General features: G+C 52.1%; 87 protein-coding genes (1 of these 87 cut by a window edge). 38 read left to right on the forward strand and 49 right to left on the reverse strand.

The window, feature by feature from the left end:
* On the forward strand, window positions 1-28 hold the 3' portion of the coding sequence (gene yjcO / locus OGY01_RS00255; protein ID WP_048222406.1) for a Sel1 family TPR-like repeat protein YjcO. It extends 656 nt beyond the left edge of the window; 28 of the gene's 684 nt are visible here — the last part of the coding sequence; its start codon lies beyond the left edge, outside the window; the stop codon is at window positions 26-28.
* A 103-nt stretch (window positions 29-131) separates the two neighbouring features.
* Here the strand turns inward: yjcO and gltP are convergent, their stop codons facing one another.
* From gltP to nrfA, 7 genes are all read right to left on the reverse strand, one after another.
* Complete coding sequence (gltP, locus tag OGY01_RS00260) at window positions 132-1,442, reverse strand: glutamate/aspartate:proton symporter GltP (RefSeq protein WP_045438658.1); 1,311 nt, start codon at window positions 1,440-1,442, stop codon at window positions 132-134.
* A 343-nt stretch (window positions 1,443-1,785) separates the two neighbouring features.
* Window positions 1,786-2,337 (reverse strand): heme lyase NrfEFG subunit NrfG, encoded by a 552-nt coding sequence (gene nrfG / locus OGY01_RS00265; protein WP_286492239.1) that lies wholly within the window; start codon window positions 2,335-2,337, stop codon window positions 1,786-1,788.
* A 176-nt stretch (window positions 2,338-2,513) separates the two neighbouring features.
* Window positions 2,514-4,877, reverse strand: a complete 2,364-nt coding sequence (gene nrfF / locus OGY01_RS00270) for a heme lyase NrfEFG subunit NrfF (protein ID WP_286492241.1) — start codon at window positions 4,875-4,877, stop codon at window positions 2,514-2,516.
* Between the two features lie 13 nt (window positions 4,878-4,890).
* A complete protein-coding gene (nrfD, locus tag OGY01_RS00275; RefSeq protein ID WP_286492206.1) occupies window positions 4,891-5,847 on the reverse strand; it encodes a cytochrome c nitrite reductase subunit NrfD in 957 nt (318 codons plus the stop codon).
* Window positions 5,844-6,515, reverse strand: coding sequence for a cytochrome c nitrite reductase Fe-S protein (gene nrfC / locus OGY01_RS00280; RefSeq protein WP_045438650.1), 672 nt, complete (start codon window positions 6,513-6,515; stop codon window positions 5,844-5,846). The genes nrfD and nrfC overlap by 4 nt, the downstream gene beginning before the upstream one ends.
* Window positions 6,512-7,078, reverse strand: coding sequence for a cytochrome c nitrite reductase pentaheme subunit (gene nrfB, locus OGY01_RS00285; RefSeq protein ID WP_045438645.1), 567 nt, complete (start codon window positions 7,076-7,078; stop codon window positions 6,512-6,514). Before nrfB ends, nrfC begins: the two co-directional genes overlap by 4 nt.
* A gap of 44 nt (window positions 7,079-7,122) precedes the next feature.
* Window positions 7,123-8,559, reverse strand: a complete 1,437-nt coding sequence (gene nrfA, locus OGY01_RS00290) for an ammonia-forming nitrite reductase cytochrome c552 subunit (protein ID WP_045438632.1) — start codon at window positions 8,557-8,559, stop codon at window positions 7,123-7,125.
* A gap of 433 nt (window positions 8,560-8,992) precedes the next feature.
* Here nrfA and acs point away from each other — a divergent pair, with 433 nt between their 5' ends.
* From acs to actP, 3 genes are all read left to right on the forward strand, one after another.
* The gene (gene acs, locus OGY01_RS00295) at window positions 8,993-10,951 is read left to right on the forward strand and encodes an acetate--CoA ligase (RefSeq protein WP_200012913.1); all 1,959 of its coding nucleotides are present in this window, start codon (window positions 8,993-8,995) and stop codon (window positions 10,949-10,951) included.
* Between the two features lie 241 nt (window positions 10,952-11,192).
* The gene (locus tag OGY01_RS00300; RefSeq protein WP_045438627.1) at window positions 11,193-11,507 is read left to right on the forward strand and encodes a DUF485 domain-containing protein; all 315 of its coding nucleotides are present in this window, start codon (window positions 11,193-11,195) and stop codon (window positions 11,505-11,507) included.
* On the forward strand, window positions 11,504-13,153 hold the full coding sequence (gene actP, locus OGY01_RS00305; protein WP_045438625.1) for a cation/acetate symporter ActP: 1,650 nt from the start codon (window positions 11,504-11,506) through the stop codon (window positions 13,151-13,153). Before OGY01_RS00300 ends, actP begins: the two co-directional genes overlap by 4 nt.
* Before the next feature lie 52 nt (window positions 13,154-13,205).
* On the opposite strand, the gene OGY01_RS00310 is transcribed toward actP, so the two are convergent.
* Entirely contained in the window at window positions 13,206-13,895 is a 690-nt protein-coding gene (locus OGY01_RS00310) for an LrgB family protein (RefSeq protein ID WP_045438622.1), read from the reverse strand.
* Entirely contained in the window at window positions 13,888-14,298 is a 411-nt protein-coding gene (locus tag OGY01_RS00315) for a CidA/LrgA family protein (protein ID WP_045438618.1), read from the reverse strand. The genes OGY01_RS00310 and OGY01_RS00315 overlap by 8 nt, the downstream gene beginning before the upstream one ends.
* Before the next feature lie 101 nt (window positions 14,299-14,399).
* Here OGY01_RS00315 and OGY01_RS00320 point away from each other — a divergent pair, with 101 nt between their 5' ends.
* A complete protein-coding gene (locus tag OGY01_RS00320; RefSeq protein ID WP_045438614.1) occupies window positions 14,400-15,290 on the forward strand; it encodes a LysR family transcriptional regulator in 891 nt (296 codons plus the stop codon).
* 77 nt (window positions 15,291-15,367) lie between these two features.
* Here OGY01_RS00320 and OGY01_RS00325 read toward each other — a convergent pair whose 3' ends face one another.
* From OGY01_RS00325 to soxR, 4 genes are all read right to left on the reverse strand, one after another.
* Window positions 15,368-15,859 (reverse strand): REP-associated tyrosine transposase, encoded by a 492-nt coding sequence (locus tag OGY01_RS00325; RefSeq protein WP_225760368.1) that lies wholly within the window; start codon window positions 15,857-15,859, stop codon window positions 15,368-15,370.
* A gap of 229 nt (window positions 15,860-16,088) precedes the next feature.
* Complete coding sequence (locus tag OGY01_RS00330) at window positions 16,089-17,735, reverse strand: Na+/H+ antiporter (protein WP_045438610.1); 1,647 nt, start codon at window positions 17,733-17,735, stop codon at window positions 16,089-16,091.
* 158 nt (window positions 17,736-17,893) lie between these two features.
* A complete protein-coding gene (gene ghxP / locus OGY01_RS00335) occupies window positions 17,894-19,243 on the reverse strand; it encodes a guanine/hypoxanthine transporter GhxP (RefSeq protein WP_045438606.1) in 1,350 nt (449 codons plus the stop codon).
* Window positions 19,244-19,871: 628 nt separating this feature from the next.
* The gene (soxR, locus tag OGY01_RS00340) at window positions 19,872-20,330 is read right to left on the reverse strand and encodes a redox-sensitive transcriptional activator SoxR (RefSeq protein ID WP_045438603.1); all 459 of its coding nucleotides are present in this window, start codon (window positions 20,328-20,330) and stop codon (window positions 19,872-19,874) included.
* Between the two features lie 86 nt (window positions 20,331-20,416).
* On the opposite strand from soxR, the gene soxS reads away from it, so the two are divergent.
* Complete coding sequence (gene soxS, locus OGY01_RS00345) at window positions 20,417-20,740, forward strand: superoxide response transcriptional regulator SoxS (RefSeq protein ID WP_045438598.1); 324 nt, start codon at window positions 20,417-20,419, stop codon at window positions 20,738-20,740.
* Between the two features lie 2 nt (window positions 20,741-20,742).
* Here soxS and pdeC read toward each other — a convergent pair whose 3' ends face one another.
* Entirely contained in the window at window positions 20,743-22,329 is a 1,587-nt protein-coding gene (pdeC, locus tag OGY01_RS00350) for a cyclic di-3',5'-guanosine monophosphate phosphodiesterase PdeC (RefSeq protein ID WP_048222417.1), read from the reverse strand.
* A 549-nt stretch (window positions 22,330-22,878) separates the two neighbouring features.
* Between pdeC and OGY01_RS00355 the strand changes: the two genes are divergently transcribed.
* The 8 genes from OGY01_RS00355 (at window position 22,879) to fecE (ending at window position 31,038) form a co-directional block, all read left to right on the forward strand.
* Window positions 22,879-23,160 (forward strand): YjcB family protein, encoded by a 282-nt coding sequence (locus OGY01_RS00355; RefSeq protein ID WP_045438590.1) that lies wholly within the window; start codon window positions 22,879-22,881, stop codon window positions 23,158-23,160.
* 152 nt (window positions 23,161-23,312) lie between these two features.
* Window positions 23,313-23,831: a ferric citrate uptake sigma factor FecI gene (fecI, locus tag OGY01_RS00360; protein WP_045438588.1), complete on the forward strand. Its 519-nt coding sequence runs from the start codon at window positions 23,313-23,315 to the stop codon at window positions 23,829-23,831.
* Entirely contained in the window at window positions 23,828-24,784 is a 957-nt protein-coding gene (gene fecR / locus OGY01_RS00365; protein WP_048222423.1) for a ferric citrate uptake sigma factor regulator FecR, read from the forward strand. The genes fecI and fecR overlap by 4 nt, the downstream gene beginning before the upstream one ends.
* Before the next feature lie 94 nt (window positions 24,785-24,878).
* Entirely contained in the window at window positions 24,879-27,194 is a 2,316-nt protein-coding gene (gene fecA, locus OGY01_RS00370; RefSeq protein WP_286492208.1) for a TonB-dependent Fe(3+) dicitrate receptor FecA, read from the forward strand.
* 225 nt (window positions 27,195-27,419) lie between these two features.
* On the forward strand, window positions 27,420-28,322 hold the full coding sequence (locus OGY01_RS00375; protein ID WP_045449399.1) for a Fe(3+) dicitrate ABC transporter substrate-binding protein FecB: 903 nt from the start codon (window positions 27,420-27,422) through the stop codon (window positions 28,320-28,322).
* Window positions 28,319-29,317, forward strand: coding sequence for an iron-dicitrate ABC transporter permease FecC (gene fecC / locus OGY01_RS00380; protein ID WP_286492211.1), 999 nt, complete (start codon window positions 28,319-28,321; stop codon window positions 29,315-29,317). The genes OGY01_RS00375 and fecC overlap by 4 nt, the downstream gene beginning before the upstream one ends.
* Entirely contained in the window at window positions 29,314-30,270 is a 957-nt protein-coding gene (gene fecD, locus OGY01_RS00385; RefSeq protein WP_048222434.1) for a Fe(3+) dicitrate ABC transporter permease subunit FecD, read from the forward strand. Before fecC ends, fecD begins: the two co-directional genes overlap by 4 nt.
* Window positions 30,271-31,038: a Fe(3+) dicitrate ABC transporter ATP-binding protein FecE gene (fecE, locus tag OGY01_RS00390; RefSeq protein ID WP_286492213.1), complete on the forward strand. Its 768-nt coding sequence runs from the start codon at window positions 30,271-30,273 to the stop codon at window positions 31,036-31,038.
* Between the two features lie 97 nt (window positions 31,039-31,135).
* Here fecE and ssb1 read toward each other — a convergent pair whose 3' ends face one another.
* On the reverse strand, window positions 31,136-31,669 hold the full coding sequence (gene ssb1, locus OGY01_RS00395; protein WP_045438572.1) for a single-stranded DNA-binding protein SSB1: 534 nt from the start codon (window positions 31,667-31,669) through the stop codon (window positions 31,136-31,138).
* Window positions 31,670-31,920: 251 nt separating this feature from the next.
* Here ssb1 and uvrA point away from each other — a divergent pair, with 251 nt between their 5' ends.
* Entirely contained in the window at window positions 31,921-34,743 is a 2,823-nt protein-coding gene (gene uvrA / locus OGY01_RS00400) for an excinuclease ABC subunit UvrA (protein ID WP_286492216.1), read from the forward strand.
* A 42-nt stretch (window positions 34,744-34,785) separates the two neighbouring features.
* Here the strand turns inward: uvrA and OGY01_RS00405 are convergent, their stop codons facing one another.
* The 5 genes from OGY01_RS00405 to dnaB form a co-directional block, all read right to left on the reverse strand.
* Window positions 34,786-35,136 (reverse strand): MmcQ/YjbR family DNA-binding protein, encoded by a 351-nt coding sequence (locus OGY01_RS00405; protein WP_045438566.1) that lies wholly within the window; start codon window positions 35,134-35,136, stop codon window positions 34,786-34,788.
* Between the two features lie 127 nt (window positions 35,137-35,263).
* Window positions 35,264-35,977 carry an acid phosphatase AphA gene (aphA, locus tag OGY01_RS00410; protein WP_048222439.1) on the reverse strand — a complete coding sequence of 238 codons (714 nt, stop codon included), beginning with the start codon at window positions 35,975-35,977 and terminating at the stop codon, window positions 35,264-35,266.
* Window positions 35,978-36,224: 247 nt separating this feature from the next.
* A complete protein-coding gene (tyrB, locus tag OGY01_RS00415) occupies window positions 36,225-37,418 on the reverse strand; it encodes an aromatic amino acid transaminase (RefSeq protein WP_045438560.1) in 1,194 nt (397 codons plus the stop codon).
* A 131-nt stretch (window positions 37,419-37,549) separates the two neighbouring features.
* Complete coding sequence (gene alr, locus OGY01_RS00420) at window positions 37,550-38,629, reverse strand: alanine racemase (RefSeq protein WP_048222443.1); 1,080 nt, start codon at window positions 38,627-38,629, stop codon at window positions 37,550-37,552.
* Window positions 38,630-38,780: 151 nt separating this feature from the next.
* Window positions 38,781-40,196, reverse strand: a complete 1,416-nt coding sequence (dnaB, locus tag OGY01_RS00425) for a replicative DNA helicase (RefSeq protein ID WP_045438554.1) — start codon at window positions 40,194-40,196, stop codon at window positions 38,781-38,783.
* An 81-nt stretch (window positions 40,197-40,277) separates the two neighbouring features.
* Between dnaB and OGY01_RS00430 the strand changes: the two genes are divergently transcribed.
* Window positions 40,278-41,261, forward strand: coding sequence for a quinone oxidoreductase (locus OGY01_RS00430; RefSeq protein WP_045438543.1), 984 nt, complete (start codon window positions 40,278-40,280; stop codon window positions 41,259-41,261).
* A gap of 284 nt (window positions 41,262-41,545) precedes the next feature.
* On the opposite strand, the gene pspG is transcribed toward OGY01_RS00430, so the two are convergent.
* The 3 genes from pspG to OGY01_RS00445 all read right to left on the reverse strand — a co-directional run bounded on the left by pspG (window position 41,546) and on the right by OGY01_RS00445 (window position 43,513).
* On the reverse strand, window positions 41,546-41,788 hold the full coding sequence (gene pspG / locus OGY01_RS00435; protein WP_286492217.1) for an envelope stress response protein PspG: 243 nt from the start codon (window positions 41,786-41,788) through the stop codon (window positions 41,546-41,548).
* A gap of 132 nt (window positions 41,789-41,920) precedes the next feature.
* Window positions 41,921-42,919, reverse strand: coding sequence for a tRNA dihydrouridine(20/20a) synthase DusA (gene dusA / locus OGY01_RS00440; RefSeq protein WP_286492218.1), 999 nt, complete (start codon window positions 42,917-42,919; stop codon window positions 41,921-41,923).
* A gap of 105 nt (window positions 42,920-43,024) precedes the next feature.
* On the reverse strand, window positions 43,025-43,513 hold the full coding sequence (locus OGY01_RS00445) for a cupin domain-containing protein (protein ID WP_286492220.1): 489 nt from the start codon (window positions 43,511-43,513) through the stop codon (window positions 43,025-43,027).
* A 114-nt stretch (window positions 43,514-43,627) separates the two neighbouring features.
* On the opposite strand from OGY01_RS00445, the gene zur reads away from it, so the two are divergent.
* Entirely contained in the window at window positions 43,628-44,146 is a 519-nt protein-coding gene (zur, locus tag OGY01_RS00450; RefSeq protein ID WP_045438532.1) for a zinc uptake transcriptional repressor Zur, read from the forward strand.
* 40 nt (window positions 44,147-44,186) lie between these two features.
* On the opposite strand, the gene OGY01_RS00455 is transcribed toward zur, so the two are convergent.
* The 4 genes from OGY01_RS00455 to OGY01_RS00470 all read right to left on the reverse strand — a co-directional run bounded on the left by OGY01_RS00455 (window position 44,187) and on the right by OGY01_RS00470 (window position 47,060).
* The gene (locus OGY01_RS00455; RefSeq protein ID WP_045438529.1) at window positions 44,187-44,396 is read right to left on the reverse strand and encodes a CsbD family protein; all 210 of its coding nucleotides are present in this window, start codon (window positions 44,394-44,396) and stop codon (window positions 44,187-44,189) included.
* Between the two features lie 136 nt (window positions 44,397-44,532).
* Window positions 44,533-45,852: an MATE family efflux transporter DinF gene (dinF, locus tag OGY01_RS00460; protein WP_200012928.1), complete on the reverse strand. Its 1,320-nt coding sequence runs from the start codon at window positions 45,850-45,852 to the stop codon at window positions 44,533-44,535.
* Between the two features lie 121 nt (window positions 45,853-45,973).
* On the reverse strand, window positions 45,974-46,582 hold the full coding sequence (gene lexA / locus OGY01_RS00465) for a transcriptional repressor LexA (RefSeq protein WP_045438524.1): 609 nt from the start codon (window positions 46,580-46,582) through the stop codon (window positions 45,974-45,976).
* A 109-nt stretch (window positions 46,583-46,691) separates the two neighbouring features.
* Window positions 46,692-47,060 (reverse strand): diacylglycerol kinase, encoded by a 369-nt coding sequence (locus tag OGY01_RS00470; RefSeq protein ID WP_045438520.1) that lies wholly within the window; start codon window positions 47,058-47,060, stop codon window positions 46,692-46,694.
* Window positions 47,061-47,231: 171 nt separating this feature from the next.
* Here OGY01_RS00470 and plsB point away from each other — a divergent pair, with 171 nt between their 5' ends.
* On the forward strand, window positions 47,232-49,652 hold the full coding sequence (plsB, locus tag OGY01_RS00475; RefSeq protein WP_286492221.1) for a glycerol-3-phosphate 1-O-acyltransferase PlsB: 2,421 nt from the start codon (window positions 47,232-47,234) through the stop codon (window positions 49,650-49,652).
* Between the two features lie 57 nt (window positions 49,653-49,709).
* Here the strand turns inward: plsB and ubiA are convergent, their stop codons facing one another.
* The 5 genes from ubiA to malK form a co-directional block, all read right to left on the reverse strand.
* A complete protein-coding gene (gene ubiA / locus OGY01_RS00480; RefSeq protein ID WP_045438512.1) occupies window positions 49,710-50,582 on the reverse strand; it encodes a 4-hydroxybenzoate octaprenyltransferase in 873 nt (290 codons plus the stop codon).
* A gap of 12 nt (window positions 50,583-50,594) precedes the next feature.
* Window positions 50,595-51,092 (reverse strand): chorismate lyase, encoded by a 498-nt coding sequence (gene ubiC / locus OGY01_RS00485; protein ID WP_045438508.1) that lies wholly within the window; start codon window positions 51,090-51,092, stop codon window positions 50,595-50,597.
* A 180-nt stretch (window positions 51,093-51,272) separates the two neighbouring features.
* Window positions 51,273-52,223 (reverse strand): maltose operon protein MalM, encoded by a 951-nt coding sequence (gene malM / locus OGY01_RS00490; RefSeq protein WP_045438502.1) that lies wholly within the window; start codon window positions 52,221-52,223, stop codon window positions 51,273-51,275.
* A gap of 113 nt (window positions 52,224-52,336) precedes the next feature.
* The gene (locus tag OGY01_RS00495; protein ID WP_045438497.1) at window positions 52,337-53,695 is read right to left on the reverse strand and encodes a maltoporin; all 1,359 of its coding nucleotides are present in this window, start codon (window positions 53,693-53,695) and stop codon (window positions 52,337-52,339) included.
* 176 nt (window positions 53,696-53,871) lie between these two features.
* The gene (gene malK / locus OGY01_RS00500; RefSeq protein ID WP_045438493.1) at window positions 53,872-54,981 is read right to left on the reverse strand and encodes a maltose/maltodextrin ABC transporter ATP-binding protein MalK; all 1,110 of its coding nucleotides are present in this window, start codon (window positions 54,979-54,981) and stop codon (window positions 53,872-53,874) included.
* A 360-nt stretch (window positions 54,982-55,341) separates the two neighbouring features.
* Here malK and malE point away from each other — a divergent pair, with 360 nt between their 5' ends.
* From malE to malG, 3 genes are all read left to right on the forward strand, one after another.
* Window positions 55,342-56,532, forward strand: coding sequence for a maltose/maltodextrin ABC transporter substrate-binding protein MalE (gene malE, locus OGY01_RS00505; RefSeq protein WP_045438487.1), 1,191 nt, complete (start codon window positions 55,342-55,344; stop codon window positions 56,530-56,532).
* A 129-nt stretch (window positions 56,533-56,661) separates the two neighbouring features.
* Window positions 56,662-58,206, forward strand: coding sequence for a maltose ABC transporter permease MalF (gene malF / locus OGY01_RS00510; RefSeq protein WP_286492222.1), 1,545 nt, complete (start codon window positions 56,662-56,664; stop codon window positions 58,204-58,206).
* 14 nt (window positions 58,207-58,220) lie between these two features.
* Window positions 58,221-59,111: a maltose ABC transporter permease MalG gene (gene malG / locus OGY01_RS00515; RefSeq protein ID WP_045438481.1), complete on the forward strand. Its 891-nt coding sequence runs from the start codon at window positions 58,221-58,223 to the stop codon at window positions 59,109-59,111.
* A 111-nt stretch (window positions 59,112-59,222) separates the two neighbouring features.
* Here the strand turns inward: malG and psiE are convergent, their stop codons facing one another.
* The 7 genes from psiE to pgi form a co-directional block, all read right to left on the reverse strand.
* Window positions 59,223-59,633 (reverse strand): phosphate-starvation-inducible protein PsiE, encoded by a 411-nt coding sequence (psiE, locus tag OGY01_RS00520; RefSeq protein WP_286492224.1) that lies wholly within the window; start codon window positions 59,631-59,633, stop codon window positions 59,223-59,225.
* A gap of 158 nt (window positions 59,634-59,791) precedes the next feature.
* On the reverse strand, window positions 59,792-61,888 hold the full coding sequence (locus OGY01_RS00525; RefSeq protein ID WP_286492242.1) for a YjbH domain-containing protein: 2,097 nt from the start codon (window positions 61,886-61,888) through the stop codon (window positions 59,792-59,794).
* Window positions 61,888-62,625, reverse strand: a complete 738-nt coding sequence (locus OGY01_RS00530) for a capsule biosynthesis GfcC family protein (protein ID WP_048222463.1) — start codon at window positions 62,623-62,625, stop codon at window positions 61,888-61,890. The genes OGY01_RS00525 and OGY01_RS00530 overlap by 1 nt, the downstream gene beginning before the upstream one ends.
* Window positions 62,622-63,260, reverse strand: a complete 639-nt coding sequence (locus OGY01_RS00535; protein ID WP_200012931.1) for a YjbF family lipoprotein — start codon at window positions 63,258-63,260, stop codon at window positions 62,622-62,624. Before OGY01_RS00535 ends, OGY01_RS00530 begins: the two co-directional genes overlap by 4 nt.
* A 122-nt stretch (window positions 63,261-63,382) precedes the next feature.
* On the reverse strand, window positions 63,383-63,625 hold the full coding sequence (gene yjbE / locus OGY01_RS00540) for an exopolysaccharide production protein YjbE (RefSeq protein WP_045438470.1): 243 nt from the start codon (window positions 63,623-63,625) through the stop codon (window positions 63,383-63,385).
* 305 nt (window positions 63,626-63,930) lie between these two features.
* A protein-coding gene (locus OGY01_RS00545) for an IS3 family transposase (protein ID WP_286492225.1) occupies window positions 63,931-65,186 on the reverse strand; the annotation gives its coding sequence in 2 pieces (ribosomal slippage) (window positions 63,931-64,835 and window positions 64,835-65,186; 1,257 coding nt in all).
* A gap of 127 nt (window positions 65,187-65,313) precedes the next feature.
* The gene (gene pgi, locus OGY01_RS00550; protein ID WP_045438468.1) at window positions 65,314-66,960 is read right to left on the reverse strand and encodes a glucose-6-phosphate isomerase; all 1,647 of its coding nucleotides are present in this window, start codon (window positions 66,958-66,960) and stop codon (window positions 65,314-65,316) included.
* 310 nt (window positions 66,961-67,270) lie between these two features.
* Between pgi and lysC the strand changes: the two genes are divergently transcribed.
* The gene (gene lysC, locus OGY01_RS00555; RefSeq protein WP_048222471.1) at window positions 67,271-68,620 is read left to right on the forward strand and encodes a lysine-sensitive aspartokinase 3; all 1,350 of its coding nucleotides are present in this window, start codon (window positions 67,271-67,273) and stop codon (window positions 68,618-68,620) included.
* A gap of 105 nt (window positions 68,621-68,725) precedes the next feature.
* Here the strand turns inward: lysC and OGY01_RS00560 are convergent, their stop codons facing one another.
* Window positions 68,726-69,862 (reverse strand): slipin family protein, encoded by a 1,137-nt coding sequence (locus OGY01_RS00560; protein ID WP_045438464.1) that lies wholly within the window; start codon window positions 69,860-69,862, stop codon window positions 68,726-68,728.
* A 451-nt stretch (window positions 69,863-70,313) separates the two neighbouring features.
* Here OGY01_RS00560 and rtcR point away from each other — a divergent pair, with 451 nt between their 5' ends.
* From rtcR to OGY01_RS00575, 3 genes are all read left to right on the forward strand, one after another.
* Entirely contained in the window at window positions 70,314-71,894 is a 1,581-nt protein-coding gene (gene rtcR / locus OGY01_RS00565; protein WP_286492227.1) for an RNA repair transcriptional activator RtcR, read from the forward strand.
* A 166-nt stretch (window positions 71,895-72,060) separates the two neighbouring features.
* Window positions 72,061-73,002, forward strand: coding sequence for a ketopantoate/pantoate/pantothenate transporter PanS (panS, locus tag OGY01_RS00570; RefSeq protein ID WP_048222477.1), 942 nt, complete (start codon window positions 72,061-72,063; stop codon window positions 73,000-73,002).
* 97 nt (window positions 73,003-73,099) lie between these two features.
* A complete protein-coding gene (locus tag OGY01_RS00575; RefSeq protein ID WP_045438461.1) occupies window positions 73,100-73,372 on the forward strand; it encodes a YjbD family protein in 273 nt (90 codons plus the stop codon).
* On the opposite strand, the gene rluF is transcribed toward OGY01_RS00575, so the two are convergent.
* Window positions 73,369-74,244 carry a 23S rRNA pseudouridine(2604) synthase RluF gene (rluF, locus tag OGY01_RS00580; RefSeq protein ID WP_045438459.1) on the reverse strand — a complete coding sequence of 292 codons (876 nt, stop codon included), beginning with the start codon at window positions 74,242-74,244 and terminating at the stop codon, window positions 73,369-73,371. The two genes, OGY01_RS00575 and rluF, sit on opposite strands and share 4 nt — an antisense overlap.
* Before the next feature lie 343 nt (window positions 74,245-74,587).
* Here rluF and OGY01_RS00585 point away from each other — a divergent pair, with 343 nt between their 5' ends.
* From OGY01_RS00585 to OGY01_RS00620, 8 genes are all read left to right on the forward strand, one after another.
* A complete protein-coding gene (locus tag OGY01_RS00585) occupies window positions 74,588-75,541 on the forward strand; it encodes a sugar-binding transcriptional regulator (RefSeq protein ID WP_286492229.1) in 954 nt (317 codons plus the stop codon).
* Between the two features lie 70 nt (window positions 75,542-75,611).
* Window positions 75,612-76,418 carry an SDR family oxidoreductase gene (locus OGY01_RS00590; protein ID WP_200012938.1) on the forward strand — a complete coding sequence of 269 codons (807 nt, stop codon included), beginning with the start codon at window positions 75,612-75,614 and terminating at the stop codon, window positions 76,416-76,418.
* A 9-nt stretch (window positions 76,419-76,427) separates the two neighbouring features.
* Window positions 76,428-76,835, forward strand: coding sequence for a mannose/fructose/sorbose PTS transporter subunit IIA (locus OGY01_RS00595; protein ID WP_045438451.1), 408 nt, complete (start codon window positions 76,428-76,430; stop codon window positions 76,833-76,835).
* A complete protein-coding gene (locus OGY01_RS00600; RefSeq protein ID WP_225760356.1) occupies window positions 76,835-77,329 on the forward strand; it encodes a PTS sugar transporter subunit IIB in 495 nt (164 codons plus the stop codon). The genes OGY01_RS00595 and OGY01_RS00600 overlap by 1 nt, the downstream gene beginning before the upstream one ends.
* Before the next feature lie 190 nt (window positions 77,330-77,519).
* Complete coding sequence (locus tag OGY01_RS00605; protein WP_045438446.1) at window positions 77,520-78,317, forward strand: PTS mannose/fructose/sorbose transporter subunit IIC; 798 nt, start codon at window positions 77,520-77,522, stop codon at window positions 78,315-78,317.
* A gap of 11 nt (window positions 78,318-78,328) precedes the next feature.
* The gene (locus OGY01_RS00610; protein ID WP_048222488.1) at window positions 78,329-79,153 is read left to right on the forward strand and encodes a PTS system mannose/fructose/sorbose family transporter subunit IID; all 825 of its coding nucleotides are present in this window, start codon (window positions 78,329-78,331) and stop codon (window positions 79,151-79,153) included.
* 74 nt (window positions 79,154-79,227) lie between these two features.
* Window positions 79,228-80,448 (forward strand): L-sorbose 1-phosphate reductase, encoded by a 1,221-nt coding sequence (gene sorE / locus OGY01_RS00615; RefSeq protein ID WP_045438442.1) that lies wholly within the window; start codon window positions 79,228-79,230, stop codon window positions 80,446-80,448.
* Between the two features lies 1 nt (window position 80,449).
* Complete coding sequence (locus OGY01_RS00620) at window positions 80,450-81,262, forward strand: shikimate 5-dehydrogenase (RefSeq protein ID WP_286492231.1); 813 nt, start codon at window positions 80,450-80,452, stop codon at window positions 81,260-81,262.
* 50 nt (window positions 81,263-81,312) lie between these two features.
* On the opposite strand, the gene OGY01_RS00625 is transcribed toward OGY01_RS00620, so the two are convergent.
* Window positions 81,313-81,438 (reverse strand): hypothetical protein, encoded by a 126-nt coding sequence (locus OGY01_RS00625; RefSeq protein WP_286492232.1) that lies wholly within the window; start codon window positions 81,436-81,438, stop codon window positions 81,313-81,315.
* Window positions 81,439-81,444: 6 nt separating this feature from the next.
* Entirely contained in the window at window positions 81,445-81,678 is a 234-nt protein-coding gene (locus OGY01_RS00630; RefSeq protein WP_286492234.1) for a hypothetical protein, read from the reverse strand.
* Between the two features lie 141 nt (window positions 81,679-81,819).
* Here OGY01_RS00630 and OGY01_RS00635 point away from each other — a divergent pair, with 141 nt between their 5' ends.
* From OGY01_RS00635 to pepE, 3 genes are all read left to right on the forward strand, one after another.
* Window positions 81,820-81,981 (forward strand): phage protein, encoded by a 162-nt coding sequence (locus OGY01_RS00635; protein WP_045438435.1) that lies wholly within the window; start codon window positions 81,820-81,822, stop codon window positions 81,979-81,981.
* A 495-nt stretch (window positions 81,982-82,476) separates the two neighbouring features.
* Window positions 82,477-83,523: a hypothetical protein gene (locus OGY01_RS00640; protein WP_286492236.1), complete on the forward strand. Its 1,047-nt coding sequence runs from the start codon at window positions 82,477-82,479 to the stop codon at window positions 83,521-83,523.
* 458 nt (window positions 83,524-83,981) lie between these two features.
* Window positions 83,982-84,671, forward strand: coding sequence for a dipeptidase PepE (gene pepE, locus OGY01_RS00645; RefSeq protein WP_286492243.1), 690 nt, complete (start codon window positions 83,982-83,984; stop codon window positions 84,669-84,671).
* Between the two features lie 67 nt (window positions 84,672-84,738).
* Here pepE and OGY01_RS00650 read toward each other — a convergent pair whose 3' ends face one another.
* On the reverse strand, window positions 84,739-86,370 hold the full coding sequence (locus tag OGY01_RS00650; protein ID WP_045438428.1) for a Na/Pi cotransporter family protein: 1,632 nt from the start codon (window positions 86,368-86,370) through the stop codon (window positions 84,739-84,741).
* Between the two features lie 151 nt (window positions 86,371-86,521).
* The gene (gene metH, locus OGY01_RS00655) at window positions 86,522-90,205 is read right to left on the reverse strand and encodes a methionine synthase (protein WP_200013358.1); all 3,684 of its coding nucleotides are present in this window, start codon (window positions 90,203-90,205) and stop codon (window positions 86,522-86,524) included.
* A 195-nt stretch (window positions 90,206-90,400) separates the two neighbouring features.
* On the opposite strand from metH, the gene iclR reads away from it, so the two are divergent.
* Window positions 90,401-91,225 (forward strand): glyoxylate bypass operon transcriptional repressor IclR, encoded by an 825-nt coding sequence (iclR, locus tag OGY01_RS00660; RefSeq protein ID WP_048222507.1) that lies wholly within the window; start codon window positions 90,401-90,403, stop codon window positions 91,223-91,225.
* A gap of 103 nt (window positions 91,226-91,328) precedes the next feature.
* Here the strand turns inward: iclR and aceK are convergent, their stop codons facing one another.
* From aceK to metA, 4 genes are all read right to left on the reverse strand, one after another.
* The gene (gene aceK / locus OGY01_RS00665; protein ID WP_045438421.1) at window positions 91,329-93,062 is read right to left on the reverse strand and encodes a bifunctional isocitrate dehydrogenase kinase/phosphatase; all 1,734 of its coding nucleotides are present in this window, start codon (window positions 93,060-93,062) and stop codon (window positions 91,329-91,331) included.
* 107 nt (window positions 93,063-93,169) lie between these two features.
* The gene (gene aceA, locus OGY01_RS00670) at window positions 93,170-94,474 is read right to left on the reverse strand and encodes an isocitrate lyase (RefSeq protein ID WP_045438418.1); all 1,305 of its coding nucleotides are present in this window, start codon (window positions 94,472-94,474) and stop codon (window positions 93,170-93,172) included.
* Window positions 94,475-94,505: 31 nt separating this feature from the next.
* Window positions 94,506-96,107 (reverse strand): malate synthase A, encoded by a 1,602-nt coding sequence (gene aceB, locus OGY01_RS00675; RefSeq protein ID WP_045438415.1) that lies wholly within the window; start codon window positions 96,105-96,107, stop codon window positions 94,506-94,508.
* A 268-nt stretch (window positions 96,108-96,375) separates the two neighbouring features.
* Window positions 96,376-97,305: a homoserine O-acetyltransferase MetA gene (gene metA, locus OGY01_RS00680; protein WP_045438413.1), complete on the reverse strand. Its 930-nt coding sequence runs from the start codon at window positions 97,303-97,305 to the stop codon at window positions 96,376-96,378.
* Between the two features lie 157 nt (window positions 97,306-97,462).
* Here metA and OGY01_RS00685 point away from each other — a divergent pair, with 157 nt between their 5' ends.
* Window positions 97,463-97,906 carry an acetyltransferase gene (locus tag OGY01_RS00685; protein ID WP_048222517.1) on the forward strand — a complete coding sequence of 148 codons (444 nt, stop codon included), beginning with the start codon at window positions 97,463-97,465 and terminating at the stop codon, window positions 97,904-97,906.
* Window positions 97,907-98,022 lie beyond the last annotated feature (116 nt).

Below are 98,022 nucleotides of genomic sequence, written 5' to 3' on the forward strand. Positions count from 1 at the left end.
GGAGTTTGATAAGTTAACGAACGGCTAGTTTTGAGTTGCCGGATGAACGTAGTCGTTGTAGGCCTGATAAGCGTAGCGCCATCAGGCAACCCAGAGCAGGTTGCCGGATGGCGGCGTTGCCTTATCCGGCCCTACAAGGCGGTCTTCTCAAATTTCCCCAGCACCTCACGCTCATAGGCCAGCGCTTTTTTGCGGTCAAATTTGTGTTCCCATTTCGCAATAACCAGTACTGCCAGCGCGTTACCCACCACGTTCAGTGCGGTACGCGCCATATCGAGGATACGGTCGACACCGGCAATGAACGCCAGACCTTCAAGTGGAATCCCCACGCTGCCAAGCGTAGCCAGCAGCACGACAAAAGATACGCCCGGCACGCCTGCGATCCCTTTCGACGTCACCATCAACGTCAGCACCAGCACGATTTCCTGCCACAATGACAGATCAATACCGTACAACTGAGCGATAAAGATAGCGGCGATACTCTGGTACAGCGTCGAACCATCAAGGTTGAATGAATAACCGGTCGGCACCACGAAGCTGGTGATCGACGCCGGAGCGCCATAGGCTTCCATCTTCTCAATAATACGCGGCAGCACGCTCTCGGAACTGGCGGTGGAATAGGCCAGAATCAACTCGTCTTTCAGAATACGAATCAGGATCCAGATGCTCAGCCCACACACGCGTGCCACGATACCCAGTACGACCAACGCGAAGAACAGGATGGCGAAATGCACCAGCAGTACCAGCTTCGCCAGCGGCCACAGGGATGCAAAACCGAAGTTTGCAACGGTAACGGCAATCAACGCAAAAACACCGACCGGCGCATAACGCATCACCATGTGCGTCACTTTAAACATGGTTTCAGAGATGGAGCGAAACACGGTAACCAGCGGTTCGCGGTGGGTTGCTGGCAGAGAAGACAACCCTAAGCCAAACAGCACCGAGAAGAAGATAATCGGCAGCATTTCGCCTTTTGCCATTGATGCAACAATGTTGGTCGGCACCAGTGACAAAATAGTGCCCATCAGGCCATGCGCGTGGCTCTGCACTTCTGCGGTTGTGCTTTGATATTTCGAAATATCCACGGTCGCCAGTTGCGACATATCAACGCCGGTACCGGGCTGGAATACGTTCGCCAGCGTGATACCGAGGATGATCGCAACGGTGGTGATCACTTCGAAATAGATAATGGTTTTTGCGCCAATACGACCCAGTTGTTTTGCATCACCGACCCCGGCGATACCTACAATCAGCGTTGAGATAACAATCGGAACTACGATCATCTTGATCAGGTGGATAAAGATATCGCCTGCCGGGGACAGCAGGTTTAACACCAGCCATTCTCGGCTGTCACTATGGTAATGCAGGTAACTCCCTAGCAAAATGCCCAGCACCATGGCGATCAAAATCTGCCAGGCCAGGCTGACTTTCAAATTTTTCATAACAACGGACTTCCTCGGTGGAGCGCTATTCCACATGCAGTGTGTGGTAATAGTACATACTGAAAGGGTATGAATTGTGTTGCGTTCGTTTATGGAGTTTTTTAACGCTTATTATCATTATCATTTGCGTGCTATCTCGCGCAACCCTCCAGGAACAGAGCCTTCAGCTGAATTTATGCATAAAAATGCAATTTTATCGGGATAACGATGAATAACTTTTTGTTATAAAAGAATTTTAATATGTTCAAAAATGAAGAAGTCATGGCGTGAGTTTTTTTTGCTCATTTGTTCGTTCGCCTGTTTTTTAAACAGCAAAAACGATGCAAATCACAAAAAAACAATTTTATTTCTGCCGATTCTGCAACAACTTCGCCATATTGATAGAGTCAATCAACTGCACACGATTCACCCTTGATGAGTTTAAATCCAGTACTTTTTGCCACTGCGAAATAGCCTGATCGTAATCAGCCTGCATAAACGCATCGGAAGCCAGAAGCATCAACGCGGTGACTTCACTGGCGTCCAGCGCCAGGGCTTTATCTATCATTTCACGGGTTTTCGGTGTCATGTGCTGCCCGGCCTGATAGTACAACACCGTCGCCAGAGCCGAGTAGATTTCAGCGTTTTCGCCGCGTAAACGCAGCGCCTGTTCATAGGCCAGCAGCGCATTATGATACGCATTTTGCCAGAGATAATACTCACCAAGCAGCGCCCACTGCGCGCTGTCCTGCGGGTTAGCGCGGATTTTCTCCTGCAGGGATAGTAGCTGTTTTTCCTGCACATTTTCAGCAGAAAAGGCGTGTAAAGGGTCCGCCAGACGCGCCTGTTCCACGCGGATCGCCTGCCATTTTGGCATCAGAAAATAAGCCCCCACGCAGGCTGCTGCCACCAGCATGACCGAGACACTCAGCCACTTCAGCGGAAGCCGACGTGATGAGGTAACAAGCCGCGATGGTTCTGCCAGATCATGGCTCAGCTCCTGTTGTAACTGCTCCGCCTCGGGTTGTGCCAGTAGCCGCTGAGCCTGCTGCTGGCTGTGACGCAGTAATATTACACTGACCTGATGCAGACTCATTTACGTTCTCCGCGGTTGCGTTGGCTGACTCTCACCCGCCACAGGATAATCCCTCCCAGCAACAACAGGACGCACGGCAATGCCCACAGCAGCAGTGTTTGTCCAGTCAACGGGGGGTTATAGCGCACAAAATCGCCGTAGCGCTCAGTCATCCAGGTGGTGATTTCCTCCTCGCTTTTCCCCTCTTCCACCATACTGTAAACCTGATGACGCATACTGACCGCCACTGGTGCATTGGATTCCAGTAAGTTTTGGTTCTGGCACTGGGGGCAGCGTAGTTGGCTGGCAATAAATAACGCTTTTTCCTGCTGTTGCGGGTTTTCAAAGCGCCAGGTATCCACAATCTGAGCATGGCCGCTAAAGGGCAGAAAAATCAGCACTGCCAGCAGTAACATCGTTTTGCCGGATGATGGCGTCGAAGCCTTATTCAGCTTGTCTGATTCATCACACACAGGAGCGATAAGCGCAGCATCATCAGGCAACAATCCAGGACGCTTCCTCCCTCGCCATCCGCTGAGCAGCGCACCGAGTACCATCAACAACCCGCCGCCCCATACCCAACGCACGCCGGTCTGAATGTAAAAGCGCATCGCATATCTCTCTTCCCCGGTTTTTTCGCCCATCACCGCATACCAGTCATGAAGCAGATCCCAGCGAATACCCGGCTCCATCATCTGTTGACGCCGTGCCGCATAAAAACGTCGCTCTGGCACAACGCTGCCGATGTGCTGCCCATCTTCTGAGATAACGATTCGCGCTTTTTCGGTGGTGTAGTTCCCGTGTGCGGCAAGATCGAGGCGATCAAAACGAAACGTATAACCTGCCAGTTCAACCTGTTCCCCGGGGCTTAAATTAAGGCTTATCTCGTGCCGACTGCCGCTGGAGAAGATGATCCCCGCAGCGAATACCAGCACACCGGTGTGCGCCAGCAATGCCGGAAGCTGGCGGCGTAGTGCCTCCAGAGGCTGAAACCAGAGTCGCACCATTACCGCAGCGACCAGCCCACCAGCCATTGCGTCCAGCGTACCCAGCGACCAGCACAGCGCAGCCACCAACAAACCAATGGCAAATGGCCAGACCCGTCGGCGCAAGGAAATGCGTGCAGAGCGTTTCCAGAACCCGCCCGCCGACAGACCAAGCACCACCAGCATGAGCAGGCCGAACGGCAGCGTGGCACGATTAAAATAAGGTGCGCCAACGGAGAGTCGTCCCCAACCAAACAGGCCATAAATCATCGGATAGAGCGTACCGATCAGCACGATTAGCAGTACTGCGCAAAAGAGCAGCAACGCCGCCAGAATCGACATCTCGCGCGACCAGCCGCCAAAACGCGCAGCCTGGTGGACATCCCGCGCCCGCCAGGCATACAGACCAAGTGATGCCAGGCTTAGCACGGTAAACAGCGCGAACAGCGGCGCGGCGCGGACGTTATCCAGCGCGAAGGCGTGGACAGAAACCAAAATACCGGAACGTACAATCAGCGTACCCAGCAGCGATAATATCAGCGTCACAATCGCCAGCAGCAGCGACCAGTGGCGGAAGATTCCCCGCTGGCAAGTGACATACAGGCTATGCAGCAACGCGCTGGCAGAAAGCCAGGGTAATAAAGAAGCGTTTTCAACCGGGTCCCAGAACCACCAACCGCCCCAACCCAGCTCGCAATACGCCCACCAGGAACCGAGGATGATACCCAACGTCAGAGCGCACCAGCCAGGCAGCGCCCAGCGCCAGCATACCCAGGCGGTCGCCGCGCTAAAGCTCCCGCGTAGCAGCGAAGCCAGCGCTACGCCAGCCGCCACCATCAGGCCACCGTAGCCAAGATAGAGCAGCGGCGGGTGGAAGATAAGTCCAGGGTGTTGCAGCATCGGATTAAGGTCGCGCCCTTCAATCGCTGGCGGGAAGATACGCACAAACGGATCAGACCACACCACCACAAACAGCAGGAGCAGAGCTGTCATGATTGACAGAACGCTGAGAGTCAGCGGAAACAGCGTGTCCGGTTCCCGCCGATAGCGCCAGGCGAACAGCGCACTCCAGCCGGAAAGAAACAGTACCCACAACAGGAGCGATCCTTCATGACCGCCCCATACCGCCGCAAGTTTTAACCCCCACGGCAGCAGGCTGTAACTATGCTGGGCAACGTAAACAACGGAGAAATCGCTGGTCAGAAAACAGAAAGCCAGAATGGCAAAAGCCAGCAGCAGCAGTGTAAATTGCGTCCATACGCCAACGCTTGCCAGACGCATCACGCCCTGCCAGCGCAGGCGAACACCCACCAGCGCGGCAAGCGGGGTCAACACGTTGACCCCGAGACTTAACAGGAGTGCCAGAAAACCGGCTTCAGGAAGGAATATTTCCAGAAATCACCCTACCTTATGCAACTGTAAGCTGGCCTGCGTACAGAATAAAAAAGCGCAGTAACAGCACTCCTGTCAGACTGGCGCCACACACCGCCAGAACGCCGTGAAACGTCGAGCTACGATTAGCCCAGGGTTTCAGCAGCATCGGTAGTATCAGCCCAAGCCCGGCAACGCCAAGCCAGAACCACCAGGTCCAGAAACCACCACCCAGCGCTGCTGCCAGTGCACGCATTTTGCCGTCATCGCCTAATGCCAGCCCCACAAAGAACGCTGCCAGCAGGAAGATCTCCAGCCAGACAACCGGGGTTTCCATACGGTGAACAAAGTGCGCCTCAGTACTGTGCGGGTTGCTGCGATGGCGTAATGCCATGGCAATTAACGCAACCGCCGCCCCGGAGGAGATCCCGGAGAACAGGAACAGGACCGGCAGGATCGGGTTATTCAGGAACGGATAGGATTTCAGCGCCGACAGCAGGAACCCGGTATATGCCCCGAGCAGTACCGCCAGCACCAGCATTACTGTTTCCAGCAGACGATGGAACGGCGTTATCAGCGCCAGCAGTTTCTGCACGATACTCAGACGCGGGATGAAGCGCTGTTGCAGGGCAATAACATCTTTTTCGAAGATTTTTGCCAGCCACAACACCAGCACCACCATGTACAACTGAAACAGCATGACCCCCATCGACATCACCGAAGTGAAGCTGTAGTGGAACATCAGTTTCCAGAAGGTCCACGGTCGCGTCAGGTGGAATACCAGAATCAACAGACCAAGAATAATCGCTCCCGGCCCGAGTACCAGCGTGGTGCGCAGCAGCGTACTGTCGGCACCGCCCGCTTCCGGGTGCAGCCATCGCAGCAATACCGACAACGTCACCAGTCCAGCGGATATGCCAATCAGAAACAGATAGATGGCAATGGGCCAATCCCACACCAGTGATTCAAAATGAAAAGCAGAAGCGGGTGTCATTGGCTCACCTCCCCATATTTAAAGGGAACGCGGTAGACCTTCGGTTTTGTGCCCAGCGCCAGCTTGTAACGGTAGGTGTTTTTCTGGTGCAACAAACGAGAGATGTCGCTGTTGGGATCGTCCAGATTACCGAACGTCAACGCCTTCGTCGGACACGACTCAACGCAGGCAGGCTGTTTGCCCGCTTTCAGGTTGGTTTTCCGACAGAAATCGCATTTATCCGCCGTCTTATTGACCGGGTGGATAAATCGCACACGGTAAGGACAAGCGGCAATGCAATACTGGCAGCCGACGCAAAGATCCGGGTTTACATCCACAATCCCGGTGGCGGCATCGCGATACGACGCCCCCGTCGGGCAGACGTCAACACAGGGAGCATGGTCGCAGTGCTGGCAAGAGTGACGGAAGAAGCGGTACTTCACATCGGGAAACGTCCCCAGCGGCTCACTACGAATAATCGTCAGACGCGAGACGCCTTCTGGCACGTTGTTGACTTCCCGACAGGCATCCATACAGGCAGTGCAGCCGATGCATAATGACTCATCATGTATCATGCCGTAACGGACGCCGTTGATATTCAACGTCTTCGCCACAACGCGTCCCGCCGTCCCGCTCACAGCCACCAGCGCGCTGACGCCGGTGATAAACTGGCGACGAGAGCAACTCATGGATGCTCCTTAAGCAAGGGAATAGACGCCGGGTTAAAGTTTGGATTGTTACGCTGATCGCTGTGGCAATCGACGCAAATCTTAATCCGTCCTTTATCGCTTAGCGTCTGCATCGTGTCTTGCTTCGGATGCAATGAGTGACAGCTGGCACAGGCCACTTTAGTCACGTGGACATCATGCGGCCAGAACGCTTTTTGCAACTGCTCAGGTAGGTGACAGGACATACAGACGCTGTTCTGTTGCTCCACGTTGTACATCGGCTCATTAAAGCGCATCACATCCTTCACCCCTTCACGGTGATTCGGGGATGGCTGGCCGTGACAGTTGGTGCAGGTAACCGGCAGTTTATTATTCGGGTTGATGACTTGTGCATGTTTACCATGCATGCCTTCAGTGTCTGGCTTATGACAATCCAGACAGGCGGCATCCGGGTTACGCTGTTGGGTTACCGTCCAGCGTTGCTCCGATTCCTGTGGCGTTGGCGTGGCGGTTATCCCGCACAGGCTCCAGAACAGGCCTGACGCCAGCACCCCAGCAGTTAATAACGAACGTAATACGCTCATATTCACTCCGTTGAGTTATCCGCCCCTTGCGAGGCGGAATGGGGTTATTGGCTTAACAGACCGTTTTTACGTGCCTGGTCTTCCCATTGCGGAATCACCGTTTTGATGAAGTCCTGCTTCTCAGCATTGATTTGCTGCATATTCAGACCAATCGCCTGCTGGGCTTTCTCCTTGGTGGAGATATCCGGCAGAGGGATTTCATGAGTGATGCCTTTGGTCGCCAGCAGACGTACCAGTTTGGTGCGTGCATCAGCGGCTTTATCCATCGCGCTACCCAACATACGCAGACCTTCTTCCGGCGCGTGCATGTGAATACCGTGTGAGGCAATCGACAGATCCCAGCGCCATTGTGCATGGCGAATATCTTCCAGAATCGGCTTCATTTCAGCTTCCGTCGCGCCCGCATCCCATGCAGCTTTTGCTTCAAAGTGCGCATGAACCAGTTGATCCTCAACTTTGATTTTCAGGTCATGAATCGCTTGTTTACGCTCAGCAACCACTTTTTGCAGTGAGGCTTTATCTTGGGTGTGGCAGTTAGCGCAGGTCTGAGGGAAGTTATCGAACGGGTTACCAATCTTATGGTCGGTATAGATCTTGCCTTCGGCGTTCTGTACTTTCGGCATGTGACAGTCAATACAGGTCACATTGTTCTTGCCATGAATGCCCACGCTCCAGGTTTCATATTCCGGGTGCTGCGCTTTCAGCATTGGCGTTTTAGACAGAGAGTTGGTCCAGTCGGAGAACGCGATGGCGTCGTAGTATTTCTCCATGTTCTCAACTTTCATGCCCTCATCCCACGGGAACTTAACGGCTTTGTTTTTACCGTCAAAGTAGTACTCCACATGGCACTGACCGCAAACCATTGACTGCTGGTCAAAGCGACCGGCTTTATCAAACGGTTTGCCAATCGTTTCCATGGCGCGTTCCGCGTAAGGGCGAGACAGCGTCAATTCAGGCTTCCCTTTGGCGAAATCTGGCGATGCGGTGTTATGGCAATCGCCGCAGCCTAAGTTGTTAACAATTTCAGGGCCGCCACGCGCCCATTTGCCGTGAAAGTAACCGTCTTCCCCGTCTTTCTGGATCAGACGTGCCACATCCGGGCTTTTACAGCTCCAGCAGGCCATCGGCAGCGGACCATCTTCTGCCGTTTTTGGCGCGCCGGTACGTAAGGTTTCACGCACATCGGTAACCGCGTACGCGTGCCCACGCGGTTTGTTGTAATCGCGGGAGAAAGGATATCCCGCCCACAGGATCACCAGTCGAGGATCTTCTGCCAGCGCATCTTCACGAGCTGACTGCTCCGACGTGGCTTTCCAGGAGAGATATTGATCGGGATGCTGAGGGGCGAAGGTTTCATTCTTCGCTTCAACGGTGACGGTCTTTGCGGGTACAGGAGTTTGTTCAGCGTTAACAACAGATATAAATAAAAACGGTAATATCAGGCTGAAGAAACGGCGTACGCGTGATTTTGTCCTTGCCATAGGGGTCTCATCCAGATGACGCCATTACTTTCAATGGCGGTTCTTTTATTGTTTTCCATAACAGCAACCACACGAATACTGTCATGACATTGCTCCACCCTATTTGTAACAAGAAACCCCACAAGAAATGTTGTTTTTAATCAATTGTAAGTGTATGTAAAATACCACTTTAGAGTTATTCACCCCCTTCTGAGCCTCACTCTTTTGTCTATTTTCGATACGGATCACCTTTTCAACAATTTATTGATAACTGCATGTTATTACGAGATTTAATCAATTTTAGCTAGTTCCCTTCAAAAATCAGTTTGCCGCTAATTTGCACAATTCCTTTATTGCGTGATCTGCCGCGCAAATACTAAACAAAAACGCCAAAGCCCCTACATTTAACGTTTGTGCGACATATTATTAACATCCTACAAGGAGAACAAAAGCCATGAGCCAAATACACAAACACGCTATTCCCGCAAATATTGCGGACCGTTGCCTGATAAACCCGGAGCAGTACGAAGCGAAATACCAGCAGTCCATTACCGATCCCGACACATTTTGGGGCGAGCAGGGAAAAATTCTTGATTGGATCAAACCGTACAGCAAGGTTAAGAACACCTCTTTTGCACCTGGCAACGTATCCATAAGATGGTACGAAGACGGCACGCTGAATCTGGCGGCGAACTGCCTTGACCGTCATCTGCTGGAAAATGGCGATCGCACCGCCATTATTTGGGAAGGCGATGATGCCACCCAAAGCAAACATATTACTTATCGCGAACTGCATCGCGATGTCTGCCGTTTTGCCAATACCCTTCTGGATTTGGGGATTAAAAAAGGCGACGTCGTGGCTATTTATATGCCAATGGTTCCGGAAGCTGCGGTTGCCATGCTGGCCTGCGCCCGCATTGGCGCTGTGCATTCGGTTATCTTCGGCGGTTTCTCACCGGAAGCCGTTGCCGGACGTATCATTGACTCAAATTCACGCCTGGTGATCACCGCTGATGAAGGTGTGCGCGCCGGACGCGGCATCCCACTGAAAAAGAATGTGGATGATGCGCTAAAAAACCCGAACGTGAAAACCGTTGAACATGTAGTGGTCCTCAAACGTACCGGTGGGAAGACAGACTGGCAGGAAGGTCGTGACCTGTGGTGGTCCGATCTTATTGAAAAAGCGAGTCCTGAGCATCAGCCGGCAGAAGTGAACGCGGAAGATCCGCTGTTTATCCTGTATACCTCCGGCTCCACCGGTAAACCGAAAGGCGTGCTACACACCACTGGCGGTTATCTGGTTTACGCGGCGACGACCTTTAAGTATGTCTTTGATTATCATCAGGGGGATATCTACTGGTGTACCGCTGATGTGGGCTGGGTTACCGGACACAGCTATCTGCTGTACGGCCCGCTGGCCTGCGGTGCAACGACGCTGATGTTTGAAGGCGTACCAAACTGGCCAACGCCTGCGCGTATGTCGCAGGTTGTGGACAAGCACCAGGTGAATATTCTCTATACCGCACCAACCGCAATTCGCGCCCTGATGGCAGAAGGTGATAAAGCGATTGAAGGTACTGACCGTTCATCGCTGCGTATTCTGGGATCGGTGGGCGAGCCTATCAACCCGGAAGCGTGGGAGTGGTACTGGAAGAAGATTGGTAACGAAAAATGCCCGGTCGTCGATACCTGGTGGCAGACCGAAACCGGTGGCTTCATGATCACCCCACTGCCGGGTGCAACCGAGCTGAAAGCCGGATCCGCGACGCGCCCGTTCTTTGGTGTGCAACCCGCCATCGTTGATAACGAGGGTAATCCGCTGGAAGGCGCTACCGAAGGCAATCTGGTTATTACCGACTCCTGGCCGGGTCAGGCGAGAACCCTGTTTGGCGATCACGAGCGCTTCGAGCAGACCTACTTCTCCACCTTCAAGAATATGTACTTCAGCGGCGACGGCGCGCGTCGTGACGAAGATGGGTATTACTGGATCACCGGACGCGTTGATGACGTGCTGAACGTCTCCGGTCACCGTCTGGGTACGGCGGAAATCGAGTCGGCGCTGGTGTCGCATCCGAAAATCGCCGAAGCCGCGGTAGTCGGTATTCCACATAACATCAAAGGCCAGGCGATCTACGCTTACGTCACACTCAACCACGGCGAAGAGCCGTCACCTGAGTTGTACGCTGAAGTTCGCAACTGGGTGCGTAAAGAAATTGGCCCGCTGGCAACGCCAGATGTGCTGCACTGGACTGACTCACTACCGAAAACCCGCTCCGGCAAAATCATGCGCCGTATTCTGCGCAAAATTGCGGCGGGCGATACCAGCAATCTGGGCGATACCTCGACCCTCGCCGATCCAGGTGTGGTAGAGAAACTGCTCGAAGAGAAGCAGGCTATCGCGATGCCATCCTAACAAAGTCCTGAAAATGCCGGATGGCGACGCCAAAGCGTCTTATCCGGCCTACAAATCTGACCCTACCCTCTCTTCACCGGGAGGGAAATATAAAAACCTCCCCCAAAGGATTTCGCGTTACAGGAAGGCGACAAACGAGCACATCCCCAAGAACAGAGTTCACTATGTGACTGGGGTGGGTGAGTGCGGCCAACGAGTCTGTAACGCGAAAGACGCAGGGGGACCTCTGGAGAGCTCTGTGATGAATGACAATATTTATCAGCGGATAGAAGACAGTGCGCGTTTCAGGGAATTAGTTGAAAAAAGGCAACGGTTTGCCGCTGTTCTGTCCATCATCATGCTGGTGGTTTATATCAGCTTTATTTTACTGATTGCCTTTGCGCCTGGCTGGCTGGGAACGCCGCTGCATGCGGGAACCAGCGTTACCCGGGGTATTCCGATTGGGGTGGGCGTGATCCTTATCTCCTTCATTCTGACCGGGATCTATATCTGGCGGGCAAACGGTGAATTCGATCGTCTTAACAATGCGGTTCTGCACGAGGTTAAAGCATCATGAAGAGAGTCCTGACGGCGCTTGCCGCCACGCTGCCCTTCGCCGCAAATGCGGCGGATGCTATTAGCGGTGCAGTCCAACGCCAGCCAACCAACTGGCAGGCGATTGTTATGTTCCTGATCTTCGTCGTCTTTACGCTCGGTATTACCTACTGGGCCTCTAAACGCGTACGGTCGCGTAACGACTATTACACCGCTGGCGGCAATATCACCGGCTTCCAGAACGGGCTGGCGATTGCTGGCGACTATATGTCAGCAGCCTCGTTTCTCGGGATTTCCGCGCTGGTCTTTACCTCTGGCTATGACGGTCTGATTTACTCGCTGGGCTTCCTGGTCGGCTGGCCAATCATTCTGTTCCTGATTGCTGAACGTCTGCGTAACCTTGGTCGTTACACCTTTGCTGACGTCGCCTCTTATCGCCTGAAACAAGGGCCAATTCGTATTCTGTCTGCCTGCGGTTCACTGGTGGTGGTGGCGCTGTACCTGATTGCCCAGATGGTAGGCGCCGGTAAACTTATCCAGTTGCTGTTCGGTCTGAACTATCACATTGCCGTGGTGCTGGTTGGCGTACTGATGATGATGTACGTGTTGTTCGGCGGCATGCTGGCAACTACGTGGGTGCAAATCATCAAAGCCGTACTGCTGTTGTTCGGCGCCAGCTTTATGGCATTCATGGTGATGAAACACGTCGGCTTCAGCTTCAACAACCTGTTCACCGAAGCCATGGCGGTACACCCGAAAGGGTCGGCCATTATGAGTCCTGGCGGGCTGGTAAAAGATCCGATCTCCGCGTTGTCGTTGGGACTCGGGTTAATGTTCGGTACTGCAGGATTGCCACATATTCTGATGCGCTTCTTCACGGTCAGCGATGCCCGCGAAGCGCGTAAGAGCGTGTTCTATGCCACCGGTTTTATGGGTTATTTCTACATTCTGACCTTTATCATCGGCTTTGGCGCCATCATGCTGGTCGGTGCTAATCCGGTGTACAAAGACGCGGCTGGCGCGCTGATTGGCGGTAATAACATGGCGGCGGTGCACCTGGCGAATGCGGTAGGCGGCAACCTGTTCCTCGGCTTTATCTCAGCCGTGGCATTTGCCACAATTCTGGCGGTGGTTGCCGGTCTGACGCTGGCAGGCGCATCAGCAGTTTCTCACGACCTGTATGCTAACGTGTTCCGCAAAGGCGCAACCGAGCGTGACGAACTGCGTGTTTCAAAAATTACTGTGCTGGTACTGGGCGTGATCGCTATCGTGCTCGGCGTATTGTTTGAAAATCAGAACATCGCCTTCATGGTGGGTCTGGCCTTCGCTATCGCTGCCAGCTGTAACTTCCCAATCATTCTGCTTTCTATGTACTGGTCAAAACTGACCACGCGAGGCGCTATGTTGGGTGGCTGGTTAGGTCTGTTGACGGCAGTAGTGCTGATGATTCTTGGCCCGACTATTTGGGTGCAAATTCTCGGCCACGAAAAAGCTATTTTCCCGTATGAATACCCGGCGCTGTTCTCTATCAGCGTTGCGTTCCTCGGGATTTGGTTCTTCTCCGCTACGGATAACTCAGCAGAAGGTAACCGTGAGCGGGAGCAGTTCCGTGCTCAGTTCATCCGTTCCCAGACCGGGTACGGTGTAGAGCAGGGTCGCGCGCACTAACTAATAGTCTCTCTCCTCCTCCGGCCTGCGGGTCGGAGGAGTTCATTTTCTCTCAAAACATCAATGTAGCCACCAACGGTGCGACCAGAACCATCACCACACCGGAGAGCATCATCACCAGACTGGCGACAACTCCCTCCTGCTGACCAAGTTCATAAGAGCGCGCCGTACCCGCACCGTGGGACGCCGCACCAAATCCCGCCCCTTTCGCCATACCTTCGCGAATAGAGAGCCGCAGAAACAGCACATCGCCGACCGCCATACCGAACACGCCAGTAACTACTACGAACAACGCCACCAGATCCGGTTGACCGCCTAACGGCTCCGCCGCCGCCAGCGCAAACGGTGTGGTGACAGAGCGTACTGCCAGACTGCGTTGGATCTCATCGGGTAACATGAACAAACGTGCCAGCCAGACGGAACTGGTCACAGCCACCAGCGTTGCTGTGACAACACCTGCTGTCAGAGACATCCAGTGGCGCTTAATCACCGCGAGATTATCGTAAACCGGAACGGCAAAAGCGATGGTCGCCGGGCCTAACAGCCACAGCAGCCAGTGAGATTCACCAATATAGTTTTGCCAGGAAATGTGGCCAAAAACCAGCATCAGTACCAACAGGGCCGGAGTAAGAACCAGCGGCATCAGCGGTAATTTACGAAAGCGGCGATACAGACGCTTGTTGGCAAAATAGATACCCAGCGTTATCACCAGGCAAAGCACGCTTAACTGGAAGTTACTCACGGTTTAACCTGCTCATTTCATAGCGATACACTTTATCTACTACCCATGCGGTTGCACCAAGTACCATCAGCGTACTGATCGCAATAACAGCAAAAATGCGCCAACCATCGACCAGCAACAGTTGCGTATAGTTCACGACAGCCACAACAGCCGGAACAAAAAACAGCAGCATTTCAGCCAGTAACCAGCGGGCGCCTGCACGTATCCAGTTAAGTGGGATAACCCGGCAGACAATCAACGCCAACATCAAAATCATCCCTACCAGATTGGCAGGAAGCGGCAGGTGTAGCCAGGAGACAAGATATTGGGCAAAAACAAATAAACCTGCGTACAACAGTACCTGAACGGGTATCTGTAGTCGGTGAATAACGGCAGGCGTCACGCGGCTTATCGCCACAGCCATGAGGGAATGTCCTTAAAAAATAGAGAGCGCCAGTATAGAGAGCCTCCCCCCAGGACTGAAATGAATTAAACTCATTGCAGGCATAGTCTTAAGGAATAATCATGGATATCAGAACGCTACGATATTTTGTTGAGGTAGTACGTCAGCAGAGTTTCACCCGCGCAGCGGAGAAGCTCTTTGTCACCCAACCCACCATCAGCAAAATGTTGAAGAACCTTGAAGACGAGCTTAATTGCACGCTGTTAATTCGTGACGGACGTCGGCTGTTGTTGACCGACACCGGACAGGTGGTGTTTGAGCGTGGTCTGGCGATCCTGGCCGAATTTCGGCAACTCGAAGCAGAACTCAGCGACATTAACCATCTCAATAAAGGGATCCTGCGACTCGGGATTCCCCCGATGGTCGGCATGCTTATGGCGGGGCCAATCAGCCTGTTTCGCCAGCGCTATCCCGGCGTGGAACTGAAGGTATCTGAATTTGGCGGCTTAACCGTCCAGCAGGCAGTGATGAATGGCGATCTGGACGTGGCAATGACAGCGCTACCGGTCGAAGAAGAGAGCGGACTGGCAACCTTACCGCTTTTCAGCCACCCACTCTGCGTACTTGTGCCACGATCCGGCCAGTGGACAACCTGCGATTCCATTTCACCCGAAGCACTGGCTGAGCATCCGTTACTGATTTACAACGAAGATTTTGCTCTCAGCCGTCAGCTACTTGAACTGTTTAATCAGCACAACGTTAAGCCGCGAATCGCGGTGCGTAGCGGGCAGTGGGACTTTCTGGCGGCGATGGTGCAAGCCGGGGTCGGGATCGCTATTTTGCCAGAGCCGATCTGCCAGCGGCTGGATAAGCAGACGCTGCGCTGGATCCCGCTGGAAAGTAATTTACGCTGGCAGTTGGGCATGATTTGGCGTGAAGGCGTGTATCTGTCGCACAGCGCCCAGGCGTGGCTGAAATGTTGCGAAGGGTTTTGGTTAACGCAGGAGTCATAAATTGCCGGATGCGGCTTAACGCCTTATCCGGCCTACATCGGTATTGCCGGTTTGTAGGCCTGATAAGCGTAGCGCCATCAGGCACGTTCGCCCGCATTAAAATCCATTATTTCACCAGCCCAATTTTGTGGGTACAAACCATTCCTCACATCACGATGGAATGTTGAAAAAGGCCATGCCTGTACCTGCTTTACCCAACCGTGCTTCACCGGGTTAATGTAAATATAATCAACATGCTGGCGATAATCGTGCTCATCGCGGATGGTGTGCTCCCAAAAGCGAGATTGCCAGATATGTCGTGCAGACAATGAGCGAGTGAAATGCTTCTTAATTTCCCGCCAGCGGGAGGAAAAATCCGCATCATTGCCAGGTAACGTCCATATGCAATGCATATGCTCTGGTAATACGACCCACGCATTGATCTGAAATGGCCTAGCCTTTTTAACCGTAGCGATTGCACACCGAAGCGCGTGAATGTTGGCTGTCAGAAGATAGCTTCGACGGTCCTGCAAGTTCACCGTAAAAAACCAGGTGCCTCCATGGATGTAATTTCGTCGATAGTTGGACATGTTTCCCCCTTTCCTCAACCGTACGGAGAAAAGAGGGAATCGACAAGAAGGATGGATTCGTTCAGGAAAGCCGCTCGCAAATTACACGATGAATAATTTTTTTGCAGTCCTGGAAGCTGTGCGCCACCAGGCACAACCTTCGCCGGATGCGGCTTAACGCCTTATCCGGCCTACATCGGTATTGCCGATTCGTAGGCCGGATAAGCGTAGCGCCGTCAGGCACAACCGTTTATTGGTTCTCGATTAACAGCGCTTCCAGCAAATCCAGATCGTGCAGTAGCTTCTGCAACGTTTCATTGCTGATCTCACGCGTAGCACGCAGATGGTACAGCTCCGCCCGCTCTGAACGCAGTGCCGCCAGACGGAAGCGCCGTTCCAGGTTCTCTTCCTGCATGGAGCTTTCTACATCGTTTCGCCCATCGGCACGTCTACGCAAATTACCAATAACGCGGGAGCTCACCTCAGTCAGCAACTGATTATCAATATTCTCTTCGGTATCCGCAGCCAAACGCTCTTCCATTTTCTGGATGGCGACAATCGCCACTTCGGCCGTCGCCGCACGGGCAATGCGCTCTTCTTTCAGTTGCTGAGAGTGATCGGCCACTTCGAGATGTTGCAGCAGAATTGGCAGCATCACCACGCCAACAAACAGCGAGAACAGAATGACGCCAGCAGCAAGAAATACTAATTCATAACGCGCCGGGAAGCCGCTACCATCCGGCAGCAGTAACGGAATAGAGAGCACACCAGCCAGTGTGATTGCACCACGCACGCCGGCAAAGGACGCGATCAGGATTTCACGCGTCGTCCAGGAGCCAAACTCCATCGGTTTCTTCTTCAGGAAGCGCATGCTGAATTTTTTCATCGTCCACAGCCAGCCAAAACGCACCAGCATCAGCGCGACATAAATCAGGACGATATCAGTAAACAACATCCAGGTTTCGACGTTTGGATCGGCTTCTGCCGCCACCAGCGACGATTCCAGGATTCCTGGCAACTGCAGCCCTAACAGCAGGAATACCATGCCGTTAAAGACGAACTCCAGCATTGCCCAGGTGCTGTTAGCACGTAAACGCATCGCCAGAGGCGCGCGCCGCATTACGCCAGAACGGGTAATCGTCATCCCGGCAGCGACCGCGGCAAGGATCCCGGATACGCCAATGTGTTCAGCAATCAGGTAAGAAGCAAACGGCAGCAGGAACAGCAGGACGATTTGCGTTGCTGGCTCATCACCGCCCCAGCGGCTGAGAAAACGCAGGGAGCGGCCGTACAACCAACTGACAACAAAACCGGCCAGGATACCGCCAATCGCTACCTTGAAGAACTCAACCGTCGCACCGCCGACGGTAAACACCATCGTACCCATCGCCACGGCGACGGCAAATTTCAGCGATACCAGGCCAGAAGCGTCGTTCATTAACGCTTCACCCTGCAGGATACCCATGATTTTCTTCGGTATACGCCCTTCACCGACAATGCCGGAAAGCGCGACGGCATCGGTTGGCGACAACACGGCAGCCAGTGCGAAAGCGGGGATCAGCGGAATCCCCGGCACCAGCCAGTAAATCATAAAACCAATCCCGATAACCGTGACCAGAACGAGCGCCAGAGCCAGGCCGAAGATCTCCCGACCGTGCTCGAGAAACTCACGCGTTGGCGTTTTCCAGCCGTCGGCAAACAGCAAAGGAGGGATGAACAGAACCAGAAACAGTTCGGGGTCGAACTCCACATGCAAACCAAACGTCGGCCATGCCAGCGAGGCGCCAATGGCGATCTGCATGAGAGGTAAAGGGACCTGAAAGGGCAATACGCGAGTTAATACCCCCGACAACGAGACCACAAGGGTCATGATAAGTATGGTGAAGAAGATTTCCATGCGTTCCCTGTTTGCGATGTTTCTTATGATATGTGACGAGAAGCGTCGTGCCTCAATTCTATCTACTTCAGAGTAACGCAAAAGACAACGAGATGTGTTCTGAAAATAAAAACGGGCGGCAAAAGCCACCCGTTTTCAGGATCATCAGCGTATCAGGATCAGATAGCCCAACCGCCTGCGTAGAAGACTACCAGCGCTACAGCAATCACCACGGTCCCAATGTTAAGCTTGCGCCATTCACCAGAAACGATACGACCAATAACCAGCGTGGCAAAGCCAATCATAATGCCGGTAACGATGTTACAGGTCAGCACGATGAACACGGCTGTCACCAGACCCGCCATCGCATCAACAAAGTCAGTGAAGTCGATTTTCGCCACATTGCTCAGCATCAACAGACCGACGTACATCAGTGCTGGAGCCGTTGCATAAGCAGGAACAAGATAAGAGAGCGGAGAGAGGAACAGGATCAGCAGGAATAAAACGCCGACGGTGATCGCCGTCAGACCAGTTTTACCGCCAGCCGCCGTACCTGCTGCGGATTCAATGTACACCGCCGCCGGTGCTGCGCCCACCAAACCGGAGAACACGCTGCTCAGGGAGTCGGTGGTTAACGCTTTGCCACCATCAATAATCTGCCCGTCTTTGTCCAGCAGATTCGCCTGCCCGGCCACGGCACGGATAGTACCCGTCGCATCGAAGACTGCAGTCATCACCAGCGCCAGCACGCTCGGCAGGACGACAGGGTTCAGTGCGCCCATAATATCCAGGCTACCAATCAGCGAATTACCTTCAGCATCGCTCAGAGAAGGCATAGCGAAAATACCGGAAAAGTGTACGGTGGGGTCGAAAATCAGGCCGACCACGGAAATACCAATAATGGTCAGTAAAATGCCGCCTGGTACTTTCAGTTTTTCAAGGCCAATAATCACCGCCAGACCAATCAGCGACATAATGACCGGGAAGGTATCGAAGTCACCCAGGGCAACCGGCAGACCATCCAGCGGATTCTTAATGACCAGACCAACACCGTTTGCCGCAATCAGCAGCAGGAACAGGCCGATACCAATACCGGTGCCGTGCGCAACACCTTGTGGCAGGTTGCGCAGGATCCAGCTACGAATACCGGTTGCAGAAATGATGGTAAACAGGACCCCCATCAGGAACACCGCACCCAGCGCGACAGGCACGCTGATATGCTGTCCCAGAACCAGGCTGAATGCAGTAAATGCCGTTAACGAAATGGCGCAACCAATAGCCAGCGGTAGGTTTGCCCACAGGCCCATCACAATCGAACCAACCCCTGCCACCAGACAGGTTGCCACAAATACAGCAGCAGGCGGGAACCCGGCTTTACCCAGCATTCCTGGAACCACGATAACAGAGTAGACCATCGCCAGGAACGTCGTTAATCCGGCAACGACTTCCTGACGGACGGTACTGCCACGGTGTGAAATTTTAAACCAGGCGTCGAGTGAACCGCCGGTACGCGCTGAAGGCGTAGACATAGAAAACATCCCCTGAGAGTTTATTTTTTCGTCCCTATGCGTGATGGACAATCCACTGCCTGCTAAACGTTTTCTCCATGTGCCAGGTTTGCGTCAATAGGGGTGTCGCAAAAAAGCAAACGTTTAGCTCCGCGCATAAAAAGACGGGTGGTAAAAAAAAGCAAACGATTATCCAGCGATCATACGACGGTTTTCAACTGAACTTTGCCAGTTTTTACTCATTTCTTCTTATAACGTACAAGAAATAGACAGTCGATGCGCAAACGTTATCGTCAATGCGCAATCTGGCAACAAATTTCGCTGAGTTGTCGCAACAATCGTTTTGTTTTGGACGCAAAGTTACGCAGAAAAATTGGTGGAGTTGTGGGAAATTTTTAGGCGAAAAAACCGTCAATACACTGGCAAATACCCTGAGCTGGCTTACAATTAACTTATCAACACAAGCCGGAACCTCCCCTAATGTGCTCGACTGAGGGGTGTTGATGTCGGGGGAAACCCTCCCGTGAACCAGCGGGATAGAGTGAAAGACAAAGACCGGAACCAAACTAAAGCGCCCTCTGTGGCGCTTTAGTTTTATCCCCGTCATACTTCATGTTGTTTAGGGGATATGCCCATCGAATATTTCACATCAATCATCTTCCAGCAATCGCGCCCCTGTCCCCTGCTCACCAAGCTGATCGCCTGGGTTACGCAACGGACAATCGCTGCGCGACAAACAACCACAACCAATGCAGCCGTCCAGCTCATCTCGTAACGCCACCAGGGTATGAATGCGTCGATCCAGTTCCTCACGCCATTGCGACGAGAGTTGCTTCCACTCTTTCGCACTAAGCGAGTGCCCTTCTGGCAAGACACCGAACGCGTCGCCAATCGTCGCCAGCGGAATACCTATGCGCTGAGCAATCTTGATAATCGCGACATAGCGCAGCACATCACGTTTATATCGACGCTGATTGCCGCTATTGCGCATGCTACTGATTAAGCCTTTGCTTTCATAGAAATGCAAAGTTGATACCGCCACACCGCTACGTTTTGCGACTTCGCCAGGCGTTAGCAGAGCTTTTATGCGGGGTAATTTCTTTTCCATAAATCGCTTTACCTCAAGTTAACTTGAGGAATTATACTCGCCCACAGACAAAACGACGAATCGAACACTGAGCAAGAGGCAACTATATGTCCCATCAGCAAATTATTCAGACCCTTATTGAATGGATTGATGAACATATCGACCAACCGCTGAATATTGAGGTGGTCGCGAAAAAATCAGGCTATTCGAAGTGGTATTTACAGCGGATGTTCCGCACGGTGATGCGTCAGACGCTGGGCGACTATATCCGTCAGCGTCGACTTCTGCTGGCCGCTGTCGAGTTGCGTAACACCGAGCGGCCTATTTTTGATATCGCGATGGATCTGGGTTATGTATCGCAACAAACGTTCTCACGCGTGTTCCGCCGCGAGTTTGATCGTACTCCCAGCGACTACCGTCATCGCCTGTAAGATTATTGCCCGCTTTGCGACAGTATGGCGGGCGATCGCTGGAGCCAGTGCATGAATTCCTGTGGCGGCAACGCCTTCGCGAAGTACCATCCCTGACAGTACTGTACGCCGCGCTCCAGCAGCCACTTGATCTGCTCCGACGTTTCCACACCTTCTGCAATAGTTTTCAGATGTAAACTTTGCGCCATCTCGATGATATGTTCCGCAATCAGGTGGCTGGTGCTATTGGTGGCTAGCGTACTGATAAAAGATTTATCGATCTTCAGAATATCAACATTCAATGAAGACAGGTTATGCAGGTTGGAATACCCCGTACCAAAATCATCAAACGCGACTTCATAACCCGCCTGACGAAATGCCTGGATGACCGGGGTCATTTTATGCACATCAATAAATCCGCGTTCAGTCACCTCAACTTTAATCTGCTGCGCTTGCACCGAATACTCGCGTGTTTTATCGGCAATTAAGGCAATCAGTCGGGATGAATGAAAATCAGAAGCGGAAAGGTTTATTGAGATATAAAGCTGAGGGTGCGCCGATAAAAAATAGCCCAGATCGTTGAACACTTCTTCCACCACGTAATCCGTGATCTTCTCTATCATTCCCTCTTTTTCTGCCAGCGGAATAAATTCTGTCGGACTCATTACTTCACCTTTTCCGCCAGGCCAGCGCAGCAAAGCTTCGGCCCCGACGCATTTACCATTTTTGATATCAATGATTGGCTGGTAATGAAGACAAAGCTGACGTTTTTTGATCGCGCGTTTTAACAGGCGGCGGGGAGAGTAGTATTGCTGACGCGTACGCCACCACATTAACAGTATCAGAATGCTGCTAATTGCCCCGAAGGGAAGTGTTAACGCAGCTTCATGATAGAAATTTTGAATTACGCGATCGCCTGTCGTCGACACAATAATCGCAATTGGCCGCTTTTCAGAACGAACGATGGTATAGAAGCGATTACCTTGCTGGAACGTAGAGGCTGCGCCGCGCACCAACGGCAATAATTGCGCAACGTTTACCCCTTCACTTGCAGAGAAGAAGGAATCCGTAACCGTATCATATACTCCCCAGGCCAGACCTGGATCGTCTGACATTACCTCGCTGTAAGATAATGGATTGATAACGACAACGTAGTTTCCCCTTTGCATATACGTCATTCTGTAGCCGGAAAAAAAAGGCGTATCGCGATAGTAATAGATGGAGATGTCCGGTGTACGCTTATAGTCAGCGGTCGGCATAATATACGAGGCAGGGGGTACTAACGATGTAGAGCACAAAAAACGATCAGCCTGCGCATAAATTAGCTCACTGATATATAAGCGACCGCGAATAATATTCAGCATGCTTTTCTGATGTTCAGGGGTACACATCTTCCCTTGATACAGTTGGGCCATATCGCGAGCTAAATCAGCCTGCTGGATCACCAGTTCCGTTTTATTTAACACCAGTTGAGCAAAAGAGCGGAGTTGATTGCGGGTTTCGGACATTGCCCTCAAGTGAGCAAACCATAACGCCAGTACCACGGGGAGCATTACCACCATGAACGTTCCGAGGAGCCTCAGCGTCTTGCGTCGCGCACTGTGAGTCATGTCAGCCCTATTTCCCTGTATCGTATATGCCAGTACCCATCAAGGCAGGATGCTATAAACACCAGCTAGCTAAGTTGCATGAATCTATCAGTATTAGCAACAGACTTCTCTATGTAAAAGTCTGATATTAGTTGATGATGATATTATTTTTCCGTAAGCCAAACTTAGAGTTTAGCTTATTCAGGAACAACATTATCCAGAAGTCGTAATGTTTTATGGGCGTAATACTGGCTGCATAAAAAAAACACATTAAAAAATTTAAAGATTAATTTAGGATAAAGATAACAGGCAGTATGAATGCATCTTATATTGTGAATACTTTATTATCTGTTCGCTCTCAATATAACCACAACTTTAGCATGGCTATAAGCCGACAAAAATAGCGTTCAACACTGGTGAACAAACGAGCATATGTGATATAGTTCACAAAAATCATGTAACAGAAACAACGTTTCATTCATGTAAATGCCCGTCGATAGCCAGAGAGCCACACCCCCTGTGAATCCCCCCGCGCTGTCCTGGGCATCAGATTTTCTGAGGACATTTTTCATGGCAACAATAACAACTGGCGTGGTTCTTCTGCGGTGGCAACTGCTCAGCGCGGTGCTCATGTTTTTAGCCAGTATGCTCAATATTCGGTTTCGTAAATCAGATTATATTGGCCTGGCTGTCATCAGCAGCGGTTTAGGGGTTGTTTTTGCCTGCTGGTTTGCGACCGGATTACTTGGTATCACTCTGGTGGATGTCTCTGCTATCTGGAAGAACATCGAATCTGTAATGGTGGAAGTAATGAGCCATACACCGCCTGACTGGCCGATGGTACTGACCTGACCCCAATGAGCCTCCTGCATGGAGGCTTTTTATTACCCACAAAATCAGTCAATTATTCTCTCTCTTGTACAAATTCCTCCGCCAACATTGAAATGATAACCATTCTCATATTAACATGCCGCCGTGATGATTAACTGTTGAAACTATCGGCCATGTCTAATCCTGCTCAGTGCGCCCCTCTCTCGTTTGAATCGTTGTACCGTGCGCATCACGGTTGGTTAACCCACTGGCTGACGCGAAAATTACAATCAGCATTCGATGCCGATGATGTCGCTCAGGATACTTTTCTACGTGTTATCAATGGTGAGTCACTCGCCGCCATTCGCGATCCAAAATCATTTTTATGCACCATCGCTAAGCGGGTAATGATCGACCTGTTCCGCCGTAATGCACTGGAAAGAGCGTATCTGGAGATGCTCGCACAGTTACCCGAAGCGCTGGCACCTTCTGCAGAAGAAAAGCAGTCTCATCTTGAAACGTTACAACTTGTTGACCAGATGCTGGACGGACTGAGCACCAAAGCCAGATATGCCTTCCTGCTTTCTCAACTCGATGGTCTTACTTATAGCGATATCGCGCAGCGACTGAGCGTATCGGTAAGCTCGGTGAAAAAGTACGTCGCTAAAGCCACTGAGCACTGCCTGCTGTTCCGTCTGGAGCACGACCTGTGAAAACAACACTTACCGATTCCCGTCGCCAGGCATTACGTTCAGCCTCTCACTGGTACGCTGTACTGACCGGTGAACGTGTCAGCCCTCAGCAGGAAGCCCGCTGGCAACAATGGTATGAACAGGACAGAGATCACCAGTGGGCATGGCAGCAGGTTGAAAATCTGCGTTGCCAGATGAACAGCGTACCAGGAAACCTTGCCAGTCGGACGTTGAATGATACCCGCCTGACTCGTCGCCATGTACTGAAAGGCTTGCTGATCCTCGCCTGTGCAGGAAGCGGCTGGTCGCTCTGGCACTCAGAAACAGGGGAAGGGTTACGCGCGGATTACCGGACCGCGAAAGGGCAAATCCAGCGACAAAAACTGCAAGATGGCACTCTACTTTCACTGAATACCGACAGCGCAGTAAACGTAAAATTTGACGATCAGCAACGCCTGGTACGCCTGTGGTACGGTGAAATTGCAATTACCACCGGGAAAGATGATCTACAGCGCCCCTTCCGTGTACAGACGCGTCAGGGGCAACTCACCGCACTGGGTACAGAATTTACTGTTACCCAACTGAGCGATGAAACGCACCTTAGCGTCCATCAGCATGCGGTTGAAGTGCGTCTTGCCAGCGAGCCCCACCAAATACGGGTGATCCAGCAGGGTGAAATGCTGGTTTTCAGCGCATCACAATTTGGTCATGTACAGCCGCTTAATAACGAATCAGCGAGTTGGACGCAAGGCGTGCTCAGCTTCAGCGACAAACCACTGGAAGACGTTATTACCACCCTCTCTCGCTATCGCCCCGGCATTCTGCGCTGCGATCCTGCCATCGCCGGATTACGTCTGACAGGAACTTTTCCATTAGAAAATACTGATGCAGTGCTGAATGCGATAGCCAAAACACTCCCCGTTAAAATTCAGTTTGTTACCCGCTATTGGGTCACTCTCAGCCCCATCAGTTAAACGATAACGAAAAAAATTATCATTTCCATTGTCCCTTTTCCTCTGGTCGTTCGACTTCATTAATGAAAATACAAAATAATATGATGGAGACGTGATGGCCTTTCATAACACAGCATCTCTGGGGATGTGGATTCGTTTAAGCCTGCTCCCGCTCGCCGGGCTGGCTTCGCTCCCTGCAATCGCGACACAATTTAATATTGCCGCAGGAGATTTAGACAAAGCGCTGAACCAGTACGCTACGCGCAGCGGTATTATTCTGTCGGTTGATGCCTCGCTGACGCGCGGCAAACACAGCGATGGTCTGCAAGGGGACTTTAATCTCGACGAGGGTCTGCATGCGCTATTAAAAGGCAGTGGCCTGCAGGAGAAATCGCTCGGAGATAACACCTGGACGCTGGAACCCGCCCCCGTTGCGACTGAAGACTCATTGACTGTGGTCGGCGACTGGCTGGGCGATGCCCGTGAAAACGACGTCTTTGAACATGCCGGAGCACGTGACGTTATCCGCCGCGATGATTTTATCAAAACCGGTGCAACGACAATGCGCGAAGCGCTTAACCGTATTCCTGGCGTCAACGCCCCAGAAAATAACGGTACCGGCAGCCACGACCTGGCAATGAACTTCGGCATTCGCGGCCTCAACCCACGCCTGGCAAGCCGTTCAACGGTGCTTATGGACGGCATCCCCGTTCCGTTTGCCCCCTACGGTCAACCACAACTCTCGCTAGCACCGGTCTCTCTGGGCAATATGGATGCCATTGATGTGGTTCGCGGCGGCGGCGCGGTGCGCTATGGACTGCAAAGTGTCGGCGGCGTAGTGAACTTCGTCACCCGCGCGATCCCACAAGACTTCGGTATTGAAGCCGGGACGGAGGGGCAACTAAGTCCAACCTCATCACAAAATAATCCGAAAGAAACGCACAATCTGATGATTGGCGGCACGGCAGATAACGGCTTCGGCTCCGCTCTGCTCTATTCCGGCACCCGTGGTAGTGACTGGCGTGAACACAGCGCCACCCGTATCGACGATATTTTGCTAAAAAGCAAATATTCGCCGAACGAAGTCCACTCATTCAATAGTCTTTTGCAATACTACGATGGTGAAGCCGACATGCCTGGTGGACTGTCTCGCGCCGACTATGACGCCGACCGCTGGCAATCCACCCGTCCATATGATCGCTTCTGGGGCCGCAGAAAACTGGCCAGCCTCGGGTACCAGTTCCAGCCGGACAGCCAACATAAATTCAATATCCAGGGCTTTTATACACAAACCCTGCGTAGCGGTTTTCTGGATCAGGGAAAAAACCTCACGCTTTCGCCACGTTACTACTGGGTTCGCGGCATTGAACCACGCTACAGTCAGAGTTTTATGATCGGCTCTTCCGCGCATGAAGTTGGTGTAGGTTATCGCTACGTCAACGAATCAACGCATGAGATGCGCTATTTCAGCGCAGCAGCGAGCGGGCAGTTACCTTCAACATCCAGCCCACACGATCGTGATACCCGCTCCGGTACTGAAGCGCATGCCTGGTATCTGGATGACAGAATTGATATCGGCAACTGGACCATTACGCCAGGTATGCGTTTTGAGCATATCGAGTCGTATCAGAACAACAACATCAAAAAAACACATCAGGAAGTGAGCTATAACGCTCCGCTTCCGGCATTGAACGTTCTCTATCATCTTACAGACAGCTGGAATCTCTATGCCAACACAGAAGGCTCATTCGGCACCGTACAGTACAGCCAAATTGGCAAGGCTGTGGAAAGCGGCAACGTGGAACCGGAAAAAGCGCGAACCTGGGAGCTCGGAACCCGATACGACGGCGGAGCGTTAACGGCGGAAATGGGGTTGTTCCTGATTAACTTTAATAATCAGTACGACTCTAACCAAACCAATGACACCGTTACCGCACGCGGCAAAACGCGCCATACCGGCCTGGAAACTCAGGCTCGTTACGATCTCGGCAGCCTGACGCCCACGTTCGATAACGTATCCATCTATGCAAACTACGCCTATGTAAACGCCGAAATTCGTGAAAAAGGCGATACCTACGGCAACCAGGTTCCTTTCTCGCCGAAACATAAAGGCACGCTCGGTGTGGATTACAAGCCGGGTAGCTGGACCTTCAACCTGAACAGCGATTTCCAGTCCAGCCAGTTTGCAGATAATGCAAACACTGAGAAAGAGAGCGCAGACGGCAGCACCGGACGGATCCCCGGCTATATGCTGTGGGGAGCTCGCGTGGCGTATGACTTCGGCCCACAGATGGCAGACCTGAATCTGGCATTCGGTGTGAAGAACATTTTCGACCATGAGTACTACACCCGCTCGTATGACGATAACAACAAAGGTATCTACACCGGACAGCCCCGCACGCTGTACCTGCAAGGCTCGCTGAAGTTCTGATAAGGGTTCTTTTTCCGAGAGCGACGTATACCCCAAATAATTCGAGTTGCTTGTAGGCGGCAACAGAGCGAAGCCCCTGGAGCTTACACAAGTAAGTGACTGGGGTGAGTAAGGGCAGCCAACACCCAAGCAGCTTGAAGAATGACGGGTATAAACACTTATCTGGCCTGCAGGTACACCAATGCAGGCCAGAAAACACCGCGCTATCCGGCACCGGGAGTACATATGTTGGCATGTTTTCGTTTTCTATTTGCAGGTCTGATGCTGGTAGCCAGCCACACCTTTGCCGCCACGGTTCAGGATGAACATGGCTCTTTTACACTCGACAAAACACCACAGCGGATTGTGGTGCTGGAACTGTCGTTTGCCGATGCGCTGGCCGCGGTGGAGATAAGTCCGGTGGGGATTGCCGATGATGGTGATGCGGGCCGCATTCTTCCGGAGGTTCGCGCGCATCTAAAACCCTGGCAATCTGTCGGTACGCGCGCCCAGCCAAGTCTGGAGGCTATCAGCGCCCTGAAGCCAGACCTGATTATTGCCGACAGCCACCGCCACGCGGGCATCTATAGTGCATTACAGCAGATCGCCCCGGTTCTGTTGCTTAAATCCCGCAACGAAACCTACGCAGAAAATCTGCAATCAGCCGCAATTATCGGGAATATTGTCGGTAAGAAAGAGCAGATGACCGCACGACTGGAACAACATCGCCAGAAGATGGCTCAATGGGCCGAACTTCTCCCGCAAGGGGCCAGCGTGGTATTTGGAACCTCTCGCGAACAGCAGTTCAATCTGCACTCCAGCGAGACCTATACCGGGGGCGTATTAACGACTCTTGGCCTGAACGTCCCCCCAGCAATCGCAGGTGCGCCCATCCCCTCGATAGGCCTTGAACAACTCCTGGCAATCAATCCGTCATGGCTGCTGGTGGCACACTATCGCGAGGAAAGTATCGTTAAACGCTGGCAACAGGACTCATTGTGGCAAATGCTTGATGCGGTGAAAAAACAGCAAATTGCCGCCGTTGACAGTAATGCCTGGGCCAGAATGCGCGGCATTTTTGCTGCCGAGCGCATTGCCAGCGATACGGTAAAGGTCTTTCAGCACCAGTCAGTTGACGATATGAAATGACTTACCCTAAACATCCAGCACTGTTGTGGGGTATTCCCGCTGCGGCGCTTATCGCTATTTTCTGGCTGAGTCTGTTTTACTACTCAGCCATCCCTGTTTCCGGTATGGATGCTTTAGGTGCGTTGATCCCCGGCCATACGCTGACGCTCCCGCAAACGCTGGTCCACAATCTCCGCTTACCCAGAAGCCTGGTCGCGATTCTGGTGGGAGCAAGCCTGGCGCTAGCCGGATCGCTACTGCAAACCCTGACCCATAACCCACTGGCCTCGCCTTCCCTGCTCAGTATCAACAGCGGTGCCGCGCTGGCAATGGCGCTCACCAGCGCCCTCAATCCCACGCCAGTGGCAGGATATCCACTTGCCATCGTCGCAACCTGTGGTGGTGGTATAAGTTGGATGCTGGTCATGATCGCCGGAGGCGGTTTTCGTCATACACAGGAGCGAAACCGGCTGATCCTCGCCGGGATCGCGCTTTCCGCCTTTTGTATGGCATTCACCCGGATCACGCTACTGCTGGCTGAAGATCATACCTGGGGCATTTTTTACTGGCTGGCTGGCGGTGTGTCACATGTTCGCTGGCAGGATTTCTGGCATCTGTTCCCGATTGTGGCGATAGCAACGCCGGCGATCCTGCTGCTGGCAACCCAGCTTAACTTGCTGAATATAGGGGATAGTACCGCCCACACGTTGGGAGTAAATCTGCCGAAATTGCGATTTACCATCAATATTCTGGTACTGGCGTTAGTCGGTGCCTGCGTCAGCGTGGCGGGCCCCGTGGCATTTGTCGGTCTGCTGATGCCACATCTGGCACGATTCTGGATTGGGTACGATCAGCGCAAGGTTCTGCCTATGAGCATGTTGTTGGGTGCTACGTTCATGCTGCTGGCTGACGTTTTGGCCCGCGCCCTGGCCTTTCCTGGTGATTTACCTGCCGGTGCAGTGCTGGCGCTCATCGGCGCACCGTGTTTTGTCTGGCTGGTCAGGAGGCGCGGATGAGAACCTCCCTGGTGATGTTGATTGCGCTGGCTCTGCTGGTATTCGCCTCGCTGTCGCTACAGATGGGGATGATCCCTGTTCCCTGGCGAGCACTGCTGACTGACTGGCGTCCCGACAGCACACACTATTACGTATTGATGGAATACCGTCTGCCAAGACTGATTCTGGCGATATTCGTTGGTGCCGCGTTAGCGGTTTCTGGCGTGCTGGTACAAGGCATTGTACGCAACCCGCTGGCCTCACCGGACATTCTCGGCGTCAACCATGCGGCCAGTCTTGCGGCAGTGAGTGGATTGCTGCTACTGCCCTCGCTGCCAGCAATTTTTCTGCCGCTACTGGCATTTGGCGGCGGCATTGCAGCGTTGTTGCTGCTACGCATACTGGCCGATACCACGCAGCCAATGCGGCTGGCGTTAACAGGCGTGGCGCTTTCCGCCTGCTGGGCGAGCATGACGGATTACCTGATGCTTTCACATCCGCAAGATGTAAACAGTGCTTTGTTGTGGCTCACCGGAAGTTTGTGGGGGCGCGACTGGACGTTTGTAAAAATCGCGGTGCCATTGCTGGCGGTATTTCTTCCCCTTAGCCTGCGTTTTTGCCGCGACCTCGACCTGCTGGCACTGGGCGATGCGCGCGCGGCGACGCTTGGCGTGGCCGTTCCGCGCGTAAAATTTTGCGGGCTAATGCTGGCGGTGGCGATGGCCGCAACCGGAGTAGCCGTTTGTGGACCAATCAGTTTTATTGGTCTGGTGGTGCCACACATGGTGCGCAAAATGACCGGCGGTCGCCATCGCTGGCTGCTGCCAGTTTCCGCGCTAACTGGCGCTTTGCTGTTGCTGGTCGCCGATCTGCTGGCGCGAATTATCCATCCCCCGCTGGAGCTTCCGGCAGGGATACTGACAGCCATCATCGGCGCACCATGTTTTGTCTGGCTGCTTGTGAGAATGCGTTAAATGAAATTACATACCGAAAATCTGACCGTCAACTATGGTACTCGCCAGGTTCTGGACGGACTTACGCTCGCACTGCCGTCAGGGAAAATTACCGCACTACTGGGACCAAACGGCTGCGGAAAATCAACTCTGTTGAACTGCTTTTCGCGTCTGCTCATCCCAACATCGGGTACCGTGATGCTCGACGACCAGCCGATTGACAGCCTGTCATCACGCCAGTTAGCCCAACGTCTGGCGCTGCTACCCCAACATCACCTTACTCCTGAGGGGATCACCGTCCGGGAGTTGGTGAGTTACGGTCGCAGCCCCTGGCTTTCCTTATGGGGACGACTTTCTATCGGAGATCATTCCCGGGTCAACGTTGCAATGGAGAAAACGCAGATGCATGCTCTGGCAGACAGACGTTTAACCGAGCTGTCTGGCGGTCAGCGCCAGCGAGCATTTCTGGCCATGATGCTGGCGCAGGACACTCCTGTCGTGTTGCTTGATGAGCCGACGACCTGGCTGGATATTAATCATCAGGTCGAACTAATGCGGTTGATGGACGAGCTCAAGGCGCAGGGAAAAACGGTAGTGACGGTACTGCACGATCTGAATCAGGCGAGCCGCTATTGCGATCACCTCGTCGTGCTGGCAAATGGTCGCGTGACGGCGCAGGGAACACCAGAAGCGGTAATGCAGCCGGAAATGCTAAAAAGAGTGTTTAGCGTGGAAGCAGAGATCCACCCGGAGCCAATATCAGGAAGGCCGATGTGCGTGGTGGTGTAATACTTTCAAGGGCAGAGATTTGGGATTGCAATCGAGCCGGACATTTTACGTTTCCCGAAACAAAAAAGGCCCTTTACGGGCCTTTTTAGCAGAATGCTTAGAACGGGATGTCGTCGTCAAAGTCCATCGGCGGTTCGTTAGACGGTGCTGCCGGAGCTGACTGCTGCGGACGAGACTGAGCACCGCCGCTAAACTGATTGCCACCCTGCGGCTGTTGAGGCTGACCCCAACCACCCTGCTGACCACCACCCGCGTTACCACCAGCAGGAGCGCCACCGCCCTGACGGCCACCCAGCATTTGCATGGTACCGCCTACGTTTACAACCACTTCAGTGGTGTACTTTTCTACGCCAGACTGATCGGTCCATTTGCGGGTACGCAGCTGACCTTCGATGTAGACCTGAGAACCTTTACGCAGATATTCGCTGGCAACTTCTGCCAGTTTGCCAAACAGCACAACGCGGTGCCATTCAGTCTGCTCTTTCATCTCACCGGTCGCTTTATCACGCCAGGATTCGGAAGTAGCCAGCGTAATGTTGGCAACTGCGCCACCATTCGGCATATAGCGTACTTCCGGGTCCTGGCCCAGATTACCGACGAGAATCACCTTGTTTACGCCTCTGCTGGCCATGATCGTGTCTCCTGAAAAACGTTTCTTAATAAGTGTAAGCGCGGGATTGTAGCATTTCCAATAGCGCTTTTACTACGTTGGGAGGTCGATTCCAGTAAACAACCTCAGCCAGACATTGTTGCACAGACACCTGCGTTTTGCATTCCAATACTGTATATCCATTCAGGTTAGGTTGTGTCATAATTAACCGTTTGTGATCGCCGGTAGCACCATGCAGCCAGGCAAAAAAGCGTTTAATCCGGGAAAGATGAATGGATAAGATCGAAGTTCGGGGCGCCCGCACCCATAATCTCAAAAACATCAACCTCGTCATCCCGCGCGACAAGCTGATTGTCGTCACCGGGCTTTCGGGCTCAGGCAAATCCTCGCTTGCTTTCGACACGTTATATGCCGAAGGGCAGCGTCGTTACGTTGAATCCCTTTCCGCGTACGCGCGTCAGTTTCTGTCGCTGATGGAAAAACCGGATGTCGACCACATTGAGGGGCTGTCTCCTGCCATCTCAATTGAACAAAAATCGACATCCCACAACCCGCGATCCACGGTAGGCACCATTACCGAAATTCACGACTATCTGCGCCTGCTGTTTGCCCGCGTCGGTGAACCGCGCTGCCCGGACCACGACGTCCCACTGGCAGCACAAACCGTTAGCCAGATGGTTGATAATGTCCTGTCGCAGCCGGAAGGCAAGCGTCTGATGCTGCTGGCACCAGTAATTAAAGAGCGTAAAGGTGAGCACACCAAAACGCTGGAAAATCTGGCAGGCCAGGGTTATATCCGTGCGCGAATTGACGGTGAGGTGTGCGACCTTTCCGATCCACCTAAGCTGGAGTTGCAGAAGAAACACACCATCGAAGTGGTGATTGATCGTTTCAAAGTGCGCGACGACCTCTCTCAGCGTCTGGCGGAATCTTTTGAGACCGCGCTGGAGCTTTCCGGCGGCACAGCGATAGTTGCCGATATGGACAACCCAAAAGCGGAAGAGTTGCTCTTCTCCGCCAACTTTGCCTGTCCGATTTGCGGCTACAGCATGCGCGAACTGGAACCGCGCCTGTTCTCGTTCAACAACCCGGCTGGTGCGTGTCCAACCTGTGACGGTCTCGGCGTACAGCAGTATTTCGATCCCGATCGGGTGATTCAGAACCCTGAACTGTCGCTGGCAGGCGGGGCTATTCGCGGATGGGACCGCCGTAACTTCTACTACTTTCAGATGCTCAAGTCGCTGGCGGAACACTACAAGTTTGATGTGGAAGCGCCATGGGCCAGCCTGAATCCTGCCGTTCACAAAGTGGTCTTATACGGTTCCGGCAAAGAAAACATTGAATTCAAATATATGAACGATCGCGGCGATACATCGGTACGCCGCCATCCGTTCGAAGGCGTATTGCACAATATGGAACGTCGCTATAAAGAGACGGAATCCAGTGCGGTACGTGAAGAACTCGCAAAATTCATCAGCAACCGGCCTTGTGCCAGCTGTGAAGGAACACGTTTATGTCGTGAAGCACGCCATGTATTCGTTGAGAACACACCGCTGCCCGCCATTTCCGACATGAGCATCGGCCATGCGATGGACTTTTTCAACAATCTCAAACTCGCGGGCCAGCGGGCGAAGATCGCAGAGAAAATCCTCAAAGAGATTGGCGACCGTCTCAAGTTCCTGGTTAACGTCGGTCTGAACTACCTGACGCTGTCCCGTTCAGCCGAAACGCTCTCCGGTGGCGAAGCCCAGCGCATCCGTCTGGCAAGCCAGATCGGCGCAGGCCTGGTGGGCGTAATGTACGTGCTGGATGAACCGTCCATCGGTCTGCACCAGCGCGATAACGAACGCCTGTTAGGTACGCTTATCCATCTGCGCAATCTGGGTAATACCGTGATAGTGGTGGAACACGATGAAGACGCTATTCGCGCCGCCGATCACGTTATTGATATCGGTCCTGGCGCCGGTGTCCACGGTGGACAGGTGGTCGCGGAAGGAACGCTGGACGACATCATGGCAGTACCTGAGTCACTGACCGGCCAGTACATGAGTGGCAAGCGCAAGATTGAAGTGCCGAAACAGCGCGTTGCGGCCGATCCAGAAAAAGTGCTGAAGTTAACCGGTGCACGCGGCAACAACCTGAAAGATGTCACCCTGACGCTGCCAGTTGGCCTGTTCACGTGTATTACCGGTGTTTCCGGTTCGGGTAAATCGACGCTGATTAACGACACGCTGTTCCCGATTGCCCAGACCCAGCTTAATGGCGCAACACTGGCGGAACCCGCGCCGTATCGCGATATTCAGGGACTGGAACATTTCGACAAAGTTATCGATATTGACCAAAGCCCGATTGGTCGTACGCCGCGTTCTAACCCGGCGACCTATACTGGCGTGTTTACGCCCGTGCGCGAACTGTTTGCTGGCGTACCGGAATCACGCGCGCGCGGCTATACGCCGGGTCGCTTTAGCTTTAACGTGCGCGGTGGACGCTGCGAAGCCTGCCAGGGCGACGGCGTAATCAAAGTCGAAATGCACTTCCTGCCGGATATCTACGTGCCGTGCGACCAGTGCAAAGGCAAGCGCTATAACCGTGAAACGCTGGAGATTAAGTACAAGGGCAAGACCATCCACGAAGTGCTGGATATGACTATCGAAGAAGCCCGCGAGTTCTTTGATGCCGTTCCAGCGCTGGCGCGTAAGCTGCAAACGTTGATGGACGTTGGTTTGACCTACATTCGTCTGGGTCAGTCCGCGACAACGCTCTCCGGTGGTGAGGCGCAGCGCGTGAAACTGGCACGCGAGCTGTCAAAACGCGGAACCGGCCAGACGTTGTATATTCTGGATGAGCCGACCACAGGTCTGCATTTTGCAGATATTCAGCAGTTACTGGACGTACTGCACCAGCTCAGAGATCAGGGCAACACCATCGTAGTCATTGAGCATAACCTGGACGTGATTAAAACCGCGGACTGGATTGTGGACCTCGGACCGGAAGGCGGGAGCGGCGGCGGCGAAATCCTCGTCTCCGGTACGCCAGAAACGGTTGCCGAGTGTGAAGCTTCGCACACGGCCCGATTCCTCAAACCCATGCTGTAATTGCGCGAATGCCGCTTCTTGAATCATCAGGGAGCGGCAAATTTACGCCAGCAGTTTGCGCTTATCTTCCGGCAGCGTGTTTACGGCCTGTTGCCAGGAGGCATCGACCAGATAGTAAATCTGAGAATCCGGTAACGAGCCATCCAGATATACCGTGCTCCAGTGCGCTTTATTCAGATGTCTGCTTGGCCTTACGTCACTATGCTGCTGACGTAATAACTCTGCCAGTTCAGGGCTGGTTTTCAGAGACACCGCCGGGCGACCTTCCACCTCTTTTACCATGGCAAAAAGCACATCTTCGACTTTAATTTGTGTGGCTTTCCAGTCACTGTGGACGCTCTGCTCCGCACCTGTTTTTGCCATGCAGTATTGCAGCAACTCCGAATTCGTCATTTTTATTCCCCTTACCAGCATATCGCCTGATGAGAACATCTTTTACTCAGTGTGCAGCAAGTCAGCGAAAGGTAAAAGCCAGTAACGCAAATTTGTTTAAAAAAACAGCAATCGAAAAAGCGACGCCTTAGTACTCGGAGTTCACGATCACCTCTTCACCAAACCCTCCAGCCTGTGGCAACGGTTTATAGGTGGAGTTAGAAGCACGTAAAATGCGAATACCGCGAATACCGACCTCACGGGCCGCAGTGATGTCATTGTCGGAATCGCCGTAATACATACGGATGTTTTTATCCTGCAACCACTGCGTTTTGGTGTTCTGTCCGGGTTTGTCACCCGCGAAGATAACCGGATTCATATTGGCGGGTGGAATATGGAAGTTGTCGGACAGCGTTTTAGAAACCGTTTCGGTTTTGGTCTGGCTACGCCCGGTCACAAAAAAGATGCTGTCGCCGCGACGCACGTGCATATCAATAAGCTGTCGCGCCACTTCTTTCGGGATACTGAACTCATCCCAGCCATTATTCATTTTCTCCCAGAAGGCCGGATTCTTCAGGTAATCCTCGCTGTCCGGGGAGTACGTTTTTTTGCCACGCCAGAATCCCGGGCTGGAAAAGAGAACCGTATCATCAATATCAAATCCGACAGCCATCGGCGGACGACCAGTCAGACTATTTTCAATTTGTGCGACAGAAACCCAATGAATAGGAGCCTGCTCAGCAAGTTTTGCAACGTTAGTGCCTGGATTAAGCTGAGAGGGAGAAGAAACTAAAGCCTGGGCGGAATGGTTTAACGTGAACAATAAACAAACGGCACTCAGTGCCAAAGAAATCTTGCGCATATTTTTCCCTAATTAGTCAGTTAGTTATGATTTTTTTATTAACAACTGGTCAAAAAGCTATCTGACCTTACCCCCTGAGGGGGGGGGAAAGGAAGGGCTTTATCTGGTTTTGTTACAGAAAAAGAGAACGATCACATATGAATAGAGGCATGTCACGTAGGCCAGATAAGGTATTTACGCTACCGTCTGGCACACAAAACCTGATGGTGTTGCCATTATCTGACCTACGTGTTTCGGTAAAAAAATATTACATTACAGCAGCAAACGCCTTCGCCACGCGCTGAACGTTACTGTGGTTCAGACCGGCCACACACATACGACCGCTGGCAATCAGGTAAACACCAAACTCATCACGCAGACGATCAACCTGGGCTGCGCTCAGTCCGGTATAGCTGAACATACCGCGCTGTTGCAGCAGATAATCAAAATCGCGACCAGGGATCTCAGTATTAAGAACGTTGACCAGTTCCTGACGCATCGCCTGGATACGGGTACGCATACCCTCTACTTCAGCCAGCCAACTGGCTCTGAGCTCATCATCCCCCAGTACGGCAGCAACAACCTGAGCACCAAAGTTCGGCGGACTGGAATAGTTACGACGAACGGTGGCTTTTAACTGTCCCAGTACGCGACTTGCCGTCTCAGCATCTTCACAGACAACGGAAAGCCCGCCGACACGCTCGCCATACAGTGAGAAAATTTTTGAGAACGAATTGCCGACCAGAGCAGGCAATCCGGCGCTGGCAATAGCACGGATCGCGTAGGCATCATCATCCATTCCGGCGCCAAAACCTTGATAGGCAATATCCAGAAACGGGATCAGGTCGCGTGCTTTCAGTATCTCGATGACCGTATCCCACTGAGCATGAGTCAGATCTGCACCGGTTGGGTTATGACAGCACGGATGCAGCAGCACAATGCTGCGCGCCGGTAAGGTATTGAGCGTGGCTAGCAGATCGTTGAAACGCACACCATTGGTTGTATTGTCATACCAAGGGTAAGTACTGACTTCGAACCCGGCGCCTTCAAAAATTGCGATATGGTTTTCCCACGTCGGATCGCTGACCCACACGCCAGAATCAGGAAAATAGCGTTTCAGGAAATCAGCGCCCACTTTTAGCGCGCCCGATCCCCCCATCGTCTGAATCGTCGCTACACGCTGTTGCTGGAGAATCGGGTGTTCTGCGCCAAACAGCAGTTTTCCGATAGTATGGCGATAGCTATTCAACCCTTCCATTGGCAGGTACAGGGAAGCACCATGTGGCTTAGCATTAAGCCGCGCTTCCGCTTCAACTACGGCTTTAAGCTCAGGAATAATCCCGTCTTCGTTGTAATACAGGCCGATACTGAGGTTCACTTTGTCGCTACGTGAATCTTCTTGGAAACGCTCCATGAGCGATAAAATCGGGTCGCCAGCGTAGGCGTCAACTTTTTGGAACACGCGATGGTTCTCCAGGTTTACAGGCAGGGGATAAAGACACAATAAACCGGAAGTGAGAGAAGATCGAGAGGATGTTGAGGGGAATATTGCCGGATGGCGGCGGAACCGCCTTATCCGGCTTATAACCAAATTTAGTCCACGTACTTCATCGCTACTCTTGACGTCAGGCGCGTGATAAGTTCGTAAGCACTTACTTTTGTCATTTCAGCAATACGCTCAACCGGCAGGCCATCACCCCACAGGATCACCGGGTCGCCAGCTTTATCCTGCGCATCAGGGCCTAAATCAACGCAAATCATATCCATCGCAACGCGCCCGACTATCGGCACTTCCCGACCATTAACCAGTACTGGCGTACCAGAAGGAGCCGCACGCGGATAACCGTCTCCATACCCCATCGCCACGACGCCCAGACGCGTGTCGCGCTCACTGAGCCACGTTCCGCCGTAACCAACAGGTTCTCCTGCTTTATGTTCGCGTACCGCAATCAGGCTGGAGGTGAGTGACATCACCGGCTTGCAGCCGAAATCTGCACCTGTGGAGTGATTTTCCAACGGTGATACGCCATACAGAATTAACCCCGGACGCGCCCAGTCGAAGTGAGACTGTGGCCACAACAGGATGCCGCCAGAAGCGGCGATAGAACGCTGGCCCGGCTTGCCTTCACAGAAGCTATTGAAGATATCGAGCTGCTTTTCGGTTGCACCGCACTCGGGTTCATCTGCACGAGCAAAGTGGCTAACAATATTGACCGGCTGACGCACGTTTTCACACTGCGTTAAACGCTGATAAAAGGCCTCGGCCTGCTCAGGGCGTACGCCCAGACGGTGCATTCCGGTGTCGAGCTTCATCCATACAGTGACCGGTTCAGCCAGTTCTGCCGCTTCCAGGGCATCAAGTTGTTCCTGGTTGTGCACGGCGGTATGCAGACGCTGTGCGGAGATAGTCGGCAGATCGGCTGCATCGAAAAAACCCTCCAGCAGCAGGATGGGTTGCGTGATCCCTCCCGCGCGCAGCCGCAGGGCTTCTTCAAGACGAGCGACACCAAAAGCGTCCGCATCGGGGAGCGTTCGCGCGGTCTCTAACAGACCGTGTCCGTAAGCGTTCGCTTTCACGACCGCAACCAGTTTGCTGGCAGGCGCCAGTTCACGCAGACGTTGCAGGTTGTGTCGCAGAGCGCGGCGGTTAATGACTACAGTTGCCGCTTGCATTTGTGTTCCTTGAATTATGTGTCTGGAATTTGGTGTTATTGGTGCAGCGAGTTTGGGTGCGGCAAACGCTCAGCCACCAGAGCGTACTAAAGTACGTGGGGATGACGAGCACTCCCCAATCCTTAAATCGCAAACAAAATGGCCAAATTATTTACTCATCATCGTATTGTGGTCCGGCATAGTTATCAAAGCGTGACCACTGGCCGTTAAACGTCAGACGTACCGTGCCGATAGGACCGTTACGCTGCTTACCAATAATAATTTCTGCGATCCCTTTCAGATCGCTGTTCTCGTGATAAACCTCATCACGATAGATAAACATGATTAAGTCGGCGTCCTGCTCGATGGAGCCTGATTCACGCAAATCCGAGTTGACCGGGCGTTTGTCGGCGCGTTGTTCCAGAGAACGGTTAAGCTGCGACAATGCCACCACCGGCACATGTAGTTCTTTTGCTAACGCTTTCAGTGAGCGAGAAATTTCAGCAATTTCCAGCGTACGGTTGTCGGAAAGCGACGGCACGCGCATAAGCTGAAGGTAGTCGATCATGATAAGCCCGATACCGCCGTGCTCACGAGCGATACGGCGCGCGCGCGAACGCACTTCCGTCGGCGTCAGACCGGAGGAATCATCAATATAGATGTTTCGTTTCTCCAGCAAAATACCCATTGTTCCGGAAATTCGCGCCCAGTCTTCATCATCCAGTTGACCAGTACGAATTTTGGTCTGATCCACGCGCGAAAGCGAGGCCAGGGAACGCATCATAATCTGCTCAGAGGGCATCTCAAGAGAAAAGATGAGTACGGGCTTATCTTGTAACATCGCTGCGTTTTCGACGAGGTTCATCGCAAATGTCGTTTTACCCATCGATGGACGCGCCGCGACGATGATCAGATCTGACGGCTGCAAACCTGCAGTCTTTTTATTGAGATCGTCATAACCGGTATTCACCCCGGTGACGCCATCATGCGGTTGCTGGAACAACTGTTCTATACGCGCGACGGTCGCATCCAGCACATCGGCGATGTTTTTCGGACCTTCGTCTTTATTGGCGCGGCTTTCAGCGATTTTAAAGACGCGAGATTCCGCCAGATCGAGCAGGTCTTCACTGGAGCGCCCCTGCGGATCGAAACCCGCGTCGGCTATTTCATGGGCGACAGAAATCATATCGCGAACTACGGCACGTTCGCGGACAATATCGGCATACGCGCTAATGTTCGCCGCACTTGGCGTATTTTTAGATAACTCAGCCAGGTAAGCAAAACCGCCGACGCTGTCCAGTTGTCCCTGAACTTCCAGCGACTCTGCCAGTGTAATCAGATCGATGGGTTTTCCCATCTCCTGCAGGCGGTGCATTTCTGTGAAGATATGCCGATGTGGTCGGGTGTAAAAATCCTCCGCAACCACGCGCTCGGCCACATCGTCCCAGCGTTCGTTATCCAGCATTAAACCGCCCAACACCGACTGTTCCGCTTCAATCGAGTGCGGCGGCACTTTCAGTCCCGCAACCTGCGGATCGCGGTCACGAGCATCAGTCTGTTGTTTGTTGAAGGGTTTATTTCCTGCCATAGTGAATGGAGTTACCGAGATAAAGAATGGGTCGAAAGATTACCATATAAGTAGACCCTTACGATACGTTCTGGAGGATACATGGCAACACGTATTGAATTTCATAAGCACGGCGGGCCTGATGTTCTGAAGGCTGTGGAGTTTGCGCCCGTTGACCCGGCGGAACATGAAATCCAGGTCGAAAACAAAGCGATTGGCATCAATTATATTGATACTTACATCCGTAGCGGGCTTTATCCGCCGCCATCATTACCCAGTGGTCTGGGCACCGAGGCTGCTGGCGTAGTCAGCAAAGTCGGCAGCGGTGTGAAGCACATTAAAACCGGCGATCGGGTCGTCTATGCTCAGTCCGTACTCGGCGCTTACAGTTCAGTGCATAACGTTCCAGCTGATAAAGTCGCCATTCTGCCCAATGCCATTTCGTTTGAGCAGGCTGCCGCCTCCTTCCTGAAAGGGCTTACCGTTTTTTATCTGTTACGCAAAACCTATGAAATCCAGCCTGGCGAACCGTTTTTGTTCCATGCTGCGGCAGGGGGGGTCGGTCTGATTGCCTGTCAGTGGGCAAAAGCATTGGGTGCAAAACTGATTGGTACCGTCGGCAACGCGCAAAAAGCGCAAATTGCCTTGCAGGCCGGAGCATGGCAGGTGATTAACTACCGTGAAGAAAGCATTGTCGAGCGCGTTAAAGAGATAACTGGCGGTAAAAAAGTTCGGGTGGTTTACGATTCGGTAGGGAAAGATACCTGGGAAGCTTCGCTGGATTGTCTGCAGCGCCGGGGACTGATGGTAAGTTTCGGTAACGCTTCCGGACCAGTGACTGGCGTAAACTTAGGTATTCTGAATCAGAAAGGCTCGTTATATGTGACGCGCCCTTCTCTTCAGGGTTACATCACCAACCACAATGAGTTAGCCGAAGCCAGCAATGAGCTTTTTTCGCTGATTGCCAGCGGGGTTATCAAGGTTGATGTGGCAGAGAGTCAGAAGTATGCCCTGAAAGATGCGCAACGCGCGCATGAAGTCCTGGAAAGCCGGGCGACGCAGGGTTCAAGTCTTCTGATCCCTTAATTTCTACCGTTCCTAATTCATTTCAGTAGCAGGAAAAAAAACGATACGTTACTGAAGCTTGTGTCCGGGGTCAGTGAAAACAGCCAGCACACCAGCGGTTTGAATGATGGCGGGAATACAAAGAAATTGGGCTTCCCGCAGGAAGCCCTTTCTTTTTTTAGTTCGGCTGTATGTAGGGTACAGCTCGATGAATTCGTTAACGGCGTAATAGTGACAGATTTGATTATCAATTCCTATTTGGTTCTAAAGGCAAAGTTGCATGTTGTGACGAACCACTCAATACCTTAGTAAAACCGACGGTTATTGCGCTGATACTGTGGGACTTTTGGCGCTTTTATCGCCTTGATAACCCATACCACAACAATGGCCAGTAACAACCAGGGCAACAATTTAATCATTAACGCAAACAAGCCACCCAAAAACATCACTGCGGTAGCCACCATCAATGCAGCCAGCACACCCAGCAGTGATACACCGGTGACCATCAGCATGATAAAAAAGCCAACGACAAAAAGTAGTTCCAGCATGGTGCTCTCCCGAAATGAAAACTCTCCAGAGTCTTACAAAAAGCATGCCAAAATTATTTTATTGATTTATAAAGAAAACGCCCCGCGACATATCGCAGGGCATGGTGAAATTGACTAACTTTTGGCGAGAAATTAACGCTTGTCGGCCACCAGCTTTAACGCATGTTCCAGGACGTTAATATCAGCACCTGCTTTATGCGCATTTTCGCTCAGGTAACGGCGCCACTGACGTGCCCCAGGGATCCCCTGAAACAAGCCGAGCATATGGCGGGTAACATGACCAAGATAGGTTCCCTTGCTCAGTTCACGCTCAATATACGGATACATTGCGCGCACTACGGCAACAGGATCGGCATCGGTGGTAGTTACAGCAAAAATTTCGCGGTCCACAGAGGCCAGCATACCAGGATTTTGATAGGCTTCACGCCCTACCATCACACCATCCATATGTTGAAGATGCGTTTTTGCATCGAGCAGCGATTTAATACCACCGTTGATCGACATGGTCAGGTGTGGAAAGTCACGCTTCAACTGATAGACACGTTCATAATCCAACGGTGGGATCTCACGGTTTTCTTTCGGGCTTAGCCCGGAAAGCCAGGCCTTACGCGCGTGGATGATAAACATCTCACACTCGCCTTTACCGGAGACCGTATTGATGAAATCACACAGGAATTCGTAGCTATCCTGGTCATCAATGCCGATACGAGTTTTGACCGTTACCGGAATTGACACCACATCACGCATCGCTTTGACGCAATCGGCAACCAGCTGTGCGTTCCCCATCAAACAGGCACCGAACATGCCATTCTGGACACGATCGGAAGGGCAACCCACATTGAGGTTAATTTCGTTGTAGCCACGTTCTTCAGCCAGCTTCGCGCATTGCGCCAGCGCTGCCGGGTCGCTCCCCCCTAACTGGAGCGCGACCGGATGCTCCTCTTCGCTATACGCCAGATAGTCGCCTTTCCCATGAATAATTGCCCCGGTGGTCACCATCTCCGTATAGAGCAACGTTTGGCTGGACAGTAAGCGCAAAAAGTAGCGGCAGTGTCTGTCCGTCCAGTCGAGCATCGGCGCGATAGAAAAACGATGAGCAGGAAAAGCAGTAGGCTGAGATTCAGGCAGCATGGCGAATAATTAAGCATCCGGTTAAAAAGGGGCGCTACTATAGCATAGACCGTTACGATAGTGAGCCACATCGTCGCGGGAACTCACGCCCCTGCCGAGACAAGGCTATTTCCGTCCCGGTTTCCCGTCATGCGGGCCAAAAAATTGCGGGGGATGATCAACCCAGCGATCCTCGCGCGTTGCAGCATAGACCGGATTGAGGGGGTAATAGATACGATTAAACTTTTTGTTTGCTTCACCCACCACTAACAGACGCACCTCTTCACTGGTGTTATTGATAAAGGTGTGACACACGCCGGTTCCTGCTGGAAAGCCCACGCTGTCGCCGGGCTCCAGTTTCCATAAATAGCCATTAATCCAGGCCTCAGGGTAACCTTCCAGCACATAGATAAATTCTTCTTCATCACTTTCTGCATGAGGATATGAAGTACGACGTCCTGGTGGCAGTCGTTCATGATGAATACCGAGCCGCCCTAATCCCAGCTTGCGGGCAAGCGGTGCGCCAATAGAAAAAAGTTCATTGCTGCCAGGATAAGTGGAGTCATCAGCTCCCTCTACTTCACGCCAGTGGCGAATACAATCAGGTCTTTTCATTTTTATTTTCCAGTATTGCGATGCGTCAGGTATAGCACACGGTGGGGATCTCGGTGTTTTGAGCAGAATATGATAAAGTAAGGGATTAACCTTCCATGCAAATCGAGGCGTCAAATGGAAAAAACCACCACGCAGGAGTTATTGGCCCAGGCTGAAAAACTCTGTGCGCAACGTAACGTGCGGCTGACACCACAACGCCTCGAAGTGCTGCGCCTGATGAGCCTGCAACAAGGCGCGATTAGCGCTTATGATCTGCTTGATCTGTTACGGGAAACCGAACCACAGGCCAAACCGCCTACCGTTTATCGCGCTCTCGATTTTCTGCTTGAACAAGGTTTCGTGCACAAGGTGGAATCCACCAACAGCTACGTGCTTTGTCATCTGTTCGATCAGCCGACCCACAGCTCAGCAATGTTCATTTGTGACCGCTGTGGTGTGGTTAAAGAAGAGTGTGCTGAAGGCGTGGAAGACATCATGCATACATTGGCCGCCAGGATGGGCTTTGCACTACGTCATAACGTGATTGAAGCCCACGGCCTCTGTCCGGCATGTGTGGAAGTTGAATCGTGCCGCCATCCAGGCGACTGTCAGCATGATCATACGATTCAGGTGAAGAAGAAAGTTGGGCGATAAAAGAGCGTACATCCTTGTACTCTCAGGAGGGAGGGATTAATTACCAGCGGTAATCGTTGCGTTTTTCCCAATCTTTAACTTCTTTCTCCGCCTGATCTTTCGCGTAACCGTAACGTTCCTGGACTTTACCCACCAGTTGGTCGCGTTTACCTTCAATGACCGTCATATCATCATCGGTCAGTTTGCCCCATTGCTCTTTCACTTTACCTTTGAACTGCTTCCAGTTACCGCCGACTTCGTCTTTATTCATCATCAAGTCCTCATCGTTAGGTTGTGAATAGCGAGAGTGCTATATCCAGACATGTTATGTTTTCGCTGGACGTGAGATTAAGTGTAGTCAGTGATTCCAGGAATTATTAACTATTCAGAATTTTTAACCATCTGGGTCAGGCGAACCAGGTACCATTACGCCAGTGACGCCGCCAGATGAAGGCCAGTGAGAGCCCGCGCAGCGCGAGGAAAACGGTTAACGCCAGCCATAAACCGTGGTTTCCCAACAGTGGTAAAGCAAATAACGTTAATGCAAATCCCGCGGCAGCGACGGCCATACTGTTACGCATTTCTGCCGCTCGCGTCGCACCAATAAACATGCCGTCCAGCAGGTAACACCAGACGCCCACCAGCGGCAAAATCACCTGCCAGATAAGATAACGATCGGCCAGTAGTTGAATCTGGGGCAGAGAGGTTAGCAGCGCAATAATCTGTTCACCGAACAGGGCGTATATCAGGGAAAACAGAATTGCCACAATACCCGACTGCCTACATGCCGCCCTCCAGACATCCAGTAACTGACCGCCATCGCGCGCGCCATAAGCCTGACCAGAATGAGCTTCGACGGCGTAGGCAAACCCGTCCAGCGCATAAGCTGTAAACGTCAGCAGAGTCATCAGGACGGCATTTACCGCAATGATGTCACCACCAAGGCGCGCGCCGAGTACCGTAATGGCGCCAAAACAGAGTTGTAGCAACAGCGAACGCAGCATAATGTCGCGGTTAAGCGCCAGCAGACGGCGAAAATTGCCGCGCCATGCAAGCTTCAGCATCGCAAGCGAGACACCACGCAAATGGAGAACCTTGCGCACCATCAGAAGACCAATCAGCAATGTGGCATATTCGGCAATCACAGTTGCCAGTGCAGCGCCTTGCACGTTCATATGCAAGCCCATCACCAGCCATAAATCGAGCACAATGTTGAGAATATTACCAACAATGAGCAGGATAACCGGCGCACGGGCATACTGGACGCCCAGCAACCAGCCCAGCAGCACCAGGTTTGCCAGAGAGGCTGGCGCGCTGAGCCAACGAATTTCAAGGAAGCGCCGGGCTTGCTCCAGTACCGCCTCACTGCCACCAACTATATGCAGCGCCAGATCGATAATTGGCGTCCTGAACAGGGCAATCGCAGCCCCTGCTCCCAGCGCCAGGATCAACGGTTGCACCAGCGCGCGAGCCAGTGCCTGCGGATCTTTCGCGCCAAATGCCTGGGCCGTCAGCCCAGTGGTGCTCATGCGTAAAAAGAGCAACAGCATAAAGAGAAAACTGGTCGCCGTTGCGCCAACGGCTACGCCGCCAAGATAGACCGGACTCTCCAGATGACCAATCACTGCGGTGTCCACCAGCCCCAGCAGGGGGACAGTGATATTGGAGAAGATCATCGGTAGGGCAAGGAGCCAAAGTGCTTTGTCGGAAGAGGTAAAGAAAGGCATGCAGAAAGCCTGAGAAGGAGTTAAACGGATAATATTGTTTTTCGTAGACCCGGTAAGCGTGGCGCTACCGGACCAGAGTGATGCCGGATGACGGCGTAAACGCCTTATCCGGCCTACTTAATTACAGCCACTCACCGTTACGAATGACGCCGACCGCCAGCCCTTCAATAGTGAAGTTTTGCTCGCGCAGGTCAACTACGATAGGCTTGAATTCGCTGTTTTCTGGCAGAAGTTCGACCTTGTTGCCCTGTTTTTTCAGGCGCTTAACCGTAACTTCATCGTCAATGCGTGCAACAACCACCTGGCCATTACGCACGTCCTGAGTTTTATGTACGGCCAGTAAATCACCGTCCATAATCCCGATATCTTTCATCGACATTCCGCTGACGCGCAGTAAAAAATCGGCACTGGGTTTAAACAGTGAAGGATCAACCTGATAATGGCCTTCAATATGCTGCTGTGCCAGAAGAGGCTCACCCGCCGCAACACGGCCGACAAGTGGTAATCCCTCTTCTTCTTCCTGCAACAGACGAATTCCACGCGATGCGCCAGAAACAATTTCCAGCACACCTTTACGTGCCAGCGCTTTAAGGTGTTCTTCAGCTGCGTTTGGGGAACGGAACCCCAAACGCTGCGCGATCTCCGCACGCGTCGGTGGCATACCTGTCTGGCTGATGTGATCCCGAATGAGATCAAACACCTCTTGCTGCCTGGCCGTTAACGCTTTCATTCCGCCCCCTGGGTGTATATACAGTTATGCTGTGAGTATATACAGCTAAAGGCGATTTTGGAACCGCAAACTGCACAAAAAACAGGAGATTTATGAAGTTGTGGAATGCTTATCGAAAATGCGACCACAACAAGATGCCCCAGGTGATCAAGGCAACAAAAATAGAAAGTAGTACCGCCGCCGATCCCATATCTTTCGCCCGGCCAGAGAGTTCGTGATACTCAGAGCCGATACGGTCGACCACCGCCTCAATAGCGCTATTAAGAATTTCAACAATCATCACCAGCATCACTGAGCCAATCAGCAGCACACGGGTAATCGCATCAACATCCAGCCAGCAAGCAATCGCGACGCCCAGCAGTACGGCAACACTTTCCTGGCGAAACGCCGCTTCATTAATCCATGCGGCACGAAAACCTTTCCACGAATAGCCTGCTGCCTTGATAATTCGAGTGAACCCAGTGGTATTATTAGCCATCAAAAGAACCTTTTTACATTATTAGCGTCAATGTCATTGTACCGTTACCCTATTTACTTCAGGGCTGATGCAAAGCAGCGCGAAGTATGACGGGATACACCAGAAATTCACTAAACTTTCTGATATCCTTGCAGCGCATTTGCATTATTAACCAGAGGCTTTACATCGTTTATGTCCGGCTGGCCAAGAATTTACTACAAATTACTGAATTTACCATTAAGTGTGCTGGTAAAAAGCAAGTCTATTCCGGCGGATCCTGCTCCGGAATTGGGGCTCGACACTTCGCGTCCCATTATGTACGTCTTGCCGTACAACTCAAAAGCGGACTTGCTAACGCTGCGTGCTCAATGCCTGGTTCACGATCTCCCCGACCCCCTGGAGCAGTTGGAAATCGACGGGACTCTCCTGCCGCGCTACGTGTTTATTCACGGCGGCCCGCGTGTCTTCACTTATTACACGCCTAAAGAAGAGTCTATCAAGCTGTTCCATAACTATCTCGACCTTCATCGCAGCAATCCTGACCTGGATGTGCAGATGGTGCCGGTATCGGTGATGTTTGGCCGCGCTCCCGGACGCGAAAAAGGCGAAGTGAATCCGCCTCTGCGCATGCTGAATGGCGTACAGAAATTCTTTGCCGTTTCGTGGCTGGGTCGCGACAGTTTTGTTCGCTTCTCTCCGTCGGTGTCCCTGCGTCGCATGGCTGACGAACACGGCACAGATAAAACCATTGCACAGAAACTGGCGCGCGTGGCGCGTATGCACTTTGCCCGCCAACGTTTAGCTGCAGTTGGTCCGCGTCTTCCTGCCCGCCAGGATCTGTTTAATAAGCTGTTGGCCTCAAAAGCTATCGCCCGCGCGGTAGAAGATGAAGCACGCAGTAAAAAAATCTCCCACGAAAAAGCGCAGCAAAATGCCATCGCGCTGATGGAAGAAATTGCCGCAAACTTCTCCTATGAGATGATCCGCCTGACGGACCGTATTCTGGGGTTCACATGGAACCGGCTGTACCAGGGGATTAACGTTCATAATGCAGAACGTGTGCGCCAGTTGGCGCACGACGGACATGAAATCGTCTATGTGCCATGCCATCGCAGCCATATGGACTACATGCTGCTGTCGTACGTTCTGTATCACCAGGGCTTGGTTCCTCCGCACATTGCAGCTGGAATCAACCTGAACTTCTGGCCGGCAGGCCCGATCTTCCGCCGTCTGGGTGCATTCTTTATTCGCCGCACCTTTAAGGGCAATAAACTTTACTCCACCGTATTCCGCGAATACCTGGGCGAACTGTTCAGCCGTGGCTACTCGGTTGAGTACTTTGTCGAAGGTGGGCGCTCACGTACAGGCCGTCTGCTAGACCCGAAAACCGGCACGCTGTCCATGACCATTCAGGCGATGCTGCGCGGCGGTACGCGTCCGATCACACTGGTGCCTATCTACATTGGCTACGAGCATGTGATGGAAGTGGGAACATACGCAAAAGAGCTGCGTGGTGCGACGAAAGAGAAAGAGAGCCTGCCACAAATGCTGCGCGGCTTAAGCAAGCTGCGTAACCTGGGCCAGGGCTACGTTAACTTTGGCGAACCGATGCCATTGATGACTTACCTGAACCAACATGTTCCGGAATGGCGCGAATCTATCGATCCTATCGAGTCTATTCGCCCGGCCTGGCTGACGCCGACAGTGAATAACATCGCCGCCGATCTGATGGTTCGTATTAACAACGCAGGCGCGGCCAACGCCATGAACCTGTGTTGTACCGCGCTACTGGCATCCCGCCAGCGATCTCTGACCCGTGAGCAGTTAACCGAACAACTTGATTGCTACCTGAGCTTGCTGCGCAACGTGCCGTATGCTGCGGATTCGACGGTTCCCGCGCAAAGCGCCAGTGAACTGATCGACCACGCTTTGCAGATGAACAAGTTTGAGGTCGAGAAAGATACCATCGGCGACATCATCATTCTGCCGCGCGAGCAGGCTGTACTGATGACTTACTACCGCAACAACATTGCGCACATGCTGGTTCTGCCTTCATTGATGGCGGCGATTGTGACTCAGCATCGTCGTATTTCACGTGAGGCACTACAGCAGCATATTGAAGCACTGTACCCGATGCTGAAAGCTGAGCTGTTCCTGCGCTGGGAACGTGACGAGCTTGCAGGAGTGATCGACGCACTGGCCAGCGAAATGCAGCGTCAGGGTTTAATCACCATGCAGAACGATGAGCTGCATATCAATCCGGCACACTCCCGCACGCTACAGTTGCTGGCGGCAGGTGCTCGTGAAACCCTGCAACGCTATGCCATTACCTTCTGGCTGCTGAGTGCAAACCCATCCATCAACCGCAGCACACTGGAGAAAGAGAGCCGTACCGTGGCTCAGCGTCTTTCCGTACTGCACGGTATTAACGCCCCTGAATTCTTCGATAAGGCGGTGTTCAGCTCTCTGGTGCTGACTCTGCGTGACGAGGGATACATCAGCGATACCGGTGATGCCGAGCCGGAAGAAACGATGAAGATCTATCAGATGCTGGCCGAACTGGTCACGTCCGATGTACGTCTGACCATCGAGAGCGCAACGCAGGGCGAGTAAGCATAAAAAAACCGGTCGAAAAAATGACCGGTTTTTCTTTTGTCGCCTCACCTAAAATCAAAGGTGCCAGTAACTCATTGCCAGCCCCAAAAACAGCACCAGACCGACATAGTTGTTATTCATAAACGCTTTAAAACAGGCATCCCGTTCGCGATTGACGATCAATTTCTGCTGATACACAAACAGCGCGCCCGCCACCAGCAGAGACCAGTAATAGCCCAGACCCAGCCCGTTCAGCCAGCCAATCAACGCCATCAATACCAGTACGCCAACCTGCAGAATACCAATAATCAGCTTATCGTTTTGGCCGAACAGGATCGCGGTCGATTTAATACCAATCTTCAGGTCATCATCCCGGTCAACCATCGCGTACTGTGTATCATACGCTACCGCCCAGAGAATATTGGCAAGGAACATCAGCCAGCAACTCAGCGGAACAGATTCGCTCACGGCAGCGAACGCCATTGGGATAGACCAGCCAAATGCAGCGCCCAGAACCACCTGTGGCAAATGCGTATAGCGCTTCATGAAGGGATATACCCACGCCAGTGCTAACGCAGCGACAGACAACAAAATTGTCATCGTGTTTAGCGTCAGTACCAGCAGGAACGCAAGCAACACCAGTACCACAAACAACGTTCGGGCTTCTTTCTCTGTCACCGCACCACTTGGCAGCGGCCGGTTCGCGGTGCGTTTGACATGCCCGTCAAATTTGCGGTCAGCATAATCATTCACCACGCATCCGGCGGCGCGCATTAACCAAACGCCAGCGACAAAAACCGCCAGGATCCATAATTGCGGTACCCCAGGGGTCGCCACCCACAGCGCCCACAGGGTCGGCCAGAGCAGCAGTAAGGCGCCGATTGGCTTATCCGTACGCATCAAGCGGTGAAACGCCAGTAGCTTATTCTGCGTCAGACTCCACTCCATTTTTTCTTCCTCTCAGTACAACGGCGATGCAGGTAAAAAAAGCTCGGTAAGCATCAGCGGCTTACCGCTCAGCCGCAGGCGGGAACGACGCCCCCACAGCGCTGCATCGCGACCTATCTCAATAAAATCTCGGGTCAATGTCGATGATGTAAACAGGTAGCGCCCGAGCGGGGTTTTCCCCAGATTTTGTAAGGCCAGCTCAGGACCACACAGAGTTGATTCAGGCACCACGGTGCGCCCGGCAAGCCAGGGTTCACCATCCGCACATAACAGAATTTCACGCAACCAATAACGGGATTCGCTCGGCAGCAGCGTCAGTTCTTCAGCCACCTCATTTTGCCCAACAAATCCTTCTCGTATCAACGTTACGGTGACCTGTTTTCCCTCCTGCTCAAAGCGTTTGGTCATGGAGTCTTCCAGTAACAACCAGTCAAGCAGTTGAGGGTCAAGCGCGGGGATCGCATCAAAATAACGCAGCGCACGCAGTTGCGTTAACGCAGGGTGTGGCATGCCTTACTCTCCGATTTATAACGTGATGGCATTGTATCGCAGAAAAGGCATTACAGGGTGAGCAAACGTGATTAAGTGATCGGCTAATCAACATTAGTGTAACAAATCGCATTGCACGATAAAAAAAGGTGCGCCAGGAGACGCACCAGTTGTTGCAAAATCAGCAATGTGGGGAGATGGTTACCCCTTGCCTTTTACACTACTGATAAAGGTGGAACGGGCAGATGTGGACCCCAAACGTTCAGCTTCATCAAGCAGCTTCAGCGCTTTATCAACATCACCTTTCGCTACCGCATCTTTAATCGCTTTATTAAAGTAGCTTTCCGTGTCATTCAACATCGGTTCACTTTTCTTCGCAGGCGCTGGAGCGGCGGTCGCTACAGCAGCCGGAGCTGGAGCTGCATAAGCCGCTGCTGGCGCGGCAGTATTCCCAACCGTCACCGGCCCTGGACCGGAGGAGCCAAACAGCGGCCCGACCAATACGCTGGAAGAAGAGCTGGTTTTGACTTTCAGTTTCAACAGGCCATCGGTGGTATGACGGGCGATCGGGTCTGGAATATCCGGAATGGAGTTACCCACACCCTTGGCATACGCTTTCGCCGGGTCAAGCAGAGTTGTGGTCTGCTGAAGATCTTTTTCTGTTGTAAATACCAGCACATAGAGCTTCTGCTGGCCCAGCGCAGGCGTCAGACGCATGACTCCTTCCAGACGATCGGCACTCATCACGCCGGGCTCCTGATAGGTGAAATAGCTGCTGGGGAAGAACGCAGATGGCGTCATGTTCTGATCAAGAATCAATACGTTTGGTGCAAATACACTGGTTTGTTTGTTCACTTCACTGGACAGCGTCAGGGTCAATTCACCAATATTTGCCGGGACGCTATAGGCGGCGACCGGGCCGGTAATCCCGGCAACGTCCAGACGCTGACCACCAGTAGAGAGCTGAGTAGACTGCGTATTCGATTGATCAACAGGTGTCCAGGTTAACTGTTGCAGTGCAGCAGTGGGGATAGCAGGCGCAGCGGTGGTATTTTGCGGCACAAAATTCACATCGGCCAGGCTGATGCCAGGAGCACTTGCAAATAAACCTGCAGATAAACAAAGGGCAACGAGACTTTTCTTCATTTTCATTGTTATCACCTCAGATAGCATGGGTTCAGCGGTGGCCAGGCAATAGCGCGCTAAACCGTAATCAAGAGGGGCTTACGCCCCTCTTTCGGTCATGACGTCAGATTAATGCTGGATTACCACCAGATTTCCATCTGGGCACCGAAGGACCACTCGTCACTGTCGCCACGGCTGGTGGTGCTGATACCGGAATTAGTCGCCGCAGCGAATTTGGTTACGTCGTTACCATTTTTGACGTAGCCCCACTCTTCATCCCATTTTGCGTAGGTTGCGAAGACGCGGATTGCCGGACGAGACCAGATGCTGTCGCCTGCCTGCCACTGTTGCGCCAGGGTGATTTTGTACTGGCTGTTACGATCGCCGGTCTGTTGGGATTTGACGTTGTCGTAACCGACTTCCATCAGGGTGCTCATGATTGGCGTCCATTTGTACATCGGACGAATACCGACGGTGTACCATTCGGTACCCAGGTCGTTATCCATATCGAGATTCTGGTACATACCGACGTACATCAGGTCCCACTTGTCGCCCAGGGAAATCGCACCGTGATCCAGGACGCGCACCAGGCTACCGTTGTTATTGACGACGTTGTTAGCGAAGTTTGTCTTAACGCCAGTAACAGGGTCTTCAATAGTAGTGGTAGAAGAACCGTAAGAGCCCTGGTTCAGGCCTTTACCCTGAGTGGTCATGGAGTCTGTCGCATACTGAACGACAAACTTGTTATAGCCTTTCAACATGCTCTGGGTATGTTCAGCGGTGAACATCCAGCCATCTTTTGATGCACCGTCTGCCAGGCTGTAGTCATCTGTTGTATTTGCGCGACCATAGTCAACGCCCAGTTCCAGCATACCGTCCGGGTTAATGGCCATCTGCGCTAAACGCACGTCGAACACGTCGTTGGCGGTATCTTTGGTACGATCATAAATGTTCTGGCTGCTGAACGCGTAAGAGCCGCCCGCTTCCTGAGAACGGGTTGCTGCCAGAGCCAGTTTACCGAAGCCCAGATCGATGTTTTCAATACCGGCACCAGGACCCGAGATATCCCAGTAGTAGAAGTCGATCATGTGAACATCATGACGCTGATAGAAGCGCTTACCGGCCCAGATCGTAGAACCTGGCAGCCATTCAATCAGGTTTTTACCCTGCACGTTTGCTTCACGGAATGCCGGATCTGTTCCTTCCCAGTCATTCTGCTGTGCTACGGAGTAGGCGACGTTAGTGTCGAAATAGAAGCTCTTATCACCTTCTTTCCATACTTCCTGGCCCAGTTTCAGTTCTGCATAGGTTTCACATTCGTTACCGAGACGGTATTTACTTTGAGCACCAGTAGCCTGGAAACATTGTTGTTCGCCGCCACTACCCGTCCAGCCGATACCGGAACGAGCATAACCATGAAAATCTACAGCCATTGCCTGAACAGACATAATGCCTGCTGCTACAGCAACCGCCAGAGGGAGTTTGCGCAGAGTAATCATCGTTCTATCTCCTGAGATCATTGCTTTTCTTTAAACGCGTCCCCTTCGGGCTGCCTCTTTGTTGGCTGCGTTCTTTCACCCCGGTCACGTATTTTTTGTACGCTCCCGGGATTCATTCACTTGCAGCCTCGATGCAGCCTCGAATGGTTTTGCGTTTCGTTTTTTTTATGGGGACCTTAAACGCCCGGCTCTTGGTGCAACCGACGACATGCAGTGCCATCCTCACGGAACAGATGGCAACGCTCTGGCGGCAGACCGATAGCGAATGTGGCACCCTCTTCTACCAACACCACGTCGTTCTGGCGGTAAACCAGGTTTTGACGGATGGCGGGGATCTGGATATGAATTTGTGTTTCGTGACCAAGCTGCTCGACGACCTGTACTTCACCCTCGAGAGTGACATCAGCAATTTCGCTGGGCAGCAGATGTTCCGGGCGAATACCTAAAGACATGTTGGCGCCAACCTGAACGTGTGCGCTATCGACCGGTAGCCAGATTTGCTGGCGGTTAGGCAACTCTACCTGGACCTGATCGATTGCCGTCCCCGTGACTTTCACCGGCAGAAAGTTCATCTTCGGCGAACCAATAAAGCCCGCGACAAAGCGGTCAGCCGGGTAGTGATACAGCTCCAGTGGTTTGCCCACCTGAGCAACGCGACCAGCATCCAGCACCACAATTTTGTCTGCCAGGGTCATCGCTTCGACCTGGTCGTGGGTGACGTAAATCATCGTGCGGCCAAGACGTTTATGCAGGCGGGAGATTTCTATACGCATCTGCACGCGCAGCGCGGCATCAAGGTTGGAAAGCGGTTCGTCAAGCAGGAATACGCGCGGCTCTGCCACCAGCGTACGACCAATCGCCACACGCTGACGCTGTCCACCAGAAAGCGCTTTTGGTTTACGCTCCAGCAGGTGTGCCAGTTGCAGAACTTCAGCCACCTGATTAACGCGCTGATTCATTACCTCTTTTTTGGCACCCGCCAGCTTGAGACCAAACGACATGTTTTCTGCGACGGATAAATGGGGATAGAGCGCATAGGACTGGAAGACCATTCCCACACCGCGTTCGGCGGGCGGGATATCGTTCATTCGGGTTTCCCCGATATACAGATCTCCACTGGTGATAGTCTCAAGCCCGGCGATCATACGCAGCAAAGTCGACTTACCGCAGCCTGACGGTCCGACAAACACCACGAACTCCCCTTCGTGAATGTCGAGATTGATATCTTTCGATACCACCACGTCACCCCAGGCTTTCGTTACATTTCGCAACTGTACGCTCGCCATGCCCTTCTCCCTTCGTTACAACCTGTCATCGACAGCAACATTCATGATGGACTGACTATGCGTTATTCATTAATGGCGGGAATCCTCCACCCCCCAGCTTTTTTATGGGGGAGGAGGCGGGAGGATGAGAGAGCAGTGTCTGAGACCCTGGCTGTACTCCGTGGAGGAATTTCGTGATGGCGCCTGCAAAAATCAGTGGGTTTTTATGTGCGCCAGCACGCATTACTCACATTTATGCAACACAGATCACATAAAGAATGGGTGGGGCGTAGGGGTAAGGAGGATGGAAAGAGGTTGTCGTATAAAGAAACTAGTAACCGTTAAGCCACCTCTGAAAAATCACCAAACAGGATGGGAACTATGAAAATCAAAACTGGCGCACGCATCCTCGCATTGTCCGCACTGACGACGATGATGTTTTCCGCCTCGGCTCTCGCCAAGATTGAAGAAGGTAAGCTGGTTATCTGGATCAACGGCGATAAAGGCTATAACGGCCTCGCTGAAGTGGGTAAAAAATTCGAGAAAGACACCGGCATCAAAGTCACTATTGAGCATCCGGACAAACTGGAAGAAAAATTCCCGCAGGTTGCAGCGACCGGCGACGGCCCGGACATTATCTTCTGGGCGCATGACCGCTTTGGTGGCTACGCACAATCTGGTCTGCTGGCTGAGATCACCCCAGACAAAGCGTTCCAGGACAAGCTCTATCCGTTCACCTGGGATGCAGTGCGTTATAACGGCAAACTGATCGCCTACCCAATCGCCGTTGAAGCGCTGTCTCTGATTTACAACAAAGACCTCGTTCCTCAAGCGCCGAAAACCTGGGAAGAGATCCCTGCGCTGGATAAAGAGCTGAAGGCGAAAGGTAAATCCGCCCTGATGTTCAACCTGCAAGAGCCGTACTTCACCTGGCCGCTGATTGCTGCCGACGGCGGTTACGCATTCAAATTTGAAAACGGCAAATACGACGTCAAAGACGTTGGCGTAGACAGCGCTGGCGCGAAAGCGGGTCTGACCTTCCTGGTTGACCTCATCAAGAACAAACACATGAACGCGGATACCGACTACTCCATCGCCGAAGCGGCCTTTAACAAAGGTGAAACGGCAATGACGATTAACGGTCCGTGGGCATGGTCGAACATCGACAAGAGCAAAATTAACTACGGCGTAACGCTGCTGCCAACCTTCAAAGGCAAAGCCTCTAAACCATTTGTTGGTGTACTCAGTGCCGGTATTAACGCCGCCAGTCCGAACAAAGAACTGGCAAAAGAGTTCCTCGAAAACTACTTGCTGACCGATCAGGGTCTGGATGAAGTGAACAAGGACAAACCGCTGGGCGCCGTTGCGCTGAAATCCTTCCAGGAGCAATTAGCGAAAGATCCGCGTATTGCTGCCACCATGGATAACGCCCAGAAAGGCGAAATCATGCCGAACATTCCGCAGATGTCTGCATTCTGGTATGCCGTTCGTACCGCTGTAATCAACGCCGCTAGTGGCCGTCAGACTGTCGATGCAGCACTGAAAGACGCGCAAGGTCGTATCACCAAGTAGTGCTGTCGATGTACCTGATGGCGCTTCGCTTATCAGGCCTACGGAGGATTGTAGGCCTGATAAGGCATTTATGCCGCTATCCGGCACATCTCCAGCGAGGAAGTTTCACCGTTGTTGAGGAAGATCCCCATGGATGTCATTAAAAAGAAATACTGGTGGCAAAGCGACACGCTGAAATGGTCAGTGATAGGTCTGCTTGGTCTGCTGGTGGGTTACCTTGTTGTTTTGATGTACGCCCAGGGGGAGTACCTTTTTGCCATCATGACGCTGATTTTAAGCTCTGCTGGTCTGTATATTTTTGCTAACCGTAAAACTTATGCCTGGCGCTATGTTTATCCTGGTGTTGCTGGCATGGGGCTGTTTGTTCTGTTTCCGCTCATTTGCACCATTGCCATTGCCTTTACCAACTACAGCAGTACCAACCAACTGACCTTTGAACGCGCCCAGCAAGTCCTGATGGACCGTTCTTATCAGGCGGGTAAAACCTACAACTTTGGTCTGTATCCAGCGGGTACGGAGTGGCAACTGGCCCTCACCGATGGAGAGACGGGCAAGAACTATGTCTCCGATGCCTTTAAATTTGGCGGCGAGCAAAAACTGCAACTGAAAGAAACCGATACGCTGCCAACAGGTGAACGCGCGACGCTGCGCATCATCACGCAACATCGCCAGGCGCTGACTCAACTGACGGCTATATTGCCTGATGAAAGCAAAGTGATTATGAGCTCGCTGCGTCAGTTCTCTGGCACGCAGCCACTCTACTCCCTGGCGGATGACGGGACGCTCACCAACAACCAGAGCGGCGTAAAATACCGTGCAAACAACGATATCGGTTATTACCAGTCGGTCACGGCTGACGGGAACTGGGGCACTGAAAAACTCAGTCCCGGCTATACCGTCACCATCGGCTGGGAGAACTTCACCCGCGTATTTACCGATGAAGGGATCCAGAAACCGTTCTTCGCTATCTTTGTCTGGACAGTCGTTTTCTCGGTCCTGACCGTGATCCTGACCGTTGCCGTGGGTATGGTTCTGGCTTGCCTGGTGCAATGGGAATCATTAAAAGGTAAAGCGATTTACCGCGTACTGTTGATTCTGCCTTATGCCGTACCGTCGTTTATCTCGATTCTGATTTTCAAAGGGCTGTTCAACCAGAGCTTCGGTGAAATCAACATGATGCTAAGCGCACTGTTTGGCATCAAACCGGCCTGGTTCAGTGACCCAACCACCGCGCGTTCGATGATTATTATCGTCAACACCTGGCTGGGCTATCCGTACATGATGATCTTGTGCATGGGTCTGCTGAAGGCGATTCCTGACGATCTGTATGAGGCTTCTGCGATGGATGGCGCGGGCCCGTTCCAGAACTTCTTTAAGATTACGTTGCCGCTGCTGATTAAGCCGCTGACGCCGCTGATGATCGCCAGTTTTGCCTTTAACTTTAACAACTTCGTGCTGATCCAACTGTTGACTAACGGTGGCCCGGACCGTCTTGGTACCACCACGCCAGCAGGTTATACCGACCTGCTCGTAAGTTACACCTATCGTATCGCCTTTGAAGGCGGCGGCGGTCAGGACTTCGGTCTGGCAGCAGCGATTGCGACGCTGATTTTCCTGCTGGTAGGTGTACTGGCGATAGTGAACCTGAAAGCCACACGAATGAAGTTTGACTAAGGAGGGCATTGAACATGGCTATGGTCCAACCCAAATCTCAAAAAATGCGCCTCTTCGCGACGCACTTAGGCTTGCTGATTTTCATCGCGGCAATTATGTTCCCGCTGCTGATGGTTATCGCGATTTCATTGCGCGAAGGTAACTTTGCTACCGGGAGCCTGATCCCGGAAAATATATCCTGGGAACACTGGCGGCTGGCATTGGGTTTCAGCGTTGAACATGCTGACGGCCGTGTCACACCGCCTCCCTTCCCGGTTCTGTTGTGGCTGTGGAACTCAGTGAAAATCGCCGGAATTACCGCCATCGGCATCGTGGCACTCTCCACTACCTGCGCCTACGCCTTTGCCCGTATGCGCTTTCCGGGTAAAGCCACGTTGCTGAAAGGGATGCTAATTTTCCAGATGTTCCCGGCGGTTCTGTCACTGGTGGCGTTGTATGCCTTGTTTGACCGCCTCGGACAGTACATTCCTTTTATCGGTCTGAACACTCACGGTGGCGTGATCTTCGCCTACCTCGGCGGTATCGCCCTGCATGTATGGACGATTAAAGGCTACTTTGAAACGATTGATGGTTCGCTGGAAGAAGCGGCGGCGCTGGATGGCGCAACACCATGGCAGGCATTCCGTCTGGTGCTATTACCACTTTCGGTACCGATTCTGGCGGTGGTGTTTATTCTGTCGTTTATCGCCGCAATTACTGAAGTTCCGGTCGCTTCACTGCTACTGCGTGATGTGAACAGCTACACCCTGGCGGTAGGTATGCAGCAGTACCTCAATCCACAGAACTATTTGTGGGGCGACTTTGCCGCCGCCGCCGTTCTTTCCGCCATTCCGATCACCCTGGTTTTCCTGCTGGCACAGCGCTGGCTGGTCAACGGTCTGACGGCGGGTGGTGTGAAAGGCTAAGTTTCATCGAAGTACCTGCCCGGCAACGGGCAGTGCAATGCCACTGCAACCCTCAACTTATGTTATCCCAACCTGTGACTGTTTTTCGGCGCTCTACGGAGCGCCATTTTTTTACTCTCGCTTCAGCCGCTTGGAATTACACAGCCACAGCGTAATCACCAACAACAAGATCGCCGCAGAATAGATCAATACATCCATTGGCGCTTTATGATCGACAATGATCAGGCGCACAATCGCAGTGATCCCGATATAGACAAAGTAGCGTAGTGGAAAGTGAAAACCTGACTGAAAGTACTTCACAATCAGTGCGATAAATTCAAAGTAGAGAAAATACACCACCAGCCCTTCCACCAGCTCATACTTGCTGGTTTGTTCCGGCGCGAACAGAACGTCTGCCAGATGCAGCGTCTCTTTCCCAAGAAATACGACCAGAATCAGGCCCAGACTGAGCAGTCCTAGATTCAGGACGGTCTGTAAAATCGTGGAGATAAACTCAACACGTGGACGAGATAGTGACATCATAACAGCACCTCTTACTCTGTGGCGAAGTTCCTGTATAACGCAAAAATGTGACAGAGATCTATATTTTTTGTTTATTTTTTATTCAGGGATCGTAAGCACCTTATCTGGCCTGCTGCTTGCCCGATGCGCGTAGCGCCACCGGGCAAACAACGCTCACATCAGCGAAATTTCTCACTCCTGTCGCTGGTCATATCGTACAGACCAAACTTACGCCCAAGCTGCTGGCCTCCGTCACGCGTCAACGGTGTCCAGCCGATCGCCGCACGACTGCGGGTTGGGCCGGTGGAGAAGAGATCCAGCGGCACAGAAACATACACGCCTTTGGTAAAATCCCCTTCCCCGTACTCATCTGGTGATGCATCGGTGATGGTCGCATAGCCGCCCACCACGACACCGCTGTCGAAGCGTTTAGCAATCTCCAGCGTCCCACCTTTATCTCCAGCCAGATACTGCCCGACACTGGCTTTCACCAGCACATCCTGGGCGAACGAAGGATTCCAGTAGGCCGTCAGATGCCCGGTCTTCACGCTGTAGTCGGTGAATTTCATCATCTCCTGCGCACTGCGCCAGTCACGTTGTTTCACGTAGTTGGCGTCAATACCAAACGCCCAATTACCATCCAGCGGGCGGTACAGCACTTCAGCCCCCGCGCCGCCGTACATGGTCTCCAGATAGCCGCCGTAAACCTGTCCGTAAAACCCATGACCAAGAGACTGGAAGTAGTTAGCCTGGAGATTATTCACATACACGTCGTTCTGCACATAGTCACGTACGTGGGTACGAACCCGCGGCAAATGCGAATCCTGCGGCGGATTAGTGTAATTAAACTTGTCGTAGTTATTGGCAAGATTGGCAAACAGACTGCCGGTAGTGAGCAGGTGATCCGTGACCCACAGATCCGCCGTCCCCATAACACCCAACTGATACATATAGAAGTTTTCCGGGCCGCCAACCGACTGATTAAGCACCGGATCGATATGAAAATCGAAGCGTGACTTATCGATATACCAGCCCTGCTCGACAGTTTGTGGAACAACGGGTTCGACGCGGTTTTGCACCAGCGAAGTTTCATGTCCCAACGGTTCCCCTTGCAGATGGTTCTTCAGGCTTGATACATCCGTTTCGGTCGTCACCTGCGGTAAATTCAAGCGATTTTCTGTTACGTGGATCGTGCGGATCCCTTCCGGAAGATCGTTCATCACGATCCGATTCGCTCGTTCGATCCCTTCACGAGAGTCACGGTACTTCACCTGTTCGCCGGTGACGTAAAGTGTCTCGCCCTTCACCTGAATCTTCGGATCCGCCAGCCCGGCGTTGTATTTCAGCAACGTTAACTGATTCGCCACTACCGAATGTTGCAGGATGGCATCCTGCGGCTGCGGCTGATATTTCGGTCGGGCATTGTCGTTATAGCTGGGCCGCAGATCGTTGAAGTTGGTACGCAACGTGACCCCAAACATAAAGGTATTGCCGCGTTCGTAGCTGAGGTTAACGTCGGCCCAATCGGTGACGCGGTAAATGGCGCCGACGTTAAACTTACTCTTCTGCTCCAGCTTACCCGCAAAATCCTGCTGGTAATTGTTCCCTTCATACTCCAGTTTCAGACGCAATGGCTGCCAGGGTGTCTGGTATTCCACGCCGCCAAACAACGATGCCGGACCGTGGAACATCTGGCTGCCATCGATAGATCCGGCCTGTTTATAGCTGTTATCGCGATAACAGAATTTATCGCTGTACGAACACAGCGGATTACTCACATTGCCGCTGGTTCCCAGATATCCCCAGCCAAGGCCGAGCGAGAAATCAAAAGGGCCCCAGGCCTTATTCGCCACAATGTATTCCGCATCAAACAGGCCAGTCCCGCCGATATCCCGCGCACCAACCGCCACCTGCGGCATCCAGTAACTCTCTTCCCACAGCCGTAATTTGAGGTCGAAAGCCTTATCCTTGTATGTTTGATCGCCAGAAAACGACTCAACACTGCTGTATTTTTTAGTACGCACATCGGTGTAGCGCAGTGTGGTTTCCAGCCAGGGAAAAAGCTGCACAGACGCGGAGTAGTAGCGGTACTGATCGTTATCACGATAGTTGAGGCTCATTTCCCCTTCACGCGCTATCCGTGCGGTCGGGGTTTGCAGCAGCCCCACGCCGCCAAAGTCTGACTGAGAAGGGCCAACAGGCGCCGGGAAAGTTTCACCGTGGCACGCCACGCTTACACCCAGCGCCAATAAGCTGAGCAGATAAGTTTTTCTCATCATTCGGGTATCCGCTGGGTCAGAGTGCGAAGGATGTCGGCATTGATTTCATCCGGGGCTGTACTCCAGACGGCATCGGCGAGTCCGACAAAAAGGGTGCTGCCGGGCATCAGCTCTACGTGGCGTTTGTTCCAGTAAGCGACTGGCGCTTTCTGTGTACGTCCGTCGGGATAGACCACCCACGCATAACTGCGATCGGCACCACTGAGCAAACTTTGCCCATCGAGATAGCTGGCAACATCACGCCCGGCCACAAACGGTTGCTTCCCCGGGCGACTTACCAGCCCAAACAACGTAATTTCTGTTGGCTCTGGCCCGACCCAAAGCGTGTAGTTGCCCTGTAATGGCGGGTTACCGCCGTCACTTACCCGCACAACGTCCGGATCGAGATTAATCCGCTGTCTGCCGGTAACCTTCAGCACCTGCACTTGCTGATGTAACGTGTTGATGGCGGCAGCGGCGTCACCACTTTCCTCTGAACTCAGCGCCGCTAAACGTCCTAACAGCACCTGTTGTTGGCGCTGCGCTGTAATGGTCGCCTGTTCTTCGCTGATGATCGCCGCTGGCCACCAGCTATTTGCCAGTTTCGGTTGTCCCACCAGATCGATCAGGTGCTCCACATCGGCCAGCGTTTTCGCCTCCGTGTTGCCTGTCGTCATCACTTTGACAGTGCCTGCTGCAAAAACAGATGACACGCTCAGGCTGACGAGGAGCGCTGTAATAGTCCGTTTCATCATGATTTTGCCGCCTTAATCAGCGTGGTTTTCACCGGGAAGTAATTTGCGCCCAGGTACTGTTTCGACTGACGAATCAGCCCGTCGCTATCGATCCAGTAGCGGTTATGCCAACGGGCCTGATCGGTCGTCACCTCTTCATCCAGCACGCGAACCGAGGTTTCATCGCTGGCAACCCTGATACTGTCAGTGCCATCCCATTTGAAGACCGAGCGGGCGGTGGCGTAGCGCACCTGCTTATGCTCGGTCCAGCCCATCGTACGGCTCCAGGTGACACCGTCGACGATCTGGTTTGGCTTGATAAGCGGGTCTGCCGCCAGATTATTCACCTCGATCAGGTTGTCTCCGCCGAGCCATGTTTTCACCAGACGTCCGTGCTGTGTCACGAGAACGGCCTGATCCTGCGTCACCCATTTCTGCTGGTCGTTTTCTGCGAAAGCGAGCACCACAAACAGCTGAGGGCCGTCATTGAGCTGCATATACTGGCTGGCATAGGGCATGTTTTGGATATCATCGTCCGTCATCTGTACGCCAGGTGTACCGAACACGCTATTCCACAGCGAATGTCCCAGCCCCTCAGTTGAGGCAGAACACGCCTGCAGTAACAGGCAAACCAATATGAGCGCTGGTCGCTTCACGACGCTTCTCCGCATTATTGCCGGGTGGCGCTATGCTTACCCGGCAGGCCGATAAGTCCCGCAGGCTTACGGCAATCCAAAATAACCACACCGAAGTGTGGTTATGGTTAAACGTACCGCGATTACTGGGTACTGGTGGTCGTGGTGGTTGTGGTTCCGGTATTAGAGCCATCTCCACCACCGGTTGCCGCCAGGGCGACCCCCACCGCAGAACTTACGGTGCTCACGCTGGTTGCGGAGGAACTTCCTGCCGAAACCGACGCGGCAGCTGACCCTGCAGCCTCCCCCACCTGGACGGGGGCGGCATGGACAGAAGTCGCCGCAAGCGCAGATATAGCCAAAAGGCCATACAGAACTTTTTTCATCACAAATTCCCTTCATTGTATGAATGGAGATTTACCCAAAAGAATTTCGGGCGAGATCGAGTATACACAACCGAAGTATGCGAATTACGGCACGCGGGAATTTAGGATAATTAGAAAAAAGAACGTACTAATGATAACTTTTAATATGAAAACAAATATAAATCAGTTGGTTAAAATAATTATATAAAAATACAATATCCGTAAACTCTGAAAATAATCGAGCAAAAATTAAAGTAATAAAATTATTTTAGGATTAAGCTCAATTAAATTTTCACATAAGGTTCAAGAGAAAGGGAATTATCTGACTAGTCCTGATATAGGTTGACAGTTTTTTGTCTGTAAAACGCCTGATGAACATCATCGGGCGTTTTGTATTTCAGGGCCAGATGTGGCCGTTCATGGTTATAAATTGCCACGGACTCTTTTACCATCATCCGGGCTTGTGCAAGATCCTCCGGGCGCGAGAGTAAAAACTCATTTTTCAGTATCCCGTTTATTCTCTCAGCCAGCGCATTCTGGTAGCAATCGTAACCATCGGTCATTGAACAGGTTATTCCGTTTCGCTCATGAACTGACTGATAAAGTACCGAACAGTATTGCAGTCCTCTGTCAGAGTGATGTACCAGCGGACCTGTCGTTTTTCTCCGCCTCAGAGCCTGTCTGAACGCCTTTACCACGTTTTCTGTCTGCAGGTTTTCCCCGACATGGTAACCCACGATTTTTCTGGAGCAGGCATCGGTGACCAGACTCAGATAAGCCGTGCCGCTGCGTAGTGGAAGGTAAGTTATATCAGCGACCCAGACCTGCTCTGGCTCAAGGGGGGTAACCTGTTCAGGGCCGGGTTTCAGCAGATTAGGATGCCGGTAAAAGCGATGATGGCTGTTAGTGGTTTTGTGATATGCCCGTTTCACTGGCACCAGGAGCCGGTATTCATCCAGCAGGTTAAACAGACGGTCTCGTCCGATATTCAGCATTTTATCGGACTGAGTGTTCAGCAGATAGTGCAGTTTACGCGTACCGATTCGCGGCTGACGACACCTGACTCGGGCAAAAAACTCAAGAACCTGAGCATGATGTTCCTGTCTTTTTATGCGTCTTGTGTTGTCCTGATACCACGCCTGTCTGCTGTGCCCCAGGAACTGGCATGCACGCGTAACAGTTATTTTTGGGGCCGGACTTTGCGCGAGGACTTGCCGGGCCGCTTTTTTACAACGCTCACCCCGTAATCATTTTTCAGGACGTTGATAACCGACTCAAAAAACTCAGCTTTCTGGTTCGCCAGCTCAAGCTGTTCTTCAAGTTCCCTGATTCTTTGCTCGGGTGTAAGCGGGATAATCGTCTGAGCCACATGCAGTTTCCTCTTCACCAGGTCAGGAAGTCCGGGACTCCAGTCAAGTTGGCCATACTTACGCAACCAGACAAGAACGGTGGAGCGCCCCTGAATACCATACCGCTGCTGGGCCTGTTTATAGGTCATCTCGCCTTTTTCAACCTGCTCAACAACAGCTATTTTAAAGGATAGAGGATAATCACGTTGGGTGCGTTTGAACTCAGTCATCATCACGTTCTCCGTATTTAAGTCAGGAACGTGTCAACGCTATTCAGGACGGGTCAATCTTATAAAAAAAGCCGATAATAATATCGGCTTTTTAATTTCATTATTGCTGCGGTTCAAAGGAAGACGCAGATTAACGCCAGGACTTATAACGGTTAATCAAACCGTTAGTCGAGCAGTCGTGGCTGTTGATTTCTTTATCATCGTTCAGCTCTGGCAGAATGCGGTTTGCCAGTTGTTTGCCCAGCTCCACGCCCCACTGGTCGAAGGTGAAGATGTTGAGGATTGCGCCCTGAGTAAAGATTTTATGCTCATACAGTGCAATCAGCGCACCCAGACTGAACGGGGTAATTTCACGCAGCAGAATGGAGTTAGTCGGACGGTTGCCTTCAAACACTTTAAACGGCACAACGTGCTCGAGCTGAGCCGGATCTTTACCCTGGTCACGATATTCCTGCTCAACCACTTCGCGAGATTTACCAAACGCCAGCGCTTCAGTCTGAGCGAAGAAGTTGGACAGCAGCTTCGGATGGTGATCCGACAGCGGGTTGTGGGTAATCGCCGGAGCGATAAAGTCACAAGGAACCATTTTGGTGCCCTGATGAATCAACTGATAGAACGCGTGCTGACCGTTAGTGCCCGGCTCACCCCAGATGATTGGGCCAGTCTGGTAATCCACCGCGTTGCCGTTACGGTCAACGTATTTACCGTTGGATTCCATATTGCCCTGCTGGAAGTAGGCCGCGAAACGGTGCATATACTGGTCATACGGCAGGATCGCTTCGGTTTCAGCACCAAAGAAATTGTTGTACCAGATACCGATCAGCGCCAACAGCACCGGCAGGTTTTTCTCTGCAGGCGTGGTGGAGAAATGCTTATCCATTGCGTGCGCACCGGACAGCAGCTCAACGAAATTGTCGTAGCCCACGGACAGGATGATAGACAGGCCGATTGCTGACCACAGGGAATAGCGTCCACCGACCCAGTCCCAGAACTCGAACATGTTGGCGGTATCAATACCGAACTCGCCAACCGCTTTGCCGTTGGTGGACAGTGCCGCGAAGTGTTTGGCAACGTGCTTGTTGTCGCCTGCGGTCGCCAGGAACCAGTCGCGCGCGCTGTGGGCGTTGGTCATGGTTTCCTGAGTAGTGAAGGTTTTAGACGCGACCAGGAACAGCGTGGTTTCCGGGTTCACTTTCTTCAGCACTTCGGCAATATGCGTGCCGTCAACGTTAGACACAAAGTGCATATTCAGGTGATTTTTGTACGGACGCAGCGCTTCGGTCACCATGAACGGGCCAAGGTCAGAGCCGCCGATACCAATGTTCACCACATCAGTGATTGCCTTACCAGTGTAGCCTTTCCAACTGCCGGAGATAATCGCTTCAGAAAAGGATTTCATCTTCTCCAGCACCGCGTTCACTTCCGGCATCACATCTTTGCCGTCAACAATGATTGGCGTATTGCTACGGTTGCGCAGCGCTACGTGCAGCACCGCACGGTCCTCGGTGCGGTTGATCTTTTCACCGGAGAACATGGATTTGATAGCACCTGCGAGATCGGTCTCTTTCGCCAGATCCTGCAGTTTGGCCAACGTCTCTTCAGTGATGCGGTTTTTGGAGAAATCCACCAGCATCAGATCGTCAAACGTCGCGGAAAATTTAGTGAAGCGATCGCTATCTTTCGCGAACAGGTCCGCGATTGTAACGTCTTTCATCTCTTCAAAGTGTTTTTGTAGTGCCTGCCAGGCTGAGGTCTGCGTTGGATTGATGTTTTTCATTAGCAATACTCTTCTGATTTTGAGAATTGTGACTGAGATCGATTGTAACGCCAGTCACAGAAAAGTGTGATTGTTTTAATGCCATTGCACTGGCCTGTATGAATCGAGGATGAAAAGCAGCAAAAGTATAGCTGTTATAAGCGCTGTTACTCATCGCTAACGCAGCATGAAAAATCCGCATAATCCCAGCGTTGACAGTACAGGCTACACATTTTATTTATAAATACGGTATTTGCATTTGCGCCTGCACCGGTTTCCGTTCTGCCTTTGTGCCATGGTCGCTTTTTTCATTCCCTGACACGAGGTCGTTATGACAAATCTAGTTGTCTCCAAGTTTGGCGGTACCAGCGTGGCGGATTTTGACGCCATGAATCGCAGCGCGGATGTGGTACTTTCCGATGCTAACGTCCGTTTAGTGGTACTTTCCGCTTCGGCGGGCATTACCAATCTGCTGGTCGCACTGGCAGAAGGACTGGAGCCAACCGAACGCTTCGAGAAGCTCGATTCCATTCGTCAAATTCAGTTCGATATCCTGGAACGCCTGCGCTATCCGAACGTGATCCGCGAAGAGATAGAACGCCTGCTGGAAAACATCACCACGCTGGCAGAAGCCGCTTCACTGGCCACCTCAACCGCACTGACTGACGAACTGGTCAGCCACGGTGAACTGATGTCTACCCTGCTGTTTGTCGAGATCCTGCGTGAGCGTAACGTGCAGGCGCAGTGGTTTGATGTGCGCAAAGTGATGCGAACCAACGATCGTTTTGGCCGCGCAGAGCCGGATGTTTCGGCGCTGGCTGAACTGGCGACGCTACAGCTGGCCCCGCGTCTGGATGAAGGTCTGGTTATTACCCAGGGTTTTATCGGTAGCGAAAGCAAAGGCCGCACCACCACGCTGGGACGTGGCGGCAGCGACTATACGGCAGCCTTGCTGGCAGAAGCGTTGCACGCAACGCGCGTTGATATCTGGACCGATGTTCCCGGCATCTACACAACCGATCCACGCGTAGTTCCAGCCGCTAAACGTATTGATGAAATCGCCTTTGAAGAGGCTGCTGAGATGGCAACCTTCGGCGCGAAAGTGTTGCATCCGGCGACCCTGTTACCCGCCGTACGTAGCGATATTCCGGTGTTTGTTGGCTCCAGCAAAGATCCAAAAGCGGGCGGCACGCTGGTGTGTAATAAAACCCAGAATCCACCGCTATTTCGCGCACTGGCGCTGCGTCGTAAGCAAACGCTGCTCACGCTGCATAGCCTGAATATGCTGCACTCTCGTGGATTTTTAGCGGAAGTGTTCGGCATTCTGGCACGTCATAATATCTCGGTGGATTTGATTACCACCTCAGAAGTCAGCGTGGCGCTAACCCTGGACACCACAGGTTCCACTTCCACCGGAGATACGTTGCTGACACAGACTCTGCTCATGGAACTGTCTGCACTGTGCCGGGTAGAAGTAGAAGAAGGTCTCGCGCTGGTGGCGCTGATTGGTAACGACCTGTCTAAAGCCTGTGGCGTGGGTAAAGAGGTGTTTGGCGTGCTGGAGCCGTTCAACATTCGCATGATTTGCTATGGTGCATCCAGCCATAACCTGTGCTTCCTCGTTCCCGGTACTGAAGCTGAGCAGGTTGTGCAGAAGCTGCACCATAATCTGTTTGAGTGACAACGTCCGTAGACCGGATGGCGGTGAATCGTCTTATCCGGCTTACGGTATGGGTGCACGGCCCGACAGGTGTAAACATCATCGGGCTGTACACTCCGTTAACGTTTATAGTTCCTGTCCTTTTATATTCACCAGACCGTGCAGAACCTGGTCCAGTCCACCGAATACCGAGATTTTATCGATACGCTCAGCCACTCTTTCGAGGGTTTCCAGCTCTTTTAAACGCAATGCAACCGGGTTGTTTTCCATAACTTTCGCCGTATTCAACAGCGAACGCGTCGCAGCAGTCTCTTCCCGACGACGAATCACGTTAGCCTGCGCCGATTTCTCAGCTTCAACCAGTTGGGACAATATGGCCTTCATATCTCCCGGCAGCACAATATCTTTTACGCCCAACGAAGCGACCTCGATACCAAACGGCGTCATACGGCTCTTCACCTGCGTACTCACGATTTCGTCGATAATCTGCTTATCTTCCAGCAGTTCATCCAGAGTTCGAGTACCCACCGCTTCACGCAGCGCAAACTGCAGTTCGCGATAGAGATGATCCACCGGTTTGGTGAGCTGACCAAAAGCCTGTAATACGTCGCTATAGCGCCAGTTAGCGGCCATATTCAGACGCAGGTTGACCTTATCTTTGGTCAGGATCTCCTGCCCGCCAACTTCCAGTACCTGCAAGCGGGTATCAACCACTTCGGCTTCAACCAGATGATTCACTTTCCAGTACGCGGTCAGGCCTGGCGATAACAATGCCTGCGTTTCACCGTCAATTTTCAGCACACCAACGTGCCACGCCGGAATCTGTACCGTTAAGATCGCTTCGCGTCCCTTTACCGCACCATTGCGTCGCGGTTGTAACACCGCATTCATAACCTCTGTTGGCACCAGAACCTGACGCGTATCCATGCGTACCAGCTGCAGCGCGTCGTCAGCCCGCCAGTACAAACGGCGTGTCGAGGGCGGCAAAATTTCTTGCAGAATACCGTTGGCATACAGCGCTGCCGCTTCGGTATCGGTTAAATCAGCCGCAAGGCAATACTGATCAACCCATGATGACTGGAAGCGGCGCAGATACTCCGCCAACGCTTCGGGCACTTCACTACCATCCATGTTAACGATCAGCACTTCCGGTGGGTTAAGCCACGGCAAACGGTGTTCGCCTGTTTCCAGCACCTGATAGTAATCCCCCTTACGGGATAAAAGACCTAACTGACCTTTTTTAATTGTGATTTTCTTAGCCATTTTTTATTCCTTAATGAGTGAACCAGGCGCGGGTGCAGAGGCGAAGCGACAGGGGAATTCCCTTTTGCCTGCCACACGGCATCGTTACCGGCAGCCTGTTTTGGGTCCGCTTACTGCGCGAAACCCGTTTTTATTTATATGATTAACAACCAGTTTTCATTTGGAGGATGAAATTGGGAATCGAACCCGTTTTGAGTCATCGACTGACGGAACACTCCCGGAAAACAGCATCAGCCGTTCCTGACGTGCCGGCGGGGTTTAACCCCCTGCGCTTTCAGCGTTATTGACGAAGGGGTTATAGCCAGAAGCGTGCCAGAAAGATAAATTGCCATGATTATTTTTTATTTTATTGATTTATATGATTTTAATTTTCAATCTTCATACAGGTGGTTGCCGCGCTCATCGATATTTCTTATCTTTTAATATCTAAACTTATCTATTTGGATAAACCATGAAAAAACGTCGGGTGGTGATTGGTGTTCTTGGAACAGTGCTGGACGATCGCGGCAAGCGGGCGAGCCGCTTTAAGAGATGGCGACCCACGGTGGGCCTCTGTCTGCAGACTGATTTTCCCATCGACAGACTGGAACTGCTCCACCAGCCGCGCGATGAGAGCGTGGCGCAAAGGCTAATCAAAGACGTTACGCAACTTTCCCCGCACACCGAGGTGCGTGCACATGTAGTGACGATTAACGATCCGTGGGATTTTGAGGAGGTCTATGCCGCATTTCTCGACTTCGCGACCCATTACCCCTTTGATACTGAAAACGAAGAGTATCTGGTACACATCACTACCGGGACACATGTGGCGCAGATCTGCTGGTTCCTGCTGACGGAAGCCCGCTACCTACCCGCCAGCCTGCTGCAAACCAGTCCAGCCCCCAAAGGCTCATCAGAAGACGCTGTCACCGCCGGCGTCTGCTCGGTTATCGATCTGGATTTAAGCCGTTATGCCACGCTGACCAGCCGTTTCCTGCGCGAGCAACAGCAGTCCGTCTCCTTTCTGAAAGCAGGGATAGATACGCGCAACGCTACGTTTAACAAACTGATTGACCGCATTGAGCGCGTTGCGTTGCGATCTACCGATCCTATTTTGCTCACGGGTCCTACAGGCGCGGGTAAATCCTTCCTGGCAAAACGTATTTTTCAGTTACGGCAGTCGCGCCATCTGGTGGCAGGCAAACTGGTGGCGGTAAACTGCGCCACCCTGCGCGGCGACAACGCGATGTCCACGCTGTTTGGTCATGTAAAAGGGGCATTTACGGGCGCACTCACTCCACGTACAGGGCTATTACGGGAAGCCGATGGCGGCGTGTTGTTTCTTGATGAAATAGCCGAACTGGGGCTGGATGAGCAGGCCATGCTGTTAAAAGCCATTGAAGAAAAAACCTTTTTTCCGTTTGGCTCGGATAAAGAGGTTTACAGTGATTTCCAGCTGATTGCGGGGACACATCGTGATATGCAGCAATGGGTAGCCGGGGGACGTTTCCGCGAGGATCTCTATGCGCGTATTAATATGTGGCGCTTTGCCCTGCCGGGTCTGGCACAGCGACGGGAAGATATTGCACCGAATGTAGAGTATGAACTACAGCGTTTTTCCGATAAGAAACAGATGCAGATCCGTTTCGACAAAGAGGCACGAGAACGTTATCTGGCGTTTGCCTGTTCATCACAGGCGGAATGGCGCGGCAATTTTCGCGAACTGAGTTCATCCGTTGCCCGAATGGCGACACTGGCCGAACAGGGGCGCATCACGTTATCTCTTGTCGAAGAAGAGATTGTGCTGTTACAGGAGAGCTGGCAGCTAACGACCTCGCAGCCTGAAATCAATATGGAGATCGACCTGTTTGATAAGCGTCAGTTAGAAACGGTCCTCGACGTTTGCCGCCGCAGCGCATCATTGTCCGAAGCTGGACGCGAGCTGTTTGCCGTATCCCGCCAGAAGAAAACCAATCCTAACGATGCAGACCGCCTGCGAAAATATCTGGCCCGTTTTGGGTTGAACTGGGAGAGTGTCCGCAGCGGAACATGAGCATAATTTGTTTGAATAAAATTCCTGCACGCGATAAACAATAGCTATGGTCGGGCTCGATCCCGGCCTGTTTATAACAAGCAAACACAACCGACTCTTAATAATTCTGGTGACAGCGACATCGCTGTTGCCTGAAATATGACGAGTAAAGTGCAAGGAAAACAACATGCTCGCCACTCTCACCCGGCTGTTCCCACTATGGGCGCTGCTACTCTCTGTTATCGCGTATTACACGCCATCCACCTTTACTCCTGTTGGCCCATGGGTCACCACGCTGTTAATGCTGATTATGCTCGGGATGGGCGTACATCTTAAAGTTGATGACTTTAAGCGCGTACTCTCACGTCCTGCACCGGTCGCCGCAGGTATTTTCCTGCACTATCTGGTGATGCCGCTCGCGGCCTGGATTCTGGCACTGGCTTTCCATATGCCACCGGAACTGTCCGCTGGCATGGTACTGGTCGGTAGTGTCGCCAGCGGCACTGCATCCAATGTAATGATCTACCTGGCAAAGGGTGACGTGGCGCTGTCTGTCACTATTTCATCTGTTTCAACGCTGGTAGGCGTCGTCGCCACCCCGCTGCTGACACGACTGTATGTCGATGCGCATATTCAGGTGGATGTGATGGGAATGCTGCTCAGCATTCTACAAATTGTCGTAATCCCAATTGCTCTGGGCCTGGTCATTCACCATCTGTTCCCACGGGTAGTCAAAGCCGTGGAACCGTATCTACCTGCTTTCTCAATGGTGTGCATTCTGGCGATCATCAGCGCAGTCGTGGCGGGTTCCGCGTCACACATCGCATCCGTCGGCTTTGTGGTGATTATCGCCGTGATTTTGCACAACACTATCGGTCTGCTCGGTGGTTACTGGGGCGGAAAACTGTTTGGCTTCGATGAATCCACCTGCCGCACGCTGGCGATCGAGGTGGGAATGCAGAACTCAGGACTTGCTGCCGCGCTGGGAAAAATCTACTTCGGCCCGCTGGCCGCGCTTCCAGGCGCACTGTTCTCTGTCTGGCATAACCTTTCCGGCTCACTGCTGGCAGGCTACTGGTCCGGTAAACCAATTGATGAGAAACACCATCAGGCGGTGAAGGAAAACTAAAAAAGTGCCGGGGGGCGCAAGCTTACCCGGCCTATATGCTATCAGACAGCCCGAGATTACCGTACACTGAGCTAACAGGCTAACTGAGGGCAACCGTATGGCACTCCCCCGCATTACCCAAAAAGAGATGACCGAGCGCGAACAGCGTGAGCTGAAAACGCTGCTTGACCGCGCCCGCATTGCACATGGCCGCCTGCTGACCAACGCAGAGACCAACAGTATTAAGAAGGAATACATCGATAAGCTGATGGTTCAGCGCGAAGCAGAGGCAAAAAAAGCCCGCCAGTTGAAGAAAAAGCAGGCTTATAAACCAGATGCGGAAGCATCGTTTTCCTGGTCAGCGAATACGCCAACGCGCGGCAGACGTTAACGTCCTTTCTTCTTACGCCCCGGCGAGGTAAAACGTTTACCGTTTGCAGCCGGGCGCGCTTTCTCTTTCTCAGCGGATTTTTCGATCTTCACGACCGGGCGCTTAATACCTGCCGTTTTTGGCTTCGCTTTCGCCTTCGGTTTCGCTTCTGAAGAAGAGTTTTCAATCAATTTGAACAGTTCGATCAGTTCATCATCCGTCAGATCACGCCATTCCCCCAGCGGTAAGCCGGACAGACCGACGTTCATGATACGCGTACGTTCAAGCTTCGTGACTTCATAGCCAAAGTGTTCGCACATACGACGGATCTGGCGATTTAGCCCCTGAACAAGCGTGATGCGAAAAACAAACGGCGCCTCTTTCCGGACCTTACATTTTTTGGTGACAGTGCCAAGAATAGGCACACCAGCCCCCATTCCACGAATGAACTCGTCCGTGACCGGCTTATCAACCGTCACCAGATACTCTTTTTCGTGATCGTTACCGGCACGCAGGATCTTATTGACCAGGTCGCCATGGTTGGTCAGAAAAATCAGCCCCTGAGAGTCTTTATCCAGGCGGCCAATCGGGAACACGCGCTTACTGTGGTTCACAAAATCAACAATGTTGTCGCGTTCGCTGTCTTCGGTAGTGCTCACGATCCCCACCGGCTTATTCAGCGCGATAAAAACCAGATCTTCCGCTTCACGCGGCTCAATCAACCGACCATTCACTTTGACGACGTCGCCAGGCATCACCTGATCGCCAATGGTGGCGCGTTTGCCATTAATGAAGACATTCCCTTGTTCGATAAAGCGATCCGCCTCGCGACGCGAGCAGATTCCGCTTTCACTGATGTATTTATTTAATCGGATGGATGAGTCGGGCAGCATAAGTTCTCCTTTGGCAGAGAAATATACCCTACCTTGCGGGCGATAAAAAATAATCGTGTTCGAATGCCCAAGCGCTATATGTGATCAATCACACCTTTCTACACAAAAGTGTCAGCAATCCGCGCCTGCAATTTTGTTGGGCGAAAATAAACAGAATCAACGCGTTACAGCAACAAGCACATTTGTGCCAGCAACGCGCTATCAGCACATCAAATGTGCAACATAATCAGCCAGTTCATGGCGATGAAATAAGTGAAAATAGCTTTGAGATGTGGAACGGATGGGGTTATATCAGATCAAGAAGTCAATTTCGTGATTTGCACAAATGTGCAGGAGCCCAAAGATGGCGACGGAAAACAGCGATGATATCCGCCTGATCGTAAAAATAGCGCAGCTTTATTACGAACAGGATATGACACAAGCGCAAATCGCCCGGGAGCTGGGAATCTATCGCACCACGATCAGCCGCTTGCTAAAGCGTGGTCGCGAGCAAGGCATCGTCACCATCGCCATTAATTACGACTACAACGAGAACCTGTGGCTGGAACAGCAGCTAAAACAGAAATTTGGCCTGAAAGAAGCGGTCGTGGTCTCCTGCGATAGCGAACACGAAGATGAACAGCTCAAGATGATGGGCGTGCACGGCGCGCAGTTACTGGAACGCTTGCTGGAACCTGGCGATATTATCGGTTTCTCATGGGGGCGCGCGGTAAGGGGACTGGTTGAAGGATTATCCCCCGCCAGCCAGTCACGTCAGCTTATCTGCGTGCCTATCATCGGCGGGCCTTCCGGCAAACTTGAAAGTCGCTACCACGTCAACACGCTGACTTACAGCGCAGCGGCAAAGCTCAAGGGTGAATCTCACCTGGCAGATTTCCCGGCGCTTCTGGAAAATCCGCTGATCCGTAACGGGATTATGCTGTCACGACATTTTAAATCGATTTCCGCCTACTGGGATAATCTGGATGTCGCGCTGGTGGGAATTGGTTCCCCGGCGATACGAGATGGTGCTAACTGGCATGCATTTTACGGCAGCGAAGAGAGTGATGACCTGCATGCCCGTCAGGTTGCCGGGGACATTTGTTCACGCTTTTATGATATCAACGGTGTGACGGTAGAGACCAATATGAGTGAAAAGACGCTCTCCATCGAAACCAATAAATTAAAGCAGGCGCGTTACTCCATCGGCATCGCCATGGGGGAAGAAAAACTGAGTGGTATTCTCGGTGCTTTACGCGGAAATTATATTAACGGTTTAGTCACTAACAGCCATACTGCTGAATTATTGTTGAAATAAATATATTCAAATTGATCCTGACGTAATTAATTTTATGAGGGATCCCCTTATCTGAAATTGGGAGTCTATTATGCAAACGTGGTTAAATCTGCAAGATAAAGTTATTATTGTTACCGGTGGCGCATCCGGAATTGGCCTGGCCATTGTTGAAGAATTATTAGCACAAGGCGCTAATGTGCAAATGGCAGATATTCATGGCGGAGAAGGTAAATATGAAAGCCATAGCGGATATCACTTCTGGCCAACGGATATTTCCAGCGCCAAAGAAGTTAATCATACTGTTGCTGAAATTATTCAACGCTACGGACGTATTGACGGACTGGTGAATAATGCAGGGGTTAATTTCCCACGCCTGCTTGTCGATGAAAAAGCACCCGCCGGACAATATGAACTCAACGAAGCTGCTTTTGAAAAAATGGTCAACATCAACCAGAAAGGTGTGTTCTTAATGTCGCAAGCAGTGGCACGCCAGATGGTGAAACAGCATGACGGCGTAATTGTGAATGTCTCTTCCGAAAGCGGACTGGAAGGCTCAGAGGGTCAAAGTTGCTATGCCGCCACCAAAGCCGCACTGAATAGCTTTACCCGTTCCTGGTCAAAGGAATTGGGCAAACACGGTATTCGTGTAGTCGGAATTGCACCTGGCATTCTGGAAAAAACCGGACTGCGCACCCCCGAGTATGAAGAAGCGCTGGCCTGGACCCGCAACATCACCGTCGAGCAGTTGCGCGAGGGCTATACCAAAAACTCAATTCCTATTGGCCGTTCGGGACGCCTGAGCGAAGTTGCTGATTTTGTTTGTTATCTTCTGTCAGAACGCGCCAGCTATATTACCGGAGTAACCACTAACATTGCGGGCGGAAAAACGCGCGGCTAAGGAGATTTTATGGTCAATGCAATCTTCTGCGCCCACGGCAAACTGGCCTGCGCCATGCTGGAATCGGTGCAGATGGTCTACGGCGATGCCAACGTGGAAGCGGTGGAATTTGTCCCCGGTGAAAACGCCAGTGACATCGTGGTAAAACTGGAAAAGTTAGTGAGCGCCCACACTAGCGATGAGTGGCTGATAGCCGTCGATTTACAGTGTGGCAGCCCCTGGAATGCCGCCGCCACACTGGCGATGCGTAACCCGGCAATACGGGTCATTAGTGGGTTGTCACTGCCGTTGGCGCTGGAACTGGTGGACAACCAGAGCAGTATGAACGTGGATGAACTGTGTGAACACCTGACGAGCATTGCGCTACAAACTTGCGTCGTCTGGAAGCCACTGGAAACGATCGATGAGGATTTCTGATGAACATTACCCTTGCTCGTATTGATGACCGCCTGATCCACGGTCAGGTCACCACCGTCTGGTCGAAGGTGGCGAATGCCCAACGGATTATTATCTGTAACGATGACGTCTATAACGATGAAGTACGCCGGACATTATTGCGCCAGGCTGCCCCGCCAGGGATGAAAGTTAACGTAGTCAATATCGAAAAGGCGGTCGCGGTATATCACAATCCGCAATATAAAGACGAAACCGTATTTTATTTATTTACCCGCCCACAGGATGCCTTGGCAATGGTAAAACAAGGCGTGCAAATCGCCACCTTAAATATTGGTGGCATGGCCTGGCGACCGGGTAAAAAACAATTAACCAAAGCGGTCTCGCTAGATGATGATGATATTAATGCGTTCCGTGAGTTGGATCAATTAGGCGTCATTCTGGATTTACGCGTCGTGGCTTCCGACCCATCGATTAGTATTCTCGAAAAAATAAAAGAACAATCTTTCGCTGAATAAATATACACAAAATCATTCAAGTTGCATCAAGGCTGAAAATGAGTGAATCCCGATGAGCTCACTCTGGCAAGTGATTCGGGTGAACGAACGTAGCCAACGCCGAGGCAGCCTGAAGGATGCCATGTATAAAAGCGCCTGTGTATTAAGGCTGTAACAGGCAGGGATGATCACACTCTGAAGGTGCCATATTATGGAAATAAGTACCCTACAAATTATCGCCATATTTCTATTTTCCTGTATTGCCGGAATGGGCAGCGTGCTGGATGAATTCCAGACCCACCGCCCGCTCATCGCCTGTACCGTTATTGGCTTAATTCTTGGTGATTTAAAAACCGGGATTATGCTCGGCGGCACGCTGGAGCTGATCGCGCTCGGCTGGATGAACGTTGGTGCAGCGCAGTCCCCCGATTCGGCACTCGCCAGTATTATTTCCGCCATTCTGGTGATCGTCGGCCAGCAGAGCATCGCAACCGGTATCGCGATTGCGCTTCCCGTAGCTGCCGCAGGCCAGGTGCTCACCGTCTTTGCCCGTACTATCACCGTGGTGTTCCAGCACGCGGCAGATAAAGCAGCGGAAGACGCGCGCTTTCGTACCATCGATATCCTTCACGTCTCCGCGCTGGGTGTGCAGGCGCTACGCGTCGCTATTCCGGCGTTGATTGTTTCGCTGTTTGTTAGCGCCGACATGGTCAGCAATATGCTGAATGCTATCCCGGAATTCGTCACTCGCGGCCTGCAGATTGCTGGTGGCTTTATCGTGGTGGTCGGTTACGCCATGGTGCTGCGCATGATGGGCGTGAAGTATTTGATGCCGTTCTTCTTCCTCGGCTTTATCGCCGGGGGCTATCTCGACCTGAGCCTGCTGGCCTTTGGCGGTGTGGGCGTAATTATCGCGCTGGTTTATATCCAGTTGAACCCGCAATGGCGTAAAGCCGAACCGCAGGCGCAAGCCACCACATCTACCGCCCTTGACCAACTTGACGACTAACGGAGCCCATCATGGAACAGAAAAAACTGACCAAATCGGACCTGTTTAGCATGTTTGTTCGCTCCAACCTGCAACAGGCATCATTCAACTTTGAACGTATTCATGGGCTGGGTTTTTGCTACGACATGATCCCCGCCATTAAACGCCTGTATCCACTGAAGGAGGATCAGGTCGCGGCGCTTAAGCGTCATCTGGTGTTCTTCAACACCACTCCGGCGGTGTGCGGACCGGTGATCGGCGTCACCGCCGCAATGGAAGAAGCACGCGCCAACGGTGCAGAAATTGACGATGGTGCGATCAATGGCATCAAAGTCGGCCTGATGGGTCCGCTTGCCGGCGTCGGCGACCCGCTGGTCTGGGGCACGTTACGGCCGATTACCGCCGCGCTCGGTGCATCTTTAGCGCTCTCCGGTAACATTCTCGGTCCGTTATTGTTCTTCTTTATTTTCAACGCGGTGCGTCTGGCGATGAAGTGGTACGGCTTACAGCTTGGCTTTCGTAAAGGAGTCAACATCGTCAGCGATATGGGCGGCAATCTGCTGCAAAAACTAACCGAAGGCGCATCGATTCTCGGCCTGTTTGTGATGGGGGTTCTGGTCACAAAATGGACCAGCATCAACGTACCGCTGGTGGTATCGCAAACGCCTGGCGCAGACGGTACCACTGTCACCATGACCGTACAAAACATTCTCGATCAGCTTTGCCCTGGCCTGCTGGCGCTGGGGCTGACACTGCTGATGGTGCGGCTGCTTAACAAGAAAATTAATCCGGTATGGCTGATCTTTGCCCTGTTTGGTTTGGGGATTATCGGTCATGCGCTGGGCTTCCTGTCCTGATTATTCGCCCCGGTCTCTACCGGGGCACCTTCAAATAACTATTCCCAGAAGATACAGGGAAAGAGGTGGTATATATGTTAACGACAGCTTTACGCCTTTATGGCAAACGCGATCTGCGCCTGGAAACTTTCGATCTTCCGGAAATGCAGGACGATGAAATTCTGGCTTCGGTCGTCACCGACAGCCTGTGCCTCTCTTCCTGGAAAGAAGCGAATCAGGGCGAGAACCACAAAAAAGTACCGGACGATGTGGCCATCAACCCGATCATCATCGGCCACGAGTTTTGCGGCGATATTCTCGCCGTGGGGAAAAAATGGCAGCATAAGTTTCAACCCGGCCAGCGCTATGTGATTCAGGCTAACCTGCAACTCCCGGATCGCCCGGACTGCCCCGGCTACTCCTTTCCCTGGGTTGGCGGTGAGGCGACGCGCGTTGTCATTCCCAATGAAGTAATGGAGCAGGACTGCCTGCTCGCCTACGAAGGAGAGACCTATTTTGAAGGCTCCCTGGTTGAACCACTGTCCTGCGTGATTGGCGCATTCAACGCCAACTATCACCTGCAGGAAGGCACCTATAACCACAAGATGGGCATTCGTCCGCAGGGGCGCACGCTAATCCTCGGCGGCACGGGTCCAATGGGGTTGCTGGCGATTGATTATGCGTTGCACGGCCCGGTTAATCCGGCGCTGCTGGTGGTAACCGATACCAACAAAGACAAACTAAGCTACGCCCGCAAACACTATCCGTCGGAGCCACAAACACAGATCCACTATCTTCACGCCCAGGAAGCGTCTTATGACACGCTGATGGCGCTGAGCGGCGGTCACGGATTTGACGACATCTTTGTGTTTGTGCCGAACGAGCAACTGGTCACGCTGGCCTCTTCCCTGCTGGCAGCCGATGGCTGTATGAACTTCTTTGCCGGTCCGCAGGATAAGCAGTTCACCGCGCCGATTAACTTCTACGATGTCCACTACGCTTTCACCCATTACGTCGGGACGTCTGGCGGTAATACTGACGATATGCGCGCGGCAGTAAAACTGATTGAAGAGAAAAAAGTACAGGCTGCAAAAGTGGTGACGCACATTCTCGGGCTGAATGCGGCAGGTGAAACAACGCTGGAGCTTCCGGCTGTAGGCGGCGGAAAAAAACTGGTGTACACCGGCAAAGCGTTGCCATTAACCGCGCTGACGCAGATAGACGATCCGGCTTTGCGCGATATCCTGGAACGCCATCATGGGATCTGGTCACAGGAAGCCGAGCAATACGTATTGGCGCACGCCAGGGAGATTTAACATGATTAATCGCAACACCCAGCTGTGTATGTCGCTTGCCGGTCGGCCCGGCAACTTCGGCACGCGATTTCATAACTATCTGTATGAAAAGTTGGGGTTAAACTTTATCTACAAAGCCTTCAGCACTCAGGATATCGAGGCTGCGGTGAAAGGCGTGCGAGCGTTAGGTATTCGCGGCTGCGCGATATCGATGCCGTTTAAAGAGAGCTGCATGCCGTTTCTGGATGTCATCGATCCCTCTGCACAAGCTATTGATTCCGTGAACACTATCGTCAACGACAACGGTACGCTAACGGGTTTTAACACCGACTATATTGCAGTAAAAAGCCTGATTGCCAGCCACCAGCTTGATAACGGCGCTCGCGTCATGATTCGCGGCAGCGGTGGGATGGGCAAGGCGGTCATCGCCGCGTTTCGCGATGCCGGTTTTCACGATGTGATCGTTGCTGCCCGCAACCGGGAAAGCGGCCCGGTGCTTGCAAGACAGTACGGTTTTCAATGGCAGCCACAGCCGGAAGGGATTGCCTGTGACATTCTGGTCAACGTCACCCCCGTCGGTATGGCCGGAGGTAAAGAAAGCGATGAACTGGCGTACAGCAAAGTGATGGTCGCTAACGCCCACGTGGTGTTTGATGTCGTCGCCCTGCCACCAGAAACGCCGGTGATAAAGCTGGCGCAGCAGTTGGGTAAAAAGACTATCAGCGGTTCAGAAGTGATTGCCTTACAGGCCGTGGAGCAGTTCGCCATGTACACCGGCATGCGCCCGGACGACGCACTGATTGCCGAAGCTGCTGAATTTGCGCGAGCGGGGTAAGAGAGCAGGAGTAGAGCGCCGGGGATGGGCGCTCTTATTTGTCTTTGCCACTACGCAATTCGAGGCATAGCGAACAGTTGCTGATCCGCTTTCGCTTCTAACTCAGCCAGTGCAGGAATCAATTGGCTGATGTTCATCAGGCTGTGCCCCAACTGGCAAACGCTCTCATTGGACATACGTTCCTATTTTTCACCCGCCATTGTCAGCAGGCTTTCACCCATAACATTCAGCGTGTGATACAGACCGGCCAGCGTCTCTTCGCAGCCAAATGACAGTGCCAGGTTTTCTTCAGTGGAGAGTTGACTACAGTCGAGATGGCGAAAGGCCTCAGCGAGTGGAAAGTGGAATAGATCAGCTTCAGGCAGGAGAGAAAAAGACGCCGAACGGGCGTTAGTGGTACGATTAGCATCAGCCATAGCATTACCTCTTATAATGTTGTGGTTAAACGCCCTGATTGTGTTGCTGCACTTTCGGGGCGTTGTCATTTTTAATGTGTGAGAGTAATGTGTCATCACACATGCTCACACCACTCTTGTGTAATTAAGGTGTCAACACACATGAATGAAAGAAGAGGCAATCCCCCGTTTCAATTCCGTCTGGATCCAGAACTGCGAAAAGCAATGGAAGAAGCACAAAAACAGGACGGCGATGAATCGCTTGCTGCCTGGATTAAACGTATTATCAGGAAAGAAGTGAAGCAAAAAGGGATTGAGGTTTAAGGGGATTTATGTCGGTTGGCTGAAAGTCCGCTGAGAGCGAAAAGCGGACATTGCTAAAGCATTTTCTATGCGAACCAACGGGATGTAGGTCAATATATTCAGCTACCCAGAATAAAACTATTGCCTGTGGCTCATCCAGTCCGTTCAGATGAGCAATCGTCAGCTTCGAGTGTTTGTAGGTGAAATCCAGTGGAATGGCCTGATTAGCGGGAAATTTTTTGGCAACCTGTCATGTCAGCATATCATGCCGACCTGCCGGGTCTCAGCCCGTTGACAGCCTCTCTAAGCTATATTTAAAACTGACGATATGAAGTTCATCATGTGGTTGTCGCCTTCAAGTACCTTTCCGTCCATTGGGCTTAATACCCGATTGACAGTGGATGTTCTCGGGTTGCTGAAATTCATTAAGGTTGATATGAAAAAAAATATGGATATAATAAGAATTTATTTAACCATAAATATAGATGGTCTTTTTGACAACGAAATGGAGTTATTTTGGATAAGACTACGATAATTATTCCTAAAAGAGATATTGTTGATAACGATAAATCTTACTGGGCTATTTTTTTCTGTTCCATTTTGAAAGCTATACGTTACCAAAAAAATCTTGGCAGTAATTGGGGGGGGGCTAAATCTTTAAAGGAATACAAAGGGGAACTAAGGTTAAATAATTTTTTCAGCAATATGAAAAATACAATAAAAAATCACGCATTTGAATATGTTATGGTTGATTTCCTTAAAACCAATTCAGGTATAGATGCATTTAAGTTGTTATGTGATAGTATTTTGAAGTCCTATGGGGTGAATGATTTTTACATTCGCTACATGAATGTATTTAAAGTTGGTACAGACTCTGAAGTTTACAGAGCAAGAGTTGAGTATAGTAAAACAGAACTGACTATGCTTTTACCAAAAGGTGTAATGGCAAAACCAAAAACTATAATATCTGACATCAATGGCTGTACTTTAACAGAGACGCTAAACTATTCTGATTTGTTTATTGTTATATCAGATGGAAAAGACACATTTGGATTTGTTGGCGAGGTTGAAGGTAATAATGGAGAGGATTTGTTTTCTAAATCATACTTCAATAGGAATGCAAGAAAAGATAAATATTGTAGTTTTGGCATAGCCGCATCCGATAAAAAAAAGCATGGTGATAATCTTATAAAAGGAAATGTAAGCCTAAACATGGATGAAGTCATTGGACGTTGGATTTTGAATTTTTCAAAATCAAGTGATTATGTGACTGACTATTATAGCTCGATAGAGGCGGTTCAATCTCTAATTGAAGGGCATTTTTCATATATGGATTCAATGCCAGGTGGCGGACGTAGAGATATTGTTGAAATTATAAAAAATAACTGGTCGTCAGATATCAATGAACTTATGCACACATTGGAATCATTCATCGATTATGCTATGCCAATTGATAATTTTCATTACCAAGAAATAGACAATGGTAAAGTTTCTTTTAGACCATCATCATTAATAATCCCTGGCGCAATACCACTGTATGATATGTCAGAAATTATTATTTAATGAAAAGGCTATATCTCAAGGTTTGAAGTCACAACTGCGTGAAATATTACATTAAGAACATAACCTTTGCATTGTCATTTTTAAGTACACACCAAGCCACGTCAGGATAAACCTAAAATATTTTCCGCTTAGGATTCTTTCCTGATGCCTCACAAGGAATATCTTAGAAACTAATTTGACAACGCTGTACAAAAAAACACTTAATATGCTTTTTCGTTAGGCCGAGCTTCAGCCCCACATTAGTAGAAGTGTGAAATGTCCGCTCTTGGCACACAGCTGCCTCCCCTCTCCACCGTTATCGTTTCTCGTATCAATCGCAGCATCCTGAAAAATTACGCATTATTGCGAGGCGCTTTCCACAACCTCATCTCCAACATCGTGAGCCATATCAGTAAGGTGTTACACTGACGGTGGTAGCATTACTGTGGTTTGTAATTTACTGATTCTCTGGAGAAATGATGGAACTGCTTTTATTGAGTAACTCGACACTGCCAGGCAAAGGCTGGATGGAACACGCGCTGCCACTGATCGCTGAGCAGTTGAACGGTCGCCGCTCTGCGGTGTTTATTCCGTTTGCTGGTGTCACGCAAACCTGGGACGACTATACAGCGAAAACGGCAGCCATCTTTGCGCCAATGGGCGTCGATGTCACAGGCATTCATACCGTTGCCGATCCGGTCGCAGCCATTGAGAACGCTGAAGTGGTGATTGTCGGCGGAGGTAACACTTTCCAGTTGCTGAAAGAGAGCCGTGAGCGTGGCTTGCTGGCACCAATTGTTGACGTGGTCAAACGCGGCGCGCTGTACATCGGCTGGAGTGCGGGTGCGAACCTCGCCTGCCAGACTATCCGTACCACGAATGACATGCCAATTGTCGATCCAAAAGGTTTTGACGCCCTGGGTCTGTTCCCACTACAAATCAACCCGCACTTCACCAACGCGCTGCCGGAAGGCCACAAAGGCGAAACGCGTGAACAGCGTATTCGCGAGCTGCTGGTTGTCGCACCGGAACTGACAGTGATTGGTTTGCCGGAGGGGAACTGGATCAAAGTAAGTAACGATAAAGCCATTCTTGGCGGCCCGAACACCACTTACGTATTCAAAGCGGGTGAAGAAGCGATAGCCCTTGAAGCAGGTCACTGCTTTTAATTAACGCCTGATGGCGCTACGCAGTCCGGTAGGCTGGAAGTGCAGCGTCATCAGGTATCACCGTCAGTTAATGATCATCCCGCTCATCGTCTTCATCCGGCTGTTCCAGCACGCTGTAGGCAACAGAACAGAACAATGAGTTCAGACGCTGCATGTCGCCAAGTAATGCAAGATGCAGTGAACTGGTCTCGATACTCTGGACGTTCTGCTGATGCAGTCGATCGACGTGCGCATGCGAGTAACGACGGTTAAGAATGCGAAAACGGTGTTTGCTGCGACGCAGACGACGGGCACTGGTCACATCACCGGAGAAGAACACTGACATAGCCAGTTGCAGGTTGCTTAGTAACTGATCGTAGAGCGCATCCAGTTCTTTCAACCCTTCCAGAGAAAATGCCCGACGCGCGGCCAGCGACTTATCGGCAATTTCACTGCCCATTCGTTCAACAATATCGGAAGCCTGTTCCAGGTTGAGCGACATTTCGATAATCTCCGCCCAGCGCCGGGACTCCTCTTCCGCCAGCTCATCTTTTGGCATCCGCGCCAGATAGAGTTTGATCGCCGTGTACAACACGTTGATGTCGTCGGCCATCTTGCGCAACTCTTTTTCTTCGCGCGGCTCGCCGTGCATTACCTTTTTCAGACCCTCCATCATCTGCTCCATTGCATCACCAATACGCAGGGCTTCACGGGCAGCATTGGCCAACGCCAGCGTCGGCGTATCCAGCGCGCTGACATCCAGATGCTTGGGTTTCAGATGGGCGTCTAATTCGGGTTCATCACGGATAATACGTTTGCAAAAGCGCGCCATCGGCTCGGCAAACGGCACCATCGCTACGCAGCGCACCAGGTTGTAGAAGACGTGAAAATAGATCACTAATTCAGATTTCGGCAGTGGCAGTTCATCCATCAGATTGGCCAGCGGATGAACGAACGGCAGAATAATCAGGCTGCCCACCAGCTTAAACAGCAGACTGCCAAGCGCCACACGGCGTGCTGCTGCATTGGCTGCGCTATTGTTCAGCATCGCCAGTAAACCGGAGCCCAGGTTCGCGCCAATCACCAGACACAAGGCGACCGGGAACGAGATAATACCCGCTGCGGTCAACGTTGCCGTCAGCAGAACCGCCGCCAGGCTGGAGTAGCTGATAATCGCGAACATTGCGCCAATCAGCGCATCAAGCATGATATCGCCGGTTAGCGAGGCGAAAATAACCTGCACTCCATTTGCCTGAGTGATCGGTGTCACCGCCTGCACAATCAGCTCCAGCGCCAGTAAGATCAGCCCCAGCCCGATGCCTACGCGCCCCAACTGTCCGACGCGGGACTGCTTACGCCCCAGAAAGAAGATCACACCAATAAAAATCAGCAGTGGCGACAGCCAGGAGAGATCAAAAGTCAGGATACGCGCCATCAGCGCGGTCCCCACATCGGCACCAAGCACAATGACCAGCGCAGGCGTGAGCGCCACCAGATCCTGGGCGACAAACGACGTCACCAGCATAGTGGTCGCGTTACTGCTTTGCACCAGTGCAGTGACGCCAATCCCCGCGCAAAAGGCGAGCGGCTTCTTTTCAACACTTCGGCTAAGCACAGTGCGTAAACGGGCACCAAAGACACGCATCACACCAGTACGCACAATGTGAGTGCCCCAAACCAGCATAGCGACAGCAGAAAGCAGGTGTAGCAGAGTTAACACGGAATCAGGTTCTCCTTATATTTATATGTTCCTGAACTCATGCCTACAATGCGCACAAGTTCCCTTCAGTATAAGGGTTTAAATGTAATAAAGAGACAGGGCACTCATTGAGTGCCCTGTTTGTTGTAAAGAAAGATGACAGTTTTGTGAATCAGTCGGCGTCATAGCCCAGATTAGGCGCTAACCAACGCTCGACTTCCGCCACACTCATCCCTTTACGGAAGGCGTAATCTTCAACCTGGTCGCGCTGAATTTGTGCCACCGCGTAGTACTTACTGTCCGGATGACTGAAGTACCAGCCGGAGACCGATGCGCCAGGCCACATGGCGAAAGACTCCGTTAGTTTCATACCGGTATGCGTTTCCACATCCAATAGCTCCCAGATAGTGGCTTTCTCGGTATGTTCCGGACACGCCGGATAACCTGGTGCCGGACGAATACCCTGATAGTTCTCACGGATCAGTTCGTCATTGCTGAGATTCTCGTTCGCCGCGTAGCCCCAGTAAACTTTGCGGACACGCTCATGCAGATATTCTGCAAAGGCTTCTGCCAGACGGTCGGCAATCGCTTTCACCATGATCTTGTTGTAGTCATCGTGCTGCGCCTCGAAAGCTTCAGCCAGCGCGTCCTCTTCCAGACCACCAGTGACCGCAAAGGCACCGATGTAATCCGCCTTGCCGCTCAGTTTTGGTGCCACAAAGTCAGACAAGCAGTAGTTGGCGAAGCCGACTTTTTCCGTTTGCTGACGCAGATGATGACTCACATTCAGCACATGTGTGCGCGTTTCATCACGATAGATCTCAATGTCATCGCCGACACGGTTAGCCGGGAACAGGCCAACCACACCGCGCGGATTCAACGTTTTCTCGGCGCTGAGTTTATCCAGCATATCGTTGGCGTCTTTAAACAGACGTTTCGCCTCTTCACCCACCACTTCATCTTCCAGAATGCGTGGATATTTCCCGGCTAGCGACCAGGTCATAAAAAACGGCGTCCAGTCGATGTAATTACGCAGCGTTTCGATGCTGGCTTCAACGCTCTGCACACCGAGACGATGAGCCACCGGCGGTGTGTAGCTTGCCCAGTCGAACGCCAGATCGTTCTCACGCGCGGCAGCCAGTGTCACTGGCGGAGTACGCGGTTTCTTACGCGCATGCTGGATACGCACCGTTTCATACTCTTTACGCGTACGGGCGACAAAATCATCGCGCTGTGTATCGGACAGCAAAGCGGCAACCACGCCAACGGTGCGAGAGGCGTTCTGTACATAGACCGTTGGCCCACTGTAGTTTTGCTCGATCTTCACCGCTGTGTGCGCTTTTGACGTCGTTGCACCACCAATCAGCAGCGGGATAGTAAAGCCCTGACGTTCCATCTCTTTCGCCACATTGACCATTTCGTCCAGCGACGGGGTAATCAGCCCGGAGAGGCCAATCAGATCGGCATTCACTTCACGCGCGGTTCTGAGGATTTTCTCCGCTGGCACCATCACGCCAAGGTCGACGATTTCGTAGTTGTTGCATTGCAACACCACACCGACAATGTTCTTGCCGATATCGTGCACATCGCCCTTCACGGTAGCGATAACCATCTTGCCGTTGCTGGAGCCTTTTTCTTTGCTGGCTTCAATGTAGGGTTCGAGGTATGCCACCGCCTGTTTCATCACTCGGGCAGATTTCACCACCTGCGGCAGGAACATTTTACCCTCACCGAACAGGTCACCAACGACGTTCATACCGTCCATCAGCGGCCCTTCGATGACCTCAATCGGGCGTGCTGCCTGCTGGCGAGCCTCTTCGGTGTCCAGTTCGATAAACTCAGTAATGCCTTTCACCAGCGAATATTCGAGACGTTTTTTCACATCCCAACTACGCCACTCCGCCTGCTGGGCGTTGGCGGTATCATCGGTTTTGCTGCCACGGTATTTTTCGGCCAGATCCAGCAGACGCTCGGTGCCGTCATCGCGGCGGTTGAGGATCACATCTTCCACCGCATCGCGTAACTCGGCCGGCAGGTCGTCATAGATCGCCAGTTGTCCGGCATTGACGATCCCCATGTCCATACCGTTACGAATGGCGTAGTACAGGAACACTGCGTGAATGGCTTCGCGCACTGGATCGTTACCACGGAACGAGAACGAGACGTTAGAGACGCCGCCAGAGATTAGCGCATGCGGCAGTTCGCGTTTGATATCTTCACACGCGCCGATAAAGTCCTGCGCGTAGTTGTTATGTTCGTCAATACCGGTCGCAACCGCAAAGATGTTTGGATCGAAGATAATGTCTTCCGGCGGGAAGCCCACCTCTTCGGTAAGAATTTTGTACGCCCGGCGACAAATCTCAATTTTACGGGCACGGGTATCGGCCTGACCCTGTTCATCAAAGGCCATAACCACCACCGCCGCACCGTAACGTCGCAGCAACTTCGCGTGATGGATAAAGGTTTCTACACCCTCTTTCATCGAAATAGAGTTAACGATGCCTTTACCCTGAATGCACTTCAGACCTTTTTCGATGACATCCCATTTCGAGGAGTCAATCATAATCGGCACGCGGGCGATGTCCGGCTCACCGGCGATCAGGTTGAGGAAACGCACCATCGCCGCTTCGGCGTCGAGCATCCCTTCATCCATGTTGATATCGATAATTTGCGCGCCACTTTCCACCTGCTGGCGGGCAACGTCCAGCGCTTCGCTGTATTTTTCTTCTTTGATCAGGCGCTTAAATTTGGCCGAGCCGGTGACGTTGGTACGCTCACCAACGTTGACGAACAGACTGTCGTCGCCAATATTCAGAGGTTCAAGCCCGGCTAAACGGCAGGCAACCGGGATTTCCGGCAACTGGCGCGGGGCCAGGCCATCAACCGCGCGGCTCATTGCTGCGATGTGTTCCGGCGTGGTGCCGCAGCAACCACCAACCACGTTCAGGAAACCCGCTTGTGCCCATTCGCGGATTTGCTTCGCCATGGTATCAGCGTCAAGATCGTACTCACCGAAGGCGTTCGGCAGACCAGCATTCGGGTGCGCGGTTACGTAGCATTCAGCAATACGTGACAGTTCCTGCACATACTGGCGCAACTCATCCGGACCTAAAGCACAGTTAAGGCCGAAGGTGAGCGCGTCGGCGTGGCGCAGTGAATTATAAAATGCTTCGGTCGTCTGACCAGAAAGCGTACGTCCTGAGGCGTCAGTGATGGTGCCGGAGATCATGATCGGCAACTCAACGCCCAGTGCTTCAAACTCTGTTTTCACTGCAAATATGGCCGCTTTCGCGTTAAGCGTGTCAAAAACGGTTTCAATCAGGATCAGATCGCTACCACCTTCCACCAGCGCTTTGGTAGATTCACGGTAAGCCGCCACCAGTCCGTCAAAGGTGATATTACGGTAGGCGGGATCGTTAACATCCGGTGAGATAGACGCGGTGCGGTTAGTCGGGCCGAGGACACCCGCGACATAGCGCGGTTTGTTCGGCGTGCGTGCCGTCCATTCGTCCGCACAAGCACGTGCCAGTTTTGCCGCTTCAAAGTTGATTTCCGCCGACAGGGATTCCATCTGGTAATCCGCCATGGCGATGGTCGTGGAGTTGAAGGTGTTGGTTTCGATGATATCTGCGCCCGCTTCAAAGTAGGCGTTATGGATCGCGGTTATCACCTCCGGCTTACTGAGCACCAACAGGTCATTGTTGCCTTTCAGATCGCTCGGCCAGTCGGCAAAGCGCTCGCCGCGGAAATCCTCTTCACTCAGACGATAACTCTGGATCATGGTGCCCATACCGCCGTCCAGCACCAGAATACGTTCTTTTAACTGCTGACGTAATTGTTCAACTTTGCTACTCACACTGACTCCCGACAACGCTCAACCAGACCGAAAAAAGCTCAACGAACCATACTCGCACAAAGATTAATGACGGAAAAGCAAACAACAGCCAACATGAGACATGTTCAGCTTCACTCATCCGATCAGTACAGGAATTCTTGCATTATAATTGAATAAAACGAAAATGATTTCCACGATACAGAAAAGGAGTCTGCCATGGTTGCCACTGTCCCCGCGAAACGCGGTAGAAAACCTGCCGCCACTACTACGCCTGCAACCGGGCAGGTTCAGTCTCTGACCCGAGGCCTGAAATTACTGGAGTGGATTGCTGAGTCCAACGGCAGCGTAGCGCTGACCGAACTGGCGCAACAAGCTGGTCTGCCCAATTCCACCACGCACCGTTTGCTGACCACGATGCAGCAACAGGGTTTTGTCCGCCAGGTTGGCGAGCTGGGACACTGGGCCGTGGGCGCACATGCGTTTATCGTCGGCAGCAGCTTTTTGCAAAGCCGCAACCTGCTGGCGATTGTCCATCCGATTCTGCGTAAGCTGATGGAAGACTCCGGCGAAACAGTGAACCTGGCGGTGCTGGATCAGAGCGACCATCAGGCCATTATTATCGACCAGGTGCAGTGCACACAGCTGATGCGTATGTCTGCCCCCATTGGCGGCAAGCTGCCAATGCACGCTTCCGGCGCGGGAAAAGCATTCCTGGCACAATTAAGCGAAGAACAGGTTACTGGTCTGCTGCACCGTAAAGGCCTGCATGCTTATACTCACGCCACACTAGTATCGCCAGTACATCTGAAAGAAGACCTCGCCCAGACGCGTAAACGTGGCTATTCGTTTGATGACGAGGAGCATGCACTTGGCCTGCGCTGCGTGGCATCGTGCATTTACGATGAGCATCGTGAGCCATTTGCCGCCATCTCTATCTCCGGACCGATTTCCCGTATCACCGACGATCGCGTTACTGAGTTTGGCGCGATGGCGATTAAAGCGGCGAAAGAGGTAACGCTGGCATACGGCGGGATTCGTTAAGGCATTTTTGTCGGGTAACGGCTACGCCTTACCCGGCCTACAAACCGGAGATCGCCGGAGCCTGATAGGCACAGCGACGTCAGGCAATTAACGCAAAATTACGCTAGTCCTGCTGATTGTAACGCACACTAAATCGTTGCTTGCGGCGGTAAGCGTAGACATCTTCCACATGTCCTTCCCGAATTCGGGTCTGCAACGCCCGCCAGTAGTCGGCACGAAACAGATCAGCGTGCATCTCTTCAAACAACGGTCCAATACGCGGATCGGCACACAGCCAGTGACGGAACTCCTCCGGGAAAACGTCACCTGGAGAAACGCTGTACCATGGCTCACTTGCCAGCTCATCCTCCGGGTAACGCGGCGGTGGGATATGGCGAAAATTCACTTCCGTCATGTAACAAATTTCATCATAGTCGTAGAACACCACACGCCCGTGGCGGGTGACACCAAAATTTTTAAATAACATGTCACCAGGGAAAATATTGGCAGCGGCTAACTGACGAATAGCGTTGCCATACTCTTCAATTGCATCCCGCAGTTGCTGCCCTTCCACCTGCTCCAGCCAGATATTCAACGGTACCATCCGGCGTTCGATATACAGATGTCGAATAACGATCTGCTCACCAAGATCGGTTATCTTTTCAGGGACTTCCTGTAGCAGCAGTGCCATCAGCGCCGGGGCGATTTGCCGCTTATCCAATACAAAGTTCTCGAACTCCTGGGTGTCCGCCATGCGTCCGACACGATCGTGCTCTTTCACCAGTTGATAACAGGCACGGACATGGGCAGCAGACATCTCTTTCTGCGGCGCAAATTTATCTTTAATAATTTTGAATACCCGATCGAATCCCGGCAGCGTAAAAACCAGCATGACCATGCCGCGTATTCCCGGCGCCTCAATAAACTGCTCGTCGCTCCCGGCAAGATAGAGCAGATATTCGCGATAGCTTTCTGTTTTCGCATGCTTCTGACAGCCAATCGCCATATACAACTCGGCGGTGGTTTTACCGGGCAGGATCTCGCGCAGCCACTCCACTAACGCCGCAGGCAACGGGGCATAAACCATAAAATAAGAGCGGGCAAAGCCAAACACGATACTGGCTTCCGCAGCGGTTGTCAGACAGGTATCAACAAATAACTCACCTTCGTCGGTGCGGTGTATCGGCAGTAAAAATGGCAAAGTACCGGAAGGCGTTATGAGTTTCCCAACCAGCCAGGCGGCTTTATTGCGGTAAAAAAGTTCATTCGCCACCTGCAAATGGCAGCGCTGCAACACATCCGCACCAAAAGTTTCCGTCAGGTGTCCGATGATGTAATGGATATCACGAATTTTGTTCTGCCACGGCAGACGCAGAGGCAGATCGCTGAGTACCCGCGCGAGCATCGATTCCCATCCTGAATCAGGGAAAAAGTCTTTCGCCAGCGGACGTGGGATGGTTCGAAAGCGGCGTTCTGGCTGGGAACTAAAAATAAACAGACGCTCGGGAGTCAGCGAACGATGGTCAAATAACCGACAGTAAACAGAGTTAAAAAAGCTCTCCGCAATCTCGAAGCGCGGATAGTCCGGCAATAGCCGGGTGTAATGCTCTTTGACGCGAAGTAAAAACTCCGCATTGGTACTTTTGCCGTCGGTAATACAGCGTAACTGTTCCACCACCAGGCCCACATGATGATCGTAGAGGTGGATACGGCTTTTCATCGCCTGCTGAACCGCATGCCAGTCGGCCTGTTCAAAACGCTGCTGAGCACCGGACGTCACTTCCAGAAATCGGCCATACTGCGCATCAAAGCCTTGCAGGATGGTTTGAGCAATCAGTAATTCCAGGCCACGCGACATCTTTTGCCCTCATCCAGAACCGGAGATTGCCGGATAGCGCATTCACTTATCCGGCCTACGAAGATCCGTAGGCCCGGTAAGCACAGTGCCACCGGGCATCAGGACAATCAGAACTGTGATTCTTCCGTCGACCCCGTCAGCGCAGTAACGGATGACGCACCGCCCTGAATAATGGTCGTCACTTTATCGAAGTAACCGGTACCCACTTCCTGCTGATGGGATACGAAAGTGTAACCGTCTTTCGCCGCCGCAAATTCTGGCTGCTGGACTTTCTCGACGTAGTGGCGCATGCCTTCGCCCTGCGCATAGGAATGTGCAAGATCGAACATGTTGAACCACATGCTGTGGATACCCGCCAGAGTAATGAACTGATATTTATAGCCCATGTCCGACAGCTGCTGCTGGAAGCTGGCAATGGTTTTGTCGTCCAGGTTTTTCTGCCAGTTAAACGACGGTGAACAGTTGTAGGCCAACAGTTTACCTGGATATTTAGCGTGGATCGCATCGGCAAAGCGGCGAGCCAGCTCGAGATCCGGGGTGGAAGTTTCACACCACACCAGATCAGCATACGGTGCATAGGCCAGACCGCGACTGATTGCCTGTTCAATGCCCGCATGGGTACGGTAGAACCCTTCACTGGTACGCTCACCGGTAATGAACTCGCTGTCGTATGGATCGCAGTCAGAGGTGATCAAATCTGCCGCGTCAGCATCGGTACGGGCAATAACCAGCGTCGGTACGCCCATCACGTCAGCCGCCAGACGTGCCGCCACCAGTTTCTGGATAGCTTCCTGAGTCGGTACCAGCACTTTGCCGCCCATATGACCACATTTTTTCACGGAGGCGAGCTGATCTTCGAAGTGAACAGCCGCTGCACCAGCCTCAATCATCGATTTCATCAGTTCGAAAGCGTTGAGTACGCCGCCAAAACCGGCTTCAGCATCAGCGACGATCGGCAGGAAGTAGTCCACATAGCGCGGATCGTTCGGTTCAATACCGGTAGACCACTGGATCTGATCCGCGCGGCGGAAGGTGTTGTTGATCCGATCCACCACTGCCGGCACCGAGTTCGCCGGGTACAGCGATTGATCCGGGTACATGCTGGAAGCCAGGTTAGCATCTGCCGCGACCTGCCAGCCAGAAAGATAGACCGCTTCAATACCGGCTTTCGCTTGCTGCAGCGCCTGACCACCGGTCAGCGCACCGAGACTGTTGATGTAGCCTTTCTTCGATTCGCCGTGCAACAGACGCCACATTTTCGCCGCTCCAAGCTGCGCCAGCGTACATTCCGGGTTGACCGAGCCACGTAATTTCACCACTTCCTCCGCGCTATATGGGCGGGTAATGCCTTCCCAGCGCGGTTGTGTCCATTCTTTTTGTAATTCTTCGATTTGTTGAGTACGGGTTTTCATGTGCAGATGCTCCATATTATGATGTGGTGAGTTAAGCCAGCAGGCGGTAACCCGGCAGGGTCAGGAAGTCGATCAGTTCGTCAGAAGTGGTGATTTGCTCCATCAGGCGCGCGGCATCGTCAAAACGCCCGCTGCTGTAGCGGTGTTCGCCCAGTTCGTCCTGAATAACCAGCATTTCTTCTGCCAGCATCTGACGGAACAGGGATTTAGTGACAGGTTTGCCGTTGCTCAGCGTTTTTTCATGGTGGATCCACTGCCAGATAGAGGTTCGGGAGATTTCGGCGGTCGCCGCGTCTTCCATCAGACCATAAATCGGCACACAGCCATTGCCGGAGATCCACGCTTCGATGTACTGCACAGCAACGCGGATATTGGCACGCATCCCTTCTTCAGTGCGCTCACCCTCACATGGAGCCAGAAGCTGTTCTGCGGTGATCGGCGCATCTTCATCACGGGTCACGAATAACTGGTTTTTGTTTTCCCCCAGCACATCGTTGAAAATCGCCATTGCTGTATCTGCAAGCCCCGGGTGAGCAACCCAGGTCCCGTCATGACCGTTATTGGCTTCCAGCGCTTTATCCGCTTTAACTTTGTTCAGTACCTGGTTGTTACGTTCGGCGTCTTTGCTGGGGATGAATGCCGCCATACCGCCCATCGCAAATGCGCCGCGTTTGTGACAAGTTTTAATCAGCAGACGCGAGTACGCGCTGAGGAAAGGTTTATCCATCGTCACGACCTGACGATCCGGCAGAACACGATCCGGGTGATTTTTCAGCGTTTTGATATAGCTAAAAATGTAATCCCAGCGGCCGCAGTTCAGGCCCACAATATGGTCACGCAGTGCGTGCAGGATCTCATCCATCTGGAAGACAGCTGGCAGCGTTTCAATCAGCAACGTAGCTTTGATAGTTCCGCGCGGCAGGTTAAATCTGTCTTCGGCATAGCTGAAGACTTCACTCCACCAGGCAGCTTCTTGCCAGGACTGAGTCTTCGGCAGATAGAAATAGGGGCCGCTGCCTTTTGCCAGCAACGCTTTATAGTTGTGGAAGAAATAGAGAGCAAAGTCGAACAGGCTGCCGGGAATCGCTTCTTCGCGCCAGGTCACATGTTTTTCCGGCAAGTGCAGGCCACGCACACGGCAAATCAATAACGCCGGATTGGGTTTCAACTGGTAAATCTTACCGGCTTCATTGGTGTAGCTGATGGTACCGTTTACCGCATCACGCAGGTTAATTTGCCCGTCGATGACTTTGCTCCATTCGGGGGCCAGTGAATCCTCAAAATCAGCCATGAAGACTTTGACGTTCGCATTCAGCGCGTTGATCACCATCTTGCGTTCAACAGGCCCGGTGATCTCTACACGACGATCCTGCAAGTCATCAGGAATACCACGAATTTTCCAGTTACCTTCACGAATGGAAGCTGTTTCCGAAATAAAATCAGGCAACTTACCGTCATCAATATCCTGCTGCTGTTGAATACGTGCAGCGAGAAGCTTATTCCGTTTTGGTGTAAATCGTGTCACCAGTTCAGTCAGAAACTCCACCGCTTCTTCAGTCAGAATTTGCTGTTCTTGCTCGCCATGCGGTCTGGTAAACACCAGCTCATTGGTTGTTGTTGCCTGTTGATTCATTGCGTAGTTCCTCGTCATTGATCCAAAACCATCCCCAATGCGAACGAAGGATCGTTGTGCGGTTTTCGTTCAGCACAACTAAGACTACTCAATTAAATTTCAAAATCAAAAACAATTTCCATTTTTAATTTAATTATCAATTAACTTATTGATAACATTAAAAATAAAAATTAATTACATGATGAGGTGCGTTTCGGAAATAAAAAAGGCACCCGAAGGTGCCTGATTCAATATGCTGAAACGCTTAAGGATCGCTGGCTACAGAAGATTAATCCAGCGTTGGATTCATGTGACGCAGATCGTATGGCGTTATCTGGTAGACGTAATAGTTGAGCCAGTTGGTAAACAGCAAATTACCATGGCTGCGCCAGGTTGCCCGCGGTTTGTTTTGCGGGTCGTCTTTCGGGAAATAGTTGTATGGAACATCCGGAGTTAAACCCGCTTCGACGTCACGAAAATATTCACTGGCCAGAGTATGGGCATCATATTCTGGATGGCCCGTCACGAATGCAATACGCTTATCTTTGCTGGCAAACAGATAGGCATCACCCTCTTCCGTCTCCGCAAAGATCTCAAGATCGGTGTAATCCCTGATAAGTGCTGCTGGAAAATCAGCATAGCGTGAATGCGGTGCCAGAAATGCGTCATCAAAACCACGCGTCAGCAAGGCATGAGGATGCAGAATATGGTGTTCATAGACGCCCGAGAGTTTGTCCGTGCGGGTTTGTTTGGGAATGCCATACAAAATATTAAGTGCAGCCTGTACCGCCCAACAGACAAACAGTGTCGACGTGACGTGGTCTTTTGCCCATTCCAGAACCTGTTTTATCTGCGGCCAGTAAGCCACATCGTTAAATTCAACCAGACCCAGCGGCGCGCCGGTCACGATCAGTCCGTCGAAGTTCTGGTCGCAGATATCCTCGAAATTACAGTAAAAGTTATTTAGATGCTCGGTAGGAGTGTTACGTGACTCACGTGCATCAATGCGTAATAGTTGAACATCCACCTGTAGCGGTGAGTTCGACAGTAAACGCAGAAACTGGTTTTCCGTTTCAATCTTCTTCGGCATCAGGTTGAGGATAAGTACCTTTAGTGGACGAATTTCCTGACCGGAAGCGCGAGATGTCGTCATGACAAAGACATTTTCCTCACGCAAGAAATTGACGGCGGGTAGCTCGTCCAGCACGCGAATTGGCATAACCTGATAACCTCACTACATACGCTTAAACGTTTAGACATCCAGATAGCTGAAGATACCCAGGAATCATACGAATGTCGAGTCTGTATGCCCAAGGTGAGAAAGTTTCACATCCCCTTGCTGTAGAATAGTGCAGTAAAGATAAAAGGAGAATGCTATGGCTCTGACCATTCGTCGTTCACGCACGGACGAAAGCGATAAGTTAGTTTCTATCTGGTGTCGTTCAGTCGATGCCACTCACCATTTTCTCTCATCTGATTACCGTATTGAGCTGGAAGAACTGGTCCGTTCGTTTTTGCCAGAAGCTCCACTATGGGTTGCGGTAACGGAACAGGATGAACCCATCGCCTTTATGCTGCTCACAGATGAACATATGGATGCCTTATTCGTCGATCCTGATGTTCGCGGATGTGGTGTGGGGAAATGGCTGGTTGAGCATGCACTGATGCTGGCCCCCAGGTTAACGACCAACGTTAATGAGCAAAATGAACAAGCCGTTGGATTCTATAAGAAGATGGGATTTAAGGTGACGGGACGTTCAGAGGTTGATGACCTTGGAAAGCCGTATCCGTTATTGCATCTCGCGTATACCGGAGAATAAGGGATTCAGTACGGTTTGTATTGCCGGACGACAGTGTTTCCTGCAGTCCGCAGACGCAAAAAAGCCCATCCGGCAGGATGGGCTTCTTCACTGGTTTGATGCCTGGCAGTTCCCTA

Source organism: Citrobacter sp. Cm038 (genome assembly GCF_030333105.1).
Classification (GTDB): domain Bacteria; phylum Pseudomonadota; class Gammaproteobacteria; order Enterobacterales; family Enterobacteriaceae; genus Citrobacter; species Citrobacter murliniae.

Excerpts from the sequence above, each read along its gene's own strand:
- gltP (WP_045438658.1), bottom strand. The coding sequence starts at position 1,442 with ATGAAAAATTTGAAAGTCAGCCTGGCCTGGCAGATTTTGATCGCCATG.
- nrfG (WP_286492239.1), bottom strand. The coding sequence starts at position 2,337 with ATGCTGGTGGCAGCAGCCTGCGTGGGGGCTTATTTTCTGATGCCAAAA.
- nrfD (WP_286492206.1), bottom strand. The coding sequence starts at position 5,847 with ATGACACCCGCTTCTGCTTTTCATTTTGAATCACTGGTGTGGGATTGG.
- nrfC (WP_045438650.1), bottom strand. The coding sequence starts at position 6,515 with ATGAGTTGCTCTCGTCGCCAGTTTATCACCGGCGTCAGCGCGCTGGTG.
- nrfB (WP_045438645.1), bottom strand. The coding sequence starts at position 7,078 with ATGAGCGTATTACGTTCGTTATTAACTGCTGGGGTGCTGGCGTCAGGC.
- nrfA (WP_045438632.1), bottom strand. The coding sequence starts at position 8,559 with ATGGCAAGGACAAAATCACGCGTACGCCGTTTCTTCAGCCTGATATTA.
- acs (WP_200012913.1), top strand. The coding sequence starts at position 8,993 with ATGAGCCAAATACACAAACACGCTATTCCCGCAAATATTGCGGACCGT.
- OGY01_RS00300 (WP_045438627.1), top strand. The coding sequence starts at position 11,193 with ATGAATGACAATATTTATCAGCGGATAGAAGACAGTGCGCGTTTCAGG.
- actP (WP_045438625.1), top strand. The coding sequence starts at position 11,504 with ATGAAGAGAGTCCTGACGGCGCTTGCCGCCACGCTGCCCTTCGCCGCA.
- OGY01_RS00315 (WP_045438618.1), bottom strand. The coding sequence starts at position 14,298 with ATGGCTGTGGCGATAAGCCGCGTGACGCCTGCCGTTATTCACCGACTA.
- OGY01_RS00320 (WP_045438614.1), top strand. The coding sequence starts at position 14,400 with ATGGATATCAGAACGCTACGATATTTTGTTGAGGTAGTACGTCAGCAG.
- OGY01_RS00325 (WP_225760368.1), bottom strand. The coding sequence starts at position 15,859 with ATGTCCAACTATCGACGAAATTACATCCATGGAGGCACCTGGTTTTTT.
- OGY01_RS00330 (WP_045438610.1), bottom strand. The coding sequence starts at position 17,735 with ATGGAAATCTTCTTCACCATACTTATCATGACCCTTGTGGTCTCGTTG.
- ghxP (WP_045438606.1), bottom strand. The coding sequence starts at position 19,243 with ATGTCTACGCCTTCAGCGCGTACCGGCGGTTCACTCGACGCCTGGTTT.
- soxR (WP_045438603.1), bottom strand. The coding sequence starts at position 20,330 with ATGGAAAAGAAATTACCCCGCATAAAAGCTCTGCTAACGCCTGGCGAA.
- soxS (WP_045438598.1), top strand. The coding sequence starts at position 20,417 with ATGTCCCATCAGCAAATTATTCAGACCCTTATTGAATGGATTGATGAA.
- pdeC (WP_048222417.1), bottom strand. The coding sequence starts at position 22,329 with ATGACTCACAGTGCGCGACGCAAGACGCTGAGGCTCCTCGGAACGTTC.
- OGY01_RS00355 (WP_045438590.1), top strand. The coding sequence starts at position 22,879 with ATGGCAACAATAACAACTGGCGTGGTTCTTCTGCGGTGGCAACTGCTC.
- fecI (WP_045438588.1), top strand. The coding sequence starts at position 23,313 with ATGTCTAATCCTGCTCAGTGCGCCCCTCTCTCGTTTGAATCGTTGTAC.
- fecA (WP_286492208.1), top strand. The coding sequence starts at position 24,879 with ATGGCCTTTCATAACACAGCATCTCTGGGGATGTGGATTCGTTTAAGC.
- OGY01_RS00375 (WP_045449399.1), top strand. The coding sequence starts at position 27,420 with ATGTTGGCATGTTTTCGTTTTCTATTTGCAGGTCTGATGCTGGTAGCC.
- fecC (WP_286492211.1), top strand. The coding sequence starts at position 28,319 with ATGACTTACCCTAAACATCCAGCACTGTTGTGGGGTATTCCCGCTGCG.
- fecD (WP_048222434.1), top strand. The coding sequence starts at position 29,314 with ATGAGAACCTCCCTGGTGATGTTGATTGCGCTGGCTCTGCTGGTATTC.
- fecE (WP_286492213.1), top strand. The coding sequence starts at position 30,271 with ATGAAATTACATACCGAAAATCTGACCGTCAACTATGGTACTCGCCAG.
- ssb1 (WP_045438572.1), bottom strand. The coding sequence starts at position 31,669 with ATGGCCAGCAGAGGCGTAAACAAGGTGATTCTCGTCGGTAATCTGGGC.
- uvrA (WP_286492216.1), top strand. The coding sequence starts at position 31,921 with ATGGATAAGATCGAAGTTCGGGGCGCCCGCACCCATAATCTCAAAAAC.
- OGY01_RS00405 (WP_045438566.1), bottom strand. The coding sequence starts at position 35,136 with ATGACGAATTCGGAGTTGCTGCAATACTGCATGGCAAAAACAGGTGCG.
- aphA (WP_048222439.1), bottom strand. The coding sequence starts at position 35,977 with ATGCGCAAGATTTCTTTGGCACTGAGTGCCGTTTGTTTATTGTTCACG.
- alr (WP_048222443.1), bottom strand. The coding sequence starts at position 38,629 with ATGCAAGCGGCAACTGTAGTCATTAACCGCCGCGCTCTGCGACACAAC.
- dnaB (WP_045438554.1), bottom strand. The coding sequence starts at position 40,196 with ATGGCAGGAAATAAACCCTTCAACAAACAACAGACTGATGCTCGTGAC.
- OGY01_RS00430 (WP_045438543.1), top strand. The coding sequence starts at position 40,278 with ATGGCAACACGTATTGAATTTCATAAGCACGGCGGGCCTGATGTTCTG.
- pspG (WP_286492217.1), bottom strand. The coding sequence starts at position 41,788 with ATGCTGGAACTACTTTTTGTCGTTGGCTTTTTTATCATGCTGATGGTC.
- dusA (WP_286492218.1), bottom strand. The coding sequence starts at position 42,919 with ATGCTGCCTGAATCTCAGCCTACTGCTTTTCCTGCTCATCGTTTTTCT.
- OGY01_RS00445 (WP_286492220.1), bottom strand. The coding sequence starts at position 43,513 with ATGAAAAGACCTGATTGTATTCGCCACTGGCGTGAAGTAGAGGGAGCT.
- zur (WP_045438532.1), top strand. The coding sequence starts at position 43,628 with ATGGAAAAAACCACCACGCAGGAGTTATTGGCCCAGGCTGAAAAACTC.
- OGY01_RS00455 (WP_045438529.1), bottom strand. The coding sequence starts at position 44,396 with ATGAATAAAGACGAAGTCGGCGGTAACTGGAAGCAGTTCAAAGGTAAA.
- dinF (WP_200012928.1), bottom strand. The coding sequence starts at position 45,852 with ATGCCTTTCTTTACCTCTTCCGACAAAGCACTTTGGCTCCTTGCCCTA.
- lexA (WP_045438524.1), bottom strand. The coding sequence starts at position 46,582 with ATGAAAGCGTTAACGGCCAGGCAGCAAGAGGTGTTTGATCTCATTCGG.
- OGY01_RS00470 (WP_045438520.1), bottom strand. The coding sequence starts at position 47,060 with ATGGCTAATAATACCACTGGGTTCACTCGAATTATCAAGGCAGCAGGC.
- plsB (WP_286492221.1), top strand. The coding sequence starts at position 47,232 with ATGTCCGGCTGGCCAAGAATTTACTACAAATTACTGAATTTACCATTA.
- ubiA (WP_045438512.1), bottom strand. The coding sequence starts at position 50,582 with ATGGAGTGGAGTCTGACGCAGAATAAGCTACTGGCGTTTCACCGCTTG.
- ubiC (WP_045438508.1), bottom strand. The coding sequence starts at position 51,092 with ATGCCACACCCTGCGTTAACGCAACTGCGTGCGCTGCGTTATTTTGAT.
- malM (WP_045438502.1), bottom strand. The coding sequence starts at position 52,223 with ATGAAAATGAAGAAAAGTCTCGTTGCCCTTTGTTTATCTGCAGGTTTA.
- OGY01_RS00495 (WP_045438497.1), bottom strand. The coding sequence starts at position 53,695 with ATGATTACTCTGCGCAAACTCCCTCTGGCGGTTGCTGTAGCAGCAGGC.
- malK (WP_045438493.1), bottom strand. The coding sequence starts at position 54,981 with ATGGCGAGCGTACAGTTGCGAAATGTAACGAAAGCCTGGGGTGACGTG.
- malE (WP_045438487.1), top strand. The coding sequence starts at position 55,342 with ATGAAAATCAAAACTGGCGCACGCATCCTCGCATTGTCCGCACTGACG.
- malF (WP_286492222.1), top strand. The coding sequence starts at position 56,662 with ATGGATGTCATTAAAAAGAAATACTGGTGGCAAAGCGACACGCTGAAA.
- malG (WP_045438481.1), top strand. The coding sequence starts at position 58,221 with ATGGCTATGGTCCAACCCAAATCTCAAAAAATGCGCCTCTTCGCGACG.
- psiE (WP_286492224.1), bottom strand. The coding sequence starts at position 59,633 with ATGATGTCACTATCTCGTCCACGTGTTGAGTTTATCTCCACGATTTTA.
- OGY01_RS00525 (WP_286492242.1), bottom strand. The coding sequence starts at position 61,888 with ATGAGAAAAACTTATCTGCTCAGCTTATTGGCGCTGGGTGTAAGCGTG.
- OGY01_RS00530 (WP_048222463.1), bottom strand. The coding sequence starts at position 62,625 with ATGATGAAACGGACTATTACAGCGCTCCTCGTCAGCCTGAGCGTGTCA.
- yjbE (WP_045438470.1), bottom strand. The coding sequence starts at position 63,625 with ATGAAAAAAGTTCTGTATGGCCTTTTGGCTATATCTGCGCTTGCGGCG.
- pgi (WP_045438468.1), bottom strand. The coding sequence starts at position 66,960 with ATGAAAAACATCAATCCAACGCAGACCTCAGCCTGGCAGGCACTACAA.
- lysC (WP_048222471.1), top strand. The coding sequence starts at position 67,271 with ATGACAAATCTAGTTGTCTCCAAGTTTGGCGGTACCAGCGTGGCGGAT.
- OGY01_RS00560 (WP_045438464.1), bottom strand. The coding sequence starts at position 69,862 with ATGGCTAAGAAAATCACAATTAAAAAAGGTCAGTTAGGTCTTTTATCC.
- rtcR (WP_286492227.1), top strand. The coding sequence starts at position 70,314 with ATGAAAAAACGTCGGGTGGTGATTGGTGTTCTTGGAACAGTGCTGGAC.
- panS (WP_048222477.1), top strand. The coding sequence starts at position 72,061 with ATGCTCGCCACTCTCACCCGGCTGTTCCCACTATGGGCGCTGCTACTC.
- OGY01_RS00575 (WP_045438461.1), top strand. The coding sequence starts at position 73,100 with ATGGCACTCCCCCGCATTACCCAAAAAGAGATGACCGAGCGCGAACAG.
- rluF (WP_045438459.1), bottom strand. The coding sequence starts at position 74,244 with ATGCTGCCCGACTCATCCATCCGATTAAATAAATACATCAGTGAAAGC.
- OGY01_RS00585 (WP_286492229.1), top strand. The coding sequence starts at position 74,588 with ATGGCGACGGAAAACAGCGATGATATCCGCCTGATCGTAAAAATAGCG.
- OGY01_RS00590 (WP_200012938.1), top strand. The coding sequence starts at position 75,612 with ATGCAAACGTGGTTAAATCTGCAAGATAAAGTTATTATTGTTACCGGT.
- OGY01_RS00595 (WP_045438451.1), top strand. The coding sequence starts at position 76,428 with ATGGTCAATGCAATCTTCTGCGCCCACGGCAAACTGGCCTGCGCCATG.
- OGY01_RS00600 (WP_225760356.1), top strand. The coding sequence starts at position 76,835 with ATGAACATTACCCTTGCTCGTATTGATGACCGCCTGATCCACGGTCAG.
- OGY01_RS00605 (WP_045438446.1), top strand. The coding sequence starts at position 77,520 with ATGGAAATAAGTACCCTACAAATTATCGCCATATTTCTATTTTCCTGT.
- OGY01_RS00610 (WP_048222488.1), top strand. The coding sequence starts at position 78,329 with ATGGAACAGAAAAAACTGACCAAATCGGACCTGTTTAGCATGTTTGTT.
- sorE (WP_045438442.1), top strand. The coding sequence starts at position 79,228 with ATGTTAACGACAGCTTTACGCCTTTATGGCAAACGCGATCTGCGCCTG.
- OGY01_RS00620 (WP_286492231.1), top strand. The coding sequence starts at position 80,450 with ATGATTAATCGCAACACCCAGCTGTGTATGTCGCTTGCCGGTCGGCCC.
- OGY01_RS00625 (WP_286492232.1), bottom strand. The coding sequence starts at position 81,438 with ATGTCCAATGAGAGCGTTTGCCAGTTGGGGCACAGCCTGATGAACATC.
- OGY01_RS00630 (WP_286492234.1), bottom strand. The coding sequence starts at position 81,678 with ATGGCTGATGCTAATCGTACCACTAACGCCCGTTCGGCGTCTTTTTCT.
- OGY01_RS00635 (WP_045438435.1), top strand. The coding sequence starts at position 81,820 with ATGAATGAAAGAAGAGGCAATCCCCCGTTTCAATTCCGTCTGGATCCA.
- pepE (WP_286492243.1), top strand. The coding sequence starts at position 83,982 with ATGGAACTGCTTTTATTGAGTAACTCGACACTGCCAGGCAAAGGCTGG.
- iclR (WP_048222507.1), top strand. The coding sequence starts at position 90,401 with ATGGTTGCCACTGTCCCCGCGAAACGCGGTAGAAAACCTGCCGCCACT.
- aceK (WP_045438421.1), bottom strand. The coding sequence starts at position 93,062 with ATGTCGCGTGGCCTGGAATTACTGATTGCTCAAACCATCCTGCAAGGC.
- aceA (WP_045438418.1), bottom strand. The coding sequence starts at position 94,474 with ATGAAAACCCGTACTCAACAAATCGAAGAATTACAAAAAGAATGGACA.
- aceB (WP_045438415.1), bottom strand. The coding sequence starts at position 96,107 with ATGAATCAACAGGCAACAACAACCAATGAGCTGGTGTTTACCAGACCG.
- metA (WP_045438413.1), bottom strand. The coding sequence starts at position 97,305 with ATGCCAATTCGCGTGCTGGACGAGCTACCCGCCGTCAATTTCTTGCGT.
- OGY01_RS00685 (WP_048222517.1), top strand. The coding sequence starts at position 97,463 with ATGGCTCTGACCATTCGTCGTTCACGCACGGACGAAAGCGATAAGTTA.